At 73.3% G+C, this 113,779-nt stretch carries 98 protein-coding genes and 1 riboswitch (1 of these 99 cut by a window edge); of the genes, 37 read left to right on the top strand and 61 right to left on the bottom strand.

Annotated features, from left to right (window positions below; genetic code table 11):
* Positions 1-511: 511 nt before the first annotated feature.
* Both AC067U_RS34410 and ptsP read left to right on the top strand, forming a co-directional pair.
* Positions 512-961, top strand: a complete 450-nt coding sequence (locus tag AC067U_RS34410) for a PTS sugar transporter subunit IIA (protein WP_478833777.1) — start codon at positions 512-514, stop codon at positions 959-961.
* A gap of 78 nt (positions 962-1,039) precedes the next feature.
* Positions 1,040-2,710, top strand: coding sequence for a phosphoenolpyruvate--protein phosphotransferase (ptsP, locus tag AC067U_RS34415; RefSeq protein WP_478833778.1), 1,671 nt, complete (start codon positions 1,040-1,042; stop codon positions 2,708-2,710).
* A 75-nt stretch (positions 2,711-2,785) separates the two neighbouring features.
* On the opposite strand, the gene AC067U_RS34420 is transcribed toward ptsP, so the two are convergent.
* Entirely contained in the window at positions 2,786-3,715 is a 930-nt protein-coding gene (locus AC067U_RS34420) for a hypothetical protein (RefSeq protein WP_478833779.1), read from the bottom strand.
* Positions 3,716-3,818: 103 nt separating this feature from the next.
* Positions 3,819-5,801 (bottom strand): acetoacetate--CoA ligase, encoded by a 1,983-nt coding sequence (locus AC067U_RS34425; protein ID WP_478833780.1) that lies wholly within the window; start codon positions 5,799-5,801, stop codon positions 3,819-3,821.
* 259 nt (positions 5,802-6,060) lie between these two features.
* Between AC067U_RS34425 and AC067U_RS34430 the strand changes: the two genes are divergently transcribed.
* Entirely contained in the window at positions 6,061-8,580 is a 2,520-nt protein-coding gene (locus AC067U_RS34430) for a glycoside hydrolase family 31 protein (protein ID WP_478833781.1), read from the top strand.
* Positions 8,581-8,675: 95 nt separating this feature from the next.
* On the opposite strand, the gene AC067U_RS34435 is transcribed toward AC067U_RS34430, so the two are convergent.
* On the bottom strand, positions 8,676-8,942 hold the full coding sequence (locus AC067U_RS34435) for a hypothetical protein (RefSeq protein ID WP_478833782.1): 267 nt from the start codon (positions 8,940-8,942) through the stop codon (positions 8,676-8,678).
* 225 nt (positions 8,943-9,167) lie between these two features.
* Positions 9,168-9,677, bottom strand: coding sequence for an NUDIX domain-containing protein (locus tag AC067U_RS34440; protein ID WP_478833783.1), 510 nt, complete (start codon positions 9,675-9,677; stop codon positions 9,168-9,170).
* A gap of 13 nt (positions 9,678-9,690) precedes the next feature.
* Between AC067U_RS34440 and AC067U_RS34445 the strand changes: the two genes are divergently transcribed.
* The 4 genes from AC067U_RS34445 (at position 9,691) to AC067U_RS34460 (ending at position 12,495) form a co-directional block, all read left to right on the top strand.
* Positions 9,691-10,392, top strand: coding sequence for a M15 family metallopeptidase (locus AC067U_RS34445; RefSeq protein ID WP_478833784.1), 702 nt, complete (start codon positions 9,691-9,693; stop codon positions 10,390-10,392).
* Between the two features lie 13 nt (positions 10,393-10,405).
* Positions 10,406-10,753, top strand: coding sequence for an Mpo1-like protein (locus AC067U_RS34450; protein WP_478833785.1), 348 nt, complete (start codon positions 10,406-10,408; stop codon positions 10,751-10,753).
* Positions 10,754-10,840: 87 nt separating this feature from the next.
* Positions 10,841-11,305, top strand: a complete 465-nt coding sequence (locus AC067U_RS34455; protein ID WP_478833786.1) for a Zn-ribbon domain-containing OB-fold protein — start codon at positions 10,841-10,843, stop codon at positions 11,303-11,305.
* Positions 11,302-12,495 (top strand): lipid-transfer protein, encoded by a 1,194-nt coding sequence (locus tag AC067U_RS34460; RefSeq protein WP_478833787.1) that lies wholly within the window; start codon positions 11,302-11,304, stop codon positions 12,493-12,495. The genes AC067U_RS34455 and AC067U_RS34460 overlap by 4 nt, the downstream gene beginning before the upstream one ends.
* Positions 12,496-12,717: 222 nt before the next feature.
* Here the strand turns inward: AC067U_RS34460 and AC067U_RS34465 are convergent, their stop codons facing one another.
* The 4 genes from AC067U_RS34465 to AC067U_RS34480 form a co-directional block, all read right to left on the bottom strand.
* Positions 12,718-13,338 carry a GTP-binding protein gene (locus tag AC067U_RS34465; RefSeq protein ID WP_478833788.1) on the bottom strand — a complete coding sequence of 207 codons (621 nt, stop codon included), beginning with the start codon at positions 13,336-13,338 and terminating at the stop codon, positions 12,718-12,720.
* Entirely contained in the window at positions 13,319-13,714 is a 396-nt protein-coding gene (locus AC067U_RS34470; RefSeq protein ID WP_478833880.1) for a DUF742 domain-containing protein, read from the bottom strand. Before AC067U_RS34470 ends, AC067U_RS34465 begins: the two co-directional genes overlap by 20 nt.
* A 266-nt stretch (positions 13,715-13,980) precedes the next feature.
* Positions 13,981-14,421, bottom strand: a complete 441-nt coding sequence (locus AC067U_RS34475) for a roadblock/LC7 domain-containing protein (protein WP_478833789.1) — start codon at positions 14,419-14,421, stop codon at positions 13,981-13,983.
* Positions 14,418-17,207 carry a sensor histidine kinase gene (locus AC067U_RS34480; protein WP_478833790.1) on the bottom strand — a complete coding sequence of 930 codons (2,790 nt, stop codon included), beginning with the start codon at positions 17,205-17,207 and terminating at the stop codon, positions 14,418-14,420. Before AC067U_RS34480 ends, AC067U_RS34475 begins: the two co-directional genes overlap by 4 nt.
* Before the next feature lie 395 nt (positions 17,208-17,602).
* Between AC067U_RS34480 and AC067U_RS34485 the strand changes: the two genes are divergently transcribed.
* Positions 17,603-17,974, top strand: a complete 372-nt coding sequence (locus AC067U_RS34485) for a hypothetical protein (RefSeq protein WP_478833791.1) — start codon at positions 17,603-17,605, stop codon at positions 17,972-17,974.
* Between the two features lie 152 nt (positions 17,975-18,126).
* On the opposite strand, the gene AC067U_RS34490 is transcribed toward AC067U_RS34485, so the two are convergent.
* From AC067U_RS34490 to AC067U_RS34505, 4 genes are all read right to left on the bottom strand, one after another.
* Positions 18,127-22,839 (bottom strand): hypothetical protein, encoded by a 4,713-nt coding sequence (locus AC067U_RS34490; protein ID WP_478833792.1) that lies wholly within the window; start codon positions 22,837-22,839, stop codon positions 18,127-18,129.
* Between the two features lie 143 nt (positions 22,840-22,982).
* Positions 22,983-23,885 (bottom strand): hypothetical protein, encoded by a 903-nt coding sequence (locus AC067U_RS34495; protein ID WP_478833793.1) that lies wholly within the window; start codon positions 23,883-23,885, stop codon positions 22,983-22,985.
* The gene (locus AC067U_RS34500) at positions 23,882-24,070 is read right to left on the bottom strand and encodes a hypothetical protein (protein WP_478833794.1); all 189 of its coding nucleotides are present in this window, start codon (positions 24,068-24,070) and stop codon (positions 23,882-23,884) included. Before AC067U_RS34500 ends, AC067U_RS34495 begins: the two co-directional genes overlap by 4 nt.
* Entirely contained in the window at positions 24,067-25,632 is a 1,566-nt protein-coding gene (locus AC067U_RS34505; RefSeq protein ID WP_478833795.1) for a hypothetical protein, read from the bottom strand. Before AC067U_RS34505 ends, AC067U_RS34500 begins: the two co-directional genes overlap by 4 nt.
* 204 nt (positions 25,633-25,836) lie before the next feature.
* On the opposite strand from AC067U_RS34505, the gene AC067U_RS34510 reads away from it, so the two are divergent.
* The 3 genes from AC067U_RS34510 to AC067U_RS34520 are packed head-to-tail and all read left to right on the top strand — an operon-like array spanning position 25,837 to position 28,105.
* Positions 25,837-26,595 carry a LamB/YcsF family protein gene (locus AC067U_RS34510; protein ID WP_478833881.1) on the top strand — a complete coding sequence of 253 codons (759 nt, stop codon included), beginning with the start codon at positions 25,837-25,839 and terminating at the stop codon, positions 26,593-26,595.
* Positions 26,592-27,197 carry a 5-oxoprolinase subunit B family protein gene (locus AC067U_RS34515; RefSeq protein WP_478833796.1) on the top strand — a complete coding sequence of 202 codons (606 nt, stop codon included), beginning with the start codon at positions 26,592-26,594 and terminating at the stop codon, positions 27,195-27,197. The genes AC067U_RS34510 and AC067U_RS34515 overlap by 4 nt, the downstream gene beginning before the upstream one ends.
* Before the next feature lie 41 nt (positions 27,198-27,238).
* On the top strand, positions 27,239-28,105 hold the full coding sequence (locus tag AC067U_RS34520; protein WP_478833882.1) for a 5-oxoprolinase subunit C family protein: 867 nt from the start codon (positions 27,239-27,241) through the stop codon (positions 28,103-28,105).
* Between the two features lie 1,630 nt (positions 28,106-29,735).
* On the opposite strand, the gene AC067U_RS34525 is transcribed toward AC067U_RS34520, so the two are convergent.
* Both AC067U_RS34525 and AC067U_RS34530 read right to left on the bottom strand, forming a co-directional pair.
* Complete coding sequence (locus tag AC067U_RS34525; protein WP_478833797.1) at positions 29,736-31,196, bottom strand: HEAT repeat domain-containing protein; 1,461 nt, start codon at positions 31,194-31,196, stop codon at positions 29,736-29,738.
* A 325-nt stretch (positions 31,197-31,521) separates the two neighbouring features.
* Positions 31,522-31,944 (bottom strand): ankyrin repeat domain-containing protein, encoded by a 423-nt coding sequence (locus tag AC067U_RS34530; protein WP_478833798.1) that lies wholly within the window; start codon positions 31,942-31,944, stop codon positions 31,522-31,524.
* Between the two features lie 264 nt (positions 31,945-32,208).
* Between AC067U_RS34530 and AC067U_RS34535 the strand changes: the two genes are divergently transcribed.
* Both AC067U_RS34535 and AC067U_RS34540 read left to right on the top strand, forming a co-directional pair.
* A complete protein-coding gene (locus AC067U_RS34535; protein WP_030031218.1) occupies positions 32,209-32,403 on the top strand; it encodes a hypothetical protein in 195 nt (64 codons plus the stop codon).
* 42 nt (positions 32,404-32,445) lie between these two features.
* Positions 32,446-34,056: a P-loop NTPase family protein gene (locus AC067U_RS34540; RefSeq protein ID WP_478833799.1), complete on the top strand. Its 1,611-nt coding sequence runs from the start codon at positions 32,446-32,448 to the stop codon at positions 34,054-34,056.
* A gap of 752 nt (positions 34,057-34,808) precedes the next feature.
* On the opposite strand, the gene AC067U_RS34545 is transcribed toward AC067U_RS34540, so the two are convergent.
* A complete protein-coding gene (locus AC067U_RS34545; protein WP_478833800.1) occupies positions 34,809-36,311 on the bottom strand; it encodes an SCO1417 family PLP biosynthesis transcription factor in 1,503 nt (500 codons plus the stop codon).
* A gap of 289 nt (positions 36,312-36,600) precedes the next feature.
* Between AC067U_RS34545 and AC067U_RS34550 the strand changes: the two genes are divergently transcribed.
* The 3 genes from AC067U_RS34550 to AC067U_RS34560 all read left to right on the top strand — a co-directional run bounded on the left by AC067U_RS34550 (position 36,601) and on the right by AC067U_RS34560 (position 39,408).
* Positions 36,601-37,371 carry a glycerophosphodiester phosphodiesterase family protein gene (locus AC067U_RS34550; protein ID WP_478833801.1) on the top strand — a complete coding sequence of 257 codons (771 nt, stop codon included), beginning with the start codon at positions 36,601-36,603 and terminating at the stop codon, positions 37,369-37,371.
* Positions 37,372-37,400: 29 nt separating this feature from the next.
* On the top strand, positions 37,401-38,765 hold the full coding sequence (locus AC067U_RS34555) for an MFS transporter (RefSeq protein ID WP_478833802.1): 1,365 nt from the start codon (positions 37,401-37,403) through the stop codon (positions 38,763-38,765).
* 268 nt (positions 38,766-39,033) lie between these two features.
* Positions 39,034-39,408, top strand: coding sequence for an RNA polymerase-binding protein RbpA (locus AC067U_RS34560; protein WP_003959706.1), 375 nt, complete (start codon positions 39,034-39,036; stop codon positions 39,406-39,408).
* A gap of 219 nt (positions 39,409-39,627) precedes the next feature.
* Here AC067U_RS34560 and fxsA read toward each other — a convergent pair whose 3' ends face one another.
* The 4 genes from fxsA to AC067U_RS34580 all read right to left on the bottom strand — a co-directional run bounded on the left by fxsA (position 39,628) and on the right by AC067U_RS34580 (position 43,481).
* On the bottom strand, positions 39,628-40,206 hold the full coding sequence (fxsA, locus tag AC067U_RS34565; RefSeq protein WP_478833803.1) for an FxsA family membrane protein: 579 nt from the start codon (positions 40,204-40,206) through the stop codon (positions 39,628-39,630).
* Between the two features lie 83 nt (positions 40,207-40,289).
* Positions 40,290-41,075, bottom strand: coding sequence for a polyprenol monophosphomannose synthase (locus tag AC067U_RS34570; protein ID WP_478833804.1), 786 nt, complete (start codon positions 41,073-41,075; stop codon positions 40,290-40,292).
* Between the two features lie 128 nt (positions 41,076-41,203).
* Positions 41,204-42,859, bottom strand: a complete 1,656-nt coding sequence (locus AC067U_RS34575; protein WP_478833805.1) for an amidohydrolase — start codon at positions 42,857-42,859, stop codon at positions 41,204-41,206.
* Between the two features lie 181 nt (positions 42,860-43,040).
* Positions 43,041-43,481, bottom strand: a complete 441-nt coding sequence (locus AC067U_RS34580; protein ID WP_478833883.1) for an Lrp/AsnC family transcriptional regulator — start codon at positions 43,479-43,481, stop codon at positions 43,041-43,043.
* A 213-nt stretch (positions 43,482-43,694) separates the two neighbouring features.
* Here AC067U_RS34580 and AC067U_RS34585 point away from each other — a divergent pair, with 213 nt between their 5' ends.
* Positions 43,695-44,126, top strand: a complete 432-nt coding sequence (locus AC067U_RS34585) for a hypothetical protein (protein ID WP_478833806.1) — start codon at positions 43,695-43,697, stop codon at positions 44,124-44,126.
* A 187-nt stretch (positions 44,127-44,313) separates the two neighbouring features.
* Here the strand turns inward: AC067U_RS34585 and AC067U_RS34590 are convergent, their stop codons facing one another.
* Positions 44,314-45,411 carry a phosphotransferase family protein gene (locus AC067U_RS34590; RefSeq protein ID WP_478833807.1) on the bottom strand — a complete coding sequence of 366 codons (1,098 nt, stop codon included), beginning with the start codon at positions 45,409-45,411 and terminating at the stop codon, positions 44,314-44,316.
* A gap of 139 nt (positions 45,412-45,550) precedes the next feature.
* Positions 45,551-46,687: an Rv3169 family protein gene (locus AC067U_RS34595; RefSeq protein WP_478833808.1), complete on the bottom strand. Its 1,137-nt coding sequence runs from the start codon at positions 46,685-46,687 to the stop codon at positions 45,551-45,553.
* 387 nt (positions 46,688-47,074) lie between these two features.
* Between AC067U_RS34595 and AC067U_RS34600 the strand changes: the two genes are divergently transcribed.
* A complete protein-coding gene (locus AC067U_RS34600) occupies positions 47,075-47,320 on the top strand; it encodes a hypothetical protein (protein WP_478833809.1) in 246 nt (81 codons plus the stop codon).
* A gap of 42 nt (positions 47,321-47,362) precedes the next feature.
* On the opposite strand, the gene AC067U_RS34605 is transcribed toward AC067U_RS34600, so the two are convergent.
* Positions 47,363-47,728, bottom strand: coding sequence for a hypothetical protein (locus tag AC067U_RS34605; RefSeq protein WP_478833810.1), 366 nt, complete (start codon positions 47,726-47,728; stop codon positions 47,363-47,365).
* Between the two features lie 225 nt (positions 47,729-47,953).
* On the opposite strand from AC067U_RS34605, the gene AC067U_RS34610 reads away from it, so the two are divergent.
* Entirely contained in the window at positions 47,954-49,801 is a 1,848-nt protein-coding gene (locus AC067U_RS34610; protein WP_478833811.1) for an RICIN domain-containing protein, read from the top strand.
* 58 nt (positions 49,802-49,859) lie between these two features.
* On the opposite strand, the gene AC067U_RS34615 is transcribed toward AC067U_RS34610, so the two are convergent.
* From AC067U_RS34615 to AC067U_RS34635, 5 genes are all read right to left on the bottom strand, one after another.
* Positions 49,860-51,032, bottom strand: coding sequence for an acyl-CoA dehydrogenase family protein (locus AC067U_RS34615; protein ID WP_478833812.1), 1,173 nt, complete (start codon positions 51,030-51,032; stop codon positions 49,860-49,862).
* Between the two features lie 256 nt (positions 51,033-51,288).
* The gene (locus AC067U_RS34620) at positions 51,289-51,999 is read right to left on the bottom strand and encodes a TetR/AcrR family transcriptional regulator (RefSeq protein WP_478833813.1); all 711 of its coding nucleotides are present in this window, start codon (positions 51,997-51,999) and stop codon (positions 51,289-51,291) included.
* 206 nt (positions 52,000-52,205) lie between these two features.
* A complete protein-coding gene (locus AC067U_RS34625; protein ID WP_478833814.1) occupies positions 52,206-52,355 on the bottom strand; it encodes an SCO1431 family membrane protein in 150 nt (49 codons plus the stop codon).
* 201 nt (positions 52,356-52,556) lie between these two features.
* The gene (locus AC067U_RS34630; protein ID WP_478833815.1) at positions 52,557-52,982 is read right to left on the bottom strand and encodes an SPW repeat protein; all 426 of its coding nucleotides are present in this window, start codon (positions 52,980-52,982) and stop codon (positions 52,557-52,559) included.
* Between the two features lie 80 nt (positions 52,983-53,062).
* Positions 53,063-54,490, bottom strand: a complete 1,428-nt coding sequence (locus tag AC067U_RS34635) for a C39 family peptidase (protein WP_478833816.1) — start codon at positions 54,488-54,490, stop codon at positions 53,063-53,065.
* Positions 54,491-54,752: 262 nt separating this feature from the next.
* Here AC067U_RS34635 and AC067U_RS34640 point away from each other — a divergent pair, with 262 nt between their 5' ends.
* The 3 genes from AC067U_RS34640 to AC067U_RS34650 all read left to right on the top strand — a co-directional run bounded on the left by AC067U_RS34640 (position 54,753) and on the right by AC067U_RS34650 (position 58,021).
* The gene (locus AC067U_RS34640; protein WP_478833817.1) at positions 54,753-55,391 is read left to right on the top strand and encodes a uridine kinase family protein; all 639 of its coding nucleotides are present in this window, start codon (positions 54,753-54,755) and stop codon (positions 55,389-55,391) included.
* 345 nt (positions 55,392-55,736) lie between these two features.
* Positions 55,737-57,668, top strand: a complete 1,932-nt coding sequence (locus tag AC067U_RS34645; protein ID WP_478833818.1) for an AAA family ATPase — start codon at positions 55,737-55,739, stop codon at positions 57,666-57,668.
* 38 nt (positions 57,669-57,706) lie between these two features.
* Positions 57,707-58,021, top strand: coding sequence for a response regulator transcription factor (locus AC067U_RS34650; protein WP_478833819.1), 315 nt, complete (start codon positions 57,707-57,709; stop codon positions 58,019-58,021).
* Positions 58,022-58,092: 71 nt separating this feature from the next.
* Here the strand turns inward: AC067U_RS34650 and AC067U_RS34655 are convergent, their stop codons facing one another.
* From AC067U_RS34655 to ribD, 10 genes are all read right to left on the bottom strand, one after another.
* A complete protein-coding gene (locus tag AC067U_RS34655) occupies positions 58,093-59,145 on the bottom strand; it encodes a hemolysin family protein (protein WP_478833820.1) in 1,053 nt (350 codons plus the stop codon).
* The gene (locus AC067U_RS34660; RefSeq protein ID WP_478833821.1) at positions 59,142-60,662 is read right to left on the bottom strand and encodes a hemolysin family protein; all 1,521 of its coding nucleotides are present in this window, start codon (positions 60,660-60,662) and stop codon (positions 59,142-59,144) included. Before AC067U_RS34660 ends, AC067U_RS34655 begins: the two co-directional genes overlap by 4 nt.
* Positions 60,663-60,928: 266 nt before the next feature.
* The gene (locus AC067U_RS34665) at positions 60,929-61,417 is read right to left on the bottom strand and encodes a PH domain-containing protein (protein WP_478833822.1); all 489 of its coding nucleotides are present in this window, start codon (positions 61,415-61,417) and stop codon (positions 60,929-60,931) included.
* Entirely contained in the window at positions 61,417-62,265 is an 849-nt protein-coding gene (hisG, locus tag AC067U_RS34670; RefSeq protein ID WP_478833823.1) for an ATP phosphoribosyltransferase, read from the bottom strand. Before hisG ends, AC067U_RS34665 begins: the two co-directional genes overlap by 1 nt.
* A gap of 72 nt (positions 62,266-62,337) precedes the next feature.
* Positions 62,338-62,616 (bottom strand): phosphoribosyl-ATP diphosphatase, encoded by a 279-nt coding sequence (locus tag AC067U_RS34675; RefSeq protein WP_478833824.1) that lies wholly within the window; start codon positions 62,614-62,616, stop codon positions 62,338-62,340.
* An 85-nt stretch (positions 62,617-62,701) separates the two neighbouring features.
* Positions 62,702-63,187, bottom strand: a complete 486-nt coding sequence (ribH, locus tag AC067U_RS34680; protein WP_468909850.1) for a 6,7-dimethyl-8-ribityllumazine synthase — start codon at positions 63,185-63,187, stop codon at positions 62,702-62,704.
* A gap of 136 nt (positions 63,188-63,323) precedes the next feature.
* Entirely contained in the window at positions 63,324-64,601 is a 1,278-nt protein-coding gene (locus tag AC067U_RS34685; RefSeq protein WP_478833825.1) for a bifunctional 3,4-dihydroxy-2-butanone-4-phosphate synthase/GTP cyclohydrolase II, read from the bottom strand.
* Positions 64,598-65,251: a nicotinamide mononucleotide transporter family protein gene (locus AC067U_RS34690; protein ID WP_478833826.1), complete on the bottom strand. Its 654-nt coding sequence runs from the start codon at positions 65,249-65,251 to the stop codon at positions 64,598-64,600. Before AC067U_RS34690 ends, AC067U_RS34685 begins: the two co-directional genes overlap by 4 nt.
* A complete protein-coding gene (locus tag AC067U_RS34695) occupies positions 65,248-65,871 on the bottom strand; it encodes a riboflavin synthase (RefSeq protein ID WP_478833827.1) in 624 nt (207 codons plus the stop codon). The genes AC067U_RS34690 and AC067U_RS34695 overlap by 4 nt, the downstream gene beginning before the upstream one ends.
* A gap of 1 nt (position 65,872) precedes the next feature.
* Complete coding sequence (gene ribD, locus AC067U_RS34700) at positions 65,873-67,003, bottom strand: bifunctional diaminohydroxyphosphoribosylaminopyrimidine deaminase/5-amino-6-(5-phosphoribosylamino)uracil reductase RibD (RefSeq protein ID WP_478833828.1); 1,131 nt, start codon at positions 67,001-67,003, stop codon at positions 65,873-65,875.
* A gap of 188 nt (positions 67,004-67,191) precedes the next feature.
* Positions 67,192-67,321, bottom strand: a riboswitch (FMN riboswitch).
* A gap of 925 nt (positions 67,322-68,246) precedes the next feature.
* Between ribD and AC067U_RS34705 the strand changes: the two genes are divergently transcribed.
* The 3 genes from AC067U_RS34705 (at position 68,247) to AC067U_RS34715 (ending at position 72,372) form a co-directional block, all read left to right on the top strand.
* Positions 68,247-70,613 (top strand): chitinase C-terminal domain-containing protein, encoded by a 2,367-nt coding sequence (locus tag AC067U_RS34705; protein ID WP_478833829.1) that lies wholly within the window; start codon positions 68,247-68,249, stop codon positions 70,611-70,613.
* Positions 70,614-70,697: 84 nt separating this feature from the next.
* Positions 70,698-71,591 (top strand): RNA polymerase sigma-70 factor, encoded by an 894-nt coding sequence (locus AC067U_RS34710; protein WP_478833830.1) that lies wholly within the window; start codon positions 70,698-70,700, stop codon positions 71,589-71,591.
* 34 nt (positions 71,592-71,625) lie between these two features.
* Positions 71,626-72,372, top strand: coding sequence for an SDR family oxidoreductase (locus tag AC067U_RS34715; protein WP_478833831.1), 747 nt, complete (start codon positions 71,626-71,628; stop codon positions 72,370-72,372).
* Between the two features lie 118 nt (positions 72,373-72,490).
* On the opposite strand, the gene AC067U_RS34720 is transcribed toward AC067U_RS34715, so the two are convergent.
* Positions 72,491-73,696, bottom strand: a complete 1,206-nt coding sequence (locus tag AC067U_RS34720) for an ROK family transcriptional regulator (protein ID WP_478833832.1) — start codon at positions 73,694-73,696, stop codon at positions 72,491-72,493.
* A gap of 64 nt (positions 73,697-73,760) precedes the next feature.
* On the opposite strand from AC067U_RS34720, the gene AC067U_RS34725 reads away from it, so the two are divergent.
* The 3 genes from AC067U_RS34725 (at position 73,761) to AC067U_RS34735 (ending at position 77,807) form a co-directional block, all read left to right on the top strand.
* Positions 73,761-74,984, top strand: coding sequence for an MFS transporter (locus tag AC067U_RS34725; RefSeq protein ID WP_478833833.1), 1,224 nt, complete (start codon positions 73,761-73,763; stop codon positions 74,982-74,984).
* A gap of 97 nt (positions 74,985-75,081) precedes the next feature.
* A complete protein-coding gene (locus AC067U_RS34730) occupies positions 75,082-76,464 on the top strand; it encodes a uracil-xanthine permease family protein (protein WP_478833834.1) in 1,383 nt (460 codons plus the stop codon).
* Between the two features lie 641 nt (positions 76,465-77,105).
* On the top strand, positions 77,106-77,807 hold the full coding sequence (locus AC067U_RS34735) for a DUF5995 family protein (protein ID WP_478833835.1): 702 nt from the start codon (positions 77,106-77,108) through the stop codon (positions 77,805-77,807).
* 212 nt (positions 77,808-78,019) lie between these two features.
* On the opposite strand, the gene AC067U_RS34740 is transcribed toward AC067U_RS34735, so the two are convergent.
* The 4 genes from AC067U_RS34740 to AC067U_RS34755 all read right to left on the bottom strand — a co-directional run bounded on the left by AC067U_RS34740 (position 78,020) and on the right by AC067U_RS34755 (position 83,006).
* On the bottom strand, positions 78,020-79,726 hold the full coding sequence (locus tag AC067U_RS34740; RefSeq protein ID WP_478833836.1) for a flavin monoamine oxidase family protein: 1,707 nt from the start codon (positions 79,724-79,726) through the stop codon (positions 78,020-78,022).
* 82 nt (positions 79,727-79,808) lie between these two features.
* Complete coding sequence (locus AC067U_RS34745) at positions 79,809-80,615, bottom strand: carbon-nitrogen hydrolase family protein (protein WP_478833837.1); 807 nt, start codon at positions 80,613-80,615, stop codon at positions 79,809-79,811.
* Positions 80,616-81,064: 449 nt separating this feature from the next.
* Positions 81,065-81,520 carry an Lrp/AsnC family transcriptional regulator gene (locus tag AC067U_RS34750; protein WP_030027017.1) on the bottom strand — a complete coding sequence of 152 codons (456 nt, stop codon included), beginning with the start codon at positions 81,518-81,520 and terminating at the stop codon, positions 81,065-81,067.
* A 10-nt stretch (positions 81,521-81,530) separates the two neighbouring features.
* Complete coding sequence (locus AC067U_RS34755) at positions 81,531-83,006, bottom strand: amino acid transporter (RefSeq protein WP_478833838.1); 1,476 nt, start codon at positions 83,004-83,006, stop codon at positions 81,531-81,533.
* Between the two features lie 307 nt (positions 83,007-83,313).
* Here AC067U_RS34755 and AC067U_RS34760 point away from each other — a divergent pair, with 307 nt between their 5' ends.
* The 9 genes from AC067U_RS34760 (at position 83,314) to AC067U_RS34800 (ending at position 93,313) form a co-directional block, all read left to right on the top strand.
* The gene (locus AC067U_RS34760) at positions 83,314-84,438 is read left to right on the top strand and encodes an LLM class flavin-dependent oxidoreductase (RefSeq protein WP_478833839.1); all 1,125 of its coding nucleotides are present in this window, start codon (positions 83,314-83,316) and stop codon (positions 84,436-84,438) included.
* Positions 84,435-85,274 (top strand): SDR family NAD(P)-dependent oxidoreductase, encoded by an 840-nt coding sequence (locus AC067U_RS34765; protein WP_478833840.1) that lies wholly within the window; start codon positions 84,435-84,437, stop codon positions 85,272-85,274. Before AC067U_RS34760 ends, AC067U_RS34765 begins: the two co-directional genes overlap by 4 nt.
* The gene (locus AC067U_RS34770) at positions 85,275-86,279 is read left to right on the top strand and encodes a GDSL-type esterase/lipase family protein (protein WP_478833841.1); all 1,005 of its coding nucleotides are present in this window, start codon (positions 85,275-85,277) and stop codon (positions 86,277-86,279) included.
* Between the two features lie 114 nt (positions 86,280-86,393).
* The gene (locus tag AC067U_RS34775) at positions 86,394-87,392 is read left to right on the top strand and encodes an SCO0930 family lipoprotein (RefSeq protein ID WP_478833842.1); all 999 of its coding nucleotides are present in this window, start codon (positions 86,394-86,396) and stop codon (positions 87,390-87,392) included.
* A 110-nt stretch (positions 87,393-87,502) separates the two neighbouring features.
* The gene (locus AC067U_RS34780; protein ID WP_478833843.1) at positions 87,503-88,396 is read left to right on the top strand and encodes a LytR/AlgR family response regulator transcription factor; all 894 of its coding nucleotides are present in this window, start codon (positions 87,503-87,505) and stop codon (positions 88,394-88,396) included.
* Positions 88,397-88,646: 250 nt separating this feature from the next.
* Positions 88,647-88,922, top strand: coding sequence for a hypothetical protein (locus tag AC067U_RS34785; RefSeq protein WP_478833844.1), 276 nt, complete (start codon positions 88,647-88,649; stop codon positions 88,920-88,922).
* A gap of 82 nt (positions 88,923-89,004) precedes the next feature.
* Complete coding sequence (locus AC067U_RS34790) at positions 89,005-90,771, top strand: sodium/solute symporter (protein WP_478833845.1); 1,767 nt, start codon at positions 89,005-89,007, stop codon at positions 90,769-90,771.
* The gene (locus AC067U_RS34795; RefSeq protein ID WP_478833846.1) at positions 90,768-91,973 is read left to right on the top strand and encodes a histidine kinase; all 1,206 of its coding nucleotides are present in this window, start codon (positions 90,768-90,770) and stop codon (positions 91,971-91,973) included. The genes AC067U_RS34790 and AC067U_RS34795 overlap by 4 nt, the downstream gene beginning before the upstream one ends.
* A gap of 128 nt (positions 91,974-92,101) precedes the next feature.
* Positions 92,102-93,313: a cytochrome P450 family protein gene (locus tag AC067U_RS34800; protein WP_478833847.1), complete on the top strand. Its 1,212-nt coding sequence runs from the start codon at positions 92,102-92,104 to the stop codon at positions 93,311-93,313.
* A gap of 362 nt (positions 93,314-93,675) precedes the next feature.
* On the opposite strand, the gene AC067U_RS34805 is transcribed toward AC067U_RS34800, so the two are convergent.
* The 19 genes from AC067U_RS34805 to AC067U_RS34895 all read right to left on the bottom strand — a co-directional run.
* Complete coding sequence (locus AC067U_RS34805; protein WP_478833884.1) at positions 93,676-95,127, bottom strand: GuaB1 family IMP dehydrogenase-related protein; 1,452 nt, start codon at positions 95,125-95,127, stop codon at positions 93,676-93,678.
* Between the two features lie 129 nt (positions 95,128-95,256).
* On the bottom strand, positions 95,257-96,420 hold the full coding sequence (locus AC067U_RS34810; protein ID WP_478833848.1) for an XdhC family protein: 1,164 nt from the start codon (positions 96,418-96,420) through the stop codon (positions 95,257-95,259).
* A gap of 22 nt (positions 96,421-96,442) precedes the next feature.
* Entirely contained in the window at positions 96,443-97,750 is a 1,308-nt protein-coding gene (locus AC067U_RS34815; RefSeq protein WP_478833849.1) for an IS701 family transposase, read from the bottom strand.
* 74 nt (positions 97,751-97,824) lie between these two features.
* Complete coding sequence (locus AC067U_RS34820; RefSeq protein ID WP_478833850.1) at positions 97,825-98,481, bottom strand: TMEM175 family protein; 657 nt, start codon at positions 98,479-98,481, stop codon at positions 97,825-97,827.
* A gap of 84 nt (positions 98,482-98,565) precedes the next feature.
* On the bottom strand, positions 98,566-98,904 hold the full coding sequence (locus tag AC067U_RS34825; RefSeq protein ID WP_478833851.1) for a nuclear transport factor 2 family protein: 339 nt from the start codon (positions 98,902-98,904) through the stop codon (positions 98,566-98,568).
* Between the two features lie 86 nt (positions 98,905-98,990).
* Entirely contained in the window at positions 98,991-100,481 is a 1,491-nt protein-coding gene (locus AC067U_RS34830) for an ATP-binding protein (RefSeq protein WP_478833852.1), read from the bottom strand.
* Entirely contained in the window at positions 100,478-101,713 is a 1,236-nt protein-coding gene (locus AC067U_RS34835; protein ID WP_478833853.1) for an MFS transporter, read from the bottom strand. The genes AC067U_RS34830 and AC067U_RS34835 overlap by 4 nt, the downstream gene beginning before the upstream one ends.
* 95 nt (positions 101,714-101,808) lie before the next feature.
* On the bottom strand, positions 101,809-102,633 hold the full coding sequence (locus AC067U_RS34840) for an FAD binding domain-containing protein (RefSeq protein WP_478833854.1): 825 nt from the start codon (positions 102,631-102,633) through the stop codon (positions 101,809-101,811).
* On the bottom strand, positions 102,630-105,074 hold the full coding sequence (locus tag AC067U_RS34845; protein WP_478833855.1) for a xanthine dehydrogenase family protein molybdopterin-binding subunit: 2,445 nt from the start codon (positions 105,072-105,074) through the stop codon (positions 102,630-102,632). The genes AC067U_RS34840 and AC067U_RS34845 overlap by 4 nt, the downstream gene beginning before the upstream one ends.
* A gap of 3 nt (positions 105,075-105,077) precedes the next feature.
* Positions 105,078-105,575 carry a (2Fe-2S)-binding protein gene (locus tag AC067U_RS34850; protein WP_478833856.1) on the bottom strand — a complete coding sequence of 166 codons (498 nt, stop codon included), beginning with the start codon at positions 105,573-105,575 and terminating at the stop codon, positions 105,078-105,080.
* Positions 105,560-106,174, bottom strand: coding sequence for an NADPH-dependent F420 reductase (locus AC067U_RS34855; RefSeq protein WP_478833857.1), 615 nt, complete (start codon positions 106,172-106,174; stop codon positions 105,560-105,562). The genes AC067U_RS34850 and AC067U_RS34855 overlap by 16 nt, the downstream gene beginning before the upstream one ends.
* A gap of 64 nt (positions 106,175-106,238) precedes the next feature.
* On the bottom strand, positions 106,239-107,732 hold the full coding sequence (locus tag AC067U_RS34860) for an aldehyde dehydrogenase family protein (RefSeq protein ID WP_478833858.1): 1,494 nt from the start codon (positions 107,730-107,732) through the stop codon (positions 106,239-106,241).
* Between the two features lie 32 nt (positions 107,733-107,764).
* Entirely contained in the window at positions 107,765-108,505 is a 741-nt protein-coding gene (locus AC067U_RS34865; RefSeq protein WP_478833859.1) for a type 1 glutamine amidotransferase domain-containing protein, read from the bottom strand.
* Between the two features lie 73 nt (positions 108,506-108,578).
* Positions 108,579-109,337, bottom strand: a complete 759-nt coding sequence (locus tag AC067U_RS34870; protein ID WP_478833860.1) for a MinD/ParA family ATP-binding protein — start codon at positions 109,335-109,337, stop codon at positions 108,579-108,581.
* Positions 109,337-110,608, bottom strand: a complete 1,272-nt coding sequence (locus AC067U_RS34875; protein ID WP_478833861.1) for a PP2C family protein-serine/threonine phosphatase — start codon at positions 110,606-110,608, stop codon at positions 109,337-109,339. The genes AC067U_RS34870 and AC067U_RS34875 overlap by 1 nt, the downstream gene beginning before the upstream one ends.
* Positions 110,590-111,075, bottom strand: coding sequence for an ATP-binding protein (locus AC067U_RS34880; protein WP_478833862.1), 486 nt, complete (start codon positions 111,073-111,075; stop codon positions 110,590-110,592). Before AC067U_RS34880 ends, AC067U_RS34875 begins: the two co-directional genes overlap by 19 nt.
* The gene (locus AC067U_RS34885; RefSeq protein WP_478833863.1) at positions 111,068-111,379 is read right to left on the bottom strand and encodes an STAS domain-containing protein; all 312 of its coding nucleotides are present in this window, start codon (positions 111,377-111,379) and stop codon (positions 111,068-111,070) included. Before AC067U_RS34885 ends, AC067U_RS34880 begins: the two co-directional genes overlap by 8 nt.
* Position 111,380: 1 nt before the next feature.
* Positions 111,381-113,513 carry a glycogen debranching protein GlgX gene (gene glgX, locus AC067U_RS34890; protein ID WP_478833864.1) on the bottom strand — a complete coding sequence of 711 codons (2,133 nt, stop codon included), beginning with the start codon at positions 113,511-113,513 and terminating at the stop codon, positions 111,381-111,383.
* Positions 113,510-113,779: the 3' portion of an STAS domain-containing protein gene (locus AC067U_RS34895; protein WP_478833865.1), read on the bottom strand. It continues 102 nt past the right edge of the window; 270 of the gene's 372 nt are visible here — the last part of the coding sequence; its start codon lies off the right edge, out of view; it ends in the stop codon at positions 113,510-113,512. The genes glgX and AC067U_RS34895 overlap by 4 nt, the downstream gene beginning before the upstream one ends.

Below are 113,779 nucleotides of genomic sequence, written 5' to 3' on the forward strand. Positions count from 1 at the left end.
TTCGTACTGACCCTCGCGGGCTTTCCTCCGGGCGCTTCCTTCGTTCTTGCGTTCCCGACTCTATCAGATCTTTTCCGACCCGATTTCCTCGGCGCCTTTCCGGTCAAGCGCTTTCGCGCTTTTCCCTTTTCGGCGATTCCGACCTTATCAGTAATTCTCCGGCCCGCTGACCACTGTCCGCGGAGATGCGGACGCGATCTGAATGGACCAAGATCGACTGAAGAGTTGGATTGCCCGCCGACCGATGTTCACGCGTGATTCACATGACGGGGTCAGGCAGGACTCACGAGACTACACCTCGCCCCGGGGGCAGGCAAATCGACTCGGGGCTTGTGGTCTAGTCCACCGGTCTAGTCCACTAGTCTCCGTATCGGAGGGTGTCGAAGGGCCGCCCGATCCCGGCGTCCATACCGGGCAAACCGGCATATCCCTTGACATATCCTTCTGGACAGTACGCCGTTCGCAACAGGCTGTGACGGCGACACGAACAGCCCACCCTGGGAGGCCCCCAATGACCAGCGTGACGTCCCCTCTTGCCGGGCGTGCCATCGGACTCGCGGCTGTGCCGGACCCGGTGTTCTCCGGCGCCATGGTGGGACCGGGCACCGCCATCGACCCCGTGCGAGAGCCCTCCGAGGCGGTGTCCCCCGTCGACGGCGTGGTCGTCTCCCTGCACCCCCACGCGTTCGTCGTCGTGGACGGCGAGGGTCACGGTGTGCTCACGCACCTCGGTATCGACACCGTGCAGCTCAACGGCCAGGGCTTCGAGCTGCTCGTGAACAAGGGCGACACCGTGACCCGGGGCCAGGCCGTCATCCGCTGGAACCCCGCCGCCGTGGAAGAGGCCGGCAAGTCCCCGATCTCCCCGGTCATCGCTCTGGAGGCCACTGCCGACTCACTCGGTGACGTCGTGGAGGCCGGCGACGTCAAGGCCGACGACGCTCTCTTCAGCTGGCGCTAGCGCCCCCGCCGGGGCTCGCCGGCGGTTTGTACATCCATCGCGGCGGGAAGGTCCGCCGCTCTAGCGGAGACAGGTGACATGGAGACAACGCTGCGGGGCGTCGGCGTCAGCCACGGTGTCGCGATCGGCGAGGTGCGGCACATGGGCACGGCGGTGCTCGAGCCGCCGGCCAAGCGGATCGCCGCGCACGAGGCGGAGAGAGAACAGGGGCGCGCCCGTCAGGCCGTGAAGGCCGTGGCCGCCGACCTTGTCGCGCGTGGGCAGCTGGCGGGTGGCGAGGCCCAGCACGTGCTCGAGGCGCAGGCCATGATCGCCGAGGACCCCGAGCTGATGGCGGACGTGGACCGGCGGATCGCCGTCGGCAGCACCGCCGAGCGTGGCGTCTACGACGCCTTCGCCGCGTACCGCGAGCTGCTCGCCGGGGCCGGCGAGTACATGGCGGGCCGGGTCGCGGACCTGGACGACGTGCGGAACCGGATCGTGGCGCGGCTGCTGGGGGTGCCGATGCCGGGCGTGCCCGACAGCGACGAGCCGTACGTGCTGATCGCCCGGGACCTGGCGCCGGCGGACACCGCGCTGCTGGATCCGGCTCTGGTGCTCGGTTTCGTGACCGAGGAGGGCGGGCCGACCAGCCACAGCGCGATCCTCGCGCGGGCGCTGGGCGTGCCGGCCGTGGTGGCGCTGCCGGGAGCCGGTGAGCTGGCGGAGGGCACGGTCATCGCGGTGGACGGTTCCACCGGTGAGATCTTCGTGGAGCCCAGCGAGGAGAAGAAGGCCGAGCTCACGAATGCCGCGGCGGAGCGGAAGGCTGCGCTGGCGGCGTCCTCCGGGCCGGGTGCCACGTCCGACGGGCACAAGGTGCCGTTGCTGGCGAACGTCGGCGGGCCGGCCGACGTTCCGGCGGCCGTGGAGGCGGGTGCCGAGGGTGTGGGTCTGTTCCGCACCGAGTTCCTCTTCCTGGACGACAGCAAGAAGGCGCCGTCCGAGGAGAAGCAGATCGAGTCCTACCGCAAGGTGCTCGAGGCGTTCCCGGAGGGCCGGGTCGTCGTACGGGTGCTGGATGCCGGTGCGGACAAACCCCTGGACTTCCTGACTCCGGGCGACGAGCCGAACCCGGCGCTGGGCGTACGCGGGCTGCGTACCCTGCTGGATCACCCGGAGGTGCTGCGGACGCAGCTGAGCGCGCTCGCGAAGGCGGCCGAGGGGCTTCCCGTCTACCTCGAGGTGATGGCCCCGATGGTGGCCGACCGGATCGACGCGCGGGCGTTCGCGGACGCGTGCCGTGAGGCGGGTCTGCGGGCGAAGTTCGGTGCGATGGTGGAGATCCCGTCGGCCGCGCTGCGGGCGCGGTCGATCCTGCAGGAGGTCGAGTTCCTGTCGCTGGGCACGAACGACCTGGCCCAGTACACCTTCGCTGCCGACCGTCAGGTGGGTGCGGTGTCGCGGCTGCAGGACCCGTGGCAGCCGGCGCTGCTCGACCTGATCGCCATGTCGGCGGAGGCCGCCCGGGCGGAGGGCAAGAGCTGTGGTGTCTGTGGTGAGGCCGCCTCGGATCCGCTGCTGGCCTGCGTGCTGACCGGTCTGGGGGTCACCTCTCTGTCGATGGGTGCCGCGTCGATTCCCTATGTTCGGGCGACGCTCGCGAAGCACACGCTGGCGCAGTGCGAGCGGGCCGCCGCGGCGGCGCGTGCGGCGGACTCGGCCGAGGAGGCGCGGGTGGCCGCGCAGGCGGTGCTGTCCGGCGAGTAGCCGGCGTCCGTGCTTCGTGGGGTTGTCGGGCCGAGGGGCCTTCGCCGGTGGCGGAGGCCCCTCGGCCTTTCCGCGTCAGTGGTGCGGGTGTGGGAGGTCGATCCGGTAGCCGGGGCAGTATTCGACGTCCGGTTCGGGGGCGACGGGCTCGCCGGTGTCGGCATCGGTGCAGTAGGCGTTGAACACCTCGGCGGCGGAGAGCGGCACGAGCGTGCCGTGCGCCAGCCGCCAGCCGTGGACCCGGTCGCGGAATCCGTCGGTGGTGCTGCGGAGCACCAGGCCCCCGGTGGCGCCGAGGGCGAGTCCGGCGGCGAGCACGGTCAGGAAGTCGGCGCCGTCCCGCCCGGGGAGGCGGGGTGGTGCGCCGGGTGGCTCGTGGGCGTCGCCGGTGTCCGCGTGGAGGACGGCGATGAGGTGTTCCTCCTCGGCCGGGACGCTGCAGACGAGGTGGTGGTGGCCCGGGCCGGCTCCGGCCAGGAGCTGGTGGAGGGCGCGGCCGGCCTGTTCGTGACAGGCGCGGCCGATGTCCTCGCCGCATTCGGCGCAGCTGCCGAGGCCGGCCAGGAGGAGGGTGGCGTACTCCCAGGTGGCCTGGCGGACCGCTGCGTCGACGAGGAGCGGGACCAGTTCGTCGATGGGCTGTCCGGCGTACGGGAGGCCCGCGCCGGCGCCGGCCAGTTCGGCGGTGAAGCGGGTGCGGGCCTCGGCGGTGTCCGCGTCGAGGCCCGCTTCCGCGCAGTACTCGGCGTACTCCTCCGGGTCGAAGAGGGCGACGGTGGTGTGGATGCCCTCGGCGGCGAGGGATTTCAGGAGTGCGTCGACGTGGCCGAGGTACTCCTGGTGGTCCTCGAAGGTGAAGCTGCGGTAGCCGCGCATGGCCGCGAAGTCCTGGGGGTCGGCGAGCAGGCCGACCGTGCTGGGTGCTTCGCGGCGCAGGCCGCGGCGGACGCTGGTGCCGGCCCGGATGCGGGTCCGGGTGCCGGCGCGGGTCCGGTTCTTGGGCATGGTCCCCCCTGAGTGGCATGGTGCGGGGCGCGGGTGCGCCCCACGACTAGTGCTCACTCACGGTAACCACGACCACTGACAGTGACGATGCCGGTGGTCGTCCTCAGGCCTGGCGGCGGGTGCGGGCCAGGTCCGCGTAGAAGTGCAGCAGGTCGAGGTTGTCGACGGAGCCCGGGTTGACCGCCTTCTCCAGCGGGGTGCCCTGGAGGAGCCGCTTGACCGGGACCTCGATGCGCTTGCCGGTGAGGGTGTGCGGGATGCCCGGCACCTCGATGATCTCGTCGGGCACGTGCCGCGGGGAGAGCTCGGCGCGGATGGTCGACTTGATCCGGTCGCGCAGGGCGTCGTCCAGGGCGGCGCCGGGCGCGAGCTGCACGAAGAGCGGCATCCAGTAGCCGCCGTTGGCTTCCTCCAGGCCGATGACCAGGGATTCCTTGATCTCGGGCAGGCGCTCGACGGCCTCGTAGATATCGGCGGAGCCCATCCGGACGCCCTGCCGGTTGAGGGTGGAGTCGGACCGGCCGTGGATGATCACCGAGCCGTGGTCGGTGAGGGTGATCCAGTCCCCGTGCCGCCAGACGCCGGGGAACATCTCGAAGTAGCTGTCGCGGTAGCGGCTGCCGTCGGGGTCGTTCCAGAAGCGGATCGGCATGGACGGCATGGGGTTGGTGACGATCAGCTCGCCGACCTCGCCGGTGAGGGGCTTGCCGGACGGGTCCCAGGACTGGAGGTCGGTGCCGAGGCAGGCCGCCTGGAGCTCGCCGATGTGCACCGGGAGGGTGGGGACGGCGCCGGCGAAGCAGCTGCAGACGTCGGTGCCACCGCTGACGGAGGCGATCCAGAGGTCCTCGGCCACCTCGTCGTGCAGCCAGCGGAACCCGTCGGGCGGGAGCGGGGAGCCCGTGGTGGCCACGCACTTCACGGCGGAGAGGTCGAAGTCGCGTGCGGGGTGCACCTCGGCCTTCTTGCAGGCCATGACGTAGGCGGCGGAGGTGCCGTAGAGGGTGGCGCCGGTGCGTTCGGCGATCCGCCACTGGGCGGCGGTGTCCGGGTAGCCGGGGCTGCCGTCGTAGAGGACCACCGTGGTGCCGGTGAGCAGGCCGGAGACGAGGAAGTTCCACATCATCCAGCCGGTGGAGGTGTACCAGAAGAAGCGGTCCTCGGGGCCGAGGTCGCAGTGCAGGCCGATCTGCTTGAGGTGCTCCAGCAGGATCCCGCCCTGGGACTGGACGATGGCCTTGGGCAGGCCGGTGGTGCCGGAGGAGTACAGGACCCACAGCGGGTGGTCGAAGGGGACCTGCTCGAACACCGGCTCGGTGTCGGCGGCGGTCAGGGCCGACCACTCCAGGGTTCCCTCGGGGGCCGGGGTGCCGAGCAGCGGGATGTGCACGACGGCGCGCAGGGTGGGGAGCTCGCGGCGGAGCTCGGCGACGGTGTCGCGGCGGTCGTGTTCCTTGCCGCCGTAGCGGTAGCCGTCGACGGTGAACAGGACGACGGGTTCGACCTGCTGGAAGCGGTCGAGGACGCTGCGGGCGCCGAAATCGGGGGCGCAGGAGGTCCACACGCCGCCGACGGCGGCGGTGGCGAGGAGGGCGACGACTGCCTCGGGGATGTTGGGGAGGTAGCCGCTGACCCGGTCGCCGGGGCGGACGCCGAGGGCGCGCAGTTCGGCGGCGAGGGAGCCGACCCGGCGGCGGAGTTCGGCCCAGGTGACGGGCACCGGGTCGTGGGTCTCGTCGACGTGGAGCAGGGCCGGGTCCTCGGCGCGGGCCGGGTCCTCGCCGGCGCGCAGGGCGTGCTCGGCGTAGTTGAGGGTGGCGCCGGGGAACCACTGGGCGCCTGGCATGGAGCGGTCGGCGAGGACCTGGGTGGGCGGGGTGGCGAAGCGTACGTCGAACCACTCGGCGACGGCCTGCCAGAAGGCGGGGAGCTCGTCCACGGACCAGCGGTGCAGGCTCGCGTAGCCGCCGTCGGCGGGGGCGCCGTGGTGTTCGGCGGCCCAGGCCTGGAAGGCGGTGACGCGGGCTTTCGCGATCCGGTCGGGGCCCGGGGTCCAGAGGGGGGCGGACGAACTGGCTGCGGTCATGGGTGGGCTCCCGGGGTGTGCGGCTCTGCGCTTCGTGTGCGTCTGTGCGTCTGTGCGTGTGGGCGTGTCTGCGTCGTGTGCGGTGCTGCTTCGGTGCGGGCCGGCGCGCGGTGGGTGGGTGCGCGGCGCCCACAGGGACGATGCCACGTGATCGACATCCGCACCAGAGCGGTCGGGGGTGGGCGGGCTTGATCCTTTTCCGGGTGAACGGAGGTTGAACGGGGCCCCCTCGGCCGGGGGCCGGTGGCAGGGTGTGCGCATGGACGGTCGGGGTCGTGAGCTGGGGCGGGAGCTGCGCCGGGATCTGGTGCGCGCGGTGAAGGACATCGGTACGGCGCGGGGGCGGCGGGCCTGGCGGGCCGCGCTGCGGCACCGGCGGGCGGACGCGGCCGCGTTCCCGCCGCGCGGGCCGGAGCGGGCGCGGGTGCCGGGGCTGCTGATGGGGGCGCATCCACTGCCGGGCGGGGGCGTGCTGCGGTTCGCCCGCTCGGAGCTGCTGGTGCGGGTGACGGCGGGGGGTGCGGTGTTCTGGGGCTGGGACGGGGCGGGGCCGCTGCCCTCGTACGGGGTCCAGGGCGCCGGGCCGGAGCCGGACGGGCGCGCGGTGCTGGAGCCGGACACCGGCGGCGGCTGGCGGGTGGTGTCCGAGCGGGTGACGGTGGCGGTGTCCCGGCACGGTGCGGTGGAGGTGCGGACGCCGGGGGGCACGGTCTTGCGGCGGGAGTTGCCGCCCCGGTGGTGGGAGCCGGTGGCGGGGAGCCCGGCGGGACGGCCGGGCGGTGGCGCTGGCGTCAGCGTCGACGCCGGCGCTGACGACGGGGCTGACCCCGGCGCCGACCACGGCGCTGACGGGGTGTCGGCGGATGGTGTGCCGGCCGATGGTGGCTCGGCGGACGGCGCCGCGGGCGGCGGAGCCGCACGGGGCGGGGCAGCTCGGTGGCTGCTGCGGTCCGAGGTGTCGGCCGACGCGCGGTTCTTCGGACTGGGCGGCCGGGCGGCGGGGCCCCGGCTGCGTGACGGGGAGTACCGGCTGTGGAACACCGATCCGCACGGCGGCTTCGGGCCGGGTGACGATCCGCTGTACATCACGATGCCGGTGCAGTTGGTGGTGGCGGACGCGGGTACGCACCTGGTCTTCTACGACGACCCGTGGGACGGCCGGGTGGTGCTGCGCGAGGGCGAGGAGGGCGCGGGCTCGGGGCCGGACCGGCCGGGGGTGAGCGAGCTCCGCATGACGGGCGGTCCGCTGCGCTGCTGGGTGCTGGTGGGGACGCCGTCCCGGGTGCTGCAGGGCTGGTCGGGGCTGACCGGCGGGGCGGCGGTGCCGCCCGAGTGGGCGCTGGGCCACCAGCACGCGCGGTGGGGGTTCGGGAGCGCCGCGGAGGTGCGGCGGATCGTGGGCGGGTACCGGGAGCGGGGGCTGCCGCTGGCGGCCCTGCACCTGGACATCGACCACTACGACGCGCACCGGGTGTTCACCGTTGACCGGGAGTCGTTCCCGGACCTCCCCGGGCTGGCGCGGGAGCTGGCCGCGGACGGGACCCGGCTGGTGTCGATCGTGGACCCGGCGGTGAAGGCGGAGCCGGGGGTGGCGGGCTCGGTGTACGAGGCGGGGCGCGGGGTGGGGTCGGCGGGGGCGTTCGTACGGGACCCGGCGGGCGAGGAGGTGCGGGGGGAGGTGTGGCCCGGTGAGTGCGTGTACCCGGACTTCACCGATCCGCTGGTGCGGGACTGGTGGGGCGGGCTGTACGAGGAGCGGCTGAAGAACGGCTTCGCCGGGTTCTGGCACGACATGAACGAGCCGGTGTCGTTCGCGCCGTTCGGGGACGCGACGCTGCCGCGGTCGGCCCGGCACGTGCTGGACGGTGCGGGCGGGGACCACCGGGCGGCGCACAACGTGTACGCGCTGGGCATGGCGCAGGCCGGCTGGGAGGGTCTGGTCCGGCTCCGGCCGGAGGAGCGGCCGTTCCTGTTCTCCCGGTCGGGTTGGGCGGGGATGCAGCGGTACGGGGGCACCTGGTCGGGGGACGTGGAGACGAGCTGGGACGGGTTGCGGGCCTCGCTGGCGCTGGTGCTGGGGCTGGGCTTGTGCGGGGTGCCGTACTCGGGGCCGGACGTGGGGGGTTTCGGCGGGTCGCCGTCGACGGAGCTGTTCGCACGGTGGTTCCAGCTGGGGGCGTGGCTGCCGTTGTTCCGTACGCACGCGGCGATCTGGGCGGGGCGGCGGGAGCCGTGGGAGTTCGGGCCGGAGGTGCTGGAGGCGGCGCGGGCCGCGCTCGCGGAGCGGGAGCGGCTGCGTCCGTACTTCGTGACGCTGGCGCATCTGGCGCGGCGTACGGGGGCGCCGTACGTCCGGCCGGTGTGGTGGGGCGCGCCGGAGGATCGGGGGCTGCGGGACTGCGAGGACGCGTTCCTGTTGGGTGATGCGCTGCTGGTGGCGCCGGTGCTGGAGCCGGGGGCGGACCGGCGGGCGGTGCGGTTGCCGCGGGGGCGGTGGTACGACAGGGCGACGGGGGCGGCGTACGACGGGCCGGGGCAGGTGCTGCTGGACGCGCCGCTGGGGCGGGTGCCGGTGCTGGCGCGGGCGGGGGCCGTGGTGCCGGTCGTGGGGGGCCTGGAGGTGTGGGCGCCGGCGCGCGGGCGTACGGGGGGCGGGGTGCGGATCTCGGACGGCGGGGAGACGGAGCGGTTCGCCGTCCGGTGGGAGGGGGACGTGGTGCGGGTCTCGCTGGAAGACGGCAGGGCCGTGCAGGCGGGGGTGACGGTGCGGGGGCTGTAGGGCGGGCGGTGGTGGCCGCCGTGAGGGGCTTCGGGTGACTCTTCTCCGCGCGCTGCGCGTGGCGGTACCGGCCGGCGCCGGGCCGGTGGTGATGGCTACTGCGTGGCGAACCGGCAGGCCTGGTCGGCGACTTCCTTGGAGATGCCGGCCTTCTCCAAGCCGGAGGTGCAGCCGCTCTGGTTGCCCATCTCGCCTTGGTAGCACGCCGCCCGGACCGGGTCGGTGATCTGCGGTCCCTGACCCGAGATGTACCGCTCGCAGTCCTGGACGTCCGCGTGGGCGGCCGGGGCGGCGAAGAAGGCTCCGCCGGCGGCCAGGACCAGGCCGGCGAGGACGCTGGGGATTCGAGCCGACGCACGCATGCGGATGCACCTGCCTCTCGGTCGGTCACGCGGTCCGCGAGTGTGCGGGACCGCGGGCGGGGGCGGCGCGGGGCGGGCGGTCCGAGGGACGACCGGCTCGGCGCATCGGTCGCCCTCGCCCTTCCGACGCTAGAGCACCGCACCGGTGCCCGCATGTCAGGCGCGTCCCGGGTCCTCGGCCCCGTGGCGGGTCGTCGGGGAGGTGGCCGCGGGTCCCCTCGGCGGTCAGGCGTGGCGACCGGCGAACCAGGCCGCGGCCGCCTTCGTGTGGAGCGGGAAGGCGAGTTCGGCCGGGGCGCGGAGGAGGTGCCAGCCGGTGGTTTCGGGGGTGGGGACGGACTCCGGCATCTCGTCCGCGCGGCGGGTGGGGAGGAGGCCGAAGAGGAGGAGGTGGCCGGCCGGGGAGCTGAGGGCGTCGGCCAGGGCGACCTCGGAGGCCTTTGCCTCGATGCCGGTTTCCTCGCGGAGTTCGCGGACCACGGCGTCGCGCCAGTCCTCGCCGAAGTCGATGAAGCCGCCGGGGAGGGCGATGCCGCCGAGGGCGGGTTCGATGGTGCGGGTGATGACGACCAGGCCGGTGCCGGTGGTGTCCTCGACCGGGAGGAGGGCGACCGCGACGGGGAGGGGGTTGCGGTAGGCCGTGGTGCCGCAGGCGTTGCAGGTGCGGGGCCAGTCCGCGATGTCGAACGGGCTTCCGCAGGAGGAGCAGTGTGTGTCCTTCACCGGTGTGGGCATGGCGCCATGGTAGGTGAGGGGGGTGAAGTCACTTTTGGTGTCCGCGGTGTTGGCGGCGGTTCTGGGATGGTCCCCGGCGGAGCCGGTGCCGCCGCCGGGCGGGTTCGTGGCGCTGCGGGAGGTGGATCCCAGTGTGCGGCAGGACGTGCGGTACGCGACGGTGCGGAACTTCACCGGTGCGGTGGTGCCCGGGTACGAGGAGCCGGTGTGCCTGCTGACCCGGCCGGCGGCCGAGGCCCTGCGGCGGGCGCAGCGAGGGCTGCTGCGGCGGGGCTACTCGTTGAAGGTGTACGACTGTTACCGGCCGCAGCGGGCGGTGGACCGGTTCGTGCGGTGGACCTCGGAGCCCGCCGATCCGGAGGTGCGCGCCCGTCACCATCCGCGGGTGGAGAAGGGGCGGCTGATCGAGGAGGGGTACATCGCCGCCCGCTCCGGGCACTCCCGCGGCAGTGCGCTGGACGTGACGCTGACCCGGCCGGACGGGCGGCCCTTGGACATGGGGACCCCGTTCGACTTCTTCGATCCGTTGTCGCACACCGATGCTCCGGAGGTCGGCGGGGCGGCCCGGGAGCGGCGGCGGCTGCTGCGGGCGGTGCTGGAGCGGGAGGGGTTCGAGAACCTGCCCGAGGAGTGGTGGCACTTCCGGCTGATCGACGAGCCGTATCCGGAGCGGTACTTCGACTTTCCGGTGCGTTCCGCTGCCGTGCGGCCGTGAGTACCGTGCCCGCATGACGACACAGACGTTCGGTTCGTACGAGGAGTTCTGGCCCTACTACGTCGCGATGCACTCGCGGTCCGCGACCCGCTGGGTGCACCTGGCGGGGACGCTGACCGGGCTCGCGGTCAGCGCGTACGGGCTGGCGCGGGGCCGGAAGCGGTACCTGGTCGCGCTGCCGCTCATCGGGTACGGGACGGCGTGGCCGGCGCACTTCCTGATCGAGGGGAACAATCCGGCGACCTTCGGGCATCCGGCCTGGTCGCTGCGCGGGGACGCGGCGATGATCCGGATGATGCTGGCCGGGCGGGACGCCGAGCTGGAGGCGATCGCGCAGAAGTGGCTCGCGGACAACCGGTGAGCGGGGTGTGCGCGCCGTCCCTCCCGTGCCAGACTGAGAACTGACGATCCGTCAGATCGATTGATCCGCCAGATCCAGGGAGGGGCTTTGGAAGGCGCGCACACACCCGTACCCGTCGTCGGCGGGTGGTTCACGGAGGACGGGCCGGGCGGGGAGTTCCGCCTGCTCGGGACCCGCTGCTCCGCCTGTGGCTCGGTGTTCTTCCCCCGGGAGGACTCCTTCTGCCGGAACCCCGCCTGCGGGGGCGGTGACCTGGCCGAGGTGCCGCTCTCCCGGCGGGGCAGGGTCTGGTCCTACACCGACGGGCGGTACCGGCCCCCGGCGCCGTACGTCTCCGACCCCGACGCGCCCTGGGAACCGTACGCCCTGGTCGCGGTGGAGCTGGCGGCCGAGCGGATGGTGGTGCTGGGGCAGGCGGTGCCCGGTGTGACCGTCGCGGACCTGGCCGTGGGCATGGAGGTCGAGGTGGTGCCCGGGGTGCTCAACGAGGACGCGGACACCGGGACCGTGTGGACGACCTGGCACTTCCGGCCCGTGGAGGGGAAGGCATGAGCGGGACGGACATCGCGGTGCTCGGCGCCGGCATGCACCCGTGGGGGAAGTGGGGCCGGAGTTTCGTCACGTACGGGACGGCGGCGGCGCGCGCCGCCCTCGCCGACGCGGGTCTGGAGTGGAGCGAGGTCGACTCGGTGGTCGGGGCCGACACCGTCCGTTCCGGCTATCCCGGCTATGTGGCCGGGGCGACCTTCGCGCAGGCCCTCGGCTGGCAGGGGGCACGGGTGACCAGCGTGTACGCGGCCTGCGCCTCGGGCGCGCAGGCGATCGGCACGGCCCGGGCGCAGATCCTGGCGGGGCTGGCCGACGTGGTGCTGGTGGTGGGCGCGGACGCGGCGCCCAAGGGGTTCTTCGCACCGGCCGGCGGGAACCGGCCCGATGACCCTGACTGGCTGCGGTTCCGGGTGCTCGGGGCCACCAACCCGGCGTACTTCGGGCTGTTCGCGCGGCGCCGGATGGCCATGCACGGGGACACCCCGGAGGACTTCGCCCTGGTCAAGGTGAAGAACGCGGCCGCCGGGAAGCTCAATCCGCTGGCCCGCTACCGGGCGGCGGTGACCGCGGAGGAGGTGGCGGCCTCGGCGGTGGTCGCCGATCCCCTGCGGCTGCTGGACATCTGCGCTACCTCCGACGGCGCGGCCGCGCTGGTGCTGTGCGGCCTGGACTTCGCGCGCTCGCGCGGGGTGGCCGATCCGGTGCGGATCCGGGCGGTGTCCACGGTGACGCCGACGTATCCGCGGACGGTGCTCGACCTGCCGGACATCGCCACGGACTCGGCGGTGGCGGTCGCCCCGGCCGACGGGTCCTACCGGGCGTCGATCGCGCGCGCCGCCTACGAGGAGGCCGGTCTCGGGCCGGAGGACCTGTCGCTCGCCGAGGTGTACGACCTGTCCACCGCGCTGGAACTGGAGTGGTACGAGGACATCGGGCTGTGCGGTGCGGGCGAGGGGGCCAAGCTGGTGCGGGAAGGGGCGACGGCGCTCGGCGGCCGGATCCCGGTCAACACCAGCGGCGGGCTGGCCTCGTTCGGGGAGGCGGTGCCCGCGCAGGCCATCGCCCAGGTGTGCGAGCTGACCTGGCAGCTGCGCGGGACCGCCGGAGAGCGGCAGGTTCCGGGAGCGCGGGCCGGGATCACCGCCAACCAGGGGCTGTTCGGACACGGCTCGGCGGTGATCGCGGTCCGCTGAGCGGGACCCGCGCCCCGTGCCCCGACCCCGGCCGCGCGGTGTCCCGTACGACCTGAACAGGTGCTGTTGTCCGGATGCTTGACGCGTCCCGGCGGCAGGTTCACACTGCCTCCACAGTCCCCCACGAGAGCTGCGGCCCGTACCCCAGTCGGCGGGGGTACGGGCCGCCTCCACGGCTCGTTCCGGTCGTCTCCGGGCGGTTCGGGCCGCCCCGGACAGGCCCTACGTACGGGCGGGCCGGCGGCGGGCCCGGACCACGGTCCTGGCGTGCTCGACCACCCCGACCAGCACCTCCTTGACCGACTCGCGGTCGCGGGCGTCGCAGAGCAGGACCGGGACCTCCGGGTCCAGGTCCAGGGCCTCCCGAATGGTGGCGGCCGGGTGCCGGTCGGCGCCGTCGAAGCAGTTGACCGCCACCAGGAAGGGAATGCCGCGCCGCTCGAAGTAGTCGACCGCCGCGAAGCAGTCCTCCAGCCGGCGGGTGTCGGCGAGCACGACCGCGCCGAGCGCGCCCTGGGCGAGCTCGTCCCACAGGAACCAGAACCGGTCCTGCCCGGGCGTGCCGAACAGGTAGAGGACGAGGTCCGCGCGCAGGGTGATCCGCCCGAAGTCCATGGCCACCGTGGTGGTGCTCTTGGCCTCCACCCCCGCGGTGTCGTCGACGCCACGGCCCGGTTCGGAGAGGGTCTCTTCCGTACGCAGCGGTCTGATCTCGCTGACCGCGCTGACCAGCGTGGTCTTGCCGACCCCGAATCCGCCCGCGACCAGGATCTTCAGGGTCAGCGGCTCGATCGGCGGCACCGCGTACATGCCGTTGGTGCGGCTAGAGCGCCCGAAGGCCATCGATCACCTCACGCAGAATGGATTCGTCGGGGAGTTCGGCCGGCGGGACCGGCCGGGTCACGTGGACCAGCTCGTCGTCGACGAGATCACCGATCAGCACTCTCACCACCCCGATGGGAAGGTCGAGTTCCGCCGCGAGTTCGGCCACCGACTGGGGCCGCTCCAGACAGAGCTCGAGGATGTCGCCGTGCTCCGGGGACAGGGTGAGGTCCCAGACGGGATCGTCGGCCGCCGGTTCGGCGACGACGAGCGCGATGAGGTCCAGCCGGTGCTGTTCGGCGTGGCTGGTCCGGCCGCGGGTCATCGCGTACGGACGGACCACGGGGCCGGCCTCGTCGTCGAACCAGTGCGGGTGCCCGGCGGGGCTCTCGTCCACCACGACGGCGGGCCCGGGCGCGGTGTCGGCGGCCGGGAGGCCGTCGGAGACCGGTCTGCCGGAAGCCGGACCGTCGGAATCCGGTCTGGCGGAAGCCGGTCTGCCGGAAGCCGGGGCGTCGGCCGCCGTCCCCGCGGTCGCCGCGGTCGTGTCGGCGGCGGACGCGGTGGCGGACGGCGTGGTGGCCCCGGACGCGGTGGCGGCGGGCGTGGTGCTGTCGGAGGTGTCGGCGGGCCGGGGGCTTGATTCGCTCATGCCGTCCGACTTCACCCTGCCGATGCCTGCCCGGAGCGCGGGGCGGTCGCCAGGTGGTCGCCCACGCGCTTGACCATCAGGGTCATCTCGTACGCGACCTGGCCCACGTCGGAGTCCGCGTCGGCCAGCACGGCCAGGCAGCTGCCGTCGCCGGCGGCCATCACGAAGAGGAAGGCCTCGTCGAGCTCGACCATGGTCTGGCGCACGCTGCCGGAGTCGAAGTGGCGGCCGACCCCCTTGGCCAGGCTGTGGAAGCCGGAGGCCACGGCGGCCAAGTGCTCGCTGTCCTCGCGGGTCAGCTCCTTGGAACTGCCGGTGGGCAGCCCGTCGCCGGAGAGGACCACCGCCTTGCGGATGCTGCCGACCCGGTCGACCAGTTCGTCCAGGAGCCAGTTCAGGTGGCCGGGACCCCGGCCCAGGCCGTCGTGGCCTGCGGTCTGCGGTGCGGTCATCGGTCGTCCCCCTCGTTCTCGTTCTCGGGACCGGTCGCGGCTGCGGTGCCGGCCTCGGTCTCGGACTGCTGCTCTGCGTGCTTGTTGCGGCCCGCCGTCCAGCCTCGCTGGAATGCGGACATGCGGGTGCGTACGTCCTCGGCGTCGCGGTCGGCGGGCGAGGCCCCGGCCGGCTCGGCCTTCGTCGCCGCCGGCGCGTTCTTCAGCTGGGGCGCCAGGCTGGCCTGGCGGACGCGGCGGGGCAGGCCCCCGGAGGGCTTGGCCGGAGGGTTTGCGTACCCCGTCGCCGGCACCGGGGACGGAACCGCGGCCGGAACGGGGGCCGGGGCCTGCCCCGCGTCCGCCGCCGGGCCGGCCTGCTTGACCACCGAGACGGCCGGCCTGCCGTCGACGAGGCGGCCGTGCTCGGCGACCAGGGTCGGCGTACGGCGCCGGCGCGGCAGCGGTACGGCCCCGGAGGCCGTGCGCGGCGCGTCGGGCCGGGGGGCCTCCAGCCGGGCGCTCTCCAACCGGACCGGCCCGGTGGGCGGGAGCGCTTCACGTTCGGTGCCGAGGGCGGGGGCCGGGTGCAGGGAGCGCTCGGCCGGCCGGTGGCCCAGCAGCGTGCTGCGCGGGATGCCGCTCGGCGGTGTCTCGTCGTCCAGGGTGCCGATGGCCGGGTGGGCGGGGACGATGCCGGGGATCTCGTCGAGGGCACCCGTCTCGTCGAGGCCGAGGACGCTGAGCGGTGCCTCCAGTTCCACGGGCCCGTCCAGGACGGCGGCCGGGACGGAGCGCCTGGGCGCAGTGTCGTTTCCGCGGCCGTTGGCCCGGCTGGTGCCGCCTGCCGGAGCGCCCGTGATCGCGGCCTTCGCGGGCCGCTCCAGCCGGATGCCCGTGCCGTTGGTGTCCGGCGCGTCGGTGAGCAGCGCGGCCGGCAGGAACACCACCGCGGTGGTGCCGCCGTACGGGCTGGTCTGCAGGGAGACCTTGACGGAGTGCCGGTGGGCGAGGCGGCTGACCACGAACAGGCCGAGCCGGTCGGTGTCGGAGAGGTCGAACTCGGGGGACTCGGCGATCCTCAGGTTGGCGTCGAGCAGGGCTTCCGGGGTCATGCCGAGGCCGCGGTCGTGGATCTCCAGGGTGAACCCGTTGGCGACCCGCTCGCCGTGCACCGCGACGGCGGTGTGCGGGGGCGAGAACACCGTGGCGTTCTCCAGGAGTTCGGCGATGAGGTGGGTGATGTCGGCGACGGCGGTGCCGGAGATGCCGAGCCGGGGCAGTCGCCGGACCTCGACCCGCTCGTAGTCCTCGACCTCGGCGACGGCCGCCCGTACGACGTCCATGAGCTGGACCGGCTTGCGCCACTGGCGGGACGGGGCGGCGCCGGAGAGGATCACCAGGCCCTCGGCGTGGCGGCGCATGCGGGTGGTCATGTGGTCGAGGCGGAAGAGGTCGGCGAGCTCGTCGGTGTCCTCGGTGCGTCGTTCCATGGTGTCGAGCAGGGTGAGCTGACGGTGCAGCAGCACCTGGTTGCGGCGGGCCAGGTTGACGAACACCTCGGATACCCCGCGGCGGAGCTCCGCCTGCTTGACGGCGGCCTCGATGGCGGCGCGCTGCAGGGTGTTGAGGGCCTGGCCGACCTGGCCGACCTCGTCCTTCTCGTATTCCAGGCGCGGGGCCTCGGTCTCGACGTCCACCTGCTCGCCGGCGGCGAGCCGCCGCATGACGCCGGGCAGCCGGACGCCGGAGGCCTCGTGGGCCTCCTTGCGGAGCCGGGAGAGGTCGCGGATCAGTTCGCGGCCGATGCGGACGGACAGCACGAGGGAGACGATCAGGGCGACGAAGCCGAGGATGCCGGCGACGGCGGCCTTGACGAGGACCTCCATGGCGACGGGTTCGACGCGCTCCTTGTAGCGGTCGCCGGCGGCGGTGCCCATGGCGGCGAGGTCGTCCAGGACCTTCGCGGAGGCTTCGTCCCACTGGGCGGCGGTGGGCGTGCGCGGGTTCTTGACGGCGCCGTTGGCGACGATGCGGGACTCGGCCACGCGCAGCGCGCTGGTGTCGGTGCCTCCCCAGTAGCGCTCGAAGCGCTCGCGGTCGGCGGCGGGGAGGACGGCCAGGTTGAACTCGTAGAGCAGGCCGCGGCGGGCGATCTGGTCGGAGACGGCCCGGGCGTCCTCGGCGGTGAACCGCTTGGCCGCGAACGCGGAGGCGACGACGGCGTCCTCGCGGGAGAGGGCCTCACGGGCCCGGGTGATGCCGACGAGGGCGCGGCCCTGCTTGTCCATCTCGACGTCCTCCAGGGTGTGGAGGTTCATCAGGAAGTCGTAGCAGGGGTCGACGAGCCGGTTGTAGAGCTCCAGGGCCTGGTCGGGGTCGAGGGCGTTGCGGTCGATGTTGATCCGCAGGGTGGCCAGGTCGCCGAACGCCTCGACGATGGAGTCCAGACGGTGCTTGGTCGCCGGGGCGAGCTCCTCGGAGACGTCGGGGTCGGCGGCGTTCTCGGTGAACTCGCGGATCGCCTTGTCGGTGGCGGCGCGGCGGGCGGCGAGCTCGGGGGCGGCGCCGGCGGCGCGCGGGTCGCCGAGCAGGACGAGGCTCTGGCGGCGTTCCTTCTGGATGACGCGGACGACGTCCTCGACGGGGTAGCCGACCTTGTTGATGACGTCGGCGACGCCCAGCAGCTGGACGGCCTGACGGCCAGTCAGGACCGTGGCGAAGCCCCAGAGGGCGGTGAGCGAGACGAGCGGCACGAGGAGCAGCGCCACGATCTTCCGGCGGATGGACTTCCCGCGAAAGCGCATGGGCCCCACAGCCTCCCCGAGCTCAACCCCGCTGCTGGGGGTCGGTGTTCCGTCAATCAAACGGCGTGAGCCTACTACTGCCGCCGGGCGCCTTCGAAGGCGCGTCCGGACGTTTTCGGCCGAACCGCTGTACGAAGATCACGAGTTGTCCCATACTTCCCGTCACCAGGGGCCCGATATGTGGCACATGACACTTCGTGGGGTGTCGGCTCACGTACCCTGATGGATGGCTGGAATTATTCGTTCCGCAGTGCCGGAGCGATCCGGCGGCCCGTCCGGGGAAAGTCCGGGGGCACTTCGGGAATCCTGCGGGCCTTTCGTGCGTCTTTGACGGTGACCGGCGGTGGGAAGGGTCGTGACGGAGCCGCGAGGTCGTCGTGGGGAGTGAGCGGAGCATGGGCAGCGAATACCCCGGAGAGCCGATCAGGCGGGGCCTGTGGGTGGAGGAGCCCACCAAGCGGTACCGGATGCCGGATCCGGTGCGGACGGCAGCCGTACGGGCGGTGCTGATCGCGTCCGTGACCCTCACCCTGGCCTCGGTCACCTTCTTCCTGACCCTGACGGGGTCCTGGCTGGCCTTCCCGATGGTGCTCTGCTCGGTGGCCGGGGTCATCGTGTCGACCTGGGGGGTCCTCGACGTGTGGATCACCCGGCAGGCATGGCGGCAGCGGTACGGGGTGGTCTCGCAGCCGAGCAGTACGGCCCGGGCGCCGCGGACGGGCTACGAGGCCGGGCCCGGGCAGCCGATGCCGCTGCGCCGGGCCTGAGCCGGGCCGTACCCCCGGGCGACGCCCGCCCCGCCCGCATCCCCGGCGCCCGCATCCCCGGCGCCCGCACCCCTAGCGCCCGCACCCCTTGAGGCCGGAAGCCCGGGGCCGGAGCCCCGGGCACTGGAACCCCGGGCACCGGAACCCCGGGGTCACGCCTCCGCGGGAACGCTCTGGCTGCGGCGGAACATCCGGGTGGCGGTGATCTCGCCGTGGATGGTCTCGCCCTCCGGCGCCTGCTGCGGCAGCCCCGGGCGCAGGTGCTCCTCCACGCTGATGTACTTCAGGCCCGCCCGCAGGTCCGCGTCGTTGCGGAGCCGGATCACCAGCGGGAACTCCGCCAGCGCGGTCGTGTCGAACAGACCCGTGGTGTAGAGCAGTTGCACGCCCAGGGCGTCGGACACCGCCCGCTGGAGTTCCAGCAGGTACGTGGCGTTGGCCCGGCCGATCGGGTTGTCCAGGAACAGCGTGCCCGCGTGCCGGTGCCGGTCGCGGCCCCGGTCGTTGCTGCGCAGCGCCGCCATCGTGCAGTACAGGGCGATCGCCGCGGTGAGCAGCTGGCCGCCGGAGAACACGTCGCCCATCTGGCCCACCGGGACCCGCTCGGCGCGCAGCACGGCGTCCGGCTTGAGGATCTCCACGGAGATGCCGCGCGGCTCCAGGGCCGCCTGGACCCCGCGGAGCAGCAGGGACATGCCGTCCCGGCGCCCCTCACCGAACGAGGCGTTCCGCTTCACCGCGGAGCGGGTGGCCTCGTCGATGACCTCGCCGAGCCGCTCGGTGAGGGTGGCCTGGTCCGGCTCCTCGAAGCGGATCCGGAGGAACTCCTGACCGGACCACTCCCCCAGGCCTTCCGGCAGCTGGGAGAGCCGCTGGGCGGAGCGCAGGGTGGCCAGCGCGGACTCCACCAGGCCGCGGAGCCGGTCCACGATGCTGTCCCGGTTTCGCTCCAGCTGCGCCAGTTCGTCGGTGAGCACGCGCAGGCGGGGCGCGAACGCCGCCGCCCAGGCAGCCGCGTGCTCGGGCAGCGCCGAGGCGGGCAGCTCCCTGATCTGCTGGCGCGCGGGAGTGCGGACCTGCTCGTAGCGGGTGGCGTTGGCGTGCCGGACGAGTACGTCGCTCGCCTCGCGGACCGCCGACTCGGCGGCGGACAGCTCGCCGGAGCAGCCGCGCAGGGACCGGCGGGTCTCGGCGGCGGACTGCCTGGCCTCGTCCAGCGCGCCCGGGTACGGGGTGTGGTCCTGGTCCTCGTCCTCGTGCGGCGCGTGGTCCCGGAGCAGGTCGCGGAGCATCGCCGCGGTCTCGTCGAAGCCGCCGGCCCCCTCCTCGGCGGCGCGGTGGGCGCGCAGCAGCTCGCCGTGGGCGGCGCGGGCCGTCTCCACGGCGGCGGTGTGCGCGGCCAGCTGGGCGGTGGAGGAGCGCAGCCGGGCCTGGGCCTGGTCGACGTCCTCGGGCACGAGTTCCCCGGGGAGCTCGGTGTGGGCCTCGCCGTCCGCCGGGGCGTGCCGCTCCGCTTCGCCGCGGAGGCGGCCGAGCTGCTCGCTGGCGGTGTTGGCGCGGGATTCCAGCATCTGGACGAGGGATTCGGCGCGGGCCGCGGCGGCCTGCCGGGACGGGCCGTCGGCCCCGTCGGGGCTCTCCAGGAGCTGGGCGGCGCGGGTGCGCACCTTGTTGGTGAGGCGGTCGAGTTCGGCGAGGGCCGCGCTCTCGTCGCTCTCCGCGCGGGCCTGCTCGGCGCGCAGGTCGGCGCCGACGCCGACCTTCTCGTACAGCTGGGAGGCGGCCCGGTAGGCCTCGCGGAGGTCGGGCAGCGGGATCCTGGCGGCGCCCTCCTCCTCGTCGGGCAGGGTCTCGGGGGCGCCGGCGATCTCGGCCCGCTCGGCGCGCAGCGCGCGGGCGGTGCGGCGGGCGTCGTCGGCGGCCCGCTGGGCCGCGCGGCGGTCCTCGTCGGCGGCCCGGGCGCGGTCCAGGCAGACCTCGGCGCGGGCCTCGGACTCGGCGGCCTCGTCGGCGAGTTCGCGGACCTTGGCCTGCCAGCCGGCCCGCTCGCGGAGCCGGAAGGCGAGCCCGGCGAGGGCGTCGGCGGCCCGGCGGGCTCGCTGGGCGGTCTCCTGGCGTTCGTCGCGGACCCGGGTGGCGTCGGCGGCGACCTCCTCGGCCTCGGCGCGGACGGTACGGGCCTCGGCGAGTTCGGCCTCGGACTCCTCGGCGAACGCGCGGGCGGCCTCGGCCTGTGCGGCAAGCTCGGCGAGCCGGCCGGCCGGACAGCCGGTGCGCCAGGAGGTGAGCCGGGCGGAGAGCTCGCGGTCCCCGGCGAGGCGGGCGGCGAGCTCCCGGATCTCGGCGTCGCGCTCGCCGGCCCGGGTGCGCAGCGCCTGGCGCTCCTCGTCGGCGGCGTGCTCGTCGTGCATGGCCGGGTTCGGCGGCACCAGAAAGACACCGGTGTCGGATTCCGGTCCGGCCGGCGGTACGGGGGCCAGCAGGGCGGCGGCGGTGCCGACGGCCACGGCGGAGCGGGGCAGCAGGGCGGCGGCGCCGAGCACCTCGCGGGCGCGGGCGTGGGTGTCGGGGTCGGTGATGACCACGCCGTCGACGAGCTCGGGGCGGGCGGCGAGCACGGCGGCGTGGTCGGCGGGGTCGACGGACTGGGCGAGGTAGCGCCAGCCGGGCAGGGCGGGGATGCCGTGCTCGGCGAGGTACTCGACGGTCGCGAGGACGTCGGGGCCGGGCGGCAGCAGCCCGCCGTCGCCGAGCGCGCCGAGGATCCGGGCGTCGTCGGCGGCGGCCGTGCGCAGGTCGAACAGCTGGCGTTCGGCGGCGGCGACCCGGTCGGTCAGCAGGGTGCGCAGGTCCTCGGCGTTCCGGTCGAGGTCCTCCGCGGTGAGTCCGCCGGCGGCGGCCGTCCCGCCGTCGTCCGTCCCGTACGCGTTCGTCCTGTGCTCGTCGGTACCGGGCGCGTCCGTTCCGGGCGCGTGCGTGGCGGGCGTACGGGGGCGCGGGACGGCGGGGGCACCCGGGGCGCCGGGCAGGCCGAGGAGCTCGGCCAAGCGCGGGGACTCCGCGAGGGAGGCGGCCGTACGGAGCTCCGCCGCGTGCGCGTTCTCCGCCGCACCGGCCGCGTCGGCGGCGCGGGCCGCGGTCAGCTCGGCGCGGGCTTCGGCGGCGGCCGCCTCACGGGCGGCCTCGGCGGCCGTACGGGCGGCCTCCCGCGCCTCGTCCCAGGCGGCGACGGCGGTCTTCTCGGCGTCGCTGGCGGCGAGCGCGGCCCGGGCCGGGTCGGCGTCGGGGGCGGAGTCGTCCAGCCAGCCGGCCCGGACGGCCTCGGCGGTCTCCTGCTCGACCTCGGTGAGGCGGGCCCTCAGGTGCTCCGACTCGCTCCGGGCGCGCTGGGCCGCGGTGGCGGCGGCGGTGGCGTCGCGGTGTGCGGTCTCGGCGGCGTCCTGGAGGGCGGCGGAGCGCTCCTCCTCCTCGTTGGCGAGGCGTTCGCCGCTCTCGGCGGCCGTGTGCAGGGCCCGTACGAGCGCGGCGGCGGCACCGGCGCGGGCGGCCAGGGCGGGCGCGGCGTCCCGCTCGGCCTCGCGGATGGCGGCGGCGACCCGGGCCGAGCGGTCGGCGGCGGCCCGGTGCCGGAGCACCGACTCGGCGGCCTGCCAGGCCGAGTGCAGGGTGCGGGCCTCCAGGAGCTCGCGGCGCTGCGCCGCGGCCGCCTTCTCGGCCACGGTCAGCGCCAGCGAGGCGTGCCGGTAGGCGAGTTCGGCGGCGATGGCGGCGCTGCGGTCGCGGGCCACCTCGGCGGCCGTGACCTCGTGGGCGGCGGCGGTGACCCGCTGGGCGAGGTCGGCGGCGCGGGCCCGCTCCTCCGTGGCGCGGGCCGACAGCCGGCGGGCCAGGGTTCGGGTCCGGCGTTCCGCGCCGGCGTGCACGTCACGGGCTCGGGCGCGGGTCTGCGCCGCCTCCACGATGCGGGTCAGCAGGTCCACCGAGCCGGCCGTGAACTCGCGTTCGGCCATCAGCTCGGCGCGGCGGCCCAGCTTGTTGCCGAAGCCGTGGACGAGGTCGGCGAGGCCGTCGGTGTCCCGGGTGTCGGTGACCGCGCGCAGCAGCAGGTCGGTGAAGTCGGAGTCCTTCTTCACCGCGAACAGGCCGGCCGCCTCGCCCTCGTCTGCGTTCATCTCCCGCTGGTAGCGGAAGAGCTCCGGGTCCAGGCCCAGCTCGCCGAGGTGCTCGTTCCAGCGGTCGTGGATCTCCTCCCAGCAGACCTCCAGGTGCGGGTACGCCTTGCCCGCCTCGGTGATCGAGTCGCGGAAGCCCTTCATGGTGCGGCGGCGGCCCTGCGCGCCGGAGGCGCCCTCGACGGGCGGCCGGACGGCGGTGGACTCGGCGACGGGGAGGCTGTCCAGGCTCAGGCCCGGGCCGGGGCGGAAGGAGTACCAGGCCTCGGCGAACTTGCGGGGGTCGTTGGAGACCTGGCGGCCGCGCCACTCGCTGACCTTGCCGACCACCACGCACTCGCCGGTCTGGGTGTGCTGCCACTCCAGCGCCACGTGACCGCAGTCGTCGGCCAGCAGGAACTTGCGGAGCACGCCGGAGCTGGCGCCGCCGAGGGTGTTGCGGTGGCCGGGCAGCATCACCGAGAAGATCAGCTTGAGCAGCACGGACTTGCCGCCGCCGTTCTCCAGGAACAGCACGCCGGCCGGGGCCGGGCGGCGCGGCGGTCCGGCGGGCTCCTCCTCGAAGAACTCCGCCTGCATCGGTGCCGGATGGGGCACCGGCGCGCCGACGCCGCGCAGGTCCAGCACGGTGTCGGCGTAGCGCGCACCGGCGGGACCGATGGAGTAGAGGCGGATCCGGGACAGCTCGTACATGGCGGCGGGCTCTCGTTGGGTTACGTACGTGTGCGGGAGGTGAGGGCGGTGCGGGTAGTGCAGGAGGTGCGGGTAGTACGGGGACGCGGGTAGTACGGGGACGCGGTGGTGTCGGGCGCGAGCGGTGCGGAGCGTGCGGGGGGTCAGGCGTGGAACGGGAGGCCCGCGTCGGCCACCAGGTCCAGGTCGTCGCCCTCGGGCGGCGGCAGCAGGCTCGCCGAGCCGTCGCCGACGGTCACCACGCCGAGTTCGAGGAGCTCGGCCATCGCGGCGCTGCCGGCCATGTCCCGGACCTGCAACTGGTAGCGGGGGGTGGTGCGGTACGCGCCGCCGGCGTCGTCCCCGGTGCGCTGCAGGAAGCCGGAGTCGGTGAGGAAGGCGACGGCCTTGCCCACGATGCCGGTGGTGGAGCCCGCCAGGCGGCGGGCGTCCTTGGTGGCGCCGGTGGCACTGCGGCGGGCGTAGACCCGCCACGCGGCCTCCAGGCCGGGGGCGCCCGTCTCGGGGTCGGTGTTCTCCCCGAGCTCATCGGCGCGCTCCTCCAGGCGGCGGCAGGCCTGCCGGACGAAGGCGTCCACCCCGTTGACGGTGATCCGGCCGATGTAGCCGTCGTCGGCAAGGTCCTCGGGCCGGGGGAAGGCGAGGGCGGCCACGGCCAGGTGGGCCAGGCCGTGCAGGAAGCGGTCGCCGCCGTCCGCGGAGGTACGGCGGGCGTAGTCGCCCATCCGGACGGCGAACACGGAGTCCTCGCCGGCGGCGACGGCCATGCCTGCCCGCGGGGAGACCTCCAGCACGACCAGGCCGAGCCCGGTGGCCACGGCGTCGGCCAGCCGGGCGAAGGCAGCCTCCTCGCGGTAGCGGCGCAGCAGGTCGGCGTACTCGGCGTCGCGGGCGGGGAGCAGCTTGGGCTGCAGGCCGTACGCGACCAGCCGGGCCGCGTCCGCGGCGTCGGCGGGGGTCACGTGGGAGCCGGCCGGGGCCGGGGCCTGGGCCGACGGCGCGTCGGGCTCGCTCCACGCGGGGTGTTCGGCGTGGGTCTCGCTCACGGCTGGGGCTCCTTGACGGTGGTGTGCTGTGCGGGGTGCTGCCGGACCGGGACCCGCCCGAGCCGGACCCGAACCCGGGTCCGGCTCGGGCTCGGGCTCGGGGTGCCTGCGTTCGGGCTGTGGGCCGGGCTGTGGGCCGCCACGGCCGGGGCGGGGGCGGCCGAGCCGGTGCCGCGGGCGGTCATGCCGCCTCCGTACGGTCCGCTGCCATGCCCGCCGCGTCCAGCAGGGCCATGCCCACGATCAGGTCGGCGCCGCCGAACTCCGGGTCCTCCAGGACCGTGCCGTCGTCGACCGCGAACAGCAGCCGCTCCTCCCCCTGCCGGTACGCCGTGCCGACGGCCGGGCTGGCCGCGTGCACGGCGAGCAGCGCCACCAGGTACGGCAGGTCCGGGTCCCGGAGCCGGGCCTCGGCCAGCAGGCCGGAAAGTCGGCGCGGCGCGTCGTGCGGCAGGTCGAGCAGCTCCATGGCGGAGGCGAGCTGCTCCTCGCTGAACCGGCTGTCGTCCGGGGTGGCGATCAGGTCGGGCTCGGGCATCTCGGCACCGAGGTGCTCCCGCTCCAGCGGCGGGGTGAGCAGGATCTCGACGAGGTCGACGACCCGCACCGAGACGGGCGTGCGCAGGCCGGTGCCGGCCGCGAAGAAGGCGTCGGTGACGCGGGTGGCCTGCTCCAGCGGCAGCGGCAGGACGGGGGCCACGAGCTGCCCGTAGAGGTCGATGCCGGAGCGCGGCGCGGGTGGGGCGAACGCCTGGCGGTCCTGCTCGGCCCGGAACAGCGGGCCGGCGTCCAGCAGCCGGGACTGGAGCTGGGTGTGGCGGCGGATGCAGTCCTTGACGATGTCGACCAGTTCGGCGGCCCGCCGCTTGTTGTCCGGGTCCTCCGCCTCGTCCCGGGCCTTGCGGATGTTGGTCAGGATCGCGTTCTCGTGCCGGTACCGGTCCGCGACGTGGTCCAGCGCCTCGGCGATCATGTCGGGGACGGCCTGGAGCCAGTCCACCGCGCGCACGTTCCGCCGGGTGGCCTCCAGGGTGCGGCGGAGCGTCTCGGCGTACTGCACGGTCCGGTAGCGGGCCTGCTCCGCGGCGAGCTGGGCGTCCGCCAGCCGGCCGCGGCTGATCAGCACCTCCAGCTTCACCTCGGCGGCGATCTGGGCGCTGGTGACATCGGTGTCCAGGGCGCCGACCAGCACGTTGACGGCCTCGTCGGTGGTGCGCAGGTAGACCGCGCCGCCGTAGCCCGGGACCTCCTCGATCAGCTTGAAGTCGTAGTCCCTGCGCACGTAGACGCCGTCGGCGCCGAACGTGCCGTACACGGCGCGGAACCCGCGGTCCACGCTGCCGACGTTGATCAGGTTCTCCAGCACCCAGCGGGCCACCCGCTCGTGCTCGGCCACCGGGCGCTGCGGGGCCTGGGCGGCGACGCGCGGCAGCAACCTGGCCACTATCTGGTCGTGGTCGGCGCCGGTGTCGAAGTCCATGTTCAGCGTGACCAGGTCGATCGCGGCGAGGGCCACCTCCGCCATCGCGTAGACCCCGTACTCGCCGGCCAGATTGGCCTTGCGGGTGTCCAGGTCGTGCAGGGGCGCCGTGCACGCGAGCGCCCGCAGCCGCCGCGCCAGGCCCTCGTCGGCGGCCGGGCCCGGGGCCGGGGACGGGAGGGTCTTCGCCGGGGCAGGAAACGTCACGACGGAAAGATTAGGCGGTCTCACCGACAACCACCCAAACGGCGCGGTTCGGCCGATCATCCAGGCCACGGCCGTGGGCGGGCATCCGCCACGGAGACGGCGCGCGACAGGACGGTGGCGGCGCGGTGGCGCCGCGGTGGGCGGCAGGGTGGGCGGCGCAGTGGGCGGCCCGGCGACGGCGTAGCGGGTTGCGCAGTGGGCGGCGCGGCGGCCGCCGCCCGGATCCCTTGGCGCGGCCTGCTCTACGCTCACGGCATGGCTTCCATGATCACACCTGCGGCTCCGGTGATCGACCTCAACGCCGACCTCGGCGAGGGCTTCGGCCGGTGGACGCTCACCGACGACGATGCCCTGCTCTCCGTCGTCACCAGCGCGAACGTGGCCTGCGGCTTCCACGCCGGCGACCCGTCCATCATGCGTCGGGTCTGCGAACTGGCCGCCCGGCGGGGCGTACGCATCGGCGCCCAGGTCTCGTACCGCGACCTGGCCGGCTTCGGCCGCCGCTCGATGGACGTCCCGCCGGCCGAGCTGGCCGCCGAGATCGCGTACCAGATCGGCGCCCTGGAGGTCTTCGCCCGCGCGGCCGGCTCCCGGGTGTCGTACGTCAAGCCGCACGGCGCGCTGTACAACCGGACCGTGCACGACGCCGGCCAGGCGGCCGCGGTCGTCGCCGGCGTCCGGCTCGCGGCCGGCCCGGACACCCCCCTGCCGGTGCTCGGCCTGCCCGGGTCCCTGCTGCTGGCAGCCGCCGAGGAAGCGGGTCTGCCCGCCGTTCCGGAGGCCTTCGCGGACCGGGCGTACACCCCCGAGGGCACCCTGGTGCCACGCGGGGAACCGGGCGCGGTCCTGCACGACCCGGACGCCGTGGTGGCCCAGGCCCTGGAGCTGGTCGGGTCGGGCCGCGGCCGCTCGCTGTGCCTGCACGGGGACACCCCCGGGGCCGCCCGGCTCGCGAAGCGGGTCCGGCGGGCGCTGACGGAGGCGGGGGTACGGGTGGCGGCGTTCACGGAGCAGTCGGCGTGAGGATCCTCCCGATGGGGCCCGGGGCGGTCCTCCTGGAGCTCGACTCGGCGGCGGAGGTGACGGCCGTCCACGCGGAGCTGCTGCGCCGGCGCGAGGAGCTGGGCGATGTGACGGACATCGTCCCGGCGGCCCGGACGATCCTGCTGGACGGCATCTCACCGGCCCGTGCGGCCCGCGTCGCCTCCTGGCCCATCCCGGAGCTGACGCGGCAGCGGGGCCCCGAGGTGACGGTCCCGGTCCGCTTCGACGGCCCCGACCTGGAGGACGTAGCGGAGATCTGGGGCGTCAGCCCCGATCAGGTGGCGGGGGTGGTCTGCGGTACGGGCTTCCGCGTGGCGTTCTGCGGTTTCGCACCCGGCTTCGGCTACCTGACCGGCCTGCCCGAGCGCTGTCACGTACCGCGTCGCGCAACGCCCCGCACGACGGTGCCGGCCGGCTCGCTCGCCCTGGCGGGCGAATACGCCGGGGTGTACCCGCGCTCCTCCCCGGGCGGCTGGCAGCTCATCGGGACCACGGACGCGGTCCTGTGGGACCCGCGACGGGATCCGGCGGCACTGTTCGAACCGGGGGTACGGGTGCGGTTCACGGAGGCGGCGGGATGAGCGGAGAAGTGCGCGACGCGGCGGATGAGGCGGAGGAGGAGGTGGCGGAGGCGGAGGCCGAGGTGGTCCGGCCCGGTGCGCTGACCACCGTCCAGGACCTCGGCCGGCCCGGACACGCCCACCTGGGCGTGCCCCGCTCGGGTGCCCTCGACGCCCCGGCCCACGCCCTGGCCAACCGCCTGCTGGGCAACCCGGCGGAGGCGGCCACTCTGGAGACCACCCTGGACGGCGTCGCCCTACGGGCCCGCACGGCGGTGACGATCGCCGTGACGGGCGCACCGTGTCCGGTGCGGGTGGCCGGCCGCCCGGCGCCCTGGGGAGCGCCGGTACGCGTGCCTGCCGGGGCGGTGCTGGAGGTGGGCACGGCCACCCACGGGGTGCGCAGCTACGTGGCGGTGCGCGGCGGCTTCGCGGTTCCGCCGGTCTTGGGGAGCCGCTCGACGGACCTGCTCTCCGGTCTGGGCCCGGCGGCCCTGGTGACGGGGACGATCCTGCCGGTCGGCCGGCCGTACGCGTCGCCCGCCTCGGCCACGGACGTGCTGCCCGTCCCGGCTCCCCCGGACGAATTGGTGCTGCCGATCCGGCTGGGCCCGAGGGACGACTGGTTCACCCGGGAGTCGGTGACCGCCCTGACCCATGGAACGTACCGGGTCTCGTCCGAGACGAACCGCATCGGCCTCCGGGTGGAGTCCGGCCCGCCCCTGGTCCGCTCCCGCCCGGGTGAACTCCCCAGCGAGGGCATGGTTCTGGGCGCGGTCCAGGTCCCCCCGAACGGCCTCCCGGTCGTCTTCCTCGCCGACCACCCGGTCACCGGCGGCTACCCGGTCCTGGGCGTGGTCCCGCCCGCCGCCCTGCCGCCGCTGGCCCAGTCCCGCCCGGGAACCCCGGTCCGCTTCAGGGTGGTGTAGGCGCAGCGGGACGGAGGGGGTGGGGCGGGGCCGGGAGGACGGGGCATTCCTTGGCGGAACCGTCCAGCGGGGCGGAGTGAGGCGGGGAAACCGGACACCCTGGGAGGGAAGCAGCCTATGGGGCGGGGGCGGGGGTGTGCCTAGGCTCCGCCTGGGCGGTATCAGGAGGTGCCCGGGGGCTGCCCGTCAGTCCCAGTGTCATTACGTGCCGCCCGTCGGCGTCAAGGGCGCTCCCGTTGGTCGCGTCGGCAAGCCGATGGCCCTTCGGGCCCCCCTTGACCCCGACGACCGTCACGCAACGACAAGGACTGTCGGGCCGCCCCCGGGGGATGGCATGGGAGGAGCCTTCGGATCCTGACGCTCTGGCGTTGGCGGGCACGAGCAGCGGCTCCCGCCCGGCCAGCCGCCCTCCGGGCGGGGGCAGTGGTGAAGTGGATCAGATCTACGTAATTTGGGCCGGTCCAGGGCGCACCAGATCGCTACGTGCTCCTGCCGGACGGCGGATGCGGCCAGTCTGGGGCCGGACAGAGACCGCCAACGATCGCTACGCGCTTCGGTCTGTCGGCGGGTGCGGATTCCGGGGCTGAGAGAAGCGCCCACGATCTCTACGCGCTTCGGACCAGCGGCGGGTGCGGCCCGCCGGGGGCCGAACACAGGCCGCCATCGATCGCTACGCGCTCCGGTCTGTCGGCGGGTGCGGGCTGCCGGGTGGCCGCCCGACTCCGGGACCGCTGACGGTCGTCGGCCTTCCCTCTCAGAAGGTTCAGCCCTTGGCGGTCCGGCTGCCGCCGTTGCCGCAGAAGCGTGCAGCGATCGGCGGCGTCTGCGCCCGATCTCCGTGCATCCCCCCCATCCGCCTGCCGACCGCCATTCCGGCCGGAGGGCGTAGCGATCGAGGGCGCTTGTTGCCGTGTGATGGTCTCGGCCCCGGGCGGGCCGCCTGCCGCCGAGACGGCCAGGAGCGCGTAGCGATCGGTGGCGGTCTATGTCCGGCCACCGGCGGCCCGCATCCGCTGATCGGCAGGAGCGCGTAGCGATTTGGTGCGCCTGGACCGGCCCAAATTACGTAGATCTGATCCACTTCACTTCCGCGTCCGCCCGGAGGGCGGCCGGCCGAGCGACAGCCACTGCTCGTGCCCGCCAACGCCAGAGTCCTCGCCGCCTCGATCCTCCCATGCCATCCCCCGGGGGCGGCCCGACAGTCCTTGTCGTTGCGTGACGGTCGTCGGTGTCAAGGGTGGCCCGAAGGGCCATCGGCTTGCCGACGCGACGAAGGAGCGCCCTTGACGCCGGCGGCCGGCACGTAATGACACTGGGACTGACGGGCAGCCCCCGGGTGCTCCCCAGACGCCGCCCGGGCGAAACGGCCTCCGTGCACCCGGCCTCAGATCCGTGCGGGGCATCGCCTCCACCCCGCCCTTCCCGCCAGCACCGATACGCGGCTCCGCCGCAAGCGGGGCTCCGCCCCAGCCGCCCTCCGGGGCTCGCCTCGCTCCCTGCCCTCACCCCTGCTCCCACGCCCGCTCCACCCCGCCCCACCCCGCCCCACCGAAACGGCAGCGGGCCCGCGTCCCCGCCCCTACCAGGGGCAAGGCCGCGGGCCCGCGTTCGGTTCGGCAGTCGGGCGCGGCTACACCGCTCGTTCCGTGCCGCGTGAGATGCGGTCTCGGACCGCGGACTGGACGTCCTCTTCCTCGGCCGGGTCGGCTGCGAGGCGGCGGAGGCGGTCGGCGACCCGGGAGTCGGCCGTTTCGGCGTGGTGGGCGGCGACCTCGCGGGTGGACTCCTCGCAGTCCCAGAGGCATTCGACGGCGAAGCCCGCCGCGAAGCTGGGGTCCGTCGCCGCCAGGGCGCGGGCCGCGCGCCCTCGCAGGTGGGACGAGGAGGTCTCTCGGTAGACGTGCCGCAGGACGGGTGCCGCGCAGCCGATCGCCAATCGGCCCGCGCCGTCCACGAGCGCGAACAGGGCCACTGCGTCCGGGCCCTCGGAGCGGACCGTGGAGCGGAGGACCGACAGGACCAGCGGCGCGTCCTCGGCGCCGCCGTGGGCGGCGAGCAGGGCGGCCGCCGCCGCCCCCAGGGCGTCGGGCCGGCCGGCCCAGGTACGGGCGCGGGCCACCGCGGACGGTCCGCACATGCGCTGGTAGGCGGCGATGGCGGGTTCGTCGGCGGCGGCTTCGATGAGGTCGAGCACGGCCGGGTTCTCCGGCTCGGCCAGCACCAGGTGGTGCAGGGCGGTGGCGCGGGCGGCCTCGCCGGCCGCGCCGGCGGCCGCGGCGAGGATGCGCGGGCGGTCCTCGGGCGTGGCCACGGCGGCCAGGCAGCGTGCGGCGGGCACGTGCAGCGGGGTGCCGCGGCGCAGGCCGTCGGCGGCCCAGTCGAACACGGCCTGCACGCTCCAGCCGGGGCGCGGCCCGTTCGCGGTCATCTGACGCTGCCAGCGTGAGAAGGAACCCTGCTCGCGGGCGGCGCGCAGCCGGGCGCTGTGCTCGGGCAGCGCTTCCCACAGGCTCCACGGGCGCGGTTCGTACGCGTCGCGGACGGCGGCGGCCAGCCGCGCCTCACCTTCGGGCGTGGCGGGGAAGCGGGCCAGCACGGGTCCGGCGAGGGCGCGCAGGCCGGCGTCGTCGTCGCGCAGTGCGAGCTCGTCCAGGGCCCAGGCCCAGTTCGCGCCGCACGCGGCGTACCGGCGCAGCAGCATCAGCGCGTCGTCGCGGCCGTAGGAGGCGAGGTGGCCCAGGACGGACAGGGCGAGCCCGGTACGGGCCTCCGCCCGGTCGAGCCGCTCCTGCCGGGCCTGCTCGCCGGACGCGTCGTCGGCACAGAGGTCGGCGGAGAGGAGGTCCTCGGCACAGAAGAGGTGGCTCGCGATCTCGCCGAGCGGGCCGTCGAGGTCCAGGTAGAGCCTGGCGTAGTACAGCGAGCGGTTCTCGACCTGCCAGTCCTGGCGCGGGTCGTGCAGCACGCACTGGTTCAGCGCCGTGAGCGCTTCCGCACGGGGAGCGGCGAGTGCGTGCAGCGTGCCGTCGCCACGGCCCCGCTGGAGGAGCCCGAGCAGGGTACCGCTCGGAGCTATGACTGGTTCGAACATGGGAATGGCCTCAAATCAAGCTGGGGACGCAACCGGGAATCGGGATTCACGCAGCCGCGTAACAGCATGTGAGGGCGTCCGCCGTCTTGTTCCGCTCGATGTAGACCATTGCCTTCTCTCTTTCGTCGGTGACCGGAGCTCCCCCCGTACCCCGTATTTCGGGGCTCTCTCCTGATCCGACGCCATGATGACCCAGCCGGTTTGTGTGCCGCGACCACATTTACGGCCGCCGTGACCAACCCGGGATCAAGTCGCGATCAGGTCCGAGCCCTTGAACGGGCCATCAGCGGGCCGTTACCGGCCCGTCACCCCCCGAAAAAGCGGACTACTCGGCTCCGAAGAGCTTGAGCAGGTCGGTCTTGCCGAACATACGGGCCGTGTCGACGGCGGAAGGGGTACCGGCGGCCGGGTCGGCGCCGGCCTCGAGGAGGGCTCGGATGACGGCCTCCTCGCCCTTGAAGACGGCTCCGGCGAGCGGGGTCTGGCCCCGGTCGTTGGCCCGGTCGGCCTCGGCGCCGCGCTCCAGGAGGGCCGTGACGGTCTCGGCGTGGCCGTGGTAGGCGGCGAGCATCACGAGGGTGTCGCCGCGGTCGTTGGTCAGGTTGGCCGGGGCACCCGCGTCGAGGTAGGCGACGAGGGTCGCGGTCTCACCCTGCCGGGCCAGGTCGAAGATCCTGGTCGCCAGTTCGATGACGTCCTCGTCCGGGATGCCCGGGACGTCCGGGACGTCGTGGGGGTTCTCGCTCATGGGGCCGTACCGCCTTTCACTCCACCGCCGGGCCGTGCCGGGCCGCCGGGTCGCCGCGTCGTCCGTTCGGACGATGCGACAGCTTACTGGCCGTAACCACCCGAGCGGGGTCCGGCCCAGAGGTGCCGCTCCGGTTCGTCCGGGCAAGTGAAAAATCCGGCAATTCACCCGGATGCACCTGTTGTCGCATTGATACTTCCTGTGAGGTAGGGAGAACTGTTGGTGACTGTCCCCCACCGTCCCCACCCATCAGGAGAACCTGCCATGGTCCTGTCCATCTCGGGCGTCGTCCTGCTCGGCATCATCTGCTTCCTCTTCTTCAAGAAGGACGGGATGAAGCTGACCCACGCCTTCGTCTGCTCCCTCTTCGGCTTCTTCCTCGCGGGTTCGGCGATCGCGCCGAGCATCACGGCGAGTACGGCGAGCCTCGCCAGCCTGCTCGGCGGCATCAAGCTCTGACCGGCCCCGCCCTCGCCGCATCCACAACTCCAGGAGACGCCCGTGGCCAGGCGCCCACTTCCCCGTATCCTCCAGCACGGCAACGCGTCGCTGGCCCGGGGCCGCGATCTCGCGAGAACCGCTGCCGACAGCGCCACGGACGTCCTCCATCCGCTCCTCGTCATCGGGCGCGGGCTGCGCGTCCTGGCCGCCTCCGGGCGGCGCAAGTGGGCCGACACCCCCAAGGACAAGCGCGGTCCCGCGCTGTTCCTCGGCGCGGCCTGCGTGCTGGCGCTGGCGCTGATGCCGTACGGGCCACTGCTCGGGCTGATCACGCTGATGGCGGCGGCGGGCTGGCAGGGACGCGACCGCACCCCCGTGAGCACCGGGCCGGGCGAGGCCGAGGCGGAACGGCTCGGCTCGCTCTACGAGGCCCTCGTACCGTACTTCTCCATCCCGGAGGACCCCGCCCCGCTGTTCGCCCACGGCGGCGGCTGGGACAAGGCATTCAGCGGGTACGCGTTCGATTCCGCGGGCCGACTCACCCGGCTCCGGATCCGCTACCCCGCGTACTTCACCGACGGCGAGTCCGATTCCCGGGCCCGGATCGAGGCCCTGCTGCACGCCAAGTCCGGGCGCGGCCGCGAGTACCTCTTCGACTGGGACGAGGAGGGCAACACCCTCGACCTGAGCGTGCTGCCGCCGCTGCCGGCCGGCATCGCCGCGCAGCGCTTCGTCACCTCTCCCGGGGAGATGGTTCTCGGCTTCACCGACTCCGGCGGCGTGCCGCGGACCCTGCCGGTGCTGGACGGGGTGGAGACGCGGGACGTGCCGCCGGTGATCTGGCGCACGGGCCCGCGGGCGACCGAACCGCACCTGCTCGCCGTGGGCCAGCCGGGCAGCGGTACGTCGACCCTGCTCCGGTCGATCGCACTGCAGGCGCTGCACCACGGGGCGGGCGTGCTGATCGTGGAGGGCGGGGGCAGCGGGGAGTACACCTGCCTGACCGGCCGGGCTGGCGTGCTGGCGGTGGAGTGCGGGCTGGGCGGGGCCCGGGCGACGCTGAAGTGGGTCGCGCACGAGACCGAGCGGCGGCTGATCGCCACGAACCGGGCGCGGCAGGCGGGGCGGCCGGCGCCGGAGGACACCCGGCGGCCGCTGTGGGTGCTGCTGGACCGGCCGAGCGTGCTGGGGCACTTGGCGGCGGCCTCGGCCGCGGAGGGGGACGGGCGGGGTGATCCGTTCGCGCTGCTGCAGGTGCCGCTGCGGCACGGGCGGTCGGCGAACGTCACGGTGGTGGTGGCCGAGCACTTCGACCAGCTGGAGCTGTTGAGCGAGGCGGTGTGGGCGCACACCCGGGCCCGGGTGGTGCTGGGCTCGGCGTCGATCCCGCAGATCACGGGCGTGCTGGGGCTGCCGCCGCACACGACGCCGACGGCGGAGGTGCCGGCCGGGCGGGGGTACGCGCGGCTGGGCGCGGGGCCGGTGCACCGGCTCCAGGTGCCGGTGACTCCGGACCCGTACGACGACTCGGCGGCGGGGGCGGCACGGGAGGCGGTGCTCGGGCTGCTGCCGGAGCGGTGCCCTGGCGGGGGCGGCTTCGTCGCCAAGTCCCCGGCGGGGCCCCCGGCCCAGGCTCAGGCGTCCGCCGACGCCCCGGCCGAGACCGCGTAGCCCGGCGGGGGTCGACGCCGAGTCCGCTCGGCCCGGTGCGGGGGGCGTCCCGCAGCGTGCCGTGCCCCACCGGGGCCCGGGGCGCACGACCCCACCGCGCAGGGGCTGTGCCCGCCCTGACCCTGGGGGGCGTCTCCGCCGAGGCGTGTGCGGCCTCCGCCCAGGTGTGGGCGGGCCTCCGCCGGAGGTGTGGGCGGCCTCCGCCGAGGCGTGTGCGGCCTCCGCCGAGGCGTGGGCAGGCACCTCCGCCGAGGTGTGGGCAGGCGTTCCGCAGGGCGGAACGGGTGGGCACACCGGAACGCCGCACCGCAGGCTCGCTCCGCCCCCACCGAAGCCCTGGCGCGCTTGGCCGCAGCGCCGCCCGGGCAGGGCGGTGGCTTCGCCGGACCCGGCACCGCCAGGAGCGGAGCTCCGCCCGGACGGGGTCCGGACCGCAGCCGGACCGGGGCGCGGGGTGGCTGCGCGAGCCCTCGCGGGACCGGGGTGCCGTGTGCCCACCCTCCCCCAAGCTCTCGACTTCGCTCGAGCAGGGGGGACCCCCATCGCCCCAGCGGCACGACTGCCCACACGGCCGGCCGGACGGGGGCCGACACGCCCGCCCCACGGCCGTGGCAACGGCCGGCAGCCGTGGCCCACACGGCCTTGGCCGCGGGGTGGGGGCCGGCGCGCCCGCCCGCACGGCGGCGGGGTGGTGCGGTGCGCCCCCCGCACGCGGACGGGAGGCCGGAATGGCGGCGCAGACGCAGGGCCGGTCAGGCCACGAACGCGCGGGAGGGTTCGACCGCGCCGGTCGGCGCGCCGCTGGCGACCAAGCGGGCGGCGGCCGCAAGGCGGGTGGCGGCCTCGTCGGCCACCGGGCCGCCCACCGTGAAGGGGAGCCGGACGTAGCCCTCGAAAGCGCCGTCCACACCGAAGCGCGGCCCCGAGGGGACGCGGACGCCGACGCGTTCGCCGGCCTCGGCGAGCCGGGAGCCGGAGAGGCCGCCCGCCCGGGCCCACAGGGTGAGGCCGCCCCGGGGGACCGAGAACTCCCAGTCGGGGAGTTCCCGGCGGACTGCCGCCACCAGGGCGTCCCGGTTCCCGCGGGCCTGGGCGCGGCGCAGGGCCACCGCGTCCGTCCAGCCTCCGGTCCGCATCAGCCAGTTCACCGCCAGCTGCTCCAGCACCGGCGTGCCCAGGTCGGCGTACGCGCGCGCGGCGACCAGGCTGCGGATGACGTCGGGCGCGGCCCGCACCCACCCGATCCGCATGCCCGCCCAGAACGCCTTGCTGGCCGAACCGACCGTGATCACCGTGCTGCCCGCCCGGTCGAAGGAGCACATCGGCCGGGGCATGGCCAGGTCGGGGTCGAGCTGGAGCTCGGCCATCGTCTCGTCGGCGACCAGTACCGTGCCCGCCGACTTCGCCGCCTCGACCATGGCGCGGCGCTGCTCGTCGGTCGCCAGGGCGCCCGTGGGGTTGTGGAAGTCCGCGACCACGTAGGCCAGGCGCGGGGCGGCGTCCCGGAGCACCTGGCGCCAGGTCGGCAGGTCCCAGCCGTCCAGCCCGTCCGACATGGCGACCGGCACCAGGCGGACCCCGGCCTCGCGCATCAGCTGGAGGATGTTGGCGTACGAGGGGGACTCGACGGCGATGCGTTCGCCGCGCCCCGCGAAGAGGTGGCAGATCGCGTCGATCGCGCCCATCGCGCCCGTGGTGACCATGATCTGTTCCGGCATGGTCGGTATGCCGCGCTCGGTGTAGCGGTCGGCGAGCATCCGCCGCAGGGCGGGCAGCCCGGCCGGGTAGTCGCCGTGCGTGTGGGCGTACGGCGGGAGTTCCTCGAGCGCGCCCTGGACCGCCCGGGTCAGCCACGGCTCGGGGGCCGGGAGGGCCGCGCAGCCGAGGTCGATCATCGAGCCGAGGGCCTCCGGCGGGAGCGGTTCCAGTCCGCGGGCGGGCAGCGGGTTGCCGGCCGGTACGGAGGTCCAGCTGCCTGCGCCGCGCCGGGACTCAAGGAAGCCCTCGGTCCGCAGGGCCTCGTAGGCGGCGGCGACGGTCGTCCGGGAGAGGGAGAGGGCGACGGCCAGTTCGCGCTCGGCGGGCAGTCGGGCGGCGACCGCGACCCGGCCCTCCAGGACCAGCAGACGGATGCCGTCGGCCAGGGCACGGTAGGCGGGCGGCTTCCTGGCACCGGGCACGGCGGGCCGCGGCTGCTGCGAGGTGATCAGCCGGGCGAGTTGGGTCGCACCCACGGCGGAGGTCCACTGAGCCATGCTGTCCGGTCCACCTTCTCGGATTGGCCGTTTCCGCCCGGGGAGCGGCCGGTATTGGATTGGTCCTGCGGGGACCAGACTCGCACGGGCCGGTCGGCGCGCACCAGCCGCCCTGCCGCCGAATCGCTTCGGCACCGGAGCCGTACCGGACCCGGGCGGGCTTCACCCCCGCAGGCCGCGGGCTCGGGCGGGCGCGGGGCCGTTCGTCGGTGCCCGCGCGGCCCCGGCCGAATCCCACCCGTCCCCGCCGTGTCACCGGGATGCCGTGTACGGGGTGCATACTGCCGCCGTGACGCACGTACACCTTCGCCATCCCTATCTGGACCACCCGGCTCCGATTCCGTTCGCGCACCGCGGCGGGGCGGCGGACGGCCTGGAGAACACCGCCACCGCCTTCCGGCGCGCCGCCGAAGCGGGTTACCGGTACTTCGAGACGGATGTGCACGCCACGCAGGACGGAAAGCTGGTGGCGTTCCACGACTCGACCCTGGACCGGGTCACCGACAGCACCGGCCGGATCGCCGAGCTGACCTGGGCGCGGGTGCGGGAGGCCAAGGTGGGCGGCTCCGAGCCGCTGCCGCTGTTCGAGGACCTCCTCGACGAGTTCCCGGATGCCCGCTGGAACATCGACATCAAGGACGAGTCCGCCCTGCACCCGCTGGTGAACCTGATCGCCCGCCGCGCGCTGTGGGACCGGGTGTGCGTGGGCTCGTTCTCGGAGCGCCGGGTGGCCCGGGCGCACCGGCTGGCCGGCCCGCGCCTGGCCACCTCGTACGGCGTGGCGGGGGTCGTCGGCCTGCGGCTGCGCTCGTACGCGATCCCGGCGGCGTTGCGCGTGGGCGCGGTGGCGGCGCAGGTGCCGGAGAGCCAGGGCGGTATCCGGGTGGTGGACCGGCGGTTCGTCCGGGCGGCGCACGAGCGCGGCCTGCAGGTCCACGTGTGGACCGTGAACGAATCGGAACGTATGGAGGCGCTGCTCGACCTGGGTGTCGATGGCATCATGACGGACCGGATCGACATCCTGCGCACGGTCCTGGACCGGCGCGGGGCCTGGGCGTAGGCCCGCACGGGACAGCAAGGGGGCCGGGAGTGAGCGCGCAGACGACCGACGGGGCGGCGGCCGACGAGGCGGGCAGAGCCGAGCGCATACGCGAGCAGCGCGGTTGGTACTTCTACGACTTCGCCTGCTCCGTCTATTCGACGAGCGTGCTGACGGTGTTCCTCGGGCCCTACCTGACGGCGGTGGCCAAGAAGGCCGCGGACGCCGAGGGGTTCGTGCACCCGCTGGGCATCCCGGTGCGGGCGGGGTCTTTCTTCGCCTACTCGGTGTCCGTGTCGGTGATCGTGGCGGTGCTGCTGATGCCGCTGGTCGGCGCGCTGGCCGACCGGACGGGCCGGAAGAAGCCGCTGCTGGCGGCGGCCGCGTACACGGGGGCGACGGCGACCGCCGGCATGTTCCTGCTGGGCGGCGACCGCTATCTGCTGGGCGGGCTGCTGCTGATCGTGGCGAACGCCTCGCTGGCCGTCTCGATGGTGCTGTACAACGCGTACCTGCCGCAGATCGCCGAGCCGGACGAGCGGGACGCGGTCTCGTCCCGGGGCTGGGCCTTCGGCTACACCTCGGGCGCGTTCGTGCTGGTCCTGAACCTGGTGCTGTTCCAGGGGCACGAGTCCTTCGGACTCTCCGAGGGGACGGCCGTCCGGATCTGCCTGGCCTCGGCGGGCCTGTGGTGGGGTGCGTTCGCGGTCATCCCGCTGCGGCGGCTGCGCGACCGGGCCGTGGTGCGGGAGGGCGGTGCGGACCGGCCCGTCGGCACGGGCTGGAAGCAGCTGATGGCCACGCTCAAGGACATGCGGCGGCACCCGCTCACGTTGTCCTTCCTGCTCGCGTACCTGATCTACAACGACGGCGTGCAGACCGTGATCTCCCAGGCCTCGGTCTACGGCTCCGAGGAACTGGAGCTGGAGCAGTCCACACTGATCGTCGCGGTACTGCTGGTGCAGGTCCTGGCAGTGGTGGGGGCACTCGGCATGGGGCGGCTCGCCCTCCGCTACGGCGCCAAGCGCACGATCCTCGGATCGCTGGTGGCGTGGACGCTGACCCTGGCCGCCGGATACTTCCTGCCGGCCCGGACCCCGGTGTGGTTCTTCGTGCTGGCCGCGGCGATCGGCCTGGTCCTGGGCGGCAGCCAGGCGCTGTCCCGCTCGCTGTTCTCGCATCTGGTGCCCCGGGGCAAGGAGGCCGAGTACTTCTCCGCGTACGAGATCAGCGACCGCGGGGTGTCCTGGATCGGACCGTTGGTGTTCGGCCTGACCTACCAGTTGACGGGGAGCTACCGGGACGCGATCGTCTCATTGGTGATCTTCTTCGCACTCGGCTTCGTTCTCCTGGCCCGGGTGCCGGTCCGCCGGGCGGTGGAAGCGGCGGGAAATCCCGTTCCGTCCCGGATCTGACGTACGGATTTAGACGTCAAACTAAAAGGGCGGTAGTGTACGCCTTTGGCCTGCCAGGCGGACCGTTACTGCGTGTTGAAGAAGTGAAGACGTTGGGTGACATCTGCTGCCAGATGTGACAAAACGGGCATTGGTGGGTACAACAAGGGGCGGCACGACGGGCGACGCATCACCCGGAGCGGGAATCTATACCGCCGACCGGACGTTGACCGGATGACGACGACAGCGACACCTGTCCTGTGGGCGACAAGCCCGGGAGGCACGATTCATGAGTGAGCGAGCTCTCCGCGGTACGCGCCTCGTGGTTACCAGCTACGAGACGGACCGCGGCATCGATCTGGCCCCGCGCCAGGCGGTGGAGTACGCATGCCAGAACGGACATCGATTTGAGATGCCGTTCTCGGTTGAGGCAGAAATTCCGCCGGAGTGGGAGTGCAAGGCGTGCGGCGCCCAGGCACTCCTGGTGGACGGGGACGGGCCCGAGGAGAAGAAGGGCAAGCCTGCGCGAACGCACTGGGACATGCTCATGGAGCGGCGTACCCGCGAGGAGCTCGAGGAGGTGCTGGCCGAGCGGCTGGCGGTCCTGCGCTCCGGGGCGATGAACATTGCCGTGCATCCGCGCGACAGCCGGAAGTCCGCGTAGCGCATTTGCGCGTAAAGCCCGCGGGGCCCTGCGACCTTTTTGGTGGCAGGGCCCCGCGGGCGTTCGGCATGCCTTGCCCGGCCCGGGCTGGGCGCGTCCCGCCGGGCCGGGTGGCCCCGGGGGCCGGCTTCGGACGCGCCGGGGCCGGGCTGCGGGTGAGGGTGTGGCCCCTATCGCCCTGGGCACGCCTGCCCACACGGCGGCGGGATGCGGCGGGCGTTACGGCGTCAGCGGGGGGCGGGTCGGGTCCGGGTCGGACGGGCGGTCCTCGCGGATGACCTCGCCCTGGACGATCTTGCCGTCGGGGTAGTGGATGCGGGCCTGCTGGAAGGCGTCGCCGAAGGAGCCGGCCCGGGCCGAGGCGACCTTCTTCTCCAGCATCCCTTCGAAGCGGCGGCCCACCACGGCACGGACCGGCGGGAGCAACAGGAGCAGTCCGGCCACGTCGGACAGCAGGCCCGGCAGGATCAGCAGCAGGCCGGCCAGCATGGTCAGGCCGTTGCCCGAGCCCTTGCCCGCCGACGGGGGCGGCGTCGGGGGGCGGCCTTCCTGGGGCTGCTGGAAGGTGGCGCCGAGGTTCTTGAACGCCCGCCGTCCGGCCCGCTTGATGACCACCGCGCCCAGCACCAGCCCGGCCGCGAGGAGGGCCAGTACGGCCAGTCCGCCGATCTCGCGGGCCACCACTCCGAGCAGCCAGATCTCAAGGACCAGCCAGGCGGCGATGGCCAGCGGCACGAAGGTACGGGGGCGGCGCGGAGAACGCCGTCGGGCCGTCGGGGCGGGGGGCGGGGTCGTCATACCCCAAGTGTGCCAAGTGCCCCGTAAACCCGCCGTCGGCCCGGAGTACGGTCCGCCCCCTACGGGTCCTCCCCCCGGAGGGTTCAGCTCCGGCCGCCGCGCGGGCCCGTCCCCGGGATGCCGAGCTTCGCCGCGCGCGTGGACAGTCCCCAGGTCGTGACCCGCCACAGGGCCTCGACCACGATGTCCTTGCTCATCTTGCTGTCGCCGAACTCGCGCTCCACGAACGTGATCGGGACCTCCACCACGTGGAAGCCCTTCTGCACGGCCCGCCGGGCCAGGTCGACCTGGAAGCAGTAGCCGGCCGACGCGACCTCGTCCAGGCCGAGCCCCTCCAGCGTCTCGCGCCGGAAGGCCCGGTAGCCGCCGGTGACGTCGCGGATCGGCACGTCGAGCATCAGCCGGGAGTACGTGGAGCCGCCGCGCGAGAGGATCTCGCGGTGCTTGGGCCAGTTGACCACCCGGCCGCCCGGCACCCAGCGGGAGCCGAGCACCAGGTCCGCGCCCTTGAGGGCGGTCAGCAGCCGGGGCAGTTCCTCGGGCTGGTGGGAGCCGTCGGCATCCATCTCCACCAGCACGCCGTAGTCGTGTTCCAGGCCCCAGGCGAAGCCGGCCAGGTAGGCGGCGCCGAGCCCTTCCTTGCCCTTCCGGTGCAGCACGTGGACCTGCTCGTCCTCCGCCGCCAGCTCGTCGGCGAGCTTGCCGGTGCCGTCGGGACTGTTGTCGTCGGCGACCAGGACGTGCGCGTCCGGCACCGCCGCGCGCACCCGGGAGACGATCGGCCCGATGTTCTCCGCCTCGTTGTAGGTCGGAATGATCACCAGAGCCGTGCCGAGCGGTCCGTACCGCCGCTCCCCGCCGTCGCTCACTGATTCCCCTTACGTACCTTGTGCGTGCTGCCGTACCCACTCTAAAGGGGTGTCCGGCGGATCGGGCCCTGATCCGCCGGACACCCCTGCCGGGCGGGTCGCTCCGGAGGACCGGTCCCGGCCGCGGATCAGTCCCGGTCGCGGACGTAGACCTCGTGGCCGCCGACCACCGTCGCCAGGCACACCGGGAGGTCCGCGCCCGGGGTCAGGTCGGGCAGCCCCGGGGTGCCGGACCGCGGGTCGGTGGACCAGCGGGCCACCCGGTCGTCGGGCGCCTGGACCACCAGTTCGGCGGTCCGCCACACCGCGTAGTCGGCGGGCGCGCCGGGCACCAGCACACCGGCGTCGTCCCGGCCGACGGCCCGCCAGCCGCCCCGGGTGTGCGCGGTGAAGGCGGCCCGGACGGAGATCCGGTGCTCGGGTGTCCGGTGGAAGGCGGCGGCGCGGACGGTGCCCCAGGGGTCGAGGTCGGTGACCGGTGCGTCCGAGCCGAAGGCCAGCGGTACTCCGGCCTTGAGCAGGGCGGCGAAGGGGTTCAGGGTGCGGGCCCGCTCGACGCCCAGCCGATCGGCGTACATGCCGTCCTCGCCGCCCCAGTGCGCGTCGAAGGCGGGCTGCACGGAGGCGGTGAGGCCCAGGTCGGCGAAGGCCGCGATGGCCTGCGGGGTCATCATCTCCGCGTGCTCGATCCGGTGCCGGGCCGCCCGGATCCGGGCCGTGCCCACCTTCTCGGCGGCCGCGCGGACCCCATCGACCACGGCCCCGATCGCGGCGTCCCCGATGGCGTGGAACCCGGCCTGCAGGCCGGCCTCGGTACAGGCGGCGACGTGGTCCGCGACGGCCGCCGCGTCCAGGTACCCGGTGCCGGTGTGGGCGGCGTCGGCGTAGGGGGCGTGCAGGCAGGCGGTGTGCGACCCGAGCGCGCCGTCCACGAACAGGTCCCCGGCGGCGCCGATGGCCCCGAGCTCACGGGCCAGCTCCAGGTCCCGGTCGGCCCAGTAGCCGAAGACCCGCGGCCCCGGCTCCGCCGCGGCGAGGGCCAGCAGGCCGGCGAAGTCCTCGGGGGACGAGATCTCCGGTCCCCCGCACTCGTGGACGGACCCGATGCCCAGGGAGGCGGCGTGCCGGAGCGCGGTGCGCTGCGCCTCCTCCCGCTGCGCGGGGGTGACCGCGGCGAGGGCGGCGGCGCGGACGGCGTGGTGGGCCTCGCGGGTCAGCGGCTCGCCCTCGTGGAAGCCGGCCGTCTCCCGGATGGCGGGCACCCGGTCGAGCAGGGCGGTGGTGACCACCGCGGAGTGCACGTCGATGCGGCTGAGGTAGAGGGGGCGTCCGCCGGTGGCCCGGTCCAGCTCCTCCCGGTGCGGGGCGCGCCGTTCGGGCCAGCGGGCGGCGTCCCAGCCGTGGCCGAGGAGCACCCGGTCCGCGGGCCGCCGCTCGGCGTGGGCGCGTACGAGGTCCAGCGCCTCGCTGAGCGAGGTGGCGCGGGTCAGGTCCAGCCCGGTCAGGGCGAGGCCCGCCGAGGTGGTGTGCACGTGGGCGTCGGTGAAAGCGGGCGTGACGAGCGCCCCGTCGAGGTCGACGACCTCGTCGACTCCCTGGGCGAAGGCATCGGCGGCGCCTTCGGAGCCGACCCAGGCGATGTGGCCGCGCTCGACGACCATCGCGGTGGCGAAGGGGTCGGCGGGGCTGTGGACGTCACCGCCGCGCAGCAGCACGGTTCGGGTGGCCGGGGCCGGGGCGGTGGCGGGGTGGTGGTCGTTGTGCGGGGTCGCGCCAGAGGTCATGGGGACCAGTCTCCCCCGTGCCGGACACCCGGCCGGCGCCGGGGCGACCGGAGCGGCCGGGCGCGGCGGACCGTGTCCCGTGTCCCGTGTCCCGTCTCCCGGAGGAAAGTCCGGGCACCCCTCCCGCGCCCCTGCTGCGCGGCTTGCGTGTCGGCCGGCGGGCGCCGGCCCGCCGGATCCGCTAGATCTTCGGCGGCCGGGCCTCGTAGGGAGTGGACAGGACGACGGTGGTGCGGGTCGAGACGCCGGCGAGCGCGCGCAGGCGGCCCAGCAGGTCTTCCAGTTCAAGTGGGGTGGCCACGCGGACCTTGAGGATGTAGTTCTCGTCGCCGGCGACGCTGTGGCAGGCCTCGATCTCGGGCACACCGGCCAGGCGCTCCGCGATGTCGTCCGGGGCCGAGGGGTCGAACGGTTTGACCGAGATGAAGGCGGTCAGGGGCAGCCCGACGGCCTCGGGGTCGACGACTGCCGCGTACCCGCGGATGACGCCGCGCTGTTCCAGGCGGCGTACTCGCTGGTGGACCGCCGACGTGGACAGGCCCGTGGCCTTGCCCAGGTCCGTGTAGCTCATCCGCCCGTCCCGCACGAGCAGATCCACGATCTGGCGGTCCAACTCCTCCATTGCGCTCATAGCCGCACAACCTAAGGCCCATGGCCCGTCCAAGCCCAGTACCGTCTCACCGCACGTGGCACCTGCGGCAGGCATGTGACGAATGCCACAGGGGTATGCACCCCTCTGTCAGGGTGTCGTGGTTACTCGTGCGGCATGGCGGGAAGTGTTTGCCGTGGCCGAGGCCGAATGCCCGCCCGGCCCACCCAAGGGGGAGTACGAACCATGCTGAACACCAAGCGCGCCGACCGCAGCGAGCCGGAGCCATTCGAACCGATCGACGCCGAGGACGACGACTACCTCGAGGACGCCGAGCCGTTCGAGATCCGCCACGCGACGTGCCCCGACTGCGGCCAGTCGATCGCACTCGTGGCGGACGAGGAGCACCTGCCGCAGCACGCCCTCTGCCTGACCCCGTGGAACCCGTTCGGGCTGACCGTGTGCGCCGGTACGGGGCGTACGGTCGCCGAGGCGCTGCCGGCCATCGGCTCCGTGGAGCTCCAGGAGCCCGCGCCCGTCGTGTTGCTGACGCTGCCTCAGGGACTGGACTGGCGGACGCAGCCGTTCTCGCACGTGGGCGGTCCCGGCTCGCGTCCGGTCCGGCTGGTGGCACCGGCGGCACCGCAGCTGCGCCAGGCACACGCCCAGGCGGCCTGACGGGCCCTGCGGCCACGGAGCGCCGCACCACCACCGCCGCGCAAGCGCCGTACATCCGCCGCCCCACCGGCGCGGAGCCGCCGCAGCACCGGCCCCGCTGCTGCCGCCGCGGCCCCGAAGGGTCTTGCCGGACAGGGGTGTTGACGTCCCGGCAGGTCCTCGCCGGCCCTTCGGGGGCCTGGCGTCGCTACCAATAGGTGCCCTGCACCATGGCGGCCAGGCTGCCATGGTGCAGGATCAGGCCGTCCGGGTCCGCGGGGACCTCGACCTCGCCGAAGTGGGCCTGCCGGTAGGCGATGCGCAGCATCACGATGCCGTGCCGCAGTGCCGCGTACAGGGTGTGGAACTCCATGTCGCGCGGGGTGTGCCCGGTCAGTTCGGCATACCTGCGCTCCAGGTCCTCGCGGCGCAGGAAGCCGGGCAGGCCGGGCTGGCCGAAGCCGACGGTGAGGTCCTGGAAGAAGCGGTGGAGGTAGACCGTCCAGCCGAGGTCGACCTCGCGCGGGGCGCAGGCGGCCATCTCCCAGTCCAGGACGGCGACCGGCCGGAAGCCGTCGTTCTCGTAGATGACGTTGCCGATGCGGGCGTCGCCCCAGTTGAGGACGGGGTCGCCCTCGTCGGCGGGCCAGAGTTCCTCCAGCCGCTCGAAGGCGGATTCCAGGAGCGGTGACCGGGAGAGGCCCCGTACCACCCAGGCGTAGTAGGCGCGCGAGGCGTCGACGTGCCGGCGGAGCGGACTGCCGGGACCGTCGGGGAGGAGGAACTCGGCTTCCTTCACCGGGAACCGGTCGTGCAGGCGGGCGAGCAGCGAGATGCTCTCCTCCTGGAGTTCGGCGCGCTGGGCGTCGGTGGCGGAGTGCAGCCAGTTGCCCTCGTAGGTGTAGGGCATGACGTCCGGCGGGACGCGCCCCTCGGCCCGGTCCATCACGAAGAAGGGCGCGCCGAGCGGGGCGGGGTCCTCCTCCAGCCATTGCACGCGCGGCACGGGGATGTCGGTGTGCCGGGCGACCAGGCTCATCACGCGGTGCTGGCGGGGCATGTCGTAGGTGGGGAAGACGGTGTACGCGGCCGGGTCCGCGGCCAGTCGCAGGGCGCAGGCGCGTACCGGGGTGCCGGGGTGCTCGATGTCGAAGAGCAGGGTCTCGCTGGACATGCCGTTGGAGCCGGGGACGGAGATGCCGGTGACCGTGGCGCCGGGGAGCTTGCCGTCCAGCCAGGCGGTGAGGCGGCGGCCGAGTTCTTCGGGGTCCCGGGTGGAGGTGCGGGGTCGTGGTGCCGTTGCCATGCTGCCCCTATCTCTGGATTCCTGGGGTTCTTGGGCTTCTTGGGGTCCTGTGGGGCCCCGTGGGGTCCCGTGGGTCCTGTGGGGTCCCGTGGGTTCTCCGGGACGGGTCGCGGGGCGCGCGGAGGGTGCGGTGCGCAGCTCAGGGGGCGACGGAGCCGAAGTCGGTGAACCCGCTCGGGTCGTGGCGGCCGAAGCTGCCGTGCTCGAAGATGCCGTGGCCGGTCTGCCCGTCGAGGGTGAAGCGGGCGGAGTGGTCGGTCACTCCGTACGCGGCCATCGGGTGGGCCGAGGGGTCGGAGAGGTCGTAGACGCGGCGGTCGGTCCAGCCGCGCCCCTGCCAGCTGCCGTGCTGCCAGTCGGCGGCGGGCGGGTAGCCGGCGCCGACGGCGAGGGGCGAGGAGTTCAGGATCTCGACGCCGAGTTCGAGGGGCTTGCGGGAGACCGGGTCGGTGAGGTGGATGACGGCGCGTTCCGGGTGGCGGGTGCCGCTGCGGTAGGCGATGTCGGCGTGCGGCCAGCCGAGCTGGACGTCGTGGCGGCCGGTGCTCTCGGGGAAGACCTGGAGGGCCTCGTTGAGGGTGCGGTGGCCGTCGGCGTCCTCCTGGGCGATCACCATGAGGAAGCGGTCCTCGAAGCGGACGGGGATCCAGAGCCAGTGGAAGCCTTCGGTGCGGTGCTCCTCGGCGGCGCGGCCGCCGTCCTCGCCGGGGATGGGACGCACGCCCCAGCTGCGGTCGCGGGTGCCGGTCCACTCCCCCGGGGTCAGCCGGAACTCCTCGCCCTTGGCGCGGATGGTGCCGATGACGTTCCCGGCCTGGACGAACCTGCGGCCCTCCAGCATCAGGCGGTCGCCGCGCCGCTGGACGTGGTGGGGTTCCCAGACGGCGGGGAACTCCGCGGTCCAGGTGATGTCGAAGGAGAGGCCTTCGGGGTCGGCGGGGTCGGGGTCGCAGTGCAGGCTGAGCTGCTTGAGCGGGGTGTCGACGGTGATCCGGAGCGGGCCGACGGAGAGGTTCATCCGGTCGTCGGTGAGGGCGTCGGAGGTGCGGACGGCGAGGAGCTCGTCGCCGGTGCGGAGGGTGGCGTAGGCGTCGATCACCCCGGTGTTGGGGTAGACGCCGAGGCCGAGGATGAGGACGGCGCGTCCGGCGTGGTCGAAGACGTGGAAGATGCAGCGGTCGTAGGCGTTCCGGTCGCCGGTGACCACGTGCTTCATCGAGAGCGGGGCCTGGTGGACGGGGTATTCGTCCAAGGCGATGGGGCGGTCCGCGGGCATGGCAAACCTCCTGGGCGCGGGGGCGGCTCGGCGATATGACGGTACGTCAGAAACCGTGCGCGCGACCAGACTCGTGTCACTTACTGACACTTCGACACCCCGCGCCATGGGGGAGGGCGTGCCGACCCTCCGCCCCTCCCCCGCCCGCCCGGCACCCGGTGCGCCTCCGCACCGCCCCCCGTTCGTCTCCCCACCGACCCCCGTACGACGGGGAGGCCCCGAACAGATGCGCCCCGTGACCCCCGGCGCACGCCCCGCGTTGGCCCCGGCATGAACGTGCTTGACGCTTCAACGGGCAGACGGCGGCGCGGAACGCCTGCGCCGCACGAAGAATCGGTTCAGCAGCCTTTCTCCGCCAAGGGCGCGGGCGGGCGGGGCGCGCAGCCCGTGACCGCGCTGCCCCGGTCGGCCGGGCTGCCCCTGTCGGCCGCTCCGCCCGCGCCGGCCGCACAGCCCGCGGCCGACCCGCCCATCTACCGGAACCTGGTCGACCGCTGGGTCGGCGAGGGCCGGACGGTGCCGGGGCAACGCGACCCGGAGTGGGTCCGCGTCGCCACCGCCCCCGTCTGGCCCAGCGGTCCGCTGTTCGACGACTGGCAGGACGACTGGACGGACGACCGGAAGGACGTCTGAACGAGGACCGGAAGGACGTCCAGCCGCCGCAGCGACCGCGGGTCAGTTCGCCGTGCCGCAGCTCCAGTCCGTGTACCGGGCCGGGCGGACGCAGGCCGACATCGACTGGTCGGGGCCGTCCCACAGGTACGGGGACTGGGCGCCGCTGGTCGTCGGCCCGTACACGTAGCTACCGGTCCGCCAGCTCCACAGAGCGAACTCGCACACGCCGTTGGTCACCTTCGGGTTGACGGCCATGTACTCGTGGCCGCCCTGGAGGATCACCTTCTGGATCGCGGCACAGTTCGCGCCCGCCCAAACCCATTCGCTGCCCGTCTTCGCACTGGCCGTGCCCGCCGTCCCGGCGACCACGGCCAAGGCGGCGAGGGATACGGCCGCAGAGGTACGGATGGTCCTGGTGAGGTTCATGGTGCCCTTCCGTCGATGAGGTGGCGGACGCCGATGCCCATGAGGCGTGAAACCTCCTTGTGCCGGGTGCGGTGCCGCCGGTTGGCTCACGCTGGCCGGTCCGGCGCCTTGGCCGGACCGGCCTTCTGACGAGTTCGCAGGTCAACGGAGTGAGGCAGGCGGACAACGCGGGTTGTCCACGGACAACGGGGGGCGAAGGTGAGGACTGGCCGTCCGCAGGGAGCCTTGCGGGGAGCGAGCGAGGAGGCGAACGATCTCGCGCGCTTCCTGCACGGGCTGACGGATGCCCTGACCGTCCGGGAGCTGGCCGAACGCTACGGCGGCGGCAAGACGATCTGGAGCGAGTACCGCTCCGGCGCGCGGGTCGTCCCCCTGGGCCGGCTCAACGCCGTGGTCCGCGACCGGGTGCGCGACGCCCGTGGTCGCGAGGCCATGCTGCGCCGGGCGCACCGGCTGCACGAACGGGCCCTGGCCGCCGAGGCGCGGGTCCGGCCCGCGCCGGAGCGGGGCGAGGCGCTGCGTCGCGCCGAGGCCGACCTCGCCGAGTCGGGACAGCTGGTGGAGAGCCTGCTCGCCATCATCGCGATGCTGCTGCGCCGGCGGACCGCTCCCCCGCCGTCGCCCCCGCGGGGCGCGGTGGAGCCGGTGCTGCTGGACAGCGCGTACGACCGGCTGGGCGCGGCCTGGGCGCTACGGGAGGCGGCGCGGGAGGCGTACGAGCAGGCGGCGGTGGAGGCGGAGGCCGGGGCTCGGACCGCCCCGGCCGGCACCGGGCTGTGCCTGGCGCTGGTACGGGTGGGCAGCGCGCTGGAGGACCAGCGCGAGCAGCTGCTCCGCCTGTGGGAGCGGACGCGGTCACGGCCGGCCGCGGACGCACCGGACGACGGTGAGGTCCTGGACGGCGAGGTCCTGGAGGGGGTGCCCCTGGAGGAGGCGGTCCTGGAGGAGGGGGTCCTGAAGGAGGGGGTCCTGGAGGAGGGGGTCCTGGACGGAGTGGTCCTGGAGCGGCTGGACCACGCCTCGGTGTCCGCCGTCCATCCCGCGTCCGCCCGTGACACGGCCATCGCGGCCGTCGCCGCCGTCGCGGCCGTCGGCGGCGCCTCGGGGAGCTCCGGCGCGGCTGCCGGGGAGCTGCCGGTGACGGCCCCGGGTCGGAAGGCCGGCCCGGGGCCCGGCCGGAGATCCGGGGCCGGGGGCACGGGCAGGATGGTGCCGGCCGTCACCGCCGCGGTCGCCACCCTCTGCATCGCCCTGGTCGCGGCCACCTCCGTGGTGGTGCTGAGCCGGCCCGGTCCCGCCCAGGCCGGGACCGGTCTTCGGGAAGCCGTCCTGGTACCCCGGGGGCCGTGGGCTCCCGCCTCGTCGGCCGGGACCGGCGGCGGTCCGGCGAGTGCGTCTTCACCGCCCTCGGCGAGCGGGGCCCCGTCGGCTCCGGCGAGCGCGCCGAGCGGGCTGTCGTCCCCGGCTCCGCCGCCGGCCGTACCCGGGCCGTCGCCGGGCGCGGGCTCCCCGCCCGCCACGTCACCGACCGGACCGGCGTCGGTGCCGACGCCGGGCGGCAGCGGCAGCCCGGGCGGCACCCCGCCCGGCGGCGGCATGACCCGGCCGACCGGGCCGGAGACACCCGCGATCCCCGGAGGGTGGCTGCGGTTCACCAATGCGGCCAGCCGGCTCTGCCTGGGCTCGCCGGACGGCAGCACGATGCCCGGCGAGCCCATGGTCCACGCCGTCTGCGGGGCCGGTGCGGAACACGACTGGCAGCTCACGTCCGAGGGCCCCGGCCGGGACGGAGCCCTGTACTCGATCCGCAACCGGCACAGCGGGATGTGCCTGTCCGTCGATGCCGGGGACACCGCCGAGGACGTTCCGGTCACCCAGTTCCTGTGCGGGGACGAGAACGGTCTCCACCCCGATCAGTACTGGACCTTCCGCTACCGCCCTGCCCACGGTGCCTGGCAGCTGGTGAACCGCCACAGCGGGAAGTGCCTCGCGCTCCCCGCCGCCTCCCGGGCCAAGGAGCGGGCGTTGCAGCGGGGCTGCTCCGACGACCCGTGGGCGCTCTGGCGGGTGTGAGCGGTCCACGGGCCCTGTCGGCGGCGACGGGCGGCGCGGGCGGGCGGGCGGGCGCGGGTCAGCGCGTTTCGGGGCCGGCCAGGTGGCGGGCGATGACCATGCGCTGGATCTGGTTGGTGCCCTCGACGATCTGCAGGACCTTGGCCTCGCGCATCAGCCGCTCGACGGGGAAGTCCTGGGTGTAGCCGTAGCCGCCGAGGACCTGGACGGCGTCCGTGGTCACCGCCATCGCCGCGTCGGTGCAGAACAGCTTGGCCATCGCCGCCTGGCGGGAGAAGGGCTTGCCCGCGTCCCGGAGCCGGGCCGCGGCCAGGTAGAGCGCCCGCCCGGCCTCGATGCGGGTGGCCATGTCGGCCAGCATGAAGCGAAGGCCCTGGAAGTCGGAGATCGGGCGGCCGAACTGCTTGCGGTCCGTGGCGTACGCCAGCGCCTCGTCCAGGGCCGCCTGGGCGACGCCGATGGCGCAGGCCGCGATGCCGAGGCGGCCCGCGTCCAGGGCGGCCAGCGCGATGGTGAAGCCCTGGCCCTCCTCGCCGATCCGCCGGCTGTCCGGCACGCGCACCCCGTCGAAGTGCAGCTGGGCGGTGGGCGAGCCCTTCATGCCCATCTTCTTCTCGGGGACGGCCGCCGAGAGGCCCTCCGCGTCGCCGGGGACCAGGAAGGCGGTGATGCCCTTCGGCCCCTCGCCGCCGGTGCGGGCGATCACGGTGTAGAAGTCGGCGATGCCGCCGTGGGTGATCCACGCCTTGGTGCCGGTGATCACCCAGTCCTCGCCGTCACGGACCGCCTTGGTGGTCAGGGAGGCCGCGTCGGATCCGGAGGAGGGCTCGGAGAGGCAGTAGGCGCCGAGCAGGCCGCCGCCCAGCATGTCGGGCAGGTGCGCGGCCTGCTGCTGCTTGGTGCCGAAGCCGGCCAGCCCGTGGCAGGCGAGCGAGTGGACGCTGACGCCGAGGCCGACGGTGAGGCGGGCCGCGGCCAGCTCCTCCAGGACCTGGAGGTAGACCTCGTACGGCTGCTCGCCGCCGCCGAACTCCCCGGCGTACGGCAGACCCAGCAGTCCCGAGTCGGAGAGGAGCCGGAAGACCTCGCGCGGGAAGTGGCCGGCCTCCTCCTGCTCGGCGGCCGAGGGACGGATCTCGCGTGCGGCGATCTCCCGCACGAGTGCAAGGAGGTCCCGGGACTCCTCGGTGGGCAGCTGACGGTCCACCGGCTGCGGGGCGCGGTCGGTCATGGCGACACTCTCCTCCCTGATCGGGCACGGCGGCGGCGCGTCAGGTGTGGGACGCGACGCCGGGTTCGGTGTTCGCGGCAGCCCGTGCTGCCCCTCCCGGATCACGGTAGGGGCTGACCAGCGGCTGCGGCGGGTCGAGTATGCACGATCAGGGGCTTCGCGTCACGAGCGGAAAGATCACGGGGATCCGGAGCGGACCGCCCGTCGAGCCGTGCTCGAGGGCGGTGGCCGCACCGGGCCCGGACCACCGCGCGGACTACTCCGCGGGAGGCAGGGTGAACGGGATCGAGTCCGCCAGCGGTTCCGGCGCGGGAGGCGGCGCCGGACATTCGGGGACGAACTCTGCGATGACCGTCAGCACGGCCCGGAGCTGGCGTACGAGCATGGCGGCGAGCAGCGCCCGGTCGGGGCGGCCGGGACCGTGCGGGTGGTCCGGTCGGGTCCGGTCGGGAGGGCCGATCCAGTCGAGGGTGGCCCCCTCGACCGCGGACAGCCAGCCGATCAGGCCGATCCTGGCCAGCGGGGGCACCTCGCGGCGCCCGTACGCCCCCTCGGCGATGGTGGCGACGAGCTCTTCGCGGACGGCGTCGCGGATGGCCAGCACCTCGGCGTCCGAGCCGACCCCGCCGGTGACGACGGTCCGGTAGGCGGCCTGATGGTGTTCGGCGTAGTGCAGGTAGCCGTCGATGGTGCGGCGGACCCGTTCGGCGCCGGGGAGGTCGGTGTCGCCGCCCGCGCGGGCGACCAGCTCGGCGAGCGAGTCCTCGACGATGGCCAGGTAGTAGCCGCGCTTGCTCTTGAAGTAGTAGTACATCAACCCCTTGGCGACGCCGGCCTGCTTGGCTATGTCGTCCATGGAGACCGCGTCGTAGGCGGTGTCGGCGAACAACTTGCGTCCGAGCGCTATGAGTTCGGCTCTGCGATGCTGCGAGCGCGCGGTCGTTCCCCGTTGTTGACTATTGTTCAAATTCGGCCCTAGCTTCGAACTGCCGGTGGAGATGCCCGCAGTATCGCACCCGTCCGGCGGCCCGCCCGGCCTTCGGTTCCGCACCGGTTCGGCACCGTTTCCACACCGTTTCCGCATCACTTCCGGCACGGGGGTACGGAGTGCGGTGCACGGCGTACGAGGCGCGGCGCGCGGGCGGGCGCAGCCGCGCTGGTGCCGCGACGGTTCTAGAGCCAGCCGACCTGGGTGACGAACATGGCCACGACGACCACCAGGGCCCAGCCGCAGAGGTTCTCCAGCCACTTGGAGTCGTCCTTGGGGCCACCGGTACGGACGAGGTTCCGGGCGCGGGACAGGGCGGCGGTGTCAGCAGTCATGGGTGGTCTCGCATCGGTTCGGCGGGCAGACGGACGGTCGCTCCCCCCGGACGTCCCTCCAATGTGCCAGCGGAAGGGGCCCCGACGGTAGAGACGTTGGTCACTGCCGTCGGGGCCCCGGTGTCCCGATGGGGCCGGCTGCCGGGTCGCATCAGGCCTGGTCAGGCCCTATCCGTCCCGGTCGGGCCGGGTGCGGGCCGGTCAGCCGGCGCGCTCCCGTCCCGCCATGCCCACCATGGCCAGGCCGAGGCAGAGGGCGACGGCACCGGCGATCACGTTGCTGACCACGGTACGGGTCGTGTCCATTTCGCCCGCGATCGCCCACGGCGCGATGATGGTCCACGCGCCCAGGGCGACCGCCGTCCAGGCCATCGCGTGCGTGCGCTCATAGGCGGAGCCGAGGCCGCTCATGCAGACGCAGAACGCGAGACCCGTGATCAGGTTGTTGACGGCCAGCGGGCCGAAGCCGCTGAACCCGGCGATCCAGGGCGAGGCCGCCAGGTACAGGCCCGTGATCAGGGCCAGCGCTTCCACGGCCTGCGCACGGGGGGTGGTGGTCACCCGCTCGAACCGGGAGCGCATCTCGGCGAGGTCGGGGTGGTGTTCGATTCTGGGATGGGTGGTCATGGCGGGCCGCCTCCTAGAGACGTGTTCAATGCCCTTTATGTCCAGCTTATGCCCGCTTGCGTCCCAGGTCATGCCGGATGTCACAGCACCCGTGCGGCTTTCAGCGCCTCGATCCCGACGACGTCCAGACGGGTCGGCGCGTAGACGTAGCAGATCCCGCCGGTGCCGGAGACGACCTTGCCGGAAGCGTTGTGGCGCTTGGTCCGCAGCCAGACGTTCTCCCATTCGCGCCGCCGGTAGACGCGGCGGACGGCGGCGTTGTCCGCCGAGTTGGGGTCGTTGGCGATCACGTCCCCGGCATCGGTGAACCCGATCACGGTCATCAGGTGCCCGGCCGTGCCGTAGCCGGCGCCGGTCAGCTCCCCCTCCTTGAAGGACTGGGAGGTGATCACCGGGATCCCGGCCCGGATCAGGGTCTCCAGCTCGGTGAGGCAGGTCAGCCGGGTGACCACACCGGCCAGCCCTGAGTAGGTCCCGGCGTAGGCGGCGTTGAACGGCCAGTTGCCGCACCCCTTGTAGGCGTGGTCGTACGTGGACCTGGCCGCGTGGCAGACCTGCGGGTCGGCGTAGGAGCGGTCGACCCAGGCGAGGTCGGCGGGGGCGGGCTTCCGGCCCCAGTACTCGATGATCATCTGGGAGGAGGTGGGGCTGCACCAGGCCTCGCCGCCGTTGTCGTACTGCGGGTACCGGCCGGCGTGGACCTCCTGGGAGTAGCGCGGGACGGCCAGCTCGCGGGCCGGGCCGGGGGTGGCGGCGGGCACGGTGAAGCGGTCGGGCACGTCGGAGGCCATGGCACCGGCGAGCAGCACCCGGGGCGAGGCGGCGGAGCCCGGACGGCGGTGGAGGGTGAGGCGGAGCTGCCAGTCGCGCAGGCGGAGGCCCTTGGCCTTCTCCGGGTCGTCGACGGTGAGGGTGTCGGTCCAGACGGTGGACCGGCCGTCGGTCTGGCCGTCGACGGAGGTGCGGCGGATGTCGGTGTCACCGGCGGCCCAGCAGGCGATGACGTACCAGGGGGTGCGGGTGCCGTCGGTGTAGGTGCCGCGCAGCTCGACGCGGAGCCAGGTGCCGGCGGGGGTGTGGGCGTTCCAGGAGGCGATGATCTCGGTGGCGGGGACGGTGGAGCGGTGTACGGGGGAGGTCCAGGTGGCGTACTCCCAGGTGCTCTTCCGGCCGGTGTGGGGATCGGTGTACTCGGTGCGGCCGACGGGTGCGTGGAAGGTGAGGGCGGGGTGGGGGTCGGGGGCGGTGCCCTCGTGGGTGCCGGCGGTCCAGTGGGCGAGGCCGTACCAGAAGCGGTTGTCGACGGTGGGGGTCACGGCCGCGGCGGTGTCCGCCGCGACCGGGTCCGCCGGCTCGGCCACGGTGTCGGAGGGCTCGGCGTGAGCGCCGGCGGGTGTCTCCGCGCCGTCCGCGCCCTCCGCCGCGGCGGCGGTACGGGCGCCGCCCGCGCCGGCGGCCGCGGCCAGGGCGGCGGCGAGCAGGGTGCGGCGCGGGGTGAGGTCGGTCATGGGTACCCCCTGGTGGGACGGGCGACGGCTCGGCCCAGCGTCCCAGTTCATGGGCCCTCCGGGCCAGGGCCCGGCCGTGCGTGTCGCGCCCCGCCGGGCTGCGGCGGAGCTGCCCCATGGCTTCGGTGGGGCGGGACCGGGCCGGCGGTGGCGATCCCGGTGTGCCCGCCTCCCCGGGCTCCGTCCGGGGGACCTCCACCCCCATCGCCCTGCGGAACGCCTGCCCGCACCTCGGTCGAGCGCGGTGCGTATCGTGGGGCGCGTGTGGAGTGAGCTGGGGTTCGAGGCGTTCGCGCGGGAACTGCGCGGGACGGCGCCGTCCGCGGGGGCCGTGCGGCTGGTCGGGATCGACGGGCACGCCGGGTCCGGCAAGAGCACCTTCGCGGGGCGGCTGGCCGGGGCGCTCGGCGGGGACGTGCCCGTGCTGCACCTGGACGACATCGCCAGCCACGACGAGCTCTTCGAGTGGACCGGGCGGCTGCGCCGGCAGGTGCTGGAACCGCTCGCCGCCGGACGGGCCGCACACTGGGAACCGTACGACTGGGTGGAGCGCCGCTTCGGACCGGCGCGGGTGCTGGAGCCCGCTCCGCTGGTGCTGATCGAGGGCGTGGGCGCCGGCCGGCGGGAGCTGCGGCCGCACCTGGCCCGCCTGCTGTGGATGGAGACCCCGCGCGAGCACTCCTGGGTGCGGGGCCGCGCGCGGGACGGGAGCGAACTCGCGAGCTTCTGGGACGGATGGGAGCGCGCGGAGCTCGCGCACTTCTCGGATGATCCTTCGCGCCCCTACGCGGACACCCTGGTGCGCCAGTGCGCTACGGGGTACGAGTGGACTTCCGGGGACGGAGGGACGGCGGGAACCCGGCGTTCCGTCACCGACGGTGACGAGCTCCCCCGCGCCTGAGCCGCCCCCGGAATCCGCTTCCGCCGGCCTGCCGACACCCGCTTGACCTGGGGACCGCGGCGGCCTTACGTTCTCAATGCGCGGTCTCACACGACCGCCGCGGACACGAAGCCCCCGGTTGTTCCCCCGTGATCGGGGGCTTCGTTCTGCCCGCACCCCCTCCCCCTCCTTCACCCTGCGTCACGGTGCTCCCCGTGGGACGCACTCGATCAGTGCGCGCAGCGCACTGCGTAAGGCCGACGGCCGCGGGTACGATGCCAGCCTGAATTCATCCACGCCGGAACAACTCGCTTGTACGAGGCGGTCGTTCCCGCGTGCCACGGGGGCAGGCTTGTGGGGGACGTGATGGACTTCGGCACGCAGGGCAGCGGCCGCGCGCCCGCCCCGGCCGAACTCGCCTGGCTGCGAGGGGTGGACGCCTGCACGATGGGCGCCTATCCGCAGGCCGAGGACGAGTTCCGGGCGGCCGTACGACTGGATCCCACCATGGCTGACGCCTGGCTGGGGCTCCACGCGCTGCGGGTGGACACCACCAACGCGCTGCTGCGGATGTACACCCACCGGGACCGGTTCGGGGAGCAGCGCGCCCGCCACCGGCGGACCCTGAACTCCTGGTACTGGCTGGGCTGGTGGGTGCAGCCGGTCCTGGAGAGCCGGCGCGACCTGCTGCTGGCGCACGCCTCGCACTGGCTGGACGGCCGTCATGTGCCGGAGCTGGACCAGGCGTTGGCGGCCCTGCCGCCCGTGGACACCGATCCGCAGGTCCGTTTCCTGCACGCCTGCCGGGCGTATCTGGTCAAGGACTGGGAGCAGTTGGTCCGGCACACCGAGCCGCTGGTGGACGATCCACTGCTGGGCATCGAGGCGGGCCTGTTCGGCGGGATGGCCCGGGTCCGGCTGGAGATGTACGGGCAGGCGGAGCCGATGCTGTCGACGGCGCTGATGCGGTGCCGCAGCGAGCAGCCGCAGCGCAAGGAGCTGCGGTACTGGCTGGCGCGGGCGCACGAGGGGACGGGGCGCAGCGCGGCCGCGCTGCCGCTGTACCGGGCCGTGCACCGGGTGGATCCGGCGTTCATGGACACGGCGGCCCGGCTGACGGCGATCGCGGAGTCCGACGGGCTGGAGGGGTACGACCTGTCGCCGGTCGGGGGTGACTTCGCGGCGGTGGCGCTGGGCGGCGGGGCCGCGGTGGACGGCCCGTCGGCGGATCCGGACGCCCTGCTCGGCGGGGAGCCGCTCGAACCCCGCTATCCGGGCGCGGGCCCGGGGACCGCTGCCGGTGCGGGGGTGGCGCCGCCGGGTGCGGGCCGCGGGGACGGCGTACGGCGGAAGGCTCCGGTGCCGGCGCAGCCGGTGCCCGCCGGGCTGCCGGCCGGTCCGCCGGATCCGGAGCTGCTCGCGCAGGCGCTGGCCGAGCTGGAGCGGATGGTCGGCCTGGAGCCGGTGAAACGGCAGGTCAAGGCGCTGTCGGCGCAGCTGCACATGGCCCGGCTGCGGGCCGGCCAGGGATTACCCGTACAGCCCCCGAAACGGCACTTCGTGTTCTCCGGGCCCTCGGGCACGGGCAAGACCACGGTGGCGCGGATCCTGGGCCGGGTGTTCTACGCGCTGGGGCTGCTGGGCGGGGACCATCTGGTGGAGGCACAGCGGGCGGACCTCGTGGGCGAGTTCCTGGGGCAGACCGCGGTGAAGGCGAACGAGCTGATCGACTCGGCGATCGGCGGGGTGCTGTTCGTCGACGAGGCGTACAGCCTGTCGAACTCGGGCTACAGCAAGGGCGACGCGTACGGGGACGAGGCCCTGCAGGTGCTGCTGAAGCGGGCCGAGGACAACCGGGACCACCTGGTGGTGATCCTGGCGGGGTACCCGGCGGGGATGGACCGGCTGCTGGCGGCGAACCCGGGTCTGTCCTCCCGATTCACCACCCGGGTGGACTTCCCCAGCTACCGGCCGGCGGAGCTCACGGCGATCGGCGGGGTGCTGGCCAGCGCCAACGGGGACGGCTGGGACGAGGAGGCGCTGGAGGAGCTCCGGAGCATCAGCGCGCACGTGGTGGAGCAGGGCTGGATCGACGAGCTGGGCAACGGCCGGTTCCTGCGCACGCTGTACGAGAAGAGCTGTGCGTACCGGGACCTGCGGCTGGCGGGGTACGCGGGGACGCCGTCGCGGGAGGACCTGGCGACGCTGCGCCTGCCGGACCTGATGCAGGCGTACGGGGAGGTGCTGTCCGGGCGGGGCCCGGCGGACCGCGACCGGCCGGACCCTCCGCCGCTGTAGCCGGCTCTCATTCCGTGCGCAGGGCGGCGGCCGTTGGCGTGCGGGTCGCCCAGCCGGCGGGAGAACAGCGCGCCCGCCAGCGCGATCACCATCCCGGCCGGCGCCAGCAGGGCGAGCAGCGAGGGATCGTACACGTCGATGTCCGCGGGTGGGATCGTGGTGCCGACCGCGCGGCCCATGGCGGGCATGCGGAGCTGGCCGGCCGCCTCCACCTCAGTGAGGCCACGGTGAAGACGCACGTGGCCCGGATCCTGGCCAAGCTCCGCCTCCGCGACCGGGCCCAGGCGGTGATCGCCGCGTACGAGACGGGTCTGGTCGTCCCGGCCGGGCGCGGGAACGAGGAGCCGGCCTGACCCGGCCCGACCCGGCCCGACCCGGCCCGACCCGGCCTGGCCCGGTCGGGGGCCGGCCGGGCCAGGCCGGGTCAGGAGACGGTCGGGTGTGCTCCGGACATCCGGTGGGCCGGGTCGCGGACTTCGCCGACCAGGGTTTCCAGGACGTCCTCCAGGGCGACCAGGCCGAGGATCCGGCCGGTCTGGTCGGCGACCTGGGCGAGGTGGGTGGCGGAGCGGCGCATCACCGTCAGGACGTCGTCCAGCGGCAGGGTCGCCGACAGGGTGGGCATGCGCCGCCAGACCCGCTGGGGTACGGCCCGTTCCCGTTCCTCCAGGTCCAGGATGTCCTTGACGTGGACGTAGCCCATGAAGGCGCCGGTGTGGGAGCGGACCGGGAAGCGCGAGTACCCGGTGCGGACGGTGAGCTGCTCGATCTGCCGGGGCGTGGCCGACGGTTTGACGGTGACCAGCCGGTCGCGGGCCAGCAGGACGTCGGTGACCGGGCGGCTGCCCAGTTCCAGGGCGTCCTCCAGGCGCTGCTGCTCGACCGGTTCGAGCAGTCCGGCCTGGCGGGAGTCCTCCACCAGCCGGCCCAGCTGGGAGCTGTCGTAGACGGCCTCGACCTCGTCCTTGGGCTCCACCTTGAACAGGCGGAGCACGAAGTGCGCGCAGGCGCCGAGGGCGGTGGTGACCGGCCCGCAGACGCGGGCGAAGGCGACCAGGCCGGGGCTGAACCAGAGGGCGGTCCGCTCGGGCGCGGCCATGGCGAGGTTCTTGGGGACCATTTCGCCGATGACCAGGTGGAGGAAGACCACCGCGGCGAGCGCGACGGCGTAGCCGAGGGGGTGGATCAGGCCGTGCGGGACGTGCAGGGCGTGGAAGACGGGCTCCAGCAGGCGGGCCACCGTGGGTTCGGCGACCGCGCCCAGGGTGAGGGAGCAGATGGTGATGCCGAACTGGGCGGCCGCCATCATGCGGGGCAGGTTCTCCAGGCCGTGCAGCACCTGGCGGGCCCGCTTGGAGGAGGCGGCGAGCGGCTCGATCTGGCTGCGGCGGACCGAGACCAGGGCGAACTCGGCGCCGACGAAGAAGCCGTTGGCGAGCACCAGGAGCAGGGCGAAGAGGAGTTGGAGCGCGTTCACCGGACGACCGCCTCGGCCTCCGCGGCGCGGCCGGCGGTGTGGCCGGCGGTGTGGCCGGCGGTGTGGCCGGCGGTGTGGCCGGCGGTGTGGCCGCCGGGCACGAGCGCGGCCGTCCGGCAGTCGGGCTCGGCGAGGGCGGTGACGCCGAGGGCGGCCGGTGCGGTGAGCGGACCGGGGACCAGCCCGGGCACGGGGCCGGGAAGGGTGGCCGGCAGGGCCCGGACCAGCCGGACCCGTTCGGCCCGGTTGCGTCCGACCTGGCGGACCGAGAGCTTCCAGCCGGGCAGTTCGGCCCGGTCGCCCGGGGCCGGGATGCGGCCCAGCAGGTCCGCGACCAGACCGGCCACGGTCTCGTACGGGCCTTCCGGCACCTCCAGGCCTATCCGGCGCAGGGTGTGCACGCGGCAGCTGCCGTCGGCCTCCCAGGAGGGGCGGCCGTCCTCGGCGGGTACGGGTGCCAGCTCGGGCCGGGCGTCGGCGTGGTCGTGCTCGTCGCGGACCTCGCCGACGAGTTCCTCGACGATGTCCTCCAGGGTGACCACCCCGGCGGTGCCGCCGTACTCGTCGACGACCACCGCCATCGGCTGCTCGCTGCGGAGCAGTTCCAGCAGCGGCTGCACGGGCAGGGTGCCCGGGACCAGCAGCGGCGGCACGGAGATCAGGGCCACGCCCGTCCGGGCGCGTTCCGGCTCGCGAACGGCGAGGGCGTCCTTGAGGTGGACCACGCCGGTGATCTCGTCGATCCGGTCCCGGTACACCGGGAAACGGGACAGTCCGGTGGCCCGGGTCAGGTTGAGCACGTCGGCGGCGGTGGCCGTGGACTGGAGGGCGCTGACCTTCACCCGGGGGGTCATCACGTGCTGCGCGGTGAGCTCGCCGAGCGAGAGGGTGCGGACGAACAGGTCCGCGGTGTCCTGTTCGAGCGCTCCGGCCTGGGCCGAGTGGCGGACCAGGGAGACGAGTTCGCCGGGGGTGCGGGCGGAGGCCAGCTCCTCGGCGGGTTCGACGCCGAGCGCCCGGACGAGCCGGTTGGCGACGGCGTTCAGGCCGGCGATGACCGGACGGAAGAGGCGGGAGAACAACTGCTGCGGGCCGGCCACGAAGCGGGCGACCTGGAGCGGCCGGGAGACCGCCCAGTTCTTCGGGACGAGCTCGCCGACCACCATCTGCACGGCGGAGGCCAGCAGCATGCCTATGACCACGGCGATGCCGGGTACGGCACCGCGGGGCAGGCCGGTGGCGGTGAGCGGGCCGGAGAGCAGCGCCGCGAGGGCCGGCTGGGCCAGCATGCCGACCACCAGGGAGGTGATCGTGATGCCGAGCTGGGTGCCGGAGAGCTGGAAGGACAGCTCGCGGAGCGCCTCGACGACGGTGCGGGCGCGCCGGTCGCCCTCGGCGGCGGCGCGTTCGGCCTCCGGCTTCTCGACGGTGACCAGGCCGAATTCGGCGGCCACGAAGAAACCGTTGGCGAGGATGAGAACGAAGGCCGCCCCGAGCAGGAGTAGCGGGATGGTCATGATGCCGCCGCCTCCTCCGGGGAGAGGGCGGCGCGGGTACTACCGGACGATCCGTCCATTGCTGGAGGGAGTCACTCCTCAAGTCGCAGGTGCCCACGGGCCTGGTCGGAACCGGGGCCGGTGGCGGGGCACAGGTGTGCGCCCCGCCACCAGAGTAGTAGTTGAGATCCTTCCCGCAATGGGGACGCCCGCCGGACGCCGTGGCGTCACCCCGTACGTCACCCGATGCGTCGGCCGACGCATCCGGTGACGGCGTCGGCCGGGGGTCAGCCCTCGTGCGTGCCGGTGCCGCGGGACTCGACGAGGCCCCGCAGGGCCCGGGCGTCGGCGATGGCCTGCTGCTTCGCGACTCCGGGCTGGATGCCGAGGGCGGGCAGGCTGGTGCCGTCGCTGAGGTCGAGGAACACCCAAGGGTCGCCCGGACGGAGGTTGACGCGCAGGATCTGGGCCCAGGCGAGGCGGCGCTTGGCGGTGAGGTTCACCACGGTCACGCCCTCCTCGTCGGCGACCACCTTGGGCCGGGACAGCAGCACCAGGACGGAGGTGAGCAGCGCCGCCGTGAAGACGAAGCTGATCCGCTCCCCGGCGGACAGCCGTTCCAGGAGCAGCGCGACCGCCGTGATGGTGGCGAACATCGCCGCGCCTGTGGTGAGCAGGACGATCCGGGTGCGGGTGGGCCGGAAGGTGACCGGCAGGGCCGGCAGGGCGTCCGCGGGGATGGGCGCGGAGCCGCTCGCGGGGGTGTTCGCGGCCATCAGAGGCGGCAGGCGTGGATCGAGGTGGTCAGGATCGCCCGGGCGCCGAGCTCGTACAGGTCGTCCATGATCCGCTGGGCGTCCTTGGCGGGGACCATCGCTCGGACGGCGACCCAGCCCTCGTTGTGCAGCGGGGAGACCGTCGGGGACTCCAGGCCCGGGGTGAGGGCGACGGCCCGCTCCAGGTGCTCGGCGCGGCAGTCGTAGTCCATCATCACGTAGCTGCGGGCGACCAGGACGCCCTGCAGGCGCCGCAGGAACTGCTGGACCTGCGGGTGGTCGGTCTCGGCGCCGTTGCGCCGGATCACGACGGCCTCGGACTTGAGGATCGGCTCGCCGATGACCTGCAGGCCGGCGTTGCGCAGGCTGGTGCCGGTCTCGACCACGTCCGCGATGATCTCGGCGACGCCGAGCTGGATGGCGGTCTCGACGGCGCCGTCCAGGTGGACGACGGAGGCGTCGATGCCCTGGTCCGCGAGGTGCTTGGCGACGATTCCCTCGTACGAGGTCGCGATCGTCATGCCGTGGAAGTCCTGCGGGCCCTTGGCCGTGCCCGGCCGGGTGGCGTAGCGGAAGGTGGAACGGCCGAAGTTCAGCGGGAGGATCTCCTCCGCGTTGGCTCCGGAGTCCAGCAGCAGGTCGCGGCCGGTGATGCCGATGTCGAGCTTGCCGGACGCCACGTAGATCGCGATGTCCTTGGGGCGCAGGTAGAAGAACTCGACCTCGTTCTCGGGGTCGACGGTGACGAGTTCCTTGGACTCCTTGCGCTGCCGGTAGCCGGCCTCATGGAGCATCTCCGACGCAGGTCCGGAGAGTGAACCCTTGTTGGGGACGGCGATGCGCAGCATGAGGACGGTTCCTTTGTTCGCGTAAGTGTTGGTGCTGTGCGGAGCGGGGGGGTGAGGGGTGGGCCGTTCGGCTCAGAGGTACTTGTAGACGTCTTCGAGGGAGATCTCTCGGGCGACCATCATCACCTGGACGTGGTACAGCAGCTGGGAGATCTCCTCGGCGGCGGCTTCCTTGCCCTCGTACTCGGCGGCCATCCAGACCTCGGCGGCCTCCTCGACGACCTTCTTGCCGATGGCATGGACGCCCTTCCCCACCAGCTCTGCGGTGCGGGAGGTGGCGGGGTCGCCGTCGGCCTTGGCCCGGAGCTCGACGAAGAGCTCTTCGAATGTCTTGAGGGGTTCGTTCGCCATGATGCCCTTAGGGTACGGGTTCACCCGGGGGCCCCGGCGCCAGGGTTCACTCCGTGGACTGGCGCCCGGGCCCGCTCCGTGGACCCTAGCGCCAGGGCTCGCTGACCGTCCGCAGGGTCATCGCGGTGGAGACGGCCGCGGTGACCGCTTCGTGGCCCTTGTCCTCGTTCGAACCCTCGAGCCCGGCGCGGTCGAGCGCCTGCTCGTCGTTGTCACAGGTCAGCACGCCGAAGCCGACGGGGACCCCGGTCTCGACCGACACCTGCACCAGGCCCTGGGTGACGCCCTGGCACACGTACTCGAAGTGGGGGGTGCCGCCGCGGATGACCACGCCGAGGGCCACGATCGCGTCGTAACCGCGGCCGGCCAGCACCTTCGCCACCACCGGGAGCTCGAAGCTGCCGGGGACCCTCAGCAGGGTGGGTTCGTCGATGCCGAGCTCGTGCAGGGCGCGCAGGGCGCCGTCCACGAGGCCGTCCATGACCTTCTCGTGCCACTGCGCCGCGATGACCGCGACCCGGAGGTCGCCGCAGTTCTTCACGCTCAGTTCGGGTGCGCCCTTGCCGCTCACAGCTCTCCTCGGTGCTTCGTGCCTGGTACTGGGTACTCGGTGCTCTGGGTGGGTGTACGGGTGGTGCTGGTCGTGCTGTTCGTGCTGGTCGTGCTGGTCGTGCCGGGGTTACTGCTGGTGCCGGCGGTGCCGGGGGTCACTGGTTGCCGCAGGCGGAGGTGGTCACGGGCGTGTCCAGCCAGGGCAGGTCGTGGCCCATCCGGTCCCGCTTGGTGCGCAGGTAGCGCAGGTTGTGCTCGCCCGCCGGGGTGGGCATGGCCTCGCGGCCGGTGACCACGATGCCGTGGCCGACCAGGGCGGCGGACTTGTCGGGGTTGTTGGTCATCAGCCGGACGCTGCGGACCCCCAGGTCGGTGAGCATCTGGGCGCCGGCGCCGTAGTCGCGGGCGTCGGCGGGCAGGCCGAGTTCGAGGTTGGCGTCCAGGGTGTCGCGGCCCCGCTCCTGGAGCTCGTACGCGCGGAGCTTGGACACCAGCCCGATGCCCCGGCCCTCGTGGCCGCGGAGGTAGACCACGACGCCGCGGCCGGCCTCGCGGATCCGCTCCATGGAGGCGTGCAGCTGGGGGCCGCAGTCGCAGCGCAGGGAGTGGAAGATGTCGCCGGTCAGGCATTCGGAGTGCATCCGGACCAGGACGTCCTCCCCGTCACCGATCTCGCCGTGGACCAGGGCGACGTGCTCGACGCCGTCCACGGTGGAGCGGTAGCCGAAGGCGGTGTACTCGCCGAAGGAGGTCGGCAGGTTGACCTCGGCCTCGCGGCGCACGGTGGGTTCGGCGGAGCGCCGGTAGGCGACCAGGTCCTCGATGGAGATGATCGTCAGGCCGTGCTTGCGGGCGAACGGGATCAGCTCGGGCAGGCGCAGCATGACGCCGTCCTCGCCGGCGATCTCCACGATGGCGCCGACGGGGCGCAGGCCCGCAAGGCGGGCGAGGTCGACGGCGGCCTCGGTGTGGCCGTTGCGCACCAGGACGCCGCCCGGCTTGGCCCGCAGCGGGAAGATGTGGCCTGGTCGGACGAAGTCGGAGGCCTCGGAGGTGCCGTTCGCCAGCAGGCGCAGGGTGGTGGCGCGGTCGGCGGCGGAGATGCCGGTGGAGACGCCGTGCTCGGCGGTGGCGTCCACCGAGACGGTGAAGGCGGTCTTCATCGACTCGGTGTTGTTCTGCACCATCTGCGGGAGCTCCAGGCGCTCCAGCTCCGGGCCCTCCATGGGGGCGCAGATCAGGCCGCGGCACTCGCTCATCATGAACGCGACGATCTCCGGGGTGATCATCTCGGCGGCGACGACCAGGTCGCCCTCGTTCTCCCGGTTCTCGTCGTCCACGACGACGACCGGGCGGCCGGCCGCGATGTCCCGGATGGCCTGCTCGATGGGGTCGAGCACGAAGAACTCGTCGGTGGTCATGCCGTTGCTCATGCCGTTGCTCCTTCGAGGGCCGGGGCGGTTTGGGTACGGGAACGCAGCCACCAGTCGCGCATGCCCCACAGGACGAGCGCGCCGTAGATCACGTAGACGAAGCCGGAGAAGGCGTAGCCGTTGGCGAAGTTGAGGGGGACGCCGACCAGGTCGACCAGGAGCCAGGCGAACCAGAACTCGACCAGGCCGCGGGACTGGGCGTACATGGCGACGATGGTGCCGACGAAGATGTAGGCGTCGGGCCACGGGTCCCAGGACATCCACGGGTAGGCCTTGAACAGCAGGGCGACGGCCACGGTGCCGGCGGCCGCCGCGGCGAGCAGCACCCCGCGCTCGGTCCAGCTGGCGAACCGGACGGCGATGGAGCCGTCCTGGGCCTGCTGCCGGCCGCGGTTCCACTGCCAGAAGCCGAGGGCGGCGACGACCATGACGACGACCTGCTTGCCGGCGCTGCCGGAGAGGTGCCCGGCGGCGAAGGCGGCGAACAGGATCAGGCCAGACGCGAACTGGGCGGGCCAGGTCCATATGGAGCGGCGCCAGCCCAGCGCGAGGGCGATCAGACCGATCGTGTTGCCGATCATGTCGGACCACTTGATGTGCTGGTCGAAGGCGGTGAACGCCTCCGAGTTCAGCCAGTCGAGCGCGCTCACTTGCCGGCCTCCGGGTCACCGGCGGCGGCACCCTTGTCGCCGAGCAGCCGCTCGACGTACTTGGCGAGGACGTCGACTTCGAGGTTGACAGGGTCGCCGGCCTGCTTGATGCCCAGGGTGGTGAGCGCCAGCGTGGTCGGGATGAGGCTGACGGTGAAGTAGTCGGCGGCGGCCTCGACCACGGTGAGGCTGACGCCGTCGACCGTGATGGAGCCCTTCTCCACGACGTACCGCGAAAGGGCCGCGGGCAGCGAGACCTTGACGATCTCCCAGTTCTCGGAGGGGGTGCGGGAGATGATCTCGCCGGTGCCGTCCACGTGGCCCTGGACCAGGTGTCCGCCGAGCCGGCCGCCGAGGGCCATGGGGCGCTCCAGGTTGACCCGGGAGCCCTTGGCGAGCGCGCCGAGGGAGGAACGGTCGAGGGTCTCGCGCATCACGTCGGCGGTGAACTCGCCGTCGGCGGTCTCCACCACCGTCAGGCAGACGCCGTTGACGGCGATGGAGTCGCCGTGCTTGGCGCCCTCGGTGACGACGGGTCCGCGCAGGCGGAAGCGGGAGGCGTCCTCCAGCTGCTCGACCTCGGTGACCTCACCCAGTTCTTCGACGATTCCGGTGAACACTTCAGTGCTCCTTGGTGGCGGTGGTGGGGACGGCGGTGATCCGGAGGTCGGGGCCCATGCGGACGGCCTCCGTGATGTCCAGGCGCAGGGCCTGGGAGATGTTCGTGACCCCGGCGTCGGCGAGGGCGGCGGGGCCCGCGCCGAGCAGTGCCGGGGCGATGTATCCGATGACCCGGTCGACGGCCGCGCCTTCGAGGAAGGCGCCCGCGAGGGCGGGTCCGCCTTCCAGGAGGAGGGAGCGGACGCCCCGGTCGTGCAGCCGGCCGAGCAGGTCGTGCACGGCGATGCGGCCGTCGTGCAGGGGCAGCCGGAGCACGTCCAGGCCGCCCGGCAGGTGGCGGGTGTCGGCGTCCTCCCCCACGACGAGCAGGGTGGGCGCGGCGTCGTCGAGGATGCGGGCAGCCGGGAGCACGCCGGCGCGGGTGTCGAGCGCGATCCGCAGGGGCTGGGTGGCGCCCTCGATGCCGCGGACGGCCAGGTGCGGGTCGTCCGCGCGGAGGGTGCCGCCGCCGACCAGGACGGCGTCCGCCTCGGCGCGCAGCCGGTGCACGTCGGCGCGGGACTCGGCCGAGGTGATCCAGCGGCTGGAGCCGTCGGCGGCGGCGCTGCGCCCGTCGAGGGTGGCGGCGTACTTCCAGGTGACGTACGGGCGGCCCAGGCGTACGGAGGTCAGCCAGGCGGCGTTGCCGGCCTCGGCCTCGGCCTGGAGCAGCCCGCCGCTGGTCTCGACGCCGGCCGCGCGGAGGGTTGCGGCGCCGCCCGAGGCCTGCGGGTTCGGGTCGGGGACGGCGTAGACGACGCGGGTGACGCCCGCGTCGATCAGGGCCCGTGCGCAGGGGCCGGTGCGGCCGGTGTGGTTGCAGGGTTCGAGGGTGACGTAGGCCGTGCCACCGCGGGCGGCCTCGCCGGCCGCGCGCAGGGCGTGCACCTCGGCGTGCGGACCGCCGGCCCGCTGGTGCCATCCTTCGCCCACGACGGTGCCGGCGGGGTCGGTGAGGACACAGCCGACGACGGGATTGGGGCTGGTGGATCCGAGGCCGCGGGCCGCGAGCTCGACGGCGCGCCGCATGGCACGGGCGTCGGCCTCGTGTGCGGGGTTCGCGTCGGGGTGCGCGTCGGCGTGGTTCGCCACCGGGTCCTCCTGCCTCGTCGGGCACGGACTCCGGGGCTGCCGCCGATGAAGACGACAGAGCAAACGGGACAAGCGCACACGGGGACGCCGGGGCCGGAAAAACGGTCCGTTCATCCCGTCCCGCCCCGTGGAACACGGTCGGGTACGTCGATCGGACCGCCGACGGCGGCGTACCGGTGACTGGCCCGCCGCGCACTGCCTCCCATCCGGACTTTAACCGTCGGTCCAGGAATTTCACCTGGTCAACCGGCCGCTGGCTGCGGACGGGTCGCGGACTATACCGCCGGTTCGGAATTACACCGACCCCGGAGTGCGCTGCTACTGGTACTCCCGCCAGTGTGCCATGGCTGATCGACGGCCATGCGAGTGAAGCCGTGTGGCCTGGCTCACAACTCCGCCCGGCCCCCGCCCGGCCGACCCGGCCGGCCCCGGCCGCAGCGCGCCTCGCCGGCCCGGGCACCACCGACCCCGCCGCCGCGCCGGATGCCGCCGCAGGGCCGTCGGCCCTCGCCGCGGCCACGGGGCCGACTGCCGGATTCCGCCCGCCGCGTGCACTGGCGTGCCGCCGCGCCGAACCCGCCGCCGTGTGGGCAGTCGTGCCGCAGGGCGGCACGGGTGGGCACACGGCACCCCGGTCCCGCGAGGGCTCGCGCAGCCACCCCCGGCCCCGGTCCGGCTGGGGTTCGGGCCCCGTCCGGGCGGAGCTGCGCTCGGGGCGGTGCCGGGCCCGGCGAAGCCACCGCCCTGGCCGGGCGGCGCTGCGGCCGGAGCACGCCACGGCTTCGGTGGGGCGGGAGCGAGCCCGCTGGGCGGCGTTCCGGTGTGCCCACCCTCCCCCAAGCTCTCGACTTCGCTCGAGCAGGGGGGACCCCCATCGCCCTGCGGAACGCCTGCCCACACCTCAGCGGAGGTGCCTGCCCACACCTCCGGCGGGACTGTCAGCCCCGCCAGTACGGGAGGGCCGAGCCCTGCGGAACGCCGGCCCACGCCTCCGGCGGAGGCCGACCACGCCTCAGCCGAGGCCGCCCGCACCCCGGCGGAGCCGCTTCGCTGGAGGGGCGACCGGACTTTGGTCCAGACCTATTGACGAGGTGGTCTAGTCCTCTTAATGTCTGGTTCACATTCCCAGGGAGACGGCCCGTCAGATGCGCGCACATCACGCGCCATTCGCCCTATCCGCAAGCACGCACGCCGTGTCCTGCCACCTCCCGTACCCCCACACCTCCCCTCCCCAGGAGGCACGATGCTGTCCCCCACACGTACGAGAGCATTGCTGCTCGCCTCCGGCGCCGCCGTCGCCGGACTGCTGGTCGGCGGTCTCTCGGCCGGCGTCTCCCACGCCGCCGAGCACGAGTCCTGTCGCCCGGACGGGCTGTACAAGACGCCCGGCGTCGACGTCCCGTACTGCTCGGTCTACGACACCGAGGGCCGCGAGAAGATGGGTGCCGACCACCAGCGGCGCGTCATCGGCTACTTCACCGGCTGGCGCACCGGGAAGAACGGCCAGCCCTCCTACCTGGTCAACAACATCCCCTGGGACAAGGTCACCCACATCAACTACGCGTTCGCGCACGTCGGCGGCGACAACAAGATCTCGGTGGGTGCGGACAGCGCCACGAACGAGGCCACCGGCATGACCTGGCCGGGCGTGGCCGGCGCCGAGATGGATCCCGCGCTCCCCTACAAGGGCCACTTCAACCTGCTGACCAAGTACAAGAAGCAGCACCCCGATGTGAAGACCCTCATCTCCGTGGGCGGCTGGGCCGAGACCGGCGGCTACTTCGGCGCGGACGGCAAGCGCGTCAATTCCGGCGGCTTCTACTCCATGGCCACCAACGCCGACGGCTCGGTCAACCAGGCCGGCATCGACACCTTCGCCGACTCCGCCGTCGCCTTCATCAAGAAGTACGGGTTCAACGGCGTCGACATCGACTACGAGTACCCGACCAGCATGAAGGACGCGGGCAACCCGCTGGACTGGCAGATCGCCAACGCCCGCCGCGCCGGCCTGGTCAAGGGTTACGACGCCCTGATGAAGAGCCTGCGCCAGAAGCTGGACACGGCCGGCGCCGCCGACGGCAAGCACTACATGCTGACCGTCGCCGCCCCCTCCTCCGGCTACCTGCTGCGCGGCATGGAGACGTTCCAGATGCAGCAGTACCTGGACTACGTCAACATCATGTCCTACGACCTGCACGGCGCCTGGAACGAATACGTCGGCCCGAACGCCTCCCTCTTCGACGACGGCAAGGACGGCGAGCTCGCCGCCGCCGGGGTCTACGGCTCCCAGCAGTACGGCGGCCTCGGCTACCTCAACACCGACTGGGCGTACCACTACTTCCGCGGTTCCATGCCGGCCGGCCGGATCAACATCGGCCTGCCGTACTACACCCGCGGCCACAAGAACGTGCAGGGCGGCACCGACGGCCTGTGGGGCAAGGCGGCGGCCACCAGCTGTCCGGCCGGTTCCGGCCTGACCAAGTGCGGTGACGGTGCGGTCGGCATCGACAACCTGTGGCACGACAAGGACGACAACGGCAACGAGTCCCCGGCGGGCTCGAACCCGATGTGGCACGCCAAGAACCTGGAGAAGGGGATCGTCGGCGACTACGTCACCCAGTACGGCTTCCCCGCGAACACCACGCTGACCGGCACCTACGCCCGCAAGTACGACCCGACCCTGGTCGCGCCGTGGCTGTGGAACGCGCAGAAGAAGGTCTTCCTGTCCACCGAGGACGAGCAGTCCGTGGCCGCCAAGGCCGACTACGTGGTCGACCGCGGCATCGGCGGCACCATGGTGTGGGAGATGGCCGGCGACTACGCGTGGAACGCCGCCAAGGGCCAGTACGAGATGGGCTCCACCCTCACCTCGCTGATGTACGACAGGTTCAAGGCCGCCTCCCCGTACGGGGCGAAGAAGGCCGGCGCGACCGCGCTGCCGACCCAGGCCGTGGACATCAAGACGGAGTTCACCGAGTTCAAGCTCGGCGACTCGAACTACCCGATCACCCCGAAGATCAAGATCACCAACAACACGAGGACCGCGCTGCCCGGCGGCACCGAGTTCCAGTTCGACTACTCGACCTCGGCCCCGAACAACGCCTCCGACCAGTCCGGCTTCGGTACGAAGGTGATCAGCAGCGGTCACACCGGGAACAACGTCGGCGGGCTGAAGGGCGACTTCCACCGGGTCTCGCTGAAGCTGCCGGCCTGGCAGTCGCTGGCCCCGGGCGCCTCGGTCGACCTGGCGTTCAACTACTACCTGCCGGTGTCCACCCCCTCCAACTGGACGGTGAACATCTCCGGTACGACGTACGCCCTGGCCGGCGACCTGAACCGCGGCACCACCGTGGTGGAGCCGGGCGCCGGCGGCACCACGCCGCCGACCACTCCGCCGACCACTCCGCCGACCACTCCCCCGACCACCCCGCCGACCACCCCGCCGGGCGGCACCTGCACCAACCCGGCGTACGTGGCGGGCCAGACCTACACGGGCGGCACCGTGGTCTCGCACAAGGGCCACAACTGGAAGGCGCAGTGGTGGACGCAGAACGAGGAGCCCGGCACCACCGGTGAATGGGGCGTCTGGAAGGACCAGGGAGCCTGCTGAGCTTGGCGGTGATCAGGTGACCTGAAAGAGAGCCCGGCGGCCGGTGGCCGCCGGGCTCTCTGTCATGCTCCGACCGTGATGAACATGCCTGATTCGACAACCGTGTTCGAGGAACAGCGGGGCCGGATGTTCGGCATCGCCTACCGGATGCTGGGCTCCGCCACCGAGGCCGAGGACATGGTGCAGGACGCCTGGCTGCGCTGGAGCGCGGACGACCGCTCCGACGTGGCGAACCCGGGCGCCTGGCTGGCCAAGACGGTGACCCGGCTCTGCCTGAACGAGCTCGACTCGGCGCGGGTCCGTCGCGAGGAGTACCCCGGCCCCTGGCTCCCCGAGCCCGTGTACACCGGGGACGGTGCGCTGGGGCCACTGGAGTCGGCCGAGCAGCGGGACGGGGTGTCGTTCGCCCTGCTGGTGCTGCTGGAACGGCTCAGCCCGACGGAGCGGGCGGTCTACGTGCTGCGGGAGGCGTTCGGGTACGGCCACCGGGAGATCGCGGAGCTGCTGGAGCTCTCGGAGGCCAATTGCCGGCAGCTGTACCGGCGGGCCGCCGGGCGGCTGGCCGCGCCCGGCCCGCGTTTCCGGCCCGGCCGGGAGGAGTGGGAGGGCCTGGTGGCCCGGTTCATGGCGGCCGCGCGGCAGGGCGACCTGGCGGGGCTGGAGCGGCTGCTCGCCGCCGACGTGGTGTACGTGTCGGACGGCGGCGGCGTGGTGAACGCTGCGCGACGGCCGGTCCTGGGCCCGGACCGGGTCGCGCGCTTCGTCACCGGGGCGCTCGGGAAGTACGTCGCGGGCGTCGAGGTCACCGTCCTCGAGGTCAACGGCGCGCCGGCGCTGGTCTTCGGGAACCAGGCCGTCGTCCAGCTCGAATTCGAGAACGGCCTGGTCTCCGGGCTGCGGACGGTCGTGAACCCGGAGAAGCTGAAGTTCTTCCGGTCACAGCTGTCACATTCCGGCGGGCTGCCCGGTCCTGGCTGACGACCGCGAGGACACGCAGAAGGCAGGGCAGATCATGACCACCATCGTCGTCACCGGAGGCACCGGCACCCTCGGCAAGCCGCTCGTACGGCGACTGCGGGAGGCGGGCCACGAGGTCCGGGTGCTGAGCCGGAGCTCGGCGGAGTACCCGGTGGACCTGCTCCAGGGCACCGGCCTGGACGCGGCGCTGGCCGGGGCGGAGGTGGTGGTGCACTGCGCGAGCAACCCCAGGGGCGGGGACGACGAGGCCTCGGCCCGCCTGATCGCGGCGGCCCGCACGGCCGGGGTCCGGCACCTGGTGTACATCTCGATCGTGGGCGTGGACCGGGTGCCGCTGCCGTACTACAAGGCCAAGCACAAGGTCGAAGGCATGGTCCAGGACTCGGGGCTGGGGTGGACCGTGCTGCGCACCACCCAGTTCCACGACCTGGTCCTGGCCTATTTCCGGGCGATGGCGAAGCTGCCGGTGCTGCTGGTCCCGGCCGGGGTCTCGGACCAGCCCGTCGAGGTGGAGGAGGTCGCCGCCCGGCTGGCGGAGCTGGCGGTCGCTCCGCCGGCCGGGCGGGTGGCCGACATGGGCGGGCCGGAGACGCACGTCATGACCGACCTGGCCCGCCTCTACCTGCGGGCCGCAGGGCAACGCCGGCCGGTCCTGGGGGTGCGGCTGCCGGGGAAGACCTTCGCGGCGTTCCGCCGGGGCGGCCACCTGACCCCGTCCCACGCGGTCGGCAAGGCCCGCTTCACGGACTTCCTGGAGCGCCAGGACCTCCACGCGGCCTGACCGGTCCTGCCCGCCGGACGGGGACGGGGTACCGGGCGAGGACCCGCCGGGTCCGTGCGTCGGGGGAGCGGGTCTCGGTGCCGAGCGGGGCGCGGCGGGATTCCACCACCCCGGCCCGTCACGCCCCCGGGCGGATCCCCCGGACCGGGTCCGGGCCGGGCGGTCCGAACAGGACGTCCTGGGCCGCCTCCCGGGCCGCGAGGCGGGCGCCGGAGAGGACGGCGGTGCCACCGAGGGCGGTGGCGCGGACCGCGGTGGGGACGGGGGTCAGGGAGGCGAGGCGCCCGGCGACCCGGTCGGCCAGGACGGGGCCGCCGGCCAGGCCGAGCTCGCCGCCCAGGATGACGCAGCCGGGGTCGAGCACGGCGGCGACGGCGGCCGCGCCGAGCGCGAGCCGTTCGGCGAGGGCGTCGAGGAAGGCCCCGCCGCCGGGCCACGCCGGACCGGTTCCGGCGACGGCGGCCGTCACCGCCGCGGCCGCTCCCCCGTCGAAGCCGTGGTCGGCGGCCAGGGCGGCCACCGCCTCCGCCCCGGCCAGGGCGTGGAACCCGCCCCCGCAGTCCGTGGCCGAGGGCAGCCCGCCCGTGCCCGGCACCGGCAGGAAGCCGATCTCGCCGGCGCCCCCCGAGGCACCCCGGCGCAGCCTCCCGTCCAGCACCACGGCCGCGCCCACCCCGGCGCCCAGCCACAGCAGCACGAAGGAATCGAGATCACCGGCGGCGCCCAGCCGCTGCTCGGCCAGGGCCGCCAGGTTGGTCTCGTTCTCGACCAGGACCCGGGCGGGCAGCTCGCGCTGGAGCAGGGCGACCAGGTCGCGGTGCCAGGCGGGCAGGCCGCTGCTGTCGCGGAGTTCGCCGGTGTCGGGGGTGACCAGGCCGGGCGCGCCGATCATCACGGTGTGCAGGACGTCGGCTCCGGCGGCCCGGGTGGCCCGTCGCAGGGCCGCGACGGCGTCCGCGGGTGCGGCCACCGGAAGCGCGGCCTCGGCCAGCTGAGTGCCGAGCAGGTCGGTGACCACGGCGGTGGCACTGTCCGTCCGCACGTCCAGGGCCGCGAGGTGGGCACGGCGGGCGACGATCCCGTAGAGCTTGGCGTTGGGCCCCCGGCGCTGTTCTCCGGACTCCCCCACCACCTCGATCAGTCCGGCGCCGGTGAGCCGTTCGACGAGGTCGGCGACGGAGGGGCGGGACAGGCCGGTCCTGGTCTTGAGCTGGCCGGCCGTCAGGGGGCCGTCGTTCTGCAGGAGATGCAGGGCCAGCCGGTCGTTGATCGCGCGGGCGGTGCTCGGCGACGCGGGCGTGGCAAGGGGGCGGGCAGCAGTCACTCGCTCATCCTAAGGAGCCGGAAAAACATTTTTATCAGGCAGGCTTCCTGATAGTTTACCGCGCATGACGCCACCGACCGGGGAAACCGACCTCACGCCGCGGCGGCTGCGCCGCGCCCGCACCTCCGTGGCCGCAGTCTTCTGCGTGCACGGCGCCGTCACCGGCAGCCTCGCCACCCGCATCCCGTGGATCCAGGAGCACACCGGCCTCGGCGCCGGTGCCCTGGGCCTGGCCCTCGCCTTCCCCGCGATCGGCGCCGCGCTCGCCATGCCGCTCGCCGGACGGATCAACCACCGGCTCGGCGCCCGCACGGCGCTCCGCGTGCTGCTCTCCCTGTGGACCCTCTCCCTGGCCCTGCCGAGCCAGGCCCCCGGCCTCCTCGCGCTCTGCGCGGCCCTGCTGGTCTACGGCGCCACCGCCGGCATGTCGGACGTGGCCATGAACGCGCTGGGCGTGGAGACCGAGAACCGGCTGGGCCGCTCCATCATGTCCTCGCTGCACGGCATGTGGAGCGTGGGCGCACTGCTCGGCTCGGCGGCCGGGACGCTCGCCGCCCACACCGGCACGGACGCCCGGATCCACCACCTGGCCGCCGCCCTGGTCCTGACGGCAGCCGGACTGGTCGCCGTACAGGGGGTACTGGACCTGCGCAGCGCCCCGGACGAGGAGCCACCGCCCCACTTCGCGCTGCCGCCCAGGTCCGCCCTGCTCATCGGAGCCGTCGGATTCTGCGCGGTCTTCGCCGAAGGCGCGAGCCTGGACTGGTCGGCGGTCTACCTGCGGGACGTACTGCACACCGACGCCGGCCTGGCCGCCGCCTCCACCACCGCGTTCGCACTGACCATGGCGGTGGCACGGCTGGCCGGGGACCGGGTGGTGGACCGCTTCGGCGCGGTGCGCACGGTCCGCTGGGGCGGTCTCCTGGCCGCCGTCGGCGGGCTGCTGGTGGTGCTCGTACGCCATCCCGCGGCCGCACTCGCCGGATTCGGACTCCTGGGCCTCGGCATCGCCGTGGTGGTGCCACTGGCCTTCGCGGCGGCGGGCCGCAGCGGCCCGGCCCCGGCACAGGCGATCGCCGGCGTCGCCACGATCACCTACACGGCCGGTCTGATCGCGCCCTCGGCGATCGGCGCGGTGGCCGACGCGAGCTCCCTCACCGTGTCCTTCGCCCTGGTGACGGCACTGGCCCTGGCACTGGTGCCCGGCGCCCGGGTGCTACGCCCACGGAAGGCCGGTACGAGCACCGCGTCCCCGCACCACGACGAGCCTGCGCCCACACGACCGTAAACGCCGGTGGTACGGCCGTACACTGACCGCCGGCCGGGCCGCTGCCGCAGCGGACGATCTTTCCCCGGCCGGCGAAAACGGCGGAACGGAGCAGCACATGGGCCTCGGCGTGCGCTGGACCCTGCACGGCGACGGGCGGACCCCCGCCCCCGGAGCCGTGGTACGGCCAGACGAGCGGCTGTCCTGGCCGCGCACCGCCGGGCTCGGCGCCCAGCACGTGGTGGCCATGTTCGGCGCGAGCTTCGTCGCCCCGGTGCTGATGGGCCTCAACCCCAACCTGGCCATCATGATGTCCGGCATCGCGACCATGGTCTTCCTCCTCGCGACCCGCGGCCGGATCCCCTCCTACCTCGGCTGCTCCCTCTCCTTCGTGGGCGTCGCGGCCGCGATCCGGGCGAGCGGCGGGAACAGCGCCACGGTCACCGGCGCGGTCTTCGCGGTGGGCGCGGCCCTGTTCCTTGCCGGTCTGGCCGTACAGCGCTTCGGAGCACGGATCATCCACACGGCGATGCCCCCGGTGGTGACCGGCGCCGTCGTCATGCTCATCGGCTTCAACCTCGCCCCGGTGACGGCCACGACCTACTGGCCGCAGGACCAGTGGACAGCCCTCCTGGTGATGCTGTTCACCGGCCTGGCGGTGGTCTGCCTACGAGGTTTCTGGTCCCGGATCGCCATCTTCCTGGGCCTGCTCTTCGGTTACGCCATCTCCTGGGTCTTCGACCGCGTCTTCGGCCGGATCCACTCCCCCACGGGCGGCACGGAAGCCGTCGACCACTGGCGGCTGGACCTCTCAGGAGTGGCCAAGGCGGACTGGATCGGCCTCCCCTCCCTCCACACCCCGGTCTTCGAATGGTCGGCGGTACTGGTCGCCCTGCCGGTCGTGATCGCGCTGATCGCGGAGAACGCCGGGCACGTCAAGGCCGTCGGCGAGATGACCGGGGACGTACTGGACGACCGCCTGGGCACGGCGATCGCCGCCGACGGCGCGGCCTCGATGCTGTCCACAGCGGTCGGCGGCCCACCGAACACCACGTACTCCGAGAACATCGGCGTCATGGCGGCCACCCGCGTGTACTCGACGGCCGCATACTGGGCGGCCGCCTGCTTCGCCCTGCTCTTCGGCCTCTGCCCGAAGTTCGGCGCAGTGGTCGCGGCAATCCCCGGCGGCGTACTGGGCGGCATCACCGTCATCCTCTACGGCATGATCGGCCTGCTCGGCGCCCAGATCTGGATCAACGGCCGGGTGGACCTGCGCAATCCGCTCAACCTGGTCCCGGCCGCGGCCGGCATCATCATCGGCGTGGGCAACGTCAGCCTGGAATTCACCGACAACTTCCAGCTGAGCGGCATCGCCCTGGGCACGATCGTGGTCATCACCGGCTACCACGCACTGCGCTTCTTCGCCCCACCACACCTCAAGGAGCAGGAACCCCTCCTGGATTCGGGCACCTCGGCATACGACGCCACCACCGACGAGTGAAGCAGCCGACCACCGACGGCCCGCATCCGCCATCAGTCAGGAGCGGGTAGCGATCGTGGGCGGCCCACATCCGGCCCCCGGCCGCCCGCACCCGCCACCCGGCAGAAGCGCGTAGCGATCTGATGCGCCCGGACCGCCCTGGATTACATACATCTGATCCACTTCACCACCGCGCCCGCCCGAAGGGCGGCTGGCCGAGCGGGAGCCGCTGCTCGTGCCCGCCAACGCCAGAGCATCAGGATCCGAAGGCTCCTCCCATGCCATCCCCCGGGGGCGGCCCGACAGTCCTTGTCGTTGCGTGACGGTCGTCGGCGTCAAGGGTGGCCCAAAGGGCCATCGCTTTAGCGACGCGACCAACGGGAGCGCCCTTGACGCCGACGGCCGGCACGTAATGACACTGGGACTGACGGGCAGCCCCCGGGCACCCGCTCGCCCCCGCCCAGCCGAAGCCTCGGCACCCGGAGCCCCCGCCGCGCCAACACCCACGCCACGCCATGCCCCGCCCCGCCCCGCCCCGCCCCGCCCCGAGGCGATCCGAGGCGATCCGCCCCGAGGCGATCCGCGCCCAAAAATGCGCCCGAACCGGCGAAGCCCGCGGCCAAGTTACCCCGTTCCCGGACGGCGGCTGCGAACCTGCCGTCATGGAAGCGGTACTCGCGCGAATGCGCGACCTGGACCGGCGGCTGCCCGCCCACGACGGCGTGGCGGTGTTCAACCGGGTCTATCTGACGGTCACCGAGACCCTGCACGGCCGGATCGAGGACGGGGGTTTCCCCGATCCGCGCCGGGCCGAGGACCTCACCGCACGGTTCGCCGGGCGCTACCTCACGGCGGTGGAGTCCGCGGCCGACGGCCGCCGGAGTCCGGCCTGCTGGCGTCCACTGTTCCAGTACCGCCGCCATCCCGGCATCCGGCCGCTCCAGTACGCGCTCGCCGGGATCAACGCGCACATCGGCCACGACCTGGCCCTCGCCGTGATCTCCAGCTGCCGGGCCCAGGACTGCTCCCCCGGCGCCCTGGAGGCCGACTTCGACCGGGTCGGCGACACCCTGGTCGCCCTGGAGGAACGCATCCGCGAGGACCTGATGCCCGGCCCGGACCTCCTGGAGGTCGCGGACCCGGTCACCCATCTCCTCGGCTCGTGGAGCCTGCAGCGGGCCCGCGACGGCGCCTGGGCGGCCGCCCGCCTGCTGTGGACCCTGCGCCGGACACCCGAGCTGGCCGAGGAATTCGCCGAATCCCTGGACGCCGGCGTCGGCCTGGTGGGCCGCTGCCTGCTCACCCCCCTGCCCGTCCCCCACCCCCGCACCCCCGGCCGATCGGCCGTGGCCTGGCACGGGTGACGAGCTTCGAAACCCACCCACCGGCACCGGCACAGGCACCGGGACAGGCACCGGGACAGGCACAGACACAGGCATGAGAACGGGCCGCCACCACGCTCAGGGGAGTGGCGTGGTGACGGCCCGAGTTCAGGGGGGACCCTCGACGGACCCGCAGGCACAACGCACCCGCAGGCACAACGCACCCGCAAGCACAACGGACCCGCTGGGGGGGATCAGTCCTCGGGAAGCTCGACCGGCGCGATCTCCTCATAGACGTCGCCCGGTCCCGGGTTGGAGGCATCGGTCGACCCGCCCAGGTGGTGCATGACGCCCCACACCGCGTTCAGCGCGGTCTGGATCGCGCCCTCGGCCCAGCCGGCCGTCCAGGAGATGTCGTCGCCGGCGAGGAAGATGCCCCGCTTGTCCTCCGGCAGGCTGTCCTGCATGAAGTGCGTGAACAGGCGGCGCTGGTAGCGGTAGTGGCCGGGCAGGTTCGCCTTGAACGCGCCCATGAAGTAGGGCTCGTTCTCCCAGGAGACCGTCACCGGGTTGCCGATGATGTGGCGGCGGATGTCGACCTTGGGGTAGATCTCGCCGAGGGACTTCAGCATGACCTCCATCCGCTCGTTCGCGGACAGCGGCAGCCACTTCAGGCTGTCGTCGCACCAGGTGTACGACAGGCAGATGACGGCCGGCTGGTCCGGGCCGTTGTCCAGCAGGTAGGTGCCGCGGGTCATCCGGTCCGTCAGCGTCATCGACATGACGTCACGCCCGGTCTCCTCATCCTTGTCCAGCCAGAACGGCCGGTCCACGGGGATGAAGAGCTTGCTCGACTCCATGTAGTGCGTGCGCTCGATCGCCGTCCAGTGGTCGATCGGGAACAGCGAGTCGTCGCACTGGATCTTCGACAGCAGCATCCAGGACTGCGCGGTGAAGATCGCGGCGCGGTAGGTGCGGATGTCGCCGGAGGCATCGGTGACGGTGATCCGGTTGCCGGCGGTGCGGTGCAGGCGGGTCACGGCCGGGCGCGGGGCGCCGTCGTGGAGGGAGGACAGCGAGGTGCCCTGCGCCCAGTGGACGATCTTCTCCGGCTCGCGCTCCCAGAGGCGCAGCGGCAGCTGCTGGGAGCCGCCGACGATGCCGCGGTGGTGGTCGTCGGCCTCGGTGTAGACGACGCGGAGGATCTCCAGGATGGAGTTCGGGAAGTCGGTGTCCCAGCCGCCGGTGCCGAAGCCGACCTGGCCGAAGATCTCGCGCTTGCGGAAGGACTGGAAGGCCTCCGACTCGCACAGGAAGCCGTAGAAGGTCTGGTTGTCGAGCTTCTCGACGAGCTTGGCCCAGATCTCGCGGATGCGCGGGACGTCGCGCTCGCGCATGGCCTGGTTCATGTCGGAGAAGTCGGCGCCCTCTTCCAGGCACGCGTTCCACGCGGCGGCGACGTCGCGGTAGACCTGCGGGAGGTCGGCGATGGTCTCGGCGTAGTGGGTCTCGCCCTTGAGGTCGACGACCGTGGAGGGCGTGGCCTCGGCGAGCGGGTTCGGGAAGGGCTGCGTCTGCAGGCCGACCAGGTCGATGTAGTGCTGCAGCGCCGTCGAGGAGGGCGGGAAGCGCATGGCGCCCATCTCGGCGGTCAGGCCCTCGGCCTCCGGGCCCTCGAAGCCGACGGTGCGGAGCCGGCCGCCGATCTGGTCGGCCTCGTAGACGACGGGCTTGAGGCCCATCTTCATCAGCTCGTAGGCGGAGACGATGCCGGAGAGGCCGCCGCCGATGATCGCGACCTCGGTGCCGAGCTCGGTCGCCGGTATCTGGCCCAGGCCCGCGGGGTGGGCGAGGAAGTCGTCGTAGGCGTACGGGAAGTCCGGGCCGAACATGGTGATCGGCGGCATCGGCGGCTGTCCGTCGCTGTGGGGGACGGCGGTGGTGGGCACCGTGGACGTCATGGGGTACGTCTCCTTGCGGGCAGGGCTCAGGGGGTGGAGCGGGGGCGGGGCGGGGCGGGGGCGGGCCGGCGTGCGCGGCGGGTCAGATCAGGGAGGCGTACAGGCCGGGACGGCGGTCGCGCAGGTACGGGTTGTTCTCCCGGGAGGCCGCGAGGCGCTCGGGGTCGGCCTCGCCGAACACCATCTCCTCGCCGCGGCCTGCGCGGGTACGGGTGGTGCCGTCGGGACTGGCCAGGCAGCTGAGGCCGACGAACTCGAACTCGCCTTCCGGACCGGTGCGGTTGACGTAGGCGATGTACATCTGGTTCTCGAAGGCCCTGACCGGGACGAGCTGTTCGGCGACGAACTGGAACGGGTGCATCTGGGCGGTCGGCACCAGGAGGAGGTCGGTGCCGGCGAGCGCGTGGGCGCGGACGTTCTCGGGGAACTCCACGTCGTAGCAGATCATGATGCCGATGCGGAGGCCCGCGTAGTCCGCCTGGACGACGGGGGTGTCGCCGGGGGTGAAGGCGTCCTGCTCGAAGCAGCCGAAGAGGTGGGTCTTGCGGTAGTTCGCGAGCGAGGTGCCGTCGGGGCCGATCAGCTGGGCGGAGTTGTAGACCGTGCCGGTCTCCCCGTCGCGCTCCGGGTAGCCGTAGAGGACGGCCAGGCCGTGGCGGCGGGCGATCTCGCCGATGGCGCGGGCCGACATCCCGTCCGCCTGCTCCGCGAGGCGGGCGACGTCCTCCAGCTCCAGGGCGTACCCGGTGAGGAACATCTCGGAGGTCACCAGGAGCCCGGCCCCCGCCTGTGCGGCGCGCTCGGCCGCCTCGTCGAGCGCCTTCAGGTTCTCGGCGACGTCGCCGAGCCGGCCGGAGCTCTGGAGGAGGGCGGTGCGCAGCGGGGGCATGGGCGTACCTCTGTGGCAGGTGGGGTGGGATGCGGTGCTATGACCGTACGGTTCAGGGTGTCGGTGGAACAAGGCGCGACTGTTGCGTGCGGATGAGCGATTCGTTGCGTGTTTTTGCCGTTGGACGGCGATTCGTTGTGCGGGGACGTGTGTCCGGCCCGGCGTCTACGGTGCTCCGCCCCGGCCCCGCCCGGCCGTGGGGCGGGTCCCGCCGGACGGCGATTCGTTGCGTGGCCCCGCCACGGGTCGGGCTCCGCTGCGCGGGGCGATCGTCCCACCCCGCCCTTCCCGAAACCGGAGCTTGCGGCCCAGGACCCTGCCCCCCCGTTCGGGGCGACCCGTTCGGGGCGACCCGTTCGGGGCGGCAAAACGCGTGAGCCCCGCTCACAGGCCGGAGCCCGGCGGGGCCGACCCATGGAAAGCAGGTTGCCGCCCCCAGCCCCGCAGGGCTACGCCGGGGCGCCCGAGGTGAAGCGGCGGAGGAGCGGCGACAGCACGAGAACCGACTTGGTCCGCTCCACGAACGGCTCGCCCGCGATCCGCTCCAGCACCCGCTCGAAGTGCCGCATGTCGGAGGCGAAGATCTGGACGAGGGCGTCCGCGTCGCCCGTGACGGTCGACGCGGACACCACCTCCGGGTACCGCTCCAGGCCCCGCCGGATGTCGTCCGGCGAGGTGTTGTGCCGACAGTAGATCTCGATGAAGCCCTCGGTCTCCCAGCCCATCGCGGCCGGGTCGACCCGGACCGTGAAGCCGGTGATGGCGCCTTCGGCCCGGAGCCTGTCCACGCGCCGCTTCACGGCGGGCGCGGACAGGCCGACCTCGGAGCCGATGTCCGCGTAGGAGCGGCGGGCGTCCTCGGCGAGGGCGTGCACGATGCGTTCGTCGAGATCGTTCAGTCGCACGGGGCGTGGGTCACTTCTCTGTCGGTACCTCGGCCGCGGCCACCGCCAGGGTGGAGCGGCGCATTCCGTAGAGGAAGTAGATCACGAGTCCGACCGCCATCCAGACACCGAAGGCGACCCAGGTCGCCACCGGCAGGCTGTACATCATGTAGCCGCAGGCGAGGAAGCCGAGGATCGGGGTGACCGGGAACCAGGACACCTTGAAGGTGCGCGGCATGTCCGGCTTGGTCCGGCGGAGGATGACCACGGCCACGTTGACCAGGGCGAACGCGAAGAGCGTGCCGATGCTGGTGGCGTTGGCCAGCTCGCCCAGCGGGATGAAGGCGGCCAGGGCGCCGCAGAAGACCGAGACGATGAGCACGTTGGCGCGCGGGGTGCCGGTCTTGGGGTCGACCTTGGCGAAGACCTTGGGCACCAGGCCGTCGCGGGACATCGCGAAGAGGATGCGGGTCTGGCCGTAGAGGACGGCGAAGACGACGGAGGCGATGGCGACGACGGCGCCGGCGGCGAGGACGACGCCCCAGAAGGAGCCGCCCGTGACATCGGTCATGATCTTGGCGAGCGCGGCCTCGGTGCCCTCGAAGTCCTGCCACGGCATGGCGCCGACGGCGACGAACGCGACGAGGACGTACAGGACGGTGACGATGCCCAGCGAGAGCATGATCGCGCGCGGCAGGTCCTTCTTCGGGTTCTTGGCCTCTTCACCGGCGGTGGAGGCGGCGTCGAAGCCGATGTAGGAGAAGAAGAGGGTGGAGGCGGCGGCGCTGATGCCGGTGACGCCGAGCGGGGCGAGCGGGGCGTAGTTGCCGGCCTTGATGCCCATGACGCCGATGCCGATGAAGAGCACCAGCGTGACGATCTTGATGACGACCATGATCGTGTTGACCCGGGCGCTCTCCTTGGCGCCGCGCATCAGGAAGACCATGGCGAGCAGGACGACGACCAGCGACGGCAGGTTGATCCAGCCGCCCTCGCCCATCGGGGCGGCGGAGAGCTTCTCGGGGAGCGTGATGCCTATGGTCCCGTCGAGCAGCTCGTTGAGGTACTGGCCCCAGCCCACGGCCACGGCCGAGACGGAGACGGCGTACTCCAGGACCAGGCACCAGCCGCAGACCCAGGCGATGAACTCGCCCATGGTCGCGTAGGAGTACGAGTACGAGGAGCCGGAGACCGGCACCGAACCGGCCAGCTCCGCGTAGGAGAGGGCCGAGAAGAGCGCGGTCAGGCCCGCGATGACGAAGGAGATCGTGACGGCCGGGCCGGCCTTGGGGGCCGCCTCGCCGAGGACGACGAAGATGCCGGTGCCCAGGGTGGCGCCGATGCTGATCATCGTCAGCTGCCACATGGTGAGCGAGCGTCGCAGCACGCCACCCTCACCCTGGCCGCCCTCGGAGACGAGCTGCTCGACGGGCTTGCGGCGCAGCAACGGGTTCACAGGCTTGCGCGGCTCCTTCAGGAGCGTGGGCGCCTGGCCGTGATCGAGCACGAGGGACTCCTTTGACACTGCGGATGGGGACGGGGCGGCGACCGCAGCGGTCCGGAGCAGGATTCAGGCGGGGGCCTGGACATGGGGGACCGCCGGGGAGGCGGTCGCGCCACTCCACGTACGGGGAGTGAGCCTAGGGGGTGAGGGTTCCCGCCCGTAATGCACCATCCTTGCAGATTCGCGCACGATCGTTGCGCGGATCTGTCCGGGATGGACGTTTGTTGCACGCGGACGTTCGATCAGTGCGCCGGTCACCCTGAGCAACCTTTCTTGACACTTCGTCAGATCTGCCGCAGCGTGCCCTGCCATGGACCTGGACGTGCTCTACGAGATCGACGTGCCGAAGCCCTGGCACGGGCCTCATCCGTACGGCCAGCGGGCCGCCGAGCAGCGTGCCTACCGGGAGGCCGTCGAGCAGATCCGGCTGGCCGACCGGATGGGCTTCCGCACCGTGTGGGCGGTCGAGCACCACTTCCGCGAGGGCCGCTCGCACTGCCCCGCCCCCGAGGTGCTCCTCGGGCACCTGGCCGGGCTCACCGAACGCATCCGGCTCGGCTTCGGCGTGACCCTGACCCCCTTCGGCTTCACCCCGCCGCAGCGCATCGCCGAGAAGGTCGCCACCGTGGACGTGCTCTCCGGCGGCCGGGCGGAATGGGGGACCGGACGCTCCACCCCCATGGAGCAGACCGCCTTCGGCGTGGACCGGGAGCGGTCCCGGGAGGACTGGGCGGAGGCGATCGGGATCGTCACCGGGATGTGGCGGGAGGAGTACTTCGAGTACGCCTCCGAACGGTTCCGCTTCCCCCGCCGCATGGTCACCCCCAAGCCCGTGCAGGACCCCCACCCTCCCGCCTGGATGGCGGCCACCTCCCCCGGCTCGGCGGAGGTCGCCGGGGCGGCCGGGCTCGGCCTGCTCTCCTTCTCGATCATGCAGCCGCTGGACGCGATGGCCCGGCAGGTGGCCGCGTACCGCGAGGCCGCCCGGAACCCGCGGCCGCTCACCGACGTCACCACGGACCGGGTCAGCGCCTACACCCTGGTGCACGCCGTCCCGCCCGGCACGACCCCGGGTGCCCGGGTGTGGGACTCGGTGGCCTGGTGGTACTCCAACCTGGCGCGGTTCACCCTGGAGTGGGAGCTGCCGCACCTGGACCCGGAAGAGCGCGAACGGACCTTCCCGCTGCTCGGCCCGATCCTCGAAGGGAACGTCCCGGTGCGGGAGTTCAGCGACGGGGACATGATCCTCGTCGGGGACGCCGCGACCATCGTGGCCAAGGCCAAGCGGTACGCGGACCTCGGCGTCGACCAGCTGATCTGCTACGTGCAGTGGGGATACCTGGAGCACCGGGAGGTCCTCCGGACCATCGAGATCCTCGGGAAGGAAGTCATCCCCGAGCTCGCCGCGTACCGGCCGCGGACGGCGGGCGCATGAGCGGGCCGGTCCCGGGCGGGGCGGCCCCCGCCGGGCCGCTCGACACCTCGCCGGTCCCCGACTACGCCGCCCTGCACCGGCTGGACGGCCACGGCACGGTCCTGCTCGGCGCCGGGAACGGCATCGGGCGCCAGACCGCCCACGCGCTCGCGGCCGGTGGCGCCCGGGTGCTCTGCGCGGACGCCGACGGGGACCGGGCGCGGGCCGTGGCCGCAGAGGTGGCCGGGGTCCCGTACACCGTCGACGTGACCTCCCGCACGGGCGTGCGGGAGCTCTTCGCGCGGGCCCCCGGCCTGCTCGGCGGGCCCGTCCGCGGGGTGGTCGACATCGTCGGCATGGCCCGGTACGCGGGCCTGGCCGAACTCGACGACGCCACCTGGGACTGGCACTTCGACCTGGTGCTCCGGCACGCCTGGCTGGCCGTGCAGTACGGCGGCGAGGCCGTGGCGGCGGCCGGCGGCGGCCCGCTGGTGTTCGTCGCCTCGGTGTCCGGGCTGACAAGTGCTCCGCTCCACGCCGCCTACGGGGCCGCCAAGGCGGGCCTGGTCTCGCTGGTGCGCTCCGCCGCGGTGGAACTGGGCCCGCGCGGGGTACGGGTGAACGCGGTGGCGCCGGGCGTGGTGTGGACCCCGCGGGTCGCCGCCCTGCTCGGTACGGCAGGGCGGCGGCGCAACGCGGAGAACGCCCCGCTCGGCCGGGTCGCGGAGACTCCGGACATCGCCGCCGCGCTGTACTTCCTGGCCTCGCCCCAGTCCTCGTACGTCACCGGGCAGACCCTGGTGGTGGACGGCGGGGTAGGGGTGAAGTTCCCGTACCCGACGATCGGAGGCTCCTGAGTGTCCCACGGCGAAGGGTGGCTCGATCCCGCACCGTTCCTGCGCGGAGTGGCCTGGCTGGACGAGGGGCGGCCGGTGCGCGCCGACCCCGCCGACACCATGCGGCTGCCCTGGGACACCGGGGAGCGGGCCACCCTGCCCATCGGCGTACGGCTGGAGTTCGGCGCGGACGCCGCCCACGCCGTGGAGATCCGCTACCGGGCGACCGTGCCCGGCCCGACCGACGCGCTGCGCGACCTCGCGCACGGGTTCGCCCTGTGGAACCGGGACGGGCTGCTCGACGAGGTCTTCACCGAGCCCGCCGCGGAGGCCGTCGTACGCATCGCGCTGCCGCCCGGCCGCGGCCCGTACACCGTCCACCCGCCGGAGGGCCAGGCCCCGCGGCTGCTCGCCCTGCGCGGGATCGGCGGCCCGCTCGCCCCGGCCCCCGCCGCCCCGCGCTGGGTGGTGCACGGCGACTCGATCACCGAGGGCTGGTGGTCCACCCGGCCCGCGCACGGCTGGCCCGCGGTCGCCGGGCGGTCGCTGGGCTGGGACACCGTCAACCTCGGCTACGCGGGCGCCGCGCGCGGCGAACTCACCACCGCACAGCAGCTCGCCGGGCTGCCGGCCGATGTGCTCACCCTCGCCTTCGGCACCAACTGCTGGTCGCGGGTACCGTATTCGGCACCCCTGCTGTACGAGACCACCCGCGCCTTCCTGGACCTGGTGCGGCGCGGACACCCGAGCACCCCGCTGCTGCTGGTCTCCCCGGTGCTGCGGCCCGACGCCGAACGCGTGCCCAACCAACTGGGCGCCACCCTGGGCGCGTTGCGGGACGCGATGGAGCGGGCCGTACGGGACCGGATCGCGGGCGGCGACGGCCGGCTGGCCCTGTTGCCCGGACGGGACCTGCTGGGCCCCGAGCACCTGGCCGACGGTCTGCACCCGAACGACGCCGGACACGAGACCATGGGCCTGTCCGTGGCCACGGCCATGCGGCGGGCCGGGTTCAGCCCGGGATGAGTGAACCTCCCCACACCGGAACCCCTGAACAGATCCGGTCGGGTGGGGCGTGTTGTCCACACAGTCGCCCGCCCCCCGCGGCGGCGACACGGATGACACGTGGGAGAGATCGACATGGGTACGAAGCGCGGAACTTCCCTGGCGGCCGTCGCGCTGGCCGTCGTCCTGGCGGCGACGGCCTGCGGCACCAAGAAGGACGACGCCGGTGCCCCGGGCAACGCGGCCAACGTCGGTGCCGCGGCACCGGCCCAGGCGCCCGCGGCGGGTGACAAGGCCACGCCGGCGGGCGAACTCCGGATCGCGCAGGACGAGACGATCGGCGCCCTGCTGACCGACAGCGCCGGCTTCACGCTCTACCGCTTCGACAAGGACACCGCGAAGCCGCCGAAGTCCGCCTGCGAGGGCGACTGCGCCAAGGCCTGGCCGCCGGTCCCGGCGGGTGACGTGAAGGCCGCGCAGGGCCAGGACCCGTCGGTGATCGGCGAGGTGGTGCGCGGCGACGGCAGCAAGCAGCTGACGATCGGGGGCTGGCCGGCGTACCGCTTCGCCAAGGACACCGCCCCGGGCGACACCAAGGGGCAGGGCGTCGGCGGCACCTGGTTCGCGCTCGCCGCCGACGGCAAGAAGGCCGCCAAGACGGGCGGCGGGAACGGGGGGAACGACGCGTCCGGCGGGAACGCGTCCGGCGGGGACGGCGGGTACGGCAAGGACGGCGGATACGGGAAGGACGGCGGGGCGGCGACGCCGGCCGCGCTGCCCGGCCTGTCCGTGCGCAAGGACCCCAAGCTGGGCGACCACATCGTCGACGGGAAGGGCATGACCGTCTACCGGTTCAAGCCGGACACGGCGTGGCCGATGGTGTCCAAGTGCACCGGCGCCTGCCTGGCCAAGTGGCCGGTGGTCGCGCCGGTGGACAAGGCCGACACCAAGGGCATCACCGAACGCAACTACCTGGTGCTGGACCGCCCGGACGGCGCCAAGCAGCAGACCGTGGACTGCTGGCCGGTCTACACCTTCACCGGCGACAAGAAGCCCGGCGACACCAACGGGCAGGGCGTCGGCGGCACCTGGTACGCGGTGTCACCCCAGGGCAAGCTCATCACCGTCTCCTAGCCGGAGAACGCCCAGTCGGAGAACGCGCGGCCGGAGAACGCGCGGTCGGTCACCGGAGGTGGTGGCGGCTTCCCTGTCCGTCCGGCGGGCCGCTCCCTACACTCCGTGGCATGGTGCGCGTACTGGCGGTCGACGACGAGAAGCCGCTCCTGGAGGAGCTGCTCTACCTGCTGCGCTCGGACCCGCGGGTCCACAGTGCCGAGGGGGCCTCGGACGCCACGGAGGCGCTGCGCCGGATCACCCGGGCGCTGGAGTCGGGTCCGGACGGCCCGGACGGCATCGACGCGGTGTTCCTGGACATCCACATGGCGGGGCTGACCGGGCTGGACATCGCCCGGCTGCTGGCCGGGTTCGCCCGGCCGCCGCTGGTGGTGTTCGTGACCGCCCACGAGGGGTTCGCGGTACAGGCCTTCGACCTGAAGGCGGTGGACTACGTGCTCAAGCCGGTCCGTCCGGAACGGCTCGCGGAGGCGGTCCGCCGGGTCCGCGACCAGCTGGACCGGGCCCCGGACCCGGCCGGGGCGCCCGGGACACCGCAGGATCCCGTACCGCCCGTACCGCCCCTGGTCCCCCCGCAGGCGCCGGTGCCGGGGATGCGGGGCCCGGCCGCTTCCCGCCCGGCCGCTTCCCGCCCGGGCGCGGGTCCCGGCCCCGCGGTCCCTGACCGGGCACCGGAGCAGATCGCGGTCGAACTGGGCGGGGTCACCCGCTTCGTGGCGATCGCCGACATCGCCTACGTGGAGGCCCAGGGGGACTACGCCCGCCTGCACACGGACGAGGGCAGCCACCTGGTGCGGATCCCGCTGTCCACCCTGGAGGAACGGTGGGCCGCGCGCGGGTTCGTCCGCATCCACCGGCGGCACCTGGTGGCACTCGGCCGGATCGACGAACTGCGGCTGGACGCGGGCACCACCAGCGTCCGGGTGGGCTCGGCCGAACTCCAGGTCAGCCGGCGGCACGCCCGGGAGCTGCGGGACCTGCTGATGCGTCAGGCCACGGCCTGATCCGCCGGACCCCCGCTGACCGTGCCGGACCCCGGCTGACCGTGCCGGACTCCGGCTGACACGGCGGGACGGCGGGGCGGCGCGGCCGGGCGGCCCGGGGCGCCGCTCGGCGCAGCCGGGGACCGTTCGTCGCGCCCGCCGTCGCGTACGGCGCTCCGCCGGGACCGTCGGCCGTACCCGGACCGCCGATCCGGCGGCCGCCCGCCCGGGCGCCCGTATCGTGGGATCCTCCGGGCGCGGGAGGAGCGAAATGTCCGAGATCCAGGCGCTGCTCGACGAGCTGGCGGCACTGCCCCGGACCGGACCGGCCGGACCGGCGGAGGCCGAGGCGCTGCTGGCCCGCCTGCGCAGCGCGGCCGCCCGGTGGGCCGACGTGCTCTACGAGGCCGACACGGCGGCCCGCCGGCACCTGCCGCCGCGGGCCGAGGCGGCCCTGCGGCTGGCCTTCCGCCGTGCCGAGGAGTCGTACGTGGAGCTGGAGATCGCCCTCCGCGACTGTGCGGGGAACCGGGACGCCGTCGGCTAGCCACCAGGTGGCCTGGCGGTCCCTGTTGTGCGTACGGGCGGCTGCGTAGACTCCCGGCGTCCCCTGCCCGAAGGATCGCCCGGTGAACCAGACGTACGCGCTGACCGCTGTCACCGTCGTCGTCCTCGCCACCGTCCTGGTCGGCGCGCTGGGACTGCGGATCTCCCGGACCACCTCGGACTTCTACGTCGCCTCCCGCACGGTGGGGCCGCGCCTCAACGCGGCCGCGATCAGCGGCGAGTACCTGTCGGCGGCCTCCTTCCTCGGGGTGGCCGGGCTGGTGTTGCTGCAGGGCCCGGAGATGCTCTGGTACCCGGTGGGGTACACGGCCGGGTACCTGGTGCTGCTGGTCCTGGTGGCGGCGCCGCTGCGCCGCTCCGGCGCGTACACACTGCCCGACTTCGCCGAGGCCCGGCTGGAGTCGGGGACGGTGCGCCGGCTCGCGGTGCTGTTCGTGATCGGGGTCGGCTGGCTGTACCTGCTGCCGCAGCTCCAGGGCGCCGGGCTGACGCTGGAGATCCTGACCGGCGCCCCGCACTGGGTGGGCGGGCTGGTGGTGGCCTTCGTGGTGACCGCCGCGGTGGCCGCCGGGGGGATGCGCAGCATCACCTTCGTCCAGGCGTTCCAGTACTGGCTGAAGCTGACCGCGCTGCTGGTGCCCGCCTTCTTCCTGATGGCGGCCTGGGCCGGGGACGGTGCGCCGCGCGCCTCGTTCGACGCGCGGGCGGTGTTCCGCGAGCACACCGACGTACGGATCGCCGAGGACGTGCGGGTGTCGCTCGACGCGCCGCTGACCCTCGGGGTGACCGGTGAGGTGGACGGCCAGCGGTACGAGCGGCAGCCGGTGACCCTGGGCGCCGGGCGGCACACCGTACGGGCGGGCGCCCGGCTGGTGTTCCTGCCGGACACCCCGGTGCCGGACACCCGGTCCGAGGTGGGAATGGGGGTGTCCAGCTGGTCCGAGCCGCTCTCCGGGAACCGGGCCGAGCTGCGGCTGTACGCCACGTACGGGCTGATCCTGGCCACCTTCCTGGGCACGATGGGGCTGCCGCACGTGGCCGTGCGCTTCTACACCAGTCCGAACGGGCGGGCCGCCCGGCGCACCACGCTGGCCGTGCTGGGGCTGGTCGGCACGTTCTACCTGCTGCCGCCGGTGTACGGGGCGCTGAGCCGGATCTACGCTCCCGAGCTCGCGCTGACCGGGGACGCGGACGCTGCGGTGCTGGTGCTGCCAGAGCGGATGCTCGGCGGGGTGCCGGGGGATCTGCTGGGGGCGCTGCTGGCGGGCGGGGCGTTCGCCGCGTTCCTGTCGACGGCTTCGGGGCTGACCATGGCGGTGGCCGGGGTGCTGCACCAGGACGTGCTGCCGGCCTCCCGCACGCCGGGGAGGCGTAGCTTCCGGTTCGCCGTGGTGGTGGCGATGCTGGTGCCGCTGGGCGGCAGCCTGGCCGCCACGGACGTGCCGGTGGCCGACGCGGTCGGGCTGGCCTTCGCGGTGTCGGCGTCCTCCTTCTGTCCGCTGCTGGTGCTGGGCATCTGGTGGCGCGGGCTGACCCCGCCGGGGGCGGTGGCCGGGCTGGTGACGGGGGGCGGGGCGGCGCTGAGCGCGGTCCTGGCCACCCGGGCGGGGCTGGCCCGGCCGGGCTGGACGCACACGCTGCTGGCCTGGCCGGCCGCGTGGTCGGTGCCGCTGGGTTTCCTGACGATGATCGCGGTCTCGCTGGCCACCCGGAGCCGGATACCCGCGGGGACGGCCGCCACCCTGGCCCGGCTGCACCTGCCGGAGGACCTCGCGGTCCAGCCGGGGCCGGCTCGGTCCGGTACGCAACGCGCGGGAGGGGAACGATGACCGCGGTGACGGTGGCCGTGCTGTGTGCGGCGAGCACGCTGCTGCTCGGCACCGGATACGCCCTCGGCCGATGGCGGGCGCGCCGTGCCGAACGGTCCGGCCTGGACCTCGGCACTCCGGTGGAACGGGCCACCTTCCACACCCTGCACACGGCCTCGCTGGCCGCTCCCCCGCTGCGCGCCGGGCTCACCGAGGACACGGCCCGCAAGGCCGCCCGCCGGCTGCGCTCGCTGCTGGGCACCGAGGCGCTGTGCCTGACGGACCGGACATCGGTGCTGGCCTGGGACGGGCCGGGCGCCGACCACCACGAGCGGCGGGCCATGCAGCGGGTGCTGCAGATGCTGGACTCGGGCCGCAGTGCCAGCGTGCGGACCGAGTGCCAGCGGCCGGACTGCCCGCTGAAGTGGGCGGTGGTCGCCCCGCTGACGGGTGAGGACGGGATCGTGGGCGCGCTGGTGGCGTACGGCTCGAGGGAGTCGGCGGTGCTGGTGCGGGCGGCCACCGAGGTGGCGCGCTGGGTCTCCGTCCAGCTGGAGCTGTCGGAGCTGGACCGGTCTCGTACCCGGCTGATGGAGGCGGAGATCAAGGCGCTGCGGGCGCAGATCTCTCCGCACTTCATCTTCAACTCCCTCGCGGCGATCGCCTCGTTCGTGCGGACCGATCCGGAGCGGGCCCGGGACCTGCTGCTGGAGTTCGCGGACTTCACCCGCTACTCGTTCCGCCGGCACGGCGAGTTCACCACGCTCGCCGAGGAGCTGCGGTCGATCGAGCAGTACCTGGCGCTGGCCGGGGCCAGGTTCGGGGACCGGCTGAAGGTGACGCTCCAGGTGGCGCCGGAGGTGCTGCCGGTGGCGCTGCCGTTCCTGTGCCTGCAGCCGCTGGTGGAGAACGCGGTCAAGCACGGGTTGGAGGACTCCACCCAGGAGTGCCGGATCACCATCGCGGCCCGGGACGCGGGTTCCGAGGCGGTGCTGACCATCGAGGACAACGGGGTGGGGATGGACCCGGCCGTGCTCCGCCGCATCCTGGCCGGTGAGCGGCCCGGTTCGGCCTCGGGGATCGGTCTGCCGAACGTGGACGAGCGGATGCGGCAGGTCTACGGGGACGAGTACGGGCTGGTGATCGAGACCGGCGTGGGCGCCGGCATGAAGATCACCGTCCGGATCCCCAAGTACCGGGCGGGCGTGCACTCCCAGCGCTGAAGGCGGCCGGTGACGGCCGGGAACGGGAGCGGACCACGAGCAAAACGGGGATCACTCCCCGATTCCGTGCTAGCGTTCCGTTCAAGAAACGGGGAGCATTCCCCGTTTACTGTGAGGGAGGAACCGCCATGCCCGCCCCGACACTTGGGGAACTCGCTCCCGAGGGAGTCGACGTGACCCTCGACCCCTACCCCGCTCTCGCGGCACTGCGCGAGCGCGGCCGCGTCCACCGCGTCCACGTGCCCGGTACCGGCGACGTCTGGCTGGTCCTCGGACGGGACGAGGTGCGCGCGGCGCTGACGGACCACCGGCTGCGCAACGACATCCGGCACTCCTCGACCTGGGACAGCGACGGCGGACACGCCATCGGCCTGAACATGCTGCAGACCGACGCACCCCGGCACACCCGTCTGCGCGCCCTGGTCGCCCGCGAGTTCACCGCCGGGCGGGTGGACGCGCTGCGGCCCCGCGTCCAGCGGATCGCCGACGAGCTCCTCGACGCCCTCCCTGCCGCCGGCACGTCCGACCTGGTCGCCGACTACGCCCTCCCGCTGCCGCTGACCGTCATATGCGAGCTGCTCGGAGTGCCGTCCGCGGACCGGCGCCTGTTCCACGCCTGGTCGGCCGAACTCGTGGCACCCTCCTCGCCCGCCGCGGCCGCGGCCGCGGGTGCCGAGATGAGCGCGTACTTCGCCTCGCTCATCGCCGCCAAGGCCGGCGGTCCGGGTACGGATCTGATGAGCGCCCTGGTCCTGTCGTCGGCGGAGGACGGGGGCCTGTCCCCCGAGGAACTGCTGGGCATGGCCTTCCTCCTGCTCGTCGCGGGACACGAGACCACCGTCAACCTGATCTCCGGCGGCGTCCTCAACCTGCTGCGCAACCCCGACCAGCTCGCCGCCCTGCGGGCCGACCCGGGCCTCCTGGGCGGTGCGGTCGAGGAGATGCTCCGCCATGACGGGCCCGTCACCGCCGCGGCCTTCCGCCACGCCGCCGAGCCGGTGGAGATCGGCGGAGTCCTCATCCCGGCCGGCGACAGCGTGATGCTCTCCCTGGCCTCGGCCTCCCGCGATCCCGAGTACTTCCCCGACCCCGACCGCTTCGACATCCGGCGGCCCGCCCGCGGGCACCTCGCCTTCGGACACGGCATCCACCACTGCCTGGGCGCGCCCCTCGCCCGCGTCGAGGGGCGGATCGCCCTGGCCACGCTCCTGCGGCGGCTGCCGGACCTCGCCCTGGCCACGGACCCCGCCTCGCTGACGCGCCGCCCCCACGCCATGCTCAGGGGCGTCGCCGCACTGCCGGTGTCCTGGACGCACCGTCTCGCCGCATCGGCCCCCTGACCCGGCGGGGCCCCATCGCACCCGCGACGGACGTGGTGACGGTGGTCGGAGCCGGTCCCACCGGCATGGTCCCGCGGCGGCGCGCGCCGGGACCTGCTCGCGGCCGGGCGCGCGGCCTGACCACGCGGTGGCTCCGGCGGAGCCGGGCCACGGCTTCGGTGGGGCGGAGCGAGCCCGCGGGCGGTGCGGCAGCTCCGCCACCGGGGGCGCGGGGAACTGCGCGACCAGCCCCCACCGGCCCGCGGGCCGGAGACGACGGGTCCACCCCGGAACGGGGGCGGGCCCCGGTGCACCCCCGGGAAGGGGGTGCACCGGGGCCCGGCACCGACAAGGATCCGGCGCGAAGACCCGAGCGGAGCGGATCAGCTCCAGCTGGCGTGCAGCGGCTTGCCCTCCGCGTAGCCGGCGGCGGACTGGACGCCGACCACGGCCTTCTCCTCGAACTCCGCCAGCGAGCCCGCGCCCGCGTACGTGCAGGAGGAGCGGACGCCCGCGATGATCGAGTCGATCAGGTCCTCGACGCCCGGCCGGGTCGGGTCGAGGAACATCCGCGAGGTGGAGATGCCCTCCTCGAAGAGGCCCTTGCGGGCGCGGTCGTACGCCGACTCCTCGCTGGTGCGGTTCTGCACGGCACGCGCCGAGGCCATGCCGAAGGACTCCTTGTACAGGCGGCCGTCCGCCGCCTGCTGCAGGTCGCCCGGGGACTCGTAGGTGCCCGCGAACCAGGAGCCGATCATGACGTTGGACGCGCCGGCGGCCAGCGCCATGGCGACGTCGCGCGGGTGGCGGACACCGCCGTCGGCCCACACGTGCTTGCCGAACTTCTTCGCCTCGGCGGCGCACTCCAGGACCGCGGAGAACTGCGGCCGGCCGACACCGGTCATCATGCGGGTGGTGCACATGGCGCCGGGGCCCACACCGACCTTGATGATGTCCGCGCCGGCCTCGATGAGGTCGCGCACGCCCTCGGCGGCGACGATGTTGCCCGCGACGATCGGGACCTTCGGGTCGAGGGCGCGGACCGCCTTGATCGCGCTGATCATCGACTCCTGGTGGCCGTGCGCGGTGTCGATGACGAGCGTGTCCACGCCCGCGTCGAGCAGCTGCTTGGCCTTGCCCACGTAGTCGCCGTTGATGCCCACGGCGGCGGCGATCCGCAGCCCGCCGTTGGCGTCCACGGCCGGGGTGTAGAGGGTGGCGCGGAGCGCGGCCTTGCGGGTCAGGATGCCGACGAGCCTGCCGTCCTTGTCGACGGCCGGGGCCAGCTTGCGGTGGCCGGCGTCGAGGGTGTTGAAGGCCTCGCGGGGGTCGATGTCGGCGTCGATGAGCAGCAGCTCCTTCGACATGACCTCGGAGAGCTGGGTGAAGCGGTCCACGCCGGTCAGGTCGTGCTCGGTGACCACGCCGACCGGGCGGTTGTCGGCGTCGACGACGACACCGGCGCCGTGGGCCCGCTTGGGCAGCAGGACCAGCGCGTCGGCCACCGTCTGGGTGGGCGCGAGGGTGATGGGCGTGTCGAGCACGTGGTGGCGGGTCTTCACCCAGGAGATGACGTCGGTGACGACGTCGATCGGGATGTCCTGGGGAATGACCACCATGCCGCCGCGGCGGGCGACCGTCTCGGCCATGCGGCGGCCGGCGATGGCGGTCATGTTGGCCACGACGAGGGGGATGGTCGTCCCGGTGCCGTCGGGCGAGGAGAGGTCGACGCCCTGGCGGGACCCCACCGCGGAGCGGCTCGGCACCATGAATACGTCGTCGTACGTGAGGTCGTACGGCGGCTTCAGGTCATTGAGGAAACGCACGTGCTCTATCCCAGTCGTTCGTTGGTGACCCTCGGACAGGGCAGCCGAGGAAAACGCACGTACTTCATTCTCCCATGTCCTGGGGTTTACACGGGCCCGGCCGATCGTCCGACACATTTCGGGCCCGTTGGTGGCTTCCTACGGGAACAAGGTCCCGGGACCGGCCGCCGCCGGGAATCTTTCCCGGTGAATGGGGTTCCGGCCGCCGGTCAGCGGGGCCGCCGTGGCGGCGTGCCGGACGGCGGTGAACTCGGCGGCGATGGACAGGGCGGTCTCCTCGGGGGTGCCGGCGCCCAGGTCCAGGCCGATGGGCGAACGCAGCCGGGCCAGGTCGGCCGCGGCCAGTCCTTCGGCGGTCAGCCGTTCGGTGCGTTCGGCGTGGGTGCGCCGGGAGCCCATGGCGCCGACGTAGCCGAGCGGCAGCCGCAGCGCCCGGGCCAGCAGCGGTACGTCGAACTTGGCGTCGTGGGTGAGTACGCAGACGGCGGTACGGGCGTCCAGCCGGCCCGCGTCCCATTCCGCGGCCAGGTGGCGGTGCGGCCAGTCCACGACCACCTCGTCGGCGTACGGGAAGCGGTCCCGGGTGGCGAACACCGGCCGGGCGTCGCAGACGGTGACCCGGTGCCCGAGGAAGGCGCCGATGCGGGCCAGGGCGGCGGCGAAGTCGATGGCGCCGTAGACGAGCAGCCGGGGCGGTTCGGCGGCCGATTCCACCAGCAGGGTGAGCGGGCGGCCGCACAGACCGCCCTCGGTGCCCAGCTCGGTGGTGCCGGTGCGCCCGGCCAGCAGCAGGTCCCGGACCCGGAGTGCCGCGGCCCGGTCCAGGCCGGGGCCGCCGCCGAGGCCGCCCTCGTAGGTGCCGTCGGGCCGGACGGCCAGGGCCCGGCCGAACAGTTCCGGCGGTCCGGAGACCACCCGGGCCAGGGCGGCCCGGCCGCCGCCTTCGGTGGCCCGCAGCACCGAGCCGATCACGGGCCGCACCGGGTCCCGGGTGCGGACCGGGGTGACCAGCACGTCCAGGATTCCGCCGCAGGTCAGGCCGACCGCGAAGGCGTCGTCGTCGCTGTAGCCGAAACGGTGCACGCCACCCTCGCCGGAGGCGATGGCCTCCAGGCACAGCTCGTGCACGGCCGACTCCACGCAGCCTCCGGAGATGCTGCCGAGGGCGGTGCCGAGCTCGTCCACGGCCAGGGTGGCGCCGGGTCCGCGCGGTGCGCTGCCGCTCACGGAGACCACCGTGGCGAGGGCGAACTGGCGTTCGGCCGCGCACCACACGCGTAGTTCCTCTGCTATGTCCAGCATGGGTGTGTCCGGCTCCGGCGGGTCAGCGGATGTACTCGCGGCGGACCTGGCCGGGGATGAGCGGCCGGGGCGGGGGGACCGGGCGGGTGCTTCCCGGATACGGGGCGCGCGCGCCGCCGGCCGGGCCGACGGTGCCGACCGCGGAGCCCGGTGGCCGCAGCGCCCGGGCGGGGGTGCGGGCACCGAGCAGCAGGGCGGCGTGGGCGACGCTGGCGAGGGTGACGTGGTGGTGCCAGCCACGGAAGGAGCGGCCCTCGAAGTCGCGGATGCCCACGGGTTCGCAGACCTCGGCGTAGTCGAGGGCGACCCGGTCGGTGAGCTTGGCCAGCAGGAACAGCTGGGCGAGGGGCCGGTCGCCGATGTTGGTGATCCAGAACTCGGTGGGCAGCAGTCCGGCCTCCGTCCAGGCGCCGACCAGCAGCAGCGGCACGGGCGGGCCGGGCACGGGCCGTTCCTCGCCGGGGGCGGCCAGGATGCCGGCGGAGGTGAGGAGGGTGACGGCGCCCTCGGTCCGGCCGTGCCGGGTCCATTCGACGACCCGGCGCTGGGAGCGCAGGGAGTCGATGAGCTCACGGGCGGGGGCGGTGTGCGGGCCGGGCTTGTGGCGTCCGGCACCGCCGAAGGAAACCGGTGCCGAGCCGTCCACCTTGAGGACGAAGGGGATGTCCTGCTGGGCGAGGGCCTCCACGCAGTGCGGGAGTTCGGCGTTGCCGACCTCCATCACCACCGGCCTGCGCTGGAGTTGCCAGCCGGCCGCCATCCGCAGAACGGCGTGCACGGCGTCCTGGGCGGGGCTGACGGAACGCGCGGTGTCGGGGATGCCGGCGCGGCGGCGGCGCAGCAGTTCGCTGGTCCAGGGCCCGGGGAGGGTGAGGGTCCATTCGACGGGGAAGCTGGCCTCGCTGGAGGCCAGCCAGATGCCGCTGGCCTGCTGGCAGTTGGCGGTGCGGCCGAGCTGGGGCACGAACTGGCGGCCGACTCCGACGGAGCGGTCCCCGGCCTTCTCGATGACCATGGGCTGCACCACCCAGGCCAGCGGGCGCTGGGCGGTGTGTTCGAGGTGCCGGGCGAGGGCCCGGCGTACCGGGGTCCAGTCCCAGGGGGACTTGCTGATGAACTGCTGGAGACTCTGCTCCACCGAACTGGCCCCGGTGCCGGCGATGTTCCGGATCGTCTTCTTGCCGGAAGTGCGCACGAGGCCGTTCAGATAAACGCGGGCCCAGTTTCGCTGGTCCCGCCGGGGTAAGGATTCGAAGAACAGGGATATCAGGACGTCGATCAATTCGGAGATTTCCTTTTCGGATTCCTCCGGCAGGACTGCGCGCGCCATCTGCTGCCTCCCCCGCGACCAGCTAGATCCAATACCCTACTTGACCGGCAAGAACGGCCCACAGGCCCCGGCGGCTACTTCCTGAGGTCGCCGGTGGATTCGGGCTGCTCGTCCATCGCCTCGTCCTCTACCACGAGAGGGATCGGGATCTGGTTCGCCGCATAGTAGAGGGCGATCACGAAGTGGGCGGCGAGTGCGAGAGGAGCGGAGAAGAAGGACAGGAGGACAGTCACGGGGTAGGCGATGGCCCCGAGGCCGAAGCGCATTCGCGTGGCGCGTGCGCCGGCCTTGTCCACGTGGTCGTGGAAGAGGTGCCCGACCCGGGTCACGTACCACCAGAAGGCGATGAATGCCAGGGCGTAGACGACGGTCCAGGAGCTGTAGAGGATCGCGGCGATGCGGGCCGCGTCGTCGTCCTTGAGGTGTTCGGCGAGGACCGAGGTGGTCCACGGGATCACCGAAACCACCATCAGGACGAGGAGGTTGAGGAACAGCAGCGGCCGGTCGACCCGGCGCAGGTGTCCGAAGATGGTGTGGTGGTTCACCCACATCACACCAACAATAAGGAAACTCACGACGTACGCCGCGTAATGCGGCCACTGCTCCCATAATCCGTGCCACAGGTCGGAGCCGTGCGCCTCCGGTACCTTGATCTCCAGGACGAGAATCGTGATGACAATGGCGAATACGCCGTCACTGAATGCCTCGACCCGGCCGGTTTCCTTGTCCATGACCTCCCCTTTGCGGTGAGATTGGATGCCAGCGGGGAGGGTGCCGAACCACCCTCCCCGCGTACGCTACCCGGATATCCCCGGTCAGCTGCCGAATCCGGCGGTCTGGCGCCAGATCCGGCCATCGCGGACGACCAGTGTCCCGAACGCGTGCTCCGGCTCTCCGTTGAGGTTCATGATCGCCCGGTAGAAGATCGTGTCCTCGGTCTCGACATACTCCTGGAGTTCGACCAGGGTGGGCTTCAGAGTGAGATAGCCCGTGAAGGTCTCACGTACGGCGTCGATTCCCTCCGATACGCCTTCGAATCGCAGGAGTACGGCGTCGTCGGTGTAGTTCTTCATCACCGCGTCGATGTCGAGCGCGGCGAGGGCGTCCATCTGACGGACGAACACCGGGTGCAGTTTGGCGATGTCGTAGGCCATGGGTCGACTCCGTTTCTCTGGTCGTCCGGTGATCGGACGATCGGGGCGGGCGGAACGGTCCGTGCGGTCCCGGCGGTCGGGACCGGTCAGTCGATGGGCAGCCGGGCGGTCATGCGGGTCTCCCCCGGCCGGGAGCGCGCCGTGAGCGACCCGCGGTGGCGCTGGGTGACGATCCGGTAGCTCAGGTGCAGCCCCAGACCGGTGCCCTTGCCCACGTCCTTGGTGGTGTAGAAGGGCTCGAAGATGCGGGGGAGGGAGTCCTCGGGGATGCCTCGGCCGGTGTCGGTGATCTCGACGACCATGCAGCCGCCCTCGGTCCGCACACGCAGCGTGAGCACGCCGGCGCCCTCCATCGCCTCCGCGGCGTTGTCGACCAGGTTGGTCCACACCTGGTTCAACTCGCTCGGGTATCCGGTCATCTCCGGCAGATCCGGCTCGTACGCGCGCACGATGCTGATCCCCGCGAGCTTGGCACGCAGCACCACGAGGGTGTTCTCCAGCCCGTCGGTGACCGCGAAGCGCTGCTCGGGAGCCCGGTCGAGATTGGCGTAATCCCGGGTGGCCGCGACCAGTTGGGAGATCCGCGGGCCGGCCGCGCACAGCTCGGCGGCGAGCGCCCGGGTCTCCAGCAGCGCCGCCAGGTGGTCCAGGGCGGCGGGCAGCGCGGCCCCGCCGACCCCGGCCAGGCGGGACCGCAGCCAGTCGAGCTCCAGGCCCAGGTCCGCCACCCCGGCACCGAGCAGCCCGGCCCGCTCCGCGCCCGCGTCCTCGGCCCAGTCGGTGATCTCCTCCTCGGCGTCGGCCTGGGCGAGCGGATCGGTGGCGGCGGGCGGCGGGACCTTGTCCAGCTCTTCGGAAAGCCGGTCCAGTACGGCGCGTTCGCCGCCGGCGGCTGCCGCGCCCCAGGTGTACGCGGTACGGGTGAGCCGCTCCAGGGCGGGTCCCAGCTCCTGCGCGGCGCGGGCCACCGCGGCCGCCGGGTTGTTGAGCTCGTGGGCGAGTCCGGCGGCCAGCGTGCCCAGGGCCTCCACGGTGGCCCGCTTCCGGGCCTGCACCTCGGAAGACTTGATCCGCCAGGCCAGCACGGGGATGAGCACGGCGGCCACCCCGTGGCAGCGGGTCAGCATCTCGAAGAAGACCGGCTTCGGGTACGCCACCACGGTGGTCGCCGGACCGCTGGCGGCGGCCGTCGCGACGTAGTGGCCGTCGGTCAGCAGCGGCAGTTCACCGGTGAACCGGTGGGCGGCGGTGGGCTTCCCGTCGTGCTCCTCCGCGGCCTCCTCCTCGGTGGAGTGCCGGGTGAGCACCTCCTCCCGGCCGTCCACCACCTTGGTGACCACCAGCCCGCCGGAGAGCAGCACGTGGAAGGCGTCGGCCTCGTCCCCGTCGCGGAACAGCACCTCGCCGTCGGCGAGCACCCGGGGCTCGGACACCGACACCAGCCAGTCCAGCTGGTCCGCGGTGAGCCCGGCGAAGACCTCCAGCCCGTGCAGGGCGTTCCGCAGCTGCCCCGGTCCGGTGAGCTCGCCGGGCACCCCGCCCCCGGCCTTCTCCCCCGGTCCCGTTCCGCCGCTCATGCCGTGCTCCCCTCTGCCCGCGTACGGGCGGCCAGCCGGAGTGTCGCCAGCAGCGCGACCGCGCACACCGCGGCCACGGCCGCCATGAAGCCGACCGAGGTGCGGTGCAGTCCGTGGATGTTGGTGAGCAGCCCGGCCAGCACCGCCGGCACGCTCATCGCCAGGTAGGCGAAGACGTACACGGCGGCGGTGAGTTCACCCCGGTGAGCGGGGTCGGCGAGCGAGCTCAGGGCCCGGAAGGACCCGAGGAAGGCAGCGCCCCAGCCGCTCCCCAGCACGGCGGTGGCGATCAGGAACACCGGGGCCGAGCCCAGTCCGAGGGCGAGCAGCACCAGCGCCAGGCCGGCGAGCAGCCCGAGCAGCCCCAGCACGGCCGTGCGCAGCGCGGCGGTGCCGCCGAGCAGCAGCTGGGCGCCGGTGGCCGCGCCGGCCAGCAGGGCCACGGTGGCCCCGCCGACGAGGTAGTTGGTGCTCTCCAGCAGGGACAGCGCCAGGTGCGGGCCGAGCGAGAGGTAGAAGCCGCCGACCGACCAGACCGCGACGATGGTCAGGATGAGCACGGTGAAGCGGCGGCGGGCCGGGGCGGGCACCCGGATGCGGTGCGGCGTGATGCGGAGCCTGCCGCCGACCGCCCGCGCGGCGCCGGGTGCGCTCTCCGGCATCCGGGCCACCCCGGCCAGGCACAGCGCGAAGGCGACGATCAGCAGCAGGTAGCTGAGGGCGGTCGGGGCGGGGGCGTACTGGACGAGCAGTCCGGCGCCGATGCCGCCCAGGCCGATGCCGACGGTGGGTCCGGCACTGTTGACCTGGGCGCCGAGCGCGGGCCTGGACCGGGGTGCCAGTTCCAGCAGGGCGGCGCCCATCGCCCCGGTGGCCAGGCCCACGGCCAGTCCCTGGACGGCCCGGGCGGCGAGCAGCCAGGCCAGGCCCTGGGCGGCGGCGAACAGGCCCATGGAGGCGATGGCCAGGACCAGGCCGACGGCCAGGACGGGCCGCCGGCCGAGGGTGTCGGAGAGCGAGCCGAAGAGCAGCAGTCCGGCCAGGACGGTCACCGCGTACAGGGCGAAGACCACGGTGATCATGCCGGAGGAGAGGTCCCACCGTTCCTGGTAGAGCACGTAGAGGGCCGAGGGCACGGAAGAGGACAGCATCAGCAGGACCAGGACCGCGCTGACGACACGGAAACCGCGTCTGGGCTCGGCGGCGGTCGCACCCGGAGCGGACGGCTGCACGGTAACCCCTGTGGTCTGCGTGCTCGTTGTCGGTTTCGAGGTGTTGCCTGCCACGTGCTGTCACTCCCCCGTGGACCCGTGGACGGTGCGGGCGGTCAGGACGGGGCCTGGGCCCGCGCGAGCGCGCGGGCGGTCAGGACTCCGGCCAGATGGCCGAGGTATTCGGCCGAGGTGCCGCGCCCGGGCACGAACAGCTCCCGGGGTTCGGCGCGGAAGGCCGCGAGGACGGCCTCGGTGGTGTACGCGGTGGTGCCGAGCCGTTCCTCGACGGCGGGCAGCCGCTGCGGTCGCGCGGTGGCGCCGGTGACGGCGATCCGCGGGCCCGCGGCGGTGATCCGGACCGCCACCGCGCACAGCGGGTAGCGGGTGGCGCGGTCCGCGGTCTTCTCGAAGGCGGCGGCCGGACCGGGGGCGGGCACCAGCAGGGCGGTGACCACCGTGGCCGGCGGCGGGCCGGAGACGGCGAACTCCTCCGCGGTGACGGTGCTGCGGCCGCCGGGGCCGGCCAGTTCCACCCGGGCGTCGGCGGCGATCGCGGCGACCGGCAGGTCGGTCGGGCGCCCGGCGGCGGCCAGGTTGCCGCCGACCGTGCCCAGGTTGCGGACCTGCGGGTCGCCGTTGGCACGGGCGGCCGCGGCCAGTTCGGGCGCCCCGGCCAGCGCCAGCGGATGCTCGGCGAGTTCGGCCAGGGTGGCGGCGGCGCCGATCCGCAGGGCCCCGTCGGGGGTCCGCGCGATACCGCGCAGCTCTTCCAGCCGGCGTACGTCGACCAGCATGCGGGCGGTGGCCTCGCCGGTGCGCAGCTCGGGCAGCAGGCTCTGGCCCCCGGCCAGGATCCGGGCGCCGGGCCGGCCGGCCAGCAGGGCGAGGGCCTCGGCCAGTCCCGCGGGCCGGACGTAGTCGAAGTCGGCGAGGATCACCGCTGTCCCCCTTCCGTCTCGGCCGTCGCGGCCGTTCCCGTTTCCGTCGGGGCCGCCGCGCCGTGCATGGCCCGCCAGACCTTCTCCGGGGTGACCGGCATGTCGATGTGGGTGACGCCCAGGTCGGACAGGGCGTCGACGACCGCGTTGACCACGGCCGCCGCGGGCGGCACGGTGGCGATCTCGCCGGCGCCCTTGGCGCCGAGCGGGTTGTGCGGGGAGGGCGTGACCGTCTTCTCCAGGGTGAAGAAGGGCGCGTCCGCGGCCCTGGGCAGGGCGTACCGGGTGAGGTCGGAGGTGAGCAGCCGGCCGTCCGCGTCGTATTCGGCGGCCTCCATCAGGGCCTGGCCCAGGCCGTGCAGGATGGAGCCCTCGATCTGCCCGTGGACGATCTTCGGGTTGCCGATGTTCCCCGCGTCGTCGACGGCGGTGTAGGCGACCACCTCGGTCTCGCCGGTGAGTTCGTCGATCTCGACGACCGCGACGTGGCTGCCGAAGGGGTAGTTGAAGTCCGGCGGGTCGAAGTGGGTGGTCTCGTCGAGGGCCGGTTCGATCTCCGGCGGCAGCCCCCAGCCGTACCACATGGACATGGCGAGTTCGGCGAAGGTCTTGGTGTTCTCCGGGTTGCCGTCCTCGTAGACCTTGCCGCCTTCGTAGACCACCTTGTCCTCGGGGACACCGAGGAACACGGCGCCGGCCTTGACCAGCTTGGTCTTGATCTTCCGGGCGGTGAGGGCGACGGCCGGCGCCGCCATGCTGTAGGAGCGGCTGCCGTAGGTGCCCTGGCCGTAGGGGGCCTTGAGCGTGTCGCCCTGGTACACGTTGACGGTGGCCGGGTCGATGCCCAGTTCGGCGGCCGCGACCTGCGCGAAGACGGTGCCGTGGCTCTGGCCGGTGGAGGCCGAGCCGACCATGACGGTGACCTCGCCGGTCGGGTGGACCCGGATGTTGGCGCTCTCCCAGGTGCCGCCGAGCATGCCCTCCTGGGACATCCGGGTGGACGGGCCGACGCCGCAGATCGCCACGTAGGTGGCCAGGCCGACGCCGAGCCGCTTGCCGCGGGTGCGGGCTTCCGCCTTGCGGGCGGCCATGTCCTTGTATCCGGCCAGTGCCAGGGCCTTGTCGAAGTTCTCCGTGTAGTTGCCCGAGTCGTAGGTCCAGCCGAGCCCGTTGTCGTACGGGAAACTGTCGGCCGGTACCAGGTTCTTGCGGCGGACCTCCGCCGGGTCCATGCCGATCTCGGACGCGTAGCGGTCGACCAGGCGTTCCATCAGGAAGGCGGCCTCGGCCCGGCCGCTGCCGCGCTGGGCGCCGAGCGGCACGGTGTTGGTGAACGCCGCGTACACCTCGCAGAAGGCCGCCTCGAAGTCGTACATGCCGCTGATGGAGCGGCCCATCAGGGCGGTGGCGACGCCGGGGCCGATGGTGGACGGGTACGCGCCGAGGTTGGCGTAGCTGGTGCAGCGTACGGCGGTCATCCGGCCGTCGCGGGTGCCGGCGAGGGTGACGTGCTGGCGGTGGTCGCGGCCCTGCACGGTGGAGTTCATCAGGCCGGTGCGGGTGTCCACCCACTTCACCGGGCGGCCCAGCGCCTTGGACAGCAGCAGGACCAGCGGCATGTCGGGGTAGAGGTAGCCCTTGGTGCCGAAGCTGCCGCCGACGGTGGGGGCGATCACCCGGAGCTTGTTGAAGGGGATGCCGAGGACCAGGGCGGACAGCAGGAACCGGTGGTTGTGCGGGCCCTGGGTGGAGGCGTAGAGGGTGTACTCGCCGGTGACCGGGTTGTAGTCGCCGACCGCGCCCCGCGGCTCGATGGGACTGTTGATGGTCCGCTGGTTGACCAGGTCGAGCTCCACCGTGACCTCGGCCTGCGCGATGGCGGCGTCGGTGCGTTCCTTGTCGCCGCAGGTCCAGTAGGCGTTGAGGTTGCCGGGCACGGCCTCGTGGAGCTGCGGGGCGCCCTCGGCGAGCGCCTGGTCGGCGCGGGTGACCACGGGCAGCGGCTCGTAGTCCACGGAGATGGCGGCGAGCGCGGCGGCGGCCTGCTTCGGGGTCTCGGCGACGACCACGGCGATCGCGTCACCGACGTGCCGGACGGTGTCGCCGGTCAGGATCGGGCGGGCACCGGGAAGCCCGTAGGGGTGCGGCGGGAAGTGGCTCTCCACTCCGCCGGGGATCCAGATGCAGGGCAGCGGCATGACGTCCGGGAAGTCGGCGGCGGTGGCCACCTTCAGCACCCCGGGCATCTGCTCGGCGGCCTTGGTCTGGATGGAGAGGATCCGGGCGTGGGCGACGGTGCTGCCGAGGATGGCCATGTGGGCGGTGCCGGGCAGGTTGACGTCCGCGACGTACGTGGCCTCGCCGCGCAGCAGCTGCGGGTCCTCACGGCTGTCCAGCGGTGCGCCGAGCACGCCGGCGCTCTCCCCCGTCGATGCGGTCATGGCTCATGCCTCCTGTCTCGGGGCGGTCCGCGCGGCGCAGGCGCGCTGCACCCCGCGTACGACGCTGTGGTAGCCGGTGCAGCGGCACAGGTTGCCGGTGAGCCATTCGCGGATCTCGGGTTCTGTGGGGTCCTGGACCTCCGGGCCCTCGGTCCGGTCGACGAGTTCGCCGAGGGCCATCACCATGCCGGGGGTGCAGAACCCGCACTGGGTGCCGTGTTCCTGGCGCAGGGCTTCCTGCAGCCCGTTGAGTTCGCCGCCCCGCTCGGTGACGCCCTCGATGGTGGTCACCTCGGATCCGGCCGCGGCGGCGGTGAGGAGCAGACAGCTCTTGACCGAGCGGCCGTCGAGGCGGACCACGCAGGAGCCGCACTGTCCGGTGTCGCAGCCGACCTTGGTGCCGGTGAGCCCGAGCCCGTCCCGAAGCCGTTCGACGAGTAACTCGTTGGCCTCTGCAGTGAATTCCCGGGTCTGTCCGTTGACGTTCAGCGAGATGTCCATGCGGTTGCCTGCGCTTCCGTGAGCGGCTGGTTGAAAAGCGGCCCGCCGGGCTGCTGGAGAATTCCACCGGAGTGCAGCGGGCCGGTGTCGACGGCGGCGAATCCGAGGTCCGTGATGATTCCCGCGACGGTTTTCTTCGCGTCCGTGTCGTCGCCCGCCGTGTAGTGGGCGAGCCGTTCGCCGGATTTCCGTCCCGCGAGGGCCAGTGTTTCGAAATGCATGGTGTTGAGGGATTTCACCAGCCGTGCACCGGGGTACCAGTCGGCGACGAATTCGCTGGAGCCGCGCCCGCCGAGATCGCGGGGTTCGCCGCGGCCGCCGAACGCGTTCGTCGCGTCCACGAGCACCTTGCCTTCGACCGCGTCCGGCGGGAGCAGCCCCCGGACGCTGTCGAAGGGCACCATCAGCACCAGGACGTCGGCCCGGTCTGCGGCCTCGGCGGGGGTCACGGCCCGCGCGGCGGACCCCAGTTCGGCCACCAGCGGGCCGAGGGTGTGCGGGCCGCTCGCGTTGGCGAGGACCACCCGGTGGCCGGCGGCGACCAGGATGCGGGCCAGGACGGACCCGATCCGCCCGGTGCCGATGATGCCCGTGCTCATGCTCTCTCCTCCGTCGGGGCCGATTCAGGCCGGTTCTGGACGGTTCGGGAAGGTTCGGGGCGGTTCAGTCCAGGCCGATCCAGACCGACTTGGTCTGGGTGTAGCTCTCCAGGGACTCGGGACCGCACTCGCGGCCGAACCCGGAGGCCTTGTAGCCGCCGTAGGGCACCGCGGGGTCGTACTGGTTGTAGCAGTTGACCCAGACCGTGCCCGCCTTGATCTGCGCCGCCACCCGGTGGGCCCGCCGCAGGTCCTTGGTGTGCACGCCGGCGGCCAGGCCGTAGGCGCTGTCGTTGGCGATGCGTACGGCGTCCTCCTCCGTGTCGAAGGGGATGACCGAGAGGACCGGGCCGAAGATCTCCTCCTGGGCGATCCGCATGCCGTTGTCCACGCCGGTGAAGATGGTCGGCAGGAAGTACAGACCCGCCGACAGATCCGCCGAGGCGCCCTCGGGGGTCCAGCCCTCGCCGCCGACCCGGAGGTTCGCACCCTCCTTCTGGCCGATCTCGATGTACGAACTGACCTTCTCGAACTGCCCGCGGTGCGCCAGCGGGCCGAACAGGGTGGCCGGGTCGCGCGGGTCGCCGGGCTTGAGCGCGGCGGCCCGCCGGACCAGCCGTTCGACCAGTTCGTCGTGGATCGGGCGCTGCAGCAGCAGGCGGGAGCCGGCGGTGCAGATCTCGCCCTTGTTGTAGTAGATGCCGAAGAAGGCGAGTTCCTCGGCGGCGTCCAGGTCGGCGTCGGCGAAAACGATGTTGGCGGACTTGCCGCCGAGTTCCATCGTGACCTTCTTCAGGGTGCCGGCGGCCTTGCGGATGATGGACTGGCCGACGGCGGTGGAACCGGTGAAGGCGATCTTGTCGATGCCCGGGTGGTCGGTGAGGGTCTCCCCCAGTTCCACGCCCGGACCGGTGAGCACGTTCAGCACCCCGTCGGGGATCTCCGCCTCCTGGAACAGCTCGGCGATCTTCAGGGCGGTCAGCGGGGTGGCCGGGGAGGGCTTGTGCACCACCGTGTTGCCCGCGGCCAGGGCCGGGGCGATCTTGGTCATGGACAGCAGCAGCGGGAAGTTGAACGGGGTGATCGCGCAGACCACGCCGAGCGGTTCCCGCAGGGTGTACGCGAGCTGGCCGCCGGCCGGCGCCCGGGAGGAGCCGTCCACCCGGGTCACGGCGCCGGCGTAGTAGTGCATGAGCTGGGCGGCCATCGGGGCGTCGACCGTGCTGGAGAACGCGAACGGCTTGCCCATGTCCACGGTCTCCAGCAGGGCGATCTCCTCCAGGTCCCGCTCGATGAGCTCCCCGACCCGGTTCAGCCGCAGCGCGCGCTCCTGCGCGGACAGCCTGCTCCATGGGCCCGACTCGTACGCTTCCCTGGCCGCCGCCACGGCGGCGTCGGCGTCGGCGGCGCCGGCCTGGGCCACGGGCACGATCTCCTGCCCGTCGACGGGGCTGATGTCGGGCTCGGTGCCGCCGCCTCTGGCTTCGACCCATGTGCCGCCGATGAACAGCTTGCCGGGGTTGGCCAGGGGCTGGTCGCTGAGAGCACGCTTGGTCATGGCTGCCTTCCGGTGTCGGGGGTGCGGGGCTGCTAGCCCTGCGTGAGCTGGCGTAAGAAGGTCTCGGCGAGGGCCTTGGAGGAGTACGGGTTCTGGCCCGTGGTCAGCTTGCGGTCGACCACCACGTGCGAGTCCCAGATGGCGTCGGCCTTCTCGTACCGTGCGCCGAGCCGGGTGAGCTCCACCTCAAGGATGAACGGGAGCCGGCCGGCCATGTTGGTGACGAGCTCCTCGCTGTGCGAGAACGCGGTCATCCGGTAGCCCTCGAAGGGCCAGCGGCCCTCGCCGTCGCGGAGCGCGAGCAGGGAGGTGTGGCCGTGGCAGACCGTGGCGAGCGGCTTGTCCTGGGCGATGGCCCAGCGCAGCAGCTGGGCGAGCTCGTCGGACTTGGGCAGGTCGCCGATGGCACCGTGGCCGCCGCTGATGTAGATGCCGTCGTAGCCGGCGACGTCCTTCTCGCCGAGGGACTCCAGGGCGAGGGGCTTCTTCAGCTGCGGGGTGGACTCGATGGCGCGGACGTACTGGGCCGCGTTCGCGGCGTCGTTGTCCTCGGAGCCCTGCGGGCGGACCCACTTCAGGAAGTCCGGGTCGATGCTGGTCCGGTCGACCGTGGGGGCCTGGCCGCCGATCGTCGCCACGTCGACGGAGTGCCCGGCGGCGCGGAAGATCTCATAGGGGACGACGAATTCCTCGGCCCAGAAACCCGAGGGATGCAGCTCCCCGTCCAGCAGATGGAGCGTGGCCTTGGCCGTCATGACGACGAGAATCTTCATGACCTTGATCTCCTTGTTCTGGATTCGCTGCCGATTCAACACGCCCCGTGTCAAAGGGCGTAAGGGGGTGACGTCAGGCACGCGATACTTCGTCACGTGCGTCCAGTGCGATGCCGAGCGCCGAGATGATGGTGCGGAATTCACCGACCAGGGGGTGGTCGGGATGGGCGTCGGCGAATATGCGTTCTCCGTACAGCGCGGCCATTTCCGGCACATAGGGCAGGATTCCGGCAAGGGGTGCGCCGTAGACCTCCTCCACGCGCCGGGCGGCCAGTTCCCGGTCCATGCCGTCCGGCGCCATGCTCATCACCAGGGCCCGGCGACAGGCCAGCCGGCCGGCCAGGGCGAGGGTCTCCTCCACCCCGGACAGGTCGATGCGGTCCGCCCTGGCCAGGAGCACCAAGACGTCGGCGCTGGCCATGGCGGTCACCGACTCGTTGTTCAGGCCGGCGTGCGTGTCGAGCAGCAGCACGTCCAGCCCGTACGTATCGGCGAACCGGTCGAAGCCCTCGGGCAGCAGCCCGACGTCGTACCCGGTGGCCATGATCTCCCGAAGGGCGGTGGTGCCGTTCCGGGCGGGTACGACGAACAGTCCGGACCGGGCCACCGGCACGGCGGCGGCTTCGATCTCGCACCGGCCGAGCAGGTAGTCGGTGAGCGAACCGCCGCCCGGCGGGAGCCGGAACAGCAGGTCCAGGGTGGGCGACTGGATGTCGGTGTCGACCACGCCGACCCGGTGCCCGGCGGCGGCCAGCAGCAGCGCCAGGTTGGCCAGGACCGTGGACTTCCCCGTTCCGCCGCGGTGGGAGTGCACCACGATGGTCCGGGTCATCAGGCCACCTCCCGCTCCCGGTACCCTGCTCCGCCGCCGTGCGGCCCCCGCGCCGCACGTGGCCGGTGCAGGGCCAGCATGGTGACGTCGTCGTGCTGCTCGGCGGTCCCGGTGTGCTCGCGCACCGCCGAGTCCATCCGGTCCAGCACGTCCTTCCCGGTGAGCGGCCGGCCCTCGCGCCCGGCGCGGAGCAGGTCGAGCATCTTCTCGTCGCCGAGGAACCGCCCGTCCGGACAGCGGGCCTCGGGGACCCCGTCGGTGAACACGAAGAGGGTGTCGCCGGGGTCGAGCTGGGCGTAGCCGAGGGTGTAGACGCAGTCGGGCAGGACGCCGACCGCGGGCCCGGTGACGTCCAGGGCGACGGGTGTGCCGCCGTCGGCGCCGAGCAGCAGCGGCGGATTGTGACCGCCGTTGATGTAGACCAGGCTGCCGGTGAGCGGGTCGAGGACGCCGAAGAACAGCGTCGCGAAGTACCCCTGGCGCAGGTGGTTGCGGGTCAGGTAGCCGTTGGTGGCGGTGACCGCGTTGAGCAGCGGGGTGGCCCCGACGACGGGGATCCGGCCGCCGGAGCGGCCGGCCGCCACCAGGTGCTGCAACCCGCTGTGTTCGGCGGTGTGCCGGAGCAGGGAGCGGATGAGCGCCATGAAGAGCGCCGCGCCGACCCCCTTGTCGCAGACGTCGGCGACGACCAGGGCGAGCCGGCGGCGGTGCACCAGCTCGAAGACGTCGTAGAAGTCCCCGGCGACCTGCCGGGCCGGGCGGAAGCGGACGTCGATCTCCCAGCCCTCGGGGACCGGCAGTGCCTCCGGGAGGAAGCCGGCCTGGATCTCCCGGCCGATCTCCAGCTCCTTCTCGTAGCTCATCAGTTCGGCGCGGGCGTCGGCCTCGTGCAGCGTGCGGCCGAGCTCGGCGCGCTCGGTGCAGCTGTGCAGGCGGGCCCCGACGAGGGCCGGCAGGAAGGGCGGCACGAGGTAGTCGTGGCCCAGCCGGACGTGTTCCTCCAGTGCTGCGAAGTCGTCCACCGTCCAGACCACCACGATGGGGGCCACGTACCGGCGGCGCAGCCGGCGCACGGCCGTCCGCACGGACTCCCCCGGCGCCCGGGCGGGGGCCAGGAGCACGTCGGCCTCGGGCAGCCCCTCCCGCGGGCCGGAGAGCAGCTCCGAAAGGGTCCGTTCGACCAGCGCCGCGTCCATGGTGCGGAGCGCGGCGAGCAGGCTCTCGGGGGGCGGCGGGTGGTCGGCGAGGATGATCACGGTCGTGGAGGGCATGGGTCCGTCCCCTCGGCCTTCACGGTGAGTGTGCTGATGTTCCGGCCGTCGTGCCGGACGTAGCTGAACTCGTCGACGCTGGTGAGGGCGAGGTGGATGCCGAGGCCGCCGATCCGGCGCTGCTCCAGGGGCAGTCCGGTGGCCGGCGGGAGGCAGCCGGCCACCGGGTCGAACTCCGGGGCGCTGTCCTCGACGGTGATCCTCGCCCGCCCGGGGCCGGAGCGGCCCCGGACGGTGATCCGTCCGTCGCCGCCCCGGTACCCGTGCATGACGATGTTGGTGGCGAGTTCGTCCACGGCCAGCCGCAGCCGGTAGGCGGCCCGCCGGTCCAGCCCGGCCCGTCCCGCCACCGCCTGCACGAAGGAGGCGATGGCGGAGAGCGAGCCGAAGCTGGCCGGTACCTGCAGTTCACCGGCGGCCGGCTGGGTCAGCGGGGACCCCTTGCGCGGTGGGTGGTTCTCATTCATCGGAGAGGACGATGCTGCGGTCCAGCCCCGCCGTGCGGATGGTGCGGGCGACCGGCTCGATCGCGCCGACCACCTTGATGGTGACGTTGCCGGCGACCTTCTGCTGGGCGAAGACCAGCGAGCGCAGTCCGGCGCTGGCCAGGTAGCCGACCCCGGCCATCCGGATCTCGACGGTGGTGGTGCCGTGCCCGGCGGCCTTCTCGATGGTCTGGTGGAACTCCGGGGCGGTGCTCGCGTCCAGCTCGCCCGTCAGCTCGATGACGGTGGTGTCGCCCTCGATGCTCAGGGACACGGAAAGCGGCATGTCAGTCTCCTTCGTTGGTGCGGCCCACGAGGATCACCACTGAGCGCGGGCCGATGAGGTACGTGCCGGCGTTGTCGAGCTCGGTCTCCGTGCCCGGGGTGCGGATGTCGTCCGGGGCCTTCGCCCCGGTGTCGGCGAACAGGTGCCAGGTACGGCCCCCGGGCAGGGCGGGCAGCTCCAGGTCGTGCGCCTCCCAGTGGGAGTTCATGGCGACGTACACCACGTCGTCGTCCCCCGCTCCGCAGCGGGCCACCGCCAGCAGCCGGCTGTCCTCGGACCAGTCGGGCTGCCAGGCCCGGGTGCCGTGCCAGCTGATGTCGGGCAGGCCCAGGCCGGCCCGGATGGCGCCGGTGGGGTGCTCGGTGGAGCGGAGCTCCCGGTGATGCTTGCGGAAGGCGATCATCTGCCGGGTGAACTCCAGCAGTTCGGCGTTCTGCTCGACCTGGTCCCAGTCGAACCAGGAGAGTTCGTTGTCCTGGCAGTAAGTGTTGTTGTTGCCCTGCTGGGTGCGGCCGACCTCGTCACCGGAGAGGATCATCGGGATGCCCTGGCTGACGAGCAGGATGGCGAGGGCGTTCTTCATCTGCCGGAGCCGTACCGCGTTGATCTCCGGGTCCTCGGTGGGACCCTCGGCGCCGTGGTTCCAGCTGTTGTTGTCGTTGGCGCCGTCGTTGTTGTTCTCGCCGTTGGCCTCGTTGTGCTTGTCGTTGTACGAGACCAGGTCGGCGAGGGTGAACCCGTCGTGCGCGGTCAGGAAGTTGACCGAGGCGGCGGGTCCGCGGCCGGCGTAGAGGTCGGGCGAGCCGGCGATGCGGGTGGCGAGCTCCCCGACGACCCCGGTGTCGCCCTTGACGAAGCGGCGTACGGTGTCGCGGTACTTGCCGTTCCATTCGGCCCAGCGGCCGTACGCCGGGAAGTTGCCGACCTCGTAGAGCCCGGCCGCGTCCCAGGCCTCGGCGATGAGCTTGGTGTGCCGCAGGACGGGGTCGAAGGCGAGCAGTTCCAGCAGCGGCGGGTTGGGCAGCGGGGTGCCGTCCAGGGCCCGGCCGAGGATGGCCGCGAGGTCGAAGCGGAAGCCGTCGATGTGGTAGTCGGCGACCCAGTGGCGCAGGCAGTCCAGCACGTAGTTGCGGACCACGGGGTGGTTGCAGTTGACGGTGTTGCCGGTGCCGCTGAAGTTGAAGTAGTAGCCCTCGGGCGTGAGCATGTAGTACGTGGAGTTGTCGAGGCCCTTGAAGCTGATGGTGGGGCCCTGCTCGTTGCCCTCGGCGGTGTGGTTGAAGACCACGTCGAGGATGACCTCGATGCCGGCCGCGTGCAGGTCCTTGATCAGCGTGCGGAACTCGTCGCCCTGCATGCCGTAGCGTCCGGTGGCCGCGTAGCCGGCCTTCGGGGCGAAGAACGAGACGGTGTTGTAGCCCCAGTAGTCGTAGAGCTTCTCGCCGGTCTCGGGGTTGCTGCGCGGGTTGTCGCTCTCGTCGAACTCGAACACGGGCAGCAGCTCGATGCAGTTCACCCCGAGTTCCTTCAGGTACGGGATCTTCTCCCGCAGGCCGGCGAAGGTGCCGGGGGCGGTGACGCCCGAGTTGGGGTGCCGGGTGAAGCCGCGGACGTGGGCCTCGTAGACGACCAGGTCCTCCGCGGGGATCCGCAGCGGGCTGTCGTCGCCCCAGTCGAAGTCCTGCAGGCAGACCCGGGACCGGTACTGGTAGCCGCGGCTGTAGTCCGGCGGTACGCCCCACACGTCGCGGCCGGAGATCAGCCGGGCGTAGGGGTCGGAGAGGACCTGGCGGGCGTCGAAGCGGTGGCCGGACACCGGGTCGAAGGGGCCGTCGGCCCGGTAGCCGTACTCGATGTTCTCGTGGTCGAGGCCGAAGACCGTCATGGCGAAGACGCTGCCCATGCGGAATTCCTCGGGGAACTCCAGCTCGGCCATCGGCTCGGGCTCTCCGCGCTTGAAGATGACCAGGGTCATGGAGGTGGCCTGGTCGGAGAAGACGGAGAAACTGACCCCGCCGGGGACCACATTGGCCCCGAAGGGGAACGGCTTGCCCGCGCGGACGCGGTACCCGCCCACTTCGTGGGTCGGGTACGCGTCCACGCGCAGGACCTGTTCGGTGCGCGTCTCGGTCATCGGCCGGCCTTGCCGGCTCCGGCCGCGGCCCTGGCCTTCTGCTTGGCCTCGGCCGCGGCGGCCTCACCGGTCTCGAAGAAGTCCAGGAAGCCGGTGGCCGACATGACGAACCGGACTTCCTCGCTCACCCCGTACAGGGTGACGGCGACCCCGGCGTGCTGGGCCTCGCGGTAGACCACGAGGAGGGTGCGCAGGCCGGCGCTGGAGACGTAGGTGACGGCCGTGAGGTCGATCTTCAGCGGCCGGCCCTCGCGGACCAGCGGCAG

The organism is Streptomyces sp. NPDC043853 (assembly GCF_056436025.1).

Coding starts and splice junctions, on each gene's coding strand:
- AC067U_RS34505 (WP_478833795.1), bottom strand. CDS start 25,632: ATGATCGGCCGAACCGCGCCGTTTGGGTGGTTGTCGGTGAGACCGCCT.
- AC067U_RS34645 (WP_478833818.1), top strand. CDS start 55,737: ATGGACTTCGGCACGCAGGGCAGCGGCCGCGCGCCCGCCCCGGCCGAA.
- AC067U_RS34430 (WP_478833781.1), top strand. CDS start 6,061: ATGGACGGTCGGGGTCGTGAGCTGGGGCGGGAGCTGCGCCGGGATCTG.
- AC067U_RS34630 (WP_478833815.1), bottom strand. CDS start 52,982: ATGACCACCCATCCCAGAATCGAACACCACCCCGACCTCGCCGAGATG.
- AC067U_RS34460 (WP_478833787.1), top strand. CDS start 11,302: ATGAGCGGGACGGACATCGCGGTGCTCGGCGCCGGCATGCACCCGTGG.
- AC067U_RS34780 (WP_478833843.1), top strand. CDS start 87,503: ATGGTGCGCGTACTGGCGGTCGACGACGAGAAGCCGCTCCTGGAGGAG.
- AC067U_RS34440 (WP_478833783.1), bottom strand. CDS start 9,677: ATGCCCACACCGGTGAAGGACACACACTGCTCCTCCTGCGGAAGCCCG.
- AC067U_RS34725 (WP_478833833.1), top strand. CDS start 73,761: ATGACGCCACCGACCGGGGAAACCGACCTCACGCCGCGGCGGCTGCGC.
- ptsP (WP_478833778.1), top strand. CDS start 1,040: ATGGAGACAACGCTGCGGGGCGTCGGCGTCAGCCACGGTGTCGCGATC.
- AC067U_RS34815 (WP_478833849.1), bottom strand. CDS start 97,750: ATGGCGCGCGCAGTCCTGCCGGAGGAATCCGAAAAGGAAATCTCCGAA.
- AC067U_RS34730 (WP_478833834.1), top strand. CDS start 75,082: ATGGGCCTCGGCGTGCGCTGGACCCTGCACGGCGACGGGCGGACCCCC.
- AC067U_RS34465 (WP_478833788.1), bottom strand. CDS start 13,338: ATGGCCTTCGGGCGCTCTAGCCGCACCAACGGCATGTACGCGGTGCCG.
- AC067U_RS34560 (WP_003959706.1), top strand. CDS start 39,034: ATGAGTGAGCGAGCTCTCCGCGGTACGCGCCTCGTGGTTACCAGCTAC.
- AC067U_RS34425 (WP_478833780.1), bottom strand. CDS start 5,801: ATGACCGCAGCCAGTTCGTCCGCCCCCCTCTGGACCCCGGGCCCCGAC.
- AC067U_RS34705 (WP_478833829.1), top strand. CDS start 68,247: ATGCTGTCCCCCACACGTACGAGAGCATTGCTGCTCGCCTCCGGCGCC.
- AC067U_RS34485 (WP_478833791.1), top strand. CDS start 17,603: ATGGGCAGCGAATACCCCGGAGAGCCGATCAGGCGGGGCCTGTGGGTG.
- AC067U_RS34530 (WP_478833798.1), bottom strand. CDS start 31,944: ATGAGCGAGAACCCCCACGACGTCCCGGACGTCCCGGGCATCCCGGAC.
- AC067U_RS34800 (WP_478833847.1), top strand. CDS start 92,102: ATGCCCGCCCCGACACTTGGGGAACTCGCTCCCGAGGGAGTCGACGTG.
- AC067U_RS34535 (WP_030031218.1), top strand. CDS start 32,209: ATGGTCCTGTCCATCTCGGGCGTCGTCCTGCTCGGCATCATCTGCTTC.
- AC067U_RS34590 (WP_478833807.1), bottom strand. CDS start 45,411: ATGGCAACGGCACCACGACCCCGCACCTCCACCCGGGACCCCGAAGAA.
- AC067U_RS34830 (WP_478833852.1), bottom strand. CDS start 100,481: ATGAGCGGCGGAACGGGACCGGGGGAGAAGGCCGGGGGCGGGGTGCCC.
- AC067U_RS34865 (WP_478833859.1), bottom strand. CDS start 108,505: ATGAAGATTCTCGTCGTCATGACGGCCAAGGCCACGCTCCATCTGCTG.
- AC067U_RS34450 (WP_478833785.1), top strand. CDS start 10,406: ATGACGACACAGACGTTCGGTTCGTACGAGGAGTTCTGGCCCTACTAC.
- AC067U_RS34775 (WP_478833842.1), top strand. CDS start 86,394: ATGGGTACGAAGCGCGGAACTTCCCTGGCGGCCGTCGCGCTGGCCGTC.
- AC067U_RS34870 (WP_478833860.1), bottom strand. CDS start 109,337: ATGACCCGGACCATCGTGGTGCACTCCCACCGCGGCGGAACGGGGAAG.
- AC067U_RS34435 (WP_478833782.1), bottom strand. CDS start 8,942: ATGCGTGCGTCGGCTCGAATCCCCAGCGTCCTCGCCGGCCTGGTCCTG.
- AC067U_RS34510 (WP_478833881.1), top strand. CDS start 25,837: ATGATCACACCTGCGGCTCCGGTGATCGACCTCAACGCCGACCTCGGC.
- AC067U_RS34580 (WP_478833883.1), bottom strand. CDS start 43,481: ATGGAGGAGTTGGACCGCCAGATCGTGGATCTGCTCGTGCGGGACGGG.
- AC067U_RS34880 (WP_478833862.1), bottom strand. CDS start 111,075: ATGAATGAGAACCACCCACCGCGCAAGGGGTCCCCGCTGACCCAGCCG.
- AC067U_RS34740 (WP_478833836.1), bottom strand. CDS start 79,726: ATGACGTCCACGGTGCCCACCACCGCCGTCCCCCACAGCGACGGACAG.
- AC067U_RS34845 (WP_478833855.1), bottom strand. CDS start 105,074: ATGACCGCATCGACGGGGGAGAGCGCCGGCGTGCTCGGCGCACCGCTG.
- AC067U_RS34575 (WP_478833805.1), bottom strand. CDS start 42,859: ATGACCTCTGGCGCGACCCCGCACAACGACCACCACCCCGCCACCGCC.
- AC067U_RS34820 (WP_478833850.1), bottom strand. CDS start 98,481: ATGGACAAGGAAACCGGCCGGGTCGAGGCATTCAGTGACGGCGTATTC.
- AC067U_RS34860 (WP_478833858.1), bottom strand. CDS start 107,732: ATGACCAAGCGTGCTCTCAGCGACCAGCCCCTGGCCAACCCCGGCAAG.
- AC067U_RS34605 (WP_478833810.1), bottom strand. CDS start 47,728: ATGAACCTCACCAGGACCATCCGTACCTCTGCGGCCGTATCCCTCGCC.
- AC067U_RS34685 (WP_478833825.1), bottom strand. CDS start 64,601: ATGAGCAACGGCATGACCACCGACGAGTTCTTCGTGCTCGACCCCATC.
- AC067U_RS34500 (WP_478833794.1), bottom strand. CDS start 24,070: ATGACCGCCCGCGGCACCGGCTCGGCCGCCCCCGCCCCGGCCGTGGCG.
- AC067U_RS34765 (WP_478833840.1), top strand. CDS start 84,435: ATGAGCGGGCCGGTCCCGGGCGGGGCGGCCCCCGCCGGGCCGCTCGAC.
- AC067U_RS34855 (WP_478833857.1), bottom strand. CDS start 106,174: ATGAGCACGGGCATCATCGGCACCGGGCGGATCGGGTCCGTCCTGGCC.
- hisG (WP_478833823.1), bottom strand. CDS start 62,265: ATGCTGCGCATCGCCGTCCCCAACAAGGGTTCACTCTCCGGACCTGCG.
- AC067U_RS34875 (WP_478833861.1), bottom strand. CDS start 110,608: ATGCCCTCCACGACCGTGATCATCCTCGCCGACCACCCGCCGCCCCCC.
- AC067U_RS34810 (WP_478833848.1), bottom strand. CDS start 96,420: ATGCTGGACATAGCAGAGGAACTACGCGTGTGGTGCGCGGCCGAACGC.
- AC067U_RS34715 (WP_478833831.1), top strand. CDS start 71,626: ATGACCACCATCGTCGTCACCGGAGGCACCGGCACCCTCGGCAAGCCG.
- AC067U_RS34795 (WP_478833846.1), top strand. CDS start 90,768: ATGACCGCGGTGACGGTGGCCGTGCTGTGTGCGGCGAGCACGCTGCTG.
- AC067U_RS34660 (WP_478833821.1), bottom strand. CDS start 60,662: ATGACCATCCCGCTACTCCTGCTCGGGGCGGCCTTCGTTCTCATCCTC.
- AC067U_RS34825 (WP_478833851.1), bottom strand. CDS start 98,904: ATGGCCTACGACATCGCCAAACTGCACCCGGTGTTCGTCCGTCAGATG.
- AC067U_RS34850 (WP_478833856.1), bottom strand. CDS start 105,575: ATGGACATCTCGCTGAACGTCAACGGACAGACCCGGGAATTCACTGCA.
- AC067U_RS34710 (WP_478833830.1), top strand. CDS start 70,698: ATGCCTGATTCGACAACCGTGTTCGAGGAACAGCGGGGCCGGATGTTC.
- glgX (WP_478833864.1), bottom strand. CDS start 113,513: ATGACCGAGACGCGCACCGAACAGGTCCTGCGCGTGGACGCGTACCCG.
- fxsA (WP_478833803.1), bottom strand. CDS start 40,206: ATGACGACCCCGCCCCCCGCCCCGACGGCCCGACGGCGTTCTCCGCGC.
- AC067U_RS34675 (WP_478833824.1), bottom strand. CDS start 62,616: ATGGCGAACGAACCCCTCAAGACATTCGAAGAGCTCTTCGTCGAGCTC.
- AC067U_RS34785 (WP_478833844.1), top strand. CDS start 88,647: ATGTCCGAGATCCAGGCGCTGCTCGACGAGCTGGCGGCACTGCCCCGG.
- AC067U_RS34480 (WP_478833790.1), bottom strand. CDS start 17,207: ATGCGCTTTCGCGGGAAGTCCATCCGCCGGAAGATCGTGGCGCTGCTC.
- AC067U_RS34410 (WP_478833777.1), top strand. CDS start 512: ATGACCAGCGTGACGTCCCCTCTTGCCGGGCGTGCCATCGGACTCGCG.
- AC067U_RS34420 (WP_478833779.1), bottom strand. CDS start 3,715: ATGCCCAAGAACCGGACCCGCGCCGGCACCCGGACCCGCATCCGGGCC.
- AC067U_RS34585 (WP_478833806.1), top strand. CDS start 43,695: ATGCTGAACACCAAGCGCGCCGACCGCAGCGAGCCGGAGCCATTCGAA.
- AC067U_RS34595 (WP_478833808.1), bottom strand. CDS start 46,687: ATGCCCGCGGACCGCCCCATCGCCTTGGACGAATACCCCGTCCACCAG.
- AC067U_RS34615 (WP_478833812.1), bottom strand. CDS start 51,032: ATGACCGACCGCGCCCCGCAGCCGGTGGACCGTCAGCTGCCCACCGAG.
- AC067U_RS34625 (WP_478833814.1), bottom strand. CDS start 52,355: ATGACTGCTGACACCGCCGCCCTGTCCCGCGCCCGGAACCTCGTCCGT.
- AC067U_RS34885 (WP_478833863.1), bottom strand. CDS start 111,379: ATGCCGCTTTCCGTGTCCCTGAGCATCGAGGGCGACACCACCGTCATC.
- AC067U_RS34665 (WP_478833822.1), bottom strand. CDS start 61,417: ATGGCCGCGAACACCCCCGCGAGCGGCTCCGCGCCCATCCCCGCGGAC.
- AC067U_RS34760 (WP_478833839.1), top strand. CDS start 83,314: ATGGACCTGGACGTGCTCTACGAGATCGACGTGCCGAAGCCCTGGCAC.
- AC067U_RS34635 (WP_478833816.1), bottom strand. CDS start 54,490: ATGACCGACCTCACCCCGCGCCGCACCCTGCTCGCCGCCGCCCTGGCC.
- AC067U_RS34735 (WP_478833835.1), top strand. CDS start 77,106: ATGGAAGCGGTACTCGCGCGAATGCGCGACCTGGACCGGCGGCTGCCC.
- AC067U_RS34475 (WP_478833789.1), bottom strand. CDS start 14,421: ATGACCGCACCGCAGACCGCAGGCCACGACGGCCTGGGCCGGGGTCCC.
- AC067U_RS34545 (WP_478833800.1), bottom strand. CDS start 36,311: ATGGCTCAGTGGACCTCCGCCGTGGGTGCGACCCAACTCGCCCGGCTG.
- AC067U_RS34490 (WP_478833792.1), bottom strand. CDS start 22,839: ATGTACGAGCTGTCCCGGATCCGCCTCTACTCCATCGGTCCCGCCGGT.
- AC067U_RS34745 (WP_478833837.1), bottom strand. CDS start 80,615: ATGCCCCCGCTGCGCACCGCCCTCCTCCAGAGCTCCGGCCGGCTCGGC.
- AC067U_RS34525 (WP_478833797.1), bottom strand. CDS start 31,196: ATGTTCGAACCAGTCATAGCTCCGAGCGGTACCCTGCTCGGGCTCCTC.